Below are 88,928 nucleotides of genomic sequence, written 5' to 3' on the forward strand. Positions count from 1 at the left end.
CGGTCGCGGAGGAGGATCGTCGGCTGCTCGAACGCTGCGGCTATCTCGACGCCGGCGCGCGCGGCCATTTCCTCGCGGCGCGCATCGCGGGCGCGCTCGCGGCGCCGCTCGCATTGCTCATGTTCGGGCACGGCGCGGCGCACGGCGCGCGCTTCGTGCTGCTGCTGTTCATGGCGTTGTCGGCGGGCTTCATGGCGCCGAAGTGGTTCGTGCGCCGCCGGGCGAATGCGCGGCAGAGCGCGGTAAGCAGTGAACTGCCGATGTTCGTCGATCTGCTGCGGCTCCTGCAAGGCGTCGGGCTGTCGCTCGATCAGAGCCTGCAAGTGATGATTCAGGACTTCAGGAACGTGCTGCCCGTGCTATCGATGGAACTCGCGCTCGCGCAGGCGCAGTTCGCCACCGGCCGCACCCGCGAGCAGTCGATGAAGCGCCTCTCGACGAGTTACGACAACGAGGATCTCGCCGCGATCGTGCGGCTCATCGTTCAGGTCGAAAAGCATGGCGGCGCGGTGCAGGAGCCGCTCAGGCAATTCGGCGACCGCCTGCGCGAAACGCGCCGCGCGCTGCTGCGCGAGCGCATCGGCAAGCTCACCGTGAAGATGACGGGCGTCATGGTCGTCACGCTCCTGCCGGCGTTGCTGATCGTCACGGCGGGGCCGGGCTTCATCGCGGTGGTGCGTTCGCTCTCGGCGCTTCATCGATAAAGGGATGCTCATGATTCGTGCACTCGTTCTGCCCTTGATCTGCGCGACGCTCGCCGCCTGCGCGACGAAGCAGGAAAACGGTTATGGCGTCGGCATTCAGGCCGAGCGTCAGGCCGCGCTCGATCAGGCGCAGCAAAAGGACGCCGCGCCCGACACGCCCGGCATGTATCTCGCGCTCATCGACCGGATGCAGACGCAGGGGCTCTGGTTCGCGTCGCTCGCGCATATCGACGCATACGAGCAGCAATACGGCGAATCGCCCGACACGATTCTTTTGCGCGCCGATGCGCTGCGTCAGACCGGCCAGCCCGACGCGAGCGCCGCCGCCTATGCGCGCCTCGCCGGTACGCCGCTCGCCGCGCGCGGCCTGCGCGGTCTCGGCCTGCTCGCGGGCGAGGCGGGCGATTTCGCGGGCGCGGCGCAACGCTTCGAGGCCGCATCGAAGCGCGCGCCGACCGATGCGCTCACGCTGTCCGATCTCGGTTACGCGCGGCTGCGCATGGGCGATGTCGCGGGCGCGCGCGTGCCGCTCATGAAGGCCGCCGAACTCGCGCCGAACAATCCGAAGATCCTGAGTAACGTCGCGCTGTTTCTGCTCGCGAGCGGGCAGGCGGCGAACGCGCAGGGCCTGATGACGCAGCAGAAGTTTTCGGCGGACGTGCAGCAGGCGATTCGCGGCGATGCGAAGCGCGTCGCCGATGCGGCGCGCGCGAGCGTCGCGTCACGCTGATATCGACGATGAGGAGAGGCGGATGAAACGAATCGGCATGCTCGTGCTGTGCATGGCTTGCGGCGCATTGCAGCACACGACGCGCGCGCAGAGCGCAAGCGAGATCGGCCATGCGACGCAGGCCTGGCTCACGCTTCAGGCAAGCAACGCGGAGTCGGCGCCCGCGCAGCCGATGCCCGGCGCGCAGGCGGGCGCGGCCTACGAGCGCTATCTCAAGTCGTTCGACACGCCGATTCCGGCGCGCTACGGCTCTTCGTTCGAAGACGCCGGGCGGCCGTCGCTCGACGTGAATTATCGCGACATGAACTGACGATCCATGACGACGCATCGATACATCGTGTCGGCCCGGCGGCGCCAGCGTGGCGCGGCGGGCACGCTCGCGGCGATCTGGCTCGTCGTCGCCGTCGCCGCGCTCGGTGCGATCGATATCGGCAATCTCTTTTTCGCGCGGCGCAGCCTGCAAAGCGTCGTCGATCTTTCGGCGAGCGCGGGCGCGCAAGTCGTCGATGCCGCCTGCACGCGCGCGAAGGCCAGCGCGAACGGCAGCGCGACGAGCAACGGCTTCGATCCATCGGCCGCGGGTCACGGCCTGACCATCACGTGCGGGCGCTGGGACGCGCAGGCGAACGCCGCGCCCGACTACTTCTCGACGAGCGGCACGCCTGCCAACGCGGTGAAAGTGACGGCCTCGCGCATGGTGCCTTACTTCTTTCTCGGACCCGCGCGGCAAGTGACGGCGACGGCCATCGCCAAGTCGACGGACGTCGGCGCGTTCTCGATCGGCACGACGCTCGCGAGCATCGGCGCGGGCACGGTGAATAGCCTGCTCGATGCGCTGCTCGGCACGAATCTCAATCTGTCGCTGGTGTCGTATCAGGGGCTCGCGGATGCGCGCGTGCGTGTCGGCGATCTCGTCACGGCGGCGGGCGCCGGTACGGTCGATCAGCTGCTCGCGACGAAGCTCACCGCCGCGCAGATCGCCAGACTGATGCTCACCGCGCTGCAGACGACGAACGTGGCGAACGCGAATCTCTCGACCGCGCTCGGCGCGATGGGCGCGATCGTCAACGCGAATATCCCCGGCAACCAGACGATTTCGTTCGGCAGCATCGACGGCGCGCCGGGACTGCTGTCGGTCGGGCTCGCGAATACGCAAAGCGCGCTCGATGCGACCATCAACCCGCTCGAAGCCTTGCTCGTGACGGCGGAGATCGCGCAGGCGGGCAAGGCCGCCGCGAACGTCGGCGCGGGCCTCACGCTGCCGGGGCTGATTTCGGCGGCGCTCAAGGTGCAGATCGTGCAGCCGCCGGTGCTCGCCATCGGCGAGGCGGGCAAGGACGCGAGCGGCAACTGGCGCACGTTCGCGCGCACGGCGCAGGTGCGTGCGTTCGTCGATGTCAGCGTGCTGCAATTGCCCTTGCCCGTGGGCTTCGGCGGCGCCCAGCCGATGGTGCATCTGCCGCTCTATATCGAAGTGGCGCCCGGCGCCGCGTGGCTCGTGTCGACGCAATGCCAGGGCGCGGCGTCGGCGCGCCGCTCGGTGATCGGCGTGCAGACCGGCATTGCGAACGTCTGCGTCGGCGACACGCCCGCGAACATGGGCGCATTCAGTTGCACGCAGCCCGCCACGCTCGTCACCGTGCCGAATCTGCTGACCGTGAGCCTCGCCGCGAGCCTGCCGGCGACCATGCCCGCGTCCGCCGCGACGCTGTCCTTCGACGGCGTGAGCGGCAATGGCGACGACTATCAGGCGGTTCCTTCGGCGCCGGGCGCGTCGCTCGCCAATGCGCTCTCGGGCCTCGGCGCGAGTCTCTCGGCCCCGGGCGGACTCTCGGTCACGTCGCCGATCCTGCCGCCCTTGCTGCTCAACACCGTCGCGCCGCTGTTGCTCGGTCTTCTGGTGCCGATGCTCGCGACCGTGCTCACGGGCCTCGATCAGGTGCTCGTGCCTGTCCTGCAACTGCTCGGCGCGCAAGTGGGAACGAGCATGATTCACGACCTGTCGCTCACATGCGGCGAGTCGCAACTGGCTTACTGAACGACATGAGACAGAACAGCAAAATCGATGGTCTCGATATCCACGTATGGGAGGGCAAGGCCGACGTCGTCGAGCGCGTGGTGCGTGCGATGTCGGGTCAGGACGTGGACGTGCTGCGCGCGGACGGCACGTCGATCAGCGCGCCGCGCGAGTCCGACCGTCCCGCGCTCGCGATCATCAGCGTGAGCGTGATCGATGGCGGCGCGTTCGTGTTGCGCGACTGGGAAGCGCGTCATTCGATGCCGGTGGTCTGGGTCGGCGCGGCTCCGCGCGAGCGCGATCCGTCGATGTTTCCGCCGGACTATTCGCATATCCTGCCGCTCGATTTCACCGGCGCGGAATTGCGCGCGATGGTCGCGAAGCTCGCGCGGCAACTGCGCGCGCACGGCGAGGACACGCAGGCGTCGCACGCATTGATCGCGCATGCGGAGTGCATGGAGGCGCTGCTGCATGAAGTCGATACCTTCGCCGATTGCGACACGAGCGTGCTGCTGCATGGCGAGACGGGCGTCGGCAAGGAGCGTATCGCGCAACTGCTGCACGAGAAGCACACGCGTTATCGCGACGGTCCGTTCGTGCCGGTGAACTGCGGCGCGATTCCCGATGGCCTCTTCGAATCGCTCTTCTTCGGACATGCGAAAGGCTCGTTCACGGGCGCGGTGCTCGCGCACAAGGGCTACTTCGAGCAGGCGAACGGCGGCACGCTTTTTCTCGACGAGATCGGCGACTTGCCGCTCTATCAGCAAGTAAAGCTCTTGCGCGTGCTGGAAGATCAGGCGGTCACGCGCATCGGTTCGGCGACGCCTGTGCGGCTCGAATTCCGGCTCATCGCGGCGAGCAACAAGTGCCTGCCGCAACTCGTGAAGGATGGCGCGTTTCGCGCGGACCTGTATTACCGCCTCGCGGTGATCGAGCTGAAAATCCCTTCGCTCGAAGAGCGCGGCGCGGCCGACAAGATCGCGCTCTTCAAGGCGTTCATCAGCGAAGTCATCGGCAAGGAGAAGCTCGATGCGTTGCCCGAGCTGCCGTACTGGCTCGCCGATGCCGTCGCCGATGTGTATTTCCCCGGCAACGTGCGCGAGCTGCGCAATCTGGCGGAGCGTGTGGGCGTGACGGTGCGGCAACTCGGCGCGTGGGACGAAGCGCGCGTGAAGCGCCTGCTCGTGCTCGCACGCAATGCGAGAGCCGCGCCCGAAGGCGGATCGGACTTGCTGGTCGATCGCAGCAAGTGGGACATGAACGAGCGCAATCGCGTGATCGCGGCGCTCGATGCGAACGGCTGGAGAAGACAGGATACGGCGCAGTATCTCGGCATCAGCCGCAAGGTGCTGTGGGAAAAGATGCGCAAGTTCCAGATCTTCGACGAAGAGCCGGAGACACGGCCGATGTAGCGCGGAGGATACGAGCATGCGATGGCGAGCGTGGCTGTTGATCCTGGCGTTGTGCGACGCGCATGCCGCGTCGCGCTATTACGCGCCGATGACGTTCTATCCACACGATGCCGTGCGCGTCTCGCGCTTTGCAGTGGCGCCCGGCGCAATGCAGGTGCCCTACGGCGCGGGCGCGAAAGTCGGCGAAGGCGACTTCTATATCGTCTCGAACGCTTCGTTCAAGGCATTGACGGCGCACCAGCAAGCGGACGGCACGATCGCGCTCGTCCAGTCGAAGTGGACGCCCGAGCTGGCCGCGGCGCAGATATGGACCGTCGATAAAGAGGGCAGCGGCTTTCGCCTGTATTCGAAGCTCTACGGACGATACCTGACGCTCGGCGCGCGCGTGGATCTCGAAGCGCCATCGGGCGAAGCGCGGCAGAACTGGAGCATCGAAGCCGATGCGAACGCGGTGACGATTGCGGCGACCGGCACGAAGACGGGTCTCGTCGTCGCGCATCATGCGCTGCGCGACGGCGCGTTGGTCGAAGCGAACGCGCAGGCCGGGCAATGGCGTCTGTACGAGGTGCACAACGAAGACGCCGAACACGCGTATCGCACGCTCGATGCAGCCCCGCAATCGACCTATGACAACGCCGCGAAGCGCTATCACCTGAGCGCGTATGCGCCCGATGCGATCGAAGCGGACCGGCTCGGCGGCTTTCGCTGGACCGACTCTCATCCGTCGGGGCTGTATGTGTCGAAGGGCGAATCCGTCGTGATCGACGTAAGCGGTCTCGCCGACGACGGCCCCGATGGCCTCGTCATCATGGTCGGCAACAAGAACGGCTTCTACCGGCGTCAGCCCGCGGGCGATCCGCAGATGATCCTCGCGACGGAAGGGCGCAATGAGTTCGTCGCGTCGCGCGATGGCCTGCTTTACTTCGAATATATCGATAGCGGATTCAACGGGCGGCCGCGTACCTCGATCGATGTCTTCGTGCGCGAAGGCGGCCGTGCCGTGCCGTTCTATGTCGAAGGCACGACGACGCTCCTCGAATGGCGCGCGATGCTGCAACGCTACGCCGATGCGCCGCTCGTCGAGATGGTCGGCAGGCGCACGATGTTCACCGTCGCGCGTTCGATGTACGACAAGGCGGGCGCGGCGGACCCGGCCACGCTGCTCGGCTACGTCGAGCGCATCATGGGCTATCACGATGAACTGGCCGGGCTCGACGGATCGAGCGCGCTCGATGCGCCTTCGCCATTGCGCGTGCATTTCGTGCAGGACGCAATTTCCACGCACGCGGAGTTGCAGAACACGTATCTGTATGCGACGTACTACATGATCGGCCTGCCTTTGAACAGCGCCGCCGAGACTTTGCTTCAGCCCGCGAAGGCCGATGAATGGGGCGTGTGGCACGAGATGGGCCACATGTATCAGCAATGGGACTGGACATGGCCGGGCGTCACGGAGACGACGGTGAACCTCTACTCGCTGCATGCGCTGCAGCGTCTCGGTACGTCGATGGCGTCGCCGTTGCTGCAGGTGGTCGATGCGCGCGGCAGGAAGAATCGGCTCGATCTCGCGGCGCTTTATCTTGCGCAGCCGTCGCGCAATTTTCTCGACGATGCGTCGTTTCCGGTGCCAGCCGAAGCGCTCTGGATCAGGCTCGTGATGTACGAACAGTTGCGCCGCGCGCTCGGCGACGGCTTCTATGCGCGGCTGCACAAGTATTATCGGTTGCATCCGCTGACGGAGGATGAAGGCGGCGAGAAGCGCGAAGTGCAGAGCTTCGTGTTGCGCGCGTGTATCGCGGCGAATCTGGATTTGAGGGAGTTCTTCGAGCGATGGGGACTGCCGGTCGATGCGGGCACGCGCGCGGCGATCGGTGGGTTGAAGCTGAAGGCGCCTGCGATGGATTTGACGCGTACGAGGATTTGAAGCCAAAAAAAGACGCCGACGCGCGAGGCGTCGGCCAAGTTCTGGCTTTACGAGGGCTGCCAGAAACGCTTCGATACGTCACGCCGCATCGGCGAGTCGCATGCTCCGGGACTCGTCACGCCGCGTCGTCCTGCGCCGCGTCATCGCGCGGCCGATACGCGCGCCGGGCACGTTATCGATGCCGAATGCGGGCCTTGCCAGAAAGAAGCCCTGCGCGAGCACATGCGGCCACTGTGCGATCCACTGCGCCTGCGCCGCCGTCTCGACACCCTCGACGACGATCGCCACCTTGAGCCGCGTCAGTAGCGCAAGCACCGACGAGAACACCAGACACGCATTCGGGCAGCGCGGCGCTTCGGCCAGCAGTTCCTTTGCGATCTTCACAGTGCCGAAGTCGATCGGACCGAGTGCGGCGAGACACGAGTAGCCCGTGCCGAAATCGTCCATCGCCACGCTCACGCCCTTGTTCTTCAGACGCCTCACCACCTTCGGCATCGACGGCATGCGCGCCAGATCCTCGCTCTCCAGCAATTCGAGCTCGATGCAATCGGGCGTGAGCCCGTGCGCGCGGCAGATCGAGTCCATGCGATCCGCGAAGCCGGGCAGCGCCGCGACCGATGGCGGCACGTTCACCGCGACCGAATAATGCGCGCCGCCGCGTGCTCGCCATGCCTCGATTTCCGACGCAACGGCGTCCAGCACGAACCATGTGAATTCGCGCATGATCTCCGCGTCCTTGAACGCGTCGCTGAATGCGCCCGGCAGCAATACGCCGTACTCCGGATGACGCCAGCGAATCAACGCTTCCATTTGCGCGAGTTCGCCGCTGTCGACTCGGTATATTCCCTGATAGGCGATGCAGAATTCTCCGGCCTTGAGGCCATCGAGTATGCGATGCCTGAATGCATGATCCGAGTTCGGCGCGGCTTTCGCGACAGGCGAGCCGTGTGTCGTTCTGTTCATGCTTGAGCCATCCCCTCCCAGTTGGTCGTGGGTGCGGTTGCACGACTCATGCCAGCCACGGCGTCTGTGTGCGATACCAAGCGGTTCACGCCGTTCTTCCATGCAGGACAACGTTTGCGCGCCGTCTCAGACCGTCACGCTTGCGCTACAGAGCGTTACGTTGCGTTCAGGGTTACGTAACGAATTCGCGACGTGTTACGCGCTATGTGGGGTGCCGCACATAAGCGGCAGTTGCATCGAGCGGCATTGGGAAGCGATTTTGCAGTTTGTGCCGGACGATCCTGGAACATTTGCAATCCCGACTAGCGACCTATGGACCGCGAGTGCCGGTCATCGCGCGATCAAAAAGCAATCTCCCGCGAACTTGACCGTCAGGCGGTCGCGGTCTGCTCCACTGGCCGCATCCGTTCGAGCGCGCTGCCGTCCTCGCGGAACAGATGCACGTGGCGAATGCTGAAGCCCGCGTTCAGCCGCTGTCCTTCGACGGCCGTCGATTCGCCCGAGCCTTTCACCTGAATCACGAGCTCGTTCGGCAGCCGCACATGCAACAGCGTCTCGCCGCCGAGATGCTCGATCACCATGACCTCGCCGGACAGGCCGCTGTCGATATCGCCGCCGCATGCCTCGATGAAATGCTCGGGCCGTATGCCGAGCGTGAGCGTTTCGCCCGCTCTAACCGTCGAAGCGGCGAACGGCAGCGTGAGCGGCTCGCCGCCGGGCAATTCGATGGTGACGCCCGCGGCATCGACGCGCATCACGCGCACGTCCATGAAATTCATCTTCGGCGAGCCGATGAAGCCCGCAACGAAGCGATTGTGCGGCGTGCGATACAGCTCGAGCGGCGAGCCGATCTGCTCGACGCGGCCGTGATTCAGCACGACGATGCGATCGGCCATCGTCATGGCTTCGGTCTGATCGTGCGTGACGTAGATCATCGTCGCGTTGAGCTGCTTGTGCAGCTTGATGAGTTCGAGGCGCATCTGCACGCGCAACGCGGCATCGAGATTGGATAGCGGTTCGTCGAAGAGAAAGACCTTCGGTTCGCGCACGATCGAGCGGCCAATCGCCACGCGCTGACGCTGCCCGCCCGACAACGCGCGCGGACGCCGTTCGAGCAACTGGCCGATCTGCAGGATTTCCGCCGCGCGATGCACGCGCTCCTTGATCTGCGCTTCGGGCAACTTGAGCATGCGCAGCCCGAACGCGATGTTCTCGTACACCGACATGTGCGGATAGAGCGCATACGACTGAAACACCATCGCGACGCCGCGTTGCGAGGGTTCGAGATCGGTCACGTCTTCGCCGCCGATCAGCACTTGCCCCGAGTCGCTGCGCTCAAGTCCGGCGATGGTGCGAAGCAAGGTGGATTTTCCGCAACCCGAAGGACCGACGAAGACCATGAACTCGCGATCGGTCACTTCGATGTCCACGCCCTTCAGAACATCCACGCCCGCAAAGGCCTTGCGAATTTGCTGCAAATGAACTGCGCTCATACGTTGTCTCCCTGTGCCGCTGCGGCAATGCAGCATCGGACGCATCGTCGAATTTCTTCTTGACAACCTGTTCGCGCCAAAATATACAATTGTAAAACCGAAATTACAAGTGAAACGACGCAGGACAAAACCGAACCCGCAAGCCTCACCCGCTCGATAAAAACCAAGGAGACAGGCATGAAGAAGCGCTTCATCCCGGCCACGCAGCTCGGGCCGATCAAACACGTCGCGGCAGTCGTTCTTCTGGCGGCGAGCGCGGCGTTCGCCGCATCGAACGCGCAAGCCTGGACTCTGAAGGAAGCGGCGCAGCCGTATTCGGGCACTACGATCAAGGCCATCTTTCTCGATCGCCCCGGCTACAAGGCCGCGCAGCAACTGATCCCGCAGTTCGAGAAAGAGACGGGCATCAAGGTGCGCTGGGAAGTGATTCCGTACGAAAACACGCGCGAGAAGGAAGTGCTCAACTTCGTGGGCGGCGGCGATCAGGACATCGTGCTCGTCGATGTCGTGTGGATCGGCGAATTCGCGAGCAACAAGTGGCTCGTGCCGATCAAGAAGTTCACCGACGATCCGAAGCTCGCGGACCCGAGCCTGAATCTCAAGGGCTTCTTCCCGATCCTGCTCGATTCGTTCGGCACGTGGGACAAGGTTACTTACGGTCTGCCGTTCGATAACTATTCCGGTCTCATGTTCTACAACAAGTGCATGTTGAAGGACGCCGGTTTCGACGAGCCGCCGAAGACCTGGGACGAGTTGCTCAACACCTATGCGCCGAAGCTCACGAAGGGCGACAAGTTCGCCTTCGCGTTGCAGTCGCGGCGCGGCGAGACGCAATCGGCGGATAGCTTCATGCGCGTGCTGTGGCCGAACGGCGGCTCGCTGCTCGATGCGAAGTTCAAGTCGAATCTGATGTCGCCGCAATCGCAGGCGGGCCTCGAATATCGGCAGAAGCTGATGAAGTACATGCCGCCGGGCATCGTCGACTTCGATCATGCGGAAGCGGTGAACGCGCTTGCGCAAGGCCAGGTCGCGATGATCACCGAGTGGTCCGCGTTCTATCCGACGCTGACCGATCCGAGCAAGTCGAAGCTCGGCAACTGTCTTGCGATCACCACCGAGCCGAAGGGTCCGGCCGGCCTCAAGCCCGCGCTCGGCGGCTTCTCGCTTGCCGTGAACGCGAAGTCGAACGCGAAGAAGCAGGCGGCGTCGTGGCTCTTCATTCAGTGGATCACGTCCGAAGCGATGGCGAAGCCTTATCTCGAAGCGGGCGGCGTGCCGGCGCGCATGGCGATCTATCAGGACAAGGCCGTGCAGGACAAGTATCCGTTCGTGAAGCCGATGGTCGAATCGTGGCAGGGCGGCGTGCCGGATTATCGTCCGCGCTTCCCGGAATGGCCGGCCGTGTCTGAAGTCATCGGCGAATGGGGCAGCAAGATGATGCTCGGTCAGGTGACGGTGAAGGAAGGCGCGCAGACCATCGGTCAGAAGACCGAGGACATCCTGAAGAAAGCGGGCTATTACGACGGCAAGAAGCCTTTGCTGAAGTAATTTCATTCAAGGAACGGGAGGCGACGAATGGCATCACCTGCAATACGTGCGCGAGGGCCGCGCAAGCCCGCGCGCTATTTCGGCATCGTGCCGCGCTCGCCCGCCTTCTGGTTCCTGATACCCGCAATCGCCGCGCTCGCGATCATCGGCATCTACCCGCTGCTGCTTGCGCTCTATAACTCGTTTCATCAATACAAGCTCGCGGATCTGGCTTCGGGCACGCCGTTCATCGGCGTCGACAACTATGTTGCGACGCTGACCGATCCGAGCTTCTGGGGCGCGCTCGGACGCACGGCATTGTTCCTGTGCCTCACCTTGCCGATCGAGATCGCGCTCGGGCTCTTCGCCGCGCTCATGCTTCATCGCATGGAATTGCCGTGGATGCGCGCGGCGGCGCGTGTGAGCCTCGTCATTCCGATGGCGACGACGTATGCGGTCGTCGGCCTCATCGGGCGGTTGATCTTCAATCGTCAGTTCGGCGTGGCGAACTATCTCACCGGCCTCATCGGCATTCCGCCGCAGGACTGGCTCGCGGACCCGACGCTCGCGTTCGTCTCCGTGATGATCATGGATATCTGGCAATGGACGCCGTTCTGCGCGCTGATCCTGCTCGCCGGACTGTCGATGGTGCCGAAGGAAGCCGAGGAAGCCGCGCGCCTCGAAACGCCGAAGTGGAGCATGATTCTCTGGCACTTGCAGCGTCCGTATCTGCTTCCGGGTCTCACGGCCATTCTCATTCTTCGCTCCGCCGACATGCTCAAGATGTTCGACGCCGTCTTCACCATGACGCGCGGCGGACCCGGAGCCGCGACGGAATTCATCAGCGTCTATATCCAGCGCGTGGGCTTTCGTCTCTTCGATCAGGGCATGGCGTCCGCACAGGCGATCATCCTGCTCATCCTGACGATCGTGCTGTCGCGTCTTTATATCCGTTTCGTGTATCGGGAGGCCGCGTGAGTTCGATCGACATGCCAGTCACGCAGCGCGCCAAGCGCGCACGCGCCGCAAGAAAACGCGCCACTGTATGGCATTTTCTCGGTCTCGTCGTCGTGTTTCTGTCCTCGGTGTTTCCGTTCTACTGGATGGTCACGACGAGCCTGAAAAGCCAGGCCGACGCGCTCGCATATCCACCGAAGTGGCTCTTCTCGCCGACATTTCACCACTACTCGGCGGCGCTCTTCGAGCATGACGTGGCGGGCAGTCTGCTGAACTCGCTCATCATCGCGAGCAGCACGACGGTGCTCGCGATCCTGCTCGGCACGCCCGCCGCATATGCGCTCGCACGCTACGAATTCCGCGGCAAGGAAGACCTGTGGTTCTGGTTCATCTCGAACCGCATGGTGAGCCCGGTCGTGCTCGCGGTGCCGTTCTTCCTGATCGCGACGAAGCTCGATCTCGTCGATACGCATATCGTGCTGATCCTGCTGTATCTGACGTTCTCCTTGCCGATCGTCGTGTGGATCTGCACCGATCAGTTCCGCAATATTCCGGTGGAACTCGACGAAGCCGCGCGTCTCGACGGCGCATCGCCGTGGCGGGTGTTCTGGCGCATCAATCTGCCGCTCGCGATGCCGGGCATCGTCGTCTCCGCGATCTTCGCGTTCATCTTCTCGTGGAACGACCTGCTCTATGCGCTCGTGCTGACGCGCAGCGACGCGATCACATCGCCCGTCGCCGCGACGAGCTACATGAGCGGCTATGAATTGCCGTGGGGCGAGATCATGGCGACGGGCACGCTGATCGTGCTGCCGATGGTCGTGTTCGCGCTGCTCGTCTCGGGCCGACTGGTGCAAGGCCTGACGATGGGCGCGGTGAAATAGAATGCCGCGGCCTTTCATCAAACAATGGACAGCATGACCACAAGCATGAGCAAGAGCGCACCGCCCATCGCCATCGCGGAAGCGGACGATTCCATCGATTCGGAAGAAGAGCTGCAGGCGCGCGTCGCGTGGCATTACTACGTCGGCAATCTGACGCAGCAGGAGATCGCGCAACGCATCGGCAGCAACCGCGTGCGCGTGAACCGGCTGCTCGCCGCGAGCCGCGAATCCGGTCTCGTGCAGATCACGATCAACAGCAAGATCGCGCCGTGCGTCGCGCTGGAAGAAGCGCTCGCGAAACGCTTCGGCCTCGAATGCGCGGTCGTCGTGCCGACCGGCGCGAACAACGAAGCGAACAACGCGGCGCTCGGCATCGGCGCGGCGTCGTACTTCGCGAAGCAGATAGTGGCAGGGCAAACCATCGGTCTCGGCTGGGGCCGCACGATTCGCGCCGTGCTGCGCGCGATGCCGCAGCGCACGTATGGCGCGGTGTCGGCGGTGTCGTTGCAGGGCGGGCTGTCGCATTGCCCGAGCATCAATACGTTCGATATCGTGTCGGACTTCGCGAACATCTGCCGCGCCGATGGCTATCTCTTCGCCGCGCCGATCTACGTGAGCAGCCAGAAGGCGCGCGACGTGATCCTTCAGGAAGAAACCGTGCGCGAGACATACGAACTCGCGCGCAACGCCGACCTCGCATTGCTCACGTGCGGCGATCTGACGGAATCGCTCGTCGTGACTTACGGCATCGACAATCCCGAGCAACTGCGCACGCTGCAAAAGGCGGGCGCGGTCGGCGACATGCTCGGTCATTTCATGGATGAAGACGGCGAGCTGATCGATCATCCGCTGAACCGCCGCACCGTCGCGATCACGCTGGACGACTTGCGCCGCGTGAAGCGCGTGATTCTCGTGAGCGGCGGCAAGAAGAAATTCCATGTGACGCGCGCGGCGTTGCGCGGGCGTTATCCGTCGGTGCTCGTGACCGACGAAGACACCGCAAGACGTCTCTGCGACGAGCCTTGAAGACGACACCATGACAGCCATCGACAGAAACCGCGAGTTCGCGGGCAAGACCGTGCTCGTCACGGGCGCGGGCAAGGGCATCGGTCACGCCACGGTGCATCTGCTGATCGAGCGCGGCGCGCGCGTGATCGCACTGAGCCGCAGCGCCACCGACCTCGATGCGTTGAAGAAGGAGACGGGCTGCGAAACCATCGCCGTCGATCTCGCCGATGCTCACGCGGCACGCGAAGCGGCGCGTGCGGTTCAGCCCGTCGATCTGCTGGTGAACAACGCGGGTATCGCTATCCTGGAGCCGTTTCTCGACACGACCGTCGAAGCCTTCGACATGACGATGAACGTGAATCTGCGCGCCACGATGATCGTCGCGCAGGAGTGCGCGAAGAGCATGATCGCGCGCGGCGTGGGCGGGTCGATCGTCAACGTGTCGAGTCTCTCGGCGAACGTGGGCTTTGCGCTGCACGCCGCGTACTGCGCATCGAAAGGCGGACTCGACGCCATGACGCGCGTGATGGCGAACGAACTCGGTCCGCATGGCATCCGCGTGAACGCCGTGCTGCCGACCGTCACGATGACGCCCATGGGCGAGCGCGCCTGGAGCGATCCCGCCAAGTCCGCACCGATGCTCGCACGCATCCCGATGAACCGCTTCGTGCAGCCGGTCGAAGTGGCGCGAACGATCGCCTATCTGCTCTCCGACGATTCGAGCATGGTGAGCGGCGTGAGTCTGTTGGTCGACGGCGGATTCCAGTCCTGTTGAACCCGCCTATTTCTCTAATCAAAGGAACGACGATGGAAGCACTGGTTCTCGAGGAAGCACGACGCATCAGCTTGCGTCCGTTCAGCCTGCCGCAGGTCGTGGGTCCGCGCGACGTGCGCATCAAGATTCATACGGTCGGCATTTGCGGCAGCGATATTCATTACTATCAGCATGGACGTATCGGTCCGTTCGTCGTCAACGAGCCGATGGTGCTCGGGCACGAGGCATCGGGCACAGTGGTCGAAGTGGGCGATGAAGTGAAGCATCTGAAGGCCGGCGATAGGGTTTGCATGGAGCCGGGCGTGCCGGACATGGAGTCGCGCGCATCGCGCGAAGGTCTGTACAACCTCGATCCGAAAGTGCGCTTCTGGGCGACGCCGCCGGTCAACGGCTGTCTCGCACCTTATGTCGTGCATCCGGCCGCGTTCACGTACAAGCTGCCGGATAACGTGAGCTTCGCGGAAGGCGCGATTGTCGAGCCATTGTCGATCGGACTGCAGGCCGCGAAGAAAGCCGCGATCAAGCCGGGCGACGTGGCCGTCGTGCTCGGCGCGGGCACGATCGGCATGATGTGCGCGCTCGCCGCGCTCGCCGGCGGCTGCAGCCGCGCGATCGTCTGCGATCTCGTGCAGGAGAAGCTCGATCTGATCGGCGCGGTGCAAGGCGTGACCGCCGTGAACATTCGCGACCGGCGCGTACTCGATGTCGTCAACGAACTGACAGACGGTTGGGGCGCGGACATCGTGCTGGAGGCAAGCGGCAACGAGAAGGCGTTCGACGGCATCGTCGATCTGCTGTGCCCCGGTGGCTGCCTCGTGCTCGTTGGCATGCCGCAGCACGCGATACCGCTCGATGTGGTCGCGGTGCAGATCAAGGAGGCGCGCATCGAATCGGTGTTTCGCTACGCCAATATCTTCCCGCGTGCGATTCAGTTGATCGCATCGGGCAAGCTCGATGTGAAGCCGTTCATCTCGCGCACGTTCCCGTTCGCGGAAGGCATCAAGGCATTCGAGGAAGCGGCGAGCGGCGTGCCGACCGACGTGAAGGTGCAGATCGTACTGGAAGAATGAGATCGCGATTCATATGACGCGCCACATGCTGCATCGGCGCGTCAGAACGGGGCCTCGGCGACATGCCACAGCACGCCGGAAGGATCGAACACGAAGCCGACCTTCATTCCCCAGCTCTGCATCGCGGGCGCACGCGCGGGATTGACGGCGAAGCGCTCGCTCAGGCTCTCGGGATTCACGTCGCGCCACCACGCGTCGACATCGCGCACGAGCAGTTGCAGCATGCAGTTTTCCGCGAACTCTTTGACGTAGAAGTTTTGCAGAATGAAGCTGAAGCTTTCGGCTTTCAGCATCGCGATGTTGTCGTCCTGATGCGTGATGCGAAAGCCTAATGCTTCATAGAAGCGCTTGGACAGTTCGAAGTCTTTGGCGGGGACAAAAGGGCGCAGCGAGAGAAGTTGGCTCATCGGGAAGGATCGAGTGAGATGGAAGGCGTAGTGTAGTGCCGCAAGCATGTCACGAAAGCGACACGCCCAGCAGCTTGCCGAGTCCGAAGGTGCAACCCGCGGCGACCATGCCGATCAGCACTTGCCGCGTTGCCGAAAAGATCGCGCCGCGTCCATTGAACAGCGACGTGAACACGCCGATGCCCGCCAGGCCGAGTCCGCTCAACACGATACATTGCGCGATGCCGCTGGCGCCGCTCGCCCACAGAAACGCGATGGCCGGAATAATCGCGCCCACCGCGAACAACGTGAAGGATGCGAGCGCGGCGGTCCAGGGATTGCCGCCAAGCTCGCGCGGATCGAGGCCGAGTTCTTCGCGCGTCAACGTATCCAGAGCCTTGTCCTTGTCGCGCATGATCTGAGCAGCGACGCGTCTGGCTTCCGCGGCGTCGATGCCTTTCGCCTGATAGATGAGCGCGAGTTCGTGGCGCTCCGCATCGGGCATGTGGTCCAGCTCGTCCTTTTCCTTCGCGATTTGCGTGCGCGCGAGTTCGCGTGCGTTGGTCACGGAGAGCCACTCGCCGAGCGCCATCGACGCTGCGCCTGCAACAAGACCCGCGAATGCCGTAAGCAGCACGGTTCTGCTGTCGCTGCCCGCGCCCGCGACGCCCATGATGAGGCAGAAGTTCGACACGAGGCCATCGTTCGCGCCAAGCACGGCTGCCCGCAAATCATTGCCCGAGGCCACGCCGCGATGCCACGATTCCGCCGCTGCAATCGCGCCTCCTTTGCTCAAACCCTTGTTGCGATTCGCCACGTCCTGCACGATATCCGCGTGATGCCGTTCCTCCGCCGACATCTGCGCCGCATCGGGCTGTCCCGCATATTTGTCGCGATCGGCCATTTCGCCGGCGGCGACCGAGCGCAACACGAAGTCCGGTCCGAACGTCCGGGCGAGCGTGCGCATGATCCGCGTTTTCGCGCCGATGCGATGCGTTCGCACCGATACGCCGTTCGCCCGCAATTTCGCGGCCCATATGTCGGCGTGACGCCGCTCGGCCTCGGCCAGTTCCGCATAGACGCGCCGCTTGTCTTCCTGCTTTTCGGCTTGCGCGAGCGTGTCGTACAGCGCGGCGCTGTCGAGTTCGTCGGCGAGGTTGGAGGTAAAGCGCCTGAGTTCGGTCTGGGACGCCATGACGTCACCTTTTATCGTTCGTCTCGTTGATTAAAGAGTAAAGACGAACGACGTGTCTCGTCGCTAATATCCCTAAGATACGCGTTGAGTGAGAATGGAATCGCGTCTCATCGTCGTCATTGTTTAGTCGCAGCCTGCTTGCGATGAGACGGCAGCATGCGCGCCAGCGTGTTATCGCGCAAGACGAACTGATGAAACAGCGCCGCACCGACATGCAGGCCCACGAGCGCGAGCAGCACCCACGCGAACACGCGATGCCAGTCGCCGAGCGCGTGGCCGACCGGCGATCCGGTGGGCGAAAGCGGCGGCATCGGGATCGACGCGAACAGCGTGACGGACCAGTCCCGCGACGACGCATTGGCCCAGCCCATCAACGGCACCGCGATCAGCAGGAGGTAAAGCAGCCAGTGCGTGTATCGCCCGAGCGCGCGCAAGGCGGCCGGCAAGGATGCGGGCTCGGGCGGCGCGGCATGCATGCTGCGCCAGAGAAGGCGCACGAATACGAGCAGAACGATCGCGACGCCGACGCCCAGGTGCCACGCGATCAAACCAACGGGCTTCGTGTCGCGATGTACGTCCGGCATCGTCCAGGCGAGCACGTACTGAACGAGCAGGAGCAGTGCGGTAATCCAGTGAAAGAGACGTGCGGGCGTATTGTAAGCAGACGCGGATTCAAGTCGCATGGGCCGATCCTCCGATGAGACCGCAATTGTCGGAGAACAGGCTTAACGGAGCCTTAGGGCCACGGCTTTCCGTGATTCATCGGTCAGGCAACTGAGATAGTATGGCTTTCAGGGCTGGCGGCATAAAGGTGCCCCCAGCGACCACGCTCCTTCCCGACCACACGCATCACGATGACTGCCCATACGATCCACGCCGCCACATCGTTGAGCGAAACGAACACGTCCGGCGCACCGCCCGTGCCCACTTCGTTCGCGCTCTTCAAGGCTTTCTTTTTTATCGGACTGACGGGTTTCGGCGGCGTATTGCCGTGGGCGCGGCGCATGCTGGTGGAGCGTCTGGGCTGGCTCACGAATCGCGAGTTCGCGGAGTTGTTGCCGCTCGCGCAATTGCTGCCGGGCCCGAACGTCGCGAACATCGCGACCGTGCTCGGGCGGCAATATCGCGGCGCGAAGGGCGCGGCGATCGCGGTGTTCGGGCTGTATCTCGCGCCGACCATCATCACGATCGGCGTCGGTTACGCGTATGCCCGATGGGGACATGCGGCGATCACCGAACATCTCTTCGCGGGACTCATGCCAGCCGCGACGGGGCTCGTGATCGCGACCGTGCTCAAACTCGTGACGAGCCTGCCCCGCAGCGTGGCGAGCATCGTGCTCGTGGCGGCGACGTTCATCGGTATTGCGCTCATGAAGATTCCGCTTCTGATCGTGCTTGCCGTGCTCGGGCCGCTCGGCACGATCGCGATGCTGCGCCGCGCGCGCAAGGATTGACGCGATGTGGAGCACGCTCGCCGATCTTTTCGTACATGGCTCGATCTGGTCATTGCTCGCCGTGGGCGGCATGAATGCCACGCTCGCCGATATCCAGCGCTATGCGGTCGATACGCGTCACTGGGTCACGGGCGAGCAGTTCGTCACGTTCTTCTCGATCACGCAGGCCGCGCCGGGTCCGAACGGCATGGCGGTCGCGTTGATCGGCTTTCAGGCGGCAGGGCTTGCCGGTGCGCTCGTTTCGACGGTCGCGAAGATCCTGCCTTCTTCCTTGATGGCCTACTTCGTGAGCGCATGGGTGGAGCGCAGGCAGGACTCGCGCATCGTTACCGCGATTCGCAAGGGACTCGCACCCGTGACCGTGGGCTTGCTCGTATCGGCCGCTTATGTGTTTGCACGCGAGACGGATGTGAACGTGTCGCGCGCGCTATGCACGGTCGTTTGCGCGGCGGTCGCTTATCGCAGCAAGCTCAATCCGATCTATCTCGTCGCGGCGAGCGCGCTCCTCGGTCTCGCGGGCGTGTTCGGCTGATTGCCTAGCCGACGAGCGCTGCATCCACATCGACGATGATCTTGCCGCGCGCCGTGCCATCCAGCAGCGCTTCATAAGCACGCTCGGCGCTGTTCAAATCGAAGCGTCTCGCATCGATGTGGGGCGCGAGCTTGCCCGCTTCGGCAAGCCGCTTCGCTTCATACAGCATTTCGCCGTGATGCGCGCGATGCTGTCCCGTCAATAGCGGATGCAGCGTAAACACGCCCGAATAACTTGCCTCGCGAAACGAAAGCGGCGCGAGCGCATGAGTGCCCCATCCCAGCGCGCTGACGACATGACCGAAGTGCTTTACCGCTGCAAACGATGCATCGAGTGAAGCGCCGCCGACCGTATCCACGACGAGATCAAAGCCCGCGCCATTCGTATGCGCGGCGACGTACTGCTCGACGCTCGTCTTGCGATAATCGATCGGCGTCGCATCGAGGATATGAATGAAGGCGTGATCGCGCTCGCTTGCGGTCGCGAATACATGCGCGCCGAGTGCGCGCGCGAGTTGCACGGACACGTGCCCTACGCCGCCGGCGCCGCCTTGCACGAGCACGGTTTGTCCCGCCTGTAGATGCGCGCGATCGACGATGCCCGCATAAGACGTGATGAAAGCGAGCGGCAGCGCGGCCGCGTGGCGCATCGAAAGATTCGCGGGCTTATGCGCGAGAAGCGCGGCATCGACCGCGGCATATTGCGCGAGCGAACCCTGAATACCGCCGACACCACCGGTCATGCCATAGACCGCATCGCCCGGCTTGAACGCATCGACGCCCGCACCGACTGCTTCGACGACACCGGCCATATCGATACCGAGCACGAGCGGAAGCGGATGTTTCGCATGGGCCGCGGCGCCCGCGCGAATCTTCGTGTCGAGCGGGTTGAGCCCGCTCGCCGCGATGCGCACGAGTACTTGCCCCGGCCCAGGTTCGGGACGATCGAGCTCGGCGAGTTCGAGCGGGCCGTTATGACGATCGAGTACGAGTGCTTGCATGGTGGACATCGTGGGCTCCCGGAAACATTGAAGGTTGATTGCAATGCGCTCATACTCCGCCATGCACGTTGGCATGTAAATCGACATAACCGCACGGCGTTCATACGAAAATGAATGGAGCGAATCTCGAATGGAGTGACGTTCGCATCTTCCTCGCGATTGCGCGAAGCGGTACGTTGGGCGCGGCCGCGAGGATGATCGGGCAAACCCAGCCGACGATGGGGCGGCGACTGCGTGCGCTCGAAGAATCGCTGGGCCATATGCTTTTCCAGCGTACGAGCGATGGTTTCGTATTGACCGACGAAGGCGCGGCCGTGCTTTCGTATGCCGAACGCATGGAAGAAGAGGCGCTCGGCTTCACGCGTGCGCTCGCGGGTCAGGACGCGAAGCTCACGGGCTTGCTGCGGGTTTCATCGTCGGACTGGTTCGGCGTGCATGTGCTTACGCCGATATTCGCGCGCTTTCTCGCGAAACATCCCGAGGTATCGATCGAACTCGTCACCGATGCGCGGCGCTATAACCTTGCGCGGCGCGAGGCGGATCTCGTGTTTCGCATCACGCCATTCGATGAACCGGATGTCGTACAGCGCAAGCTCATGCATATCGATTACGCGCTTTATGGACGTGCCGATCTTGCATCACCGAAAGCGGGCGATGGAAAAGGGCAGACGCTCATCAGCATGGATAGCGCATTCGATCAGTTGCCGGACGTGCTTTGGGTAAAGCGGATGTTGCCGAAGGCGAAGATCGTTTTCGGCAGCAATAATCGCGACGCGCAAGCGCATATGTGTGCCCAAGGTGCGGGCTATGCGGTTTTGCCATGTCCTCTCGGCGATGCCGATGCGCGCCTTGTGCGCTTCGATCTTGGTGAAGCGCCGCCTGGGAGGGACGTATGGCTCGGTTATCACCGCGATCTCAAACGCGTCGCGCGGCTGCGTGTCTTGCTGGACGAAACCATGGCGGCCCTCGGTGGAAAGTAAATTGATCTACGCTGCAACTAACTGTCTTCTCCATCAGCATTCTTTAAATCCGTAAGGCTCTCGTTATTACCGGAGTTTCAGGCAATCACGGCAATCAAAACAGCGCGCACCAATCTTAAGCGCGAGAACAAAGTTATCCGCAAGCGCGCCGTCATCCAAGCCTGATTTTTTGGTCGGCGCTACAATCCGGATGCCTGAAAACCGACTGCCGCCCCACACAGTCGGCCGTCTGCGATATCCGCCAAAACCTTATAAGCCGGAGCCGCTCATGACTACGCTTTCCATCAACGGCCAGAACCATACGGTCGATGCGCCGCCCGACATGCCGCTACTTTGGGTATTGCGCGACATCGTGGGACTGACAGGCACCAAATTCGGCTGCGGTATCGCGCAATGCGGCGCGTGCACCGTTCATCTCGATGGCGTCGCCGTTCGTTCATGCGTGTTGCCGGTCGCTGCGGTCGGCGATCGCAAGGTGACGACGATCGAAGCGGTCGGCGACACGCCTGCCGGCAAAAAAGTGCAAGAAGCATGGCGTCGGCTCGATGTCGTGCAGTGCGGTTATTGCCAGTCCGGACAAGTCATGTCCGCGGCGGCATTGCTCACGACCGTTCCCGATCCCAACGATTCCGATATCGATGCCGCAATGGCGGGCAATATCTGCCGCTGCGGCACCTATCACCGCATCCGCGCGGCCATCAAGCAAGCCGCGAAGGAGGCGTGACATGTCGCAAGGATTGATTGAAGCGGGACGTCATGCGGCGCGCGCGGGGTTCTCGCGTCGCGCGTTTCTGAAGTTCGGTGTGACGGCGAGTGTCGCCGCAAGCGGCGGATTGCTGATCGGCTTCAGCCTGCCGGCCGCGAGCCAGGATCAGAACAAAGGCAAGTCGGTGATAGGCGGCGATGGCGTCGAGTCTCCGCAAGACGGCGTATTCGCGCCGAATGCTTTCGTGCAGATCGACAAGAGCGGCAAGATCGTGCTGATCATGCCGAAGGTCGAAATGGGTCAGGGCGTTTATACCGCGTTGCCCATGTTGATCGCCGAAGAACTCGACGTGCCGCTCGACAGCGTCACGATCGATCATGCACCGCCCAACGAAAAGCTCTTCACAGACCCGCTATTGGGCGGCCAACTGACGGGCGGCTCGACTTCCGTGCGCTATGCATGGGAGCCGTTGCGCCGTGCGGGTGCGGCCGCGCGCATGATGCTTGTCGCGGCTGCGGCGCAGCAATGGCAATGCGATCCGTCGTCTTGCGTGGCGCAGGGCGGCAAGGTGATGCATGCGTCGGGCGATCGTAGCGCGAGTTATGCCGATCTCGCCGAAGCGGCCGCGAAATTGCCGGTGCCACAAGATATCAAGTTAAAAGATGCGCATAACTTCAAGATAATCGGCACGCCGGTCAGACGTCTCGATTCGCCGGAGAAAGTCGATGGCACCGCGATGTTCGGTCTCGACGTGCGATTGCCCGACATGCTTTATGCGGCTATCGTGAATTGCCCTGTATTCGGCGGCACGCTCGCATCGGTCGACGATAGCAACGCGAAGAAGATTCCCGGCGTGCGTCAGGTAGTGAAATTCGACAATGGCGTCGCGGTGATCGGCGACCATACGTGGGCTGCCAAGCGAGGCGCCGCTGCATTGCGGATTCAATGGAACGAGGGGCCGAGCGCCGGCGTATCGACGAAGCAGATCGTCGATGACATGGCGAATGCATCGCAACGTACGGGCGCTGTCGCGCGCAAGGAAGGCGACGTGAACGACGCGTTTTCGAAGGCGAAGACGCGTGTCGACGCCGTCTACGTCCAGCCTTTTCTCGCGCATGCGACGATGGAGCCGATCAACTGCACCGTGCATGTACGCCCCGATGGGTGCGATATCTGGCTCGGCACGCAAGTGCCTACGCGTATTCGCGATGCCGGTATGAAAGCGACCGGCTTGCCCGCCGACAAGATCGTCGTGCATAACCATCTGCTTGGCGGCGGCTTCGGCAGGCGGCTCGAATTCGACATGGCCACGCAAGCGCTCAAGATCGGCAAGGCGCTCGGCGTGCCTGTCAAGGTGACATGGTCGCGTGAGGAAGACATTCAGCACGACATGTATCGGCCGTGCTACTACGACAAGCTATCCGCGGGACTCGATGCGAACGGCAAGCCAGTCGCATGGACGCATCGCATCGTCGGGTCATCGGTGCTCGCGCGTTTTGCGCCGCCGGCTGTCAAGGACGGTGTCGATCCCGACGCGGTCGAAGTGGCATCCGATCTTCCCTATGATTTACCCAACCAGCTCGTCGATTACGTGCGGCTCGAACCGCATGACGTGCCCACCGCATTCTGGCGCGGCGTGGGACCGACGCGCGGTACGTTCGTCGTCGAAAGCTTTATCGATGAACTCGCGGTTCAGGCGAAAGCGGACCCCGTCGAATACAGACGTGCTCTGCTCGGCAAGTCGCCGCGTGCGCGTAACGTGCTCGACGTCGCGACACAGGCGGCCGCCTGGGGAAAGCAATCGGTTCCGCAAGGACAAGGGCGCGGCGTGTCGGTCATGCATGCGTTCGGCAGCTTCTTCTCGATCGTTGCGGATGTCACGGTCGACAAGGACGGCGCGGTGAAGGTGAACCGTATCGTGTGCGCGGTGGATTGCGGCATGGTCGTGAATCCCAATACAGTCGAAGCGCAAGTGCAGGGCGGCATCATCTTCGGCATCACGGCTGCGCTTTATAGCGAAATCACGATCAAGGACGGGCGCGTCGAGCAAAGCAATTTCACCGATTATCGAATGCTGCGCATTCACGAAACGCCGCCGGTGGAAGTGCATATCGTAAAGAGCACGGAAGCGCCGGGCGGCATTGGCGAACCTGGCACAGCGGCGCTCGCGCCGGCTATCACCAATGCGATCCATGCAGCGACAGGCAAGCGGATAAGGCAGTTACCGGTAGGCAATCAATTGCAAAGCGCTTGAGGAGGCTGTCATGAGAAATGCATACAAGCCTCTGATTGCGGCGTTGTTCGCATTCACGGCTTCGGCCCATGCGGCCGACGATGCGCTGGTCGCGCGTGGCGCGTATCTCGCCCGGGCGGGCGATTGCGTCGCGTGCCATTCGGCGCCGCGCGGGAAGCCCCTTGCGGGCGGCTTGCCGATGACGACGCCATTGGGCGCGATCTACACGACCAATATCACGCCCGATCCGGACACAGGAATCGGCCGCTACACGGAAGAGGATTTCGCGCGGGCATTGCGTGAGGGCGTGGCCAAGGACGGCCACAATCTTTATCCGGCGATGCCCTATCCGTCTTATGCAAAGATCAACGATGAGGACATGCATGCCCTCTACGCTTATTTCATGCATGGCGTCACGGCTGTCAAGCAGGTGAATCGCGAGCCGGATATCAAATGGCCGCTCAATATGCGCTGGCCGTTGAAACTCTGGAACGTGGTGTTTCTCGATAAAGGCGTTTATCGAAGCAAGGCAGGCCAGGATGTCGCGTGGAATCGCGGCGCTTATCTGATTCAGGGCCTCGGACATTGCGGATCGTGTCATACCCCGCGCGGCATCGCGTTTCAGGAAAAAGGACTGGACGAAAGCAGCAGCGCATATCTGACGGGCGGCTTGCTCGATAACTGGTTCGCTTCCAATCTGACGGGCGAACACAATACGGGACTCGGACGCTGGTCCGAACAGGACGTTGCTACGTTTCTAAAGACGGGCGCGAATGCTCATGCGTCGGCATTCGGCTCGATGACGAGCGTGATCAATAACAGCACGCAAGGACTAAGCGACGCCGATGTCAACGCAATGGCGCGGTACCTGAAATCATTGCCGGCATCGGGCGGGAATGGCGGCGCGCAGTATTCATATGATCCGAAAGCCACCAAAGTGTCATTGACACGCCCGGCCGCGACGGATTCGGGTGCGCGCGTCTACACGGCCTATTGCATGCATTGTCATGGCGTGGACGGCCGCGGCTTTGCGCCGATGCTCGCACCGCTTGCGGGCAATCCGAACGTACTGGAAAAAGACCCGTCTTCGCTCATCAACGTCACGCTGAACGGCACCGGCGATCTCGTGCTGAATGGCGTACCTGCACCGTATCCGATGCCTCGTTATGCGCCGGTGCTGAGCGATCAGCAAGTCGCCGATGTGCTGACCTTCATTCGCGGCGCCTGGAACAACAACACGGCGGCGGTCCCAACCGAGGACGTGGCGAAGATGCGCAAGGCGACGCAGGCAGCGCGCTAAGAAGAAAAATCGATGACATCCAGATGAATCGAACTGGATGGATGAGCGAGAAACTTTCGATGCACGCGAGCGCTGATCCGTTCGTAGCCGTCGCTGAGCGCCTTTAACAGGCGCTCGTCGCTGGCACCGGCCGGCGCCCAGAAGCACTGCTCCAATGCCTTGCGCGTGATGTTGCACTGAATAGCCTGCTCGCGAGAGAACGCGACAAAGCTTACCGAGGCGCGGTCTGCCGAGATCGTGGCATGGATCGAGAGCTTGCTTGTCATGTTCCGACAGAAGAAATGCGGTTCGCTGGTTTTATTGTGTCAGAAATCTGCGAGTTCGCGCATCCTCGATTCAGCGCGAAACGTGCGCAAACGGCCAGAAGCAGGCGCAATGCGCACGCGTCATCGATAACATCAGATGATTTAAGCGAACGTTCGTTCATGTCGATTTCACGTTAAATAGCCGCTGAGTAGTCCGGGTTGCACCCGCCCGGGCGCACCATGTCACGCCAATCCCAAATGTCAAAGCCGGCGTGCATATCGAACTATGTCCAAGAAAAATGAAAACAAAAGCATGCTCAGGTGTACTACTCTAGGAACGATCATCCGAAGCGGCGCGGCATACCGGCTCAGGAAGCGGGTCGTGCGGCGCATTCCCCGGAACTCCACCGGCAACGTCTCCCGACTTTCGTCGCGGCGGACTTGCCGCCAGCAGGAGCGGAACATGAAGCATCCATCGTTGATGGATCCCTGGAGCCGTACTCTGGCAATGCTCGACAGCCGTGCGAGCCGCCCAACGGAAGCAAACGAGAAGCTCGCGCTGATGACACGGTCGCTCGTGCGCAACGTGCCGGGCAAGAGCGCATGCTTCGGGCCCGCCGAAGAGCATTGCGTCAATATTCGCGTGCTGGAGCGTCTGAGCGAATCGACGCTGGCGCTCTCATGGCACGATCCCACGTCGTTCAACTACTCGGAGCAGGTCTGGGCGCTTTGCACCGCCCGCAAGCGCGGAACATGTGCATTGAGCGGGCAGGCAATCAGGCGCGGACAACCGGTTTATAGGCCGAGGCGTGTCGGCAGTTCAGTGCCGCTCAATAGTGGCGCGATGATTCTGGCGCTTGCACTGACACCAGCCGAACAGGAATCGGGCGTCGTTTCCGAGTGATCGATTTCAACCCGACATGACGCGTGTGCAACGCACGCGTTTTTGTCGCTTGCATGGTCCGCGCGAGTCACCAATCGTATGACGAGCGCGCGACAGAGAAATCGATCGGCCACCATGTCCCGCAAGCGTGCAAGTGACACGCTTATGATATGCGGCGCATCAGAATAGAAGTATTGAAAAGCAATCTTTTCACAAGAGTGCTTAGCATCGCCGTTATCCATATAAGATCTGCTTGTGACGGAAATCGGGCGTCAAGGGTACTTATTAGACAAACGCCTCGTGATCCACAACGCAACGATCCGGGAGGGGACATGGCTACATTGGCGCAATTGGAAAACCAGATTCGGAAATTGCAGCAGCGCGCGGATGCTTTGCGGGCAAAAGAGTCGGTCGAAGTGATCGCCAAGATCCGGGCAATGATGGATGAATTTGGCTTGACCACAGCAGATCTGGCCAAAGCCGGCCTGGGAACGATGAAACAGCGCGGCCGTCCGGCTGATTCAAAGAAATCGGCTGCTTCAAAGAATGGCGCGGTCAAATCCAAACTTCCACCGAAGTATCGCGATCCGGCATCGGGCGCGACCTGGAGCGGTCATGCGCGTCCGCCGGCATGGATCAAGGATGCGCCCGACCGCAGCGCTTATCTGATCGATGCTGCATCAGGCAAGAACGGCACTGCGAAGAAAGGGGCGCGGCGGGGGCGTGCGGCATCGACATCGCGCACTTCGAGCCCGAAGCGACCGGGCCGACCGGCCGGGAGGAGAACTTCGCGCAAGAGCACGCAGAGCACTGCGGCCTGAGCGTTACGTGCTTTAGCCAAGCAAGGGACTGCGCGCGCTTGAGAATCCGCTTGCGCGATCGTAAGCGAGCCCGAGTTGCAGCACGCCCAGATCGCCTTGTGTCGGACCGATGATCTGCAATCCGGCCGGCAAGCCTCCGGGGCCAAAGCCGGCCGGTGCGCTCAACGCGGGCAGCGATGCCATCGTCGCTGGAACGACAGCTTCCATCCAGCGGTGATAGCTATCCATCTCGCGGCCAGCGATGGCATGCGGCCAGTCCAGTTCCGCGTCGAAAGGAAAGACCTGAGCCGATGGCATCAACAGATAGTCGAAGTTATCGAATAGCGCGTTGATCGCCTGATACCATGCGGCACGGTCGCGAATTGCGCGCGAAACATCTTCTCCCGATAACTTCAGACCTCGTTCTATTTCCCATACCGCTTCGGGTTTGAGCAGCTTGCGCTTTGCGGCGTCACGATAGAGCGGCGCGTTGGTGCCGGAGAACGTGAGGCTGCGCAGATCGAGCCATGCATTCCAGAGACGATCGAGATCGAAATCGATCCTGGCCGTCTCGATGGTGCAGCCCACTGTTTCGAAGTGATGCAGCGCCGATGCATACGTGTCCATCAAGCCTGCTTCCATCGGCAGATGTCCGTTCAGGTCGCCTAGCCAGCCGATGCGCGTTCCGCGCATATCGCGATCGAGCGCGTTCGCGAAATCGGCGGGCTTGTCGCTTCTGCGGGACAGCGGCGCGCGCGCATCGAAGCCCGCCTGCACCGACAATAACAACCCAAGATCGGGAATGTTTCTCGCGATCGGGCCCGCGACGCTGAATTGCTGAAAGAACACGTCGTCGCTTGGCGCATAAGGCACGCATCCCGGTGTCGTGCGAAAGCCGAATACGTTATTGAACGCGGCGGGCGTGCGCAAAGAACCCATCATGTCGGAGCCATCCGCGCACGGCAGCATGCGCAGTGCGACCGAGACGGCCGCGCCGCCGCTGCTGCCGCCAGCGGAGCGCGATTGTTCGAACGCGTTGCGCGTGGTGCCGTACACCGGGTTATAGGTGTGTCCGCCCAGGCCGAACTCCGGCGAATTCGTGCGGCCGATGAATATCGCACCTGCCTTGCGCATGCGTTCGAATACGACCGCATCGACCCGCGTGATTTCGTTTGCAAATATAGGCGAGCCCTTCGTCGTGACCATTCCGGCGACGGGCAGGATGTCCTTGGGCGCCTGCGGAAAGCCGTGCAGAGGTCCGAGGCTTTCGCCTCTGGATAATTGCGTATCGCGTTCGGTGGCGAGCGTGTGCAGGACGGCACGATCCTGCATCGCGACGATCGCATTGACCGCGGGATTGATGCGATCGATGTGCGCGAGATATGCGTTCAATACTTCGACGCACGAGACATCGCGTGTTTGAATCGCTTGCGAGAGCGCGATGGCGTCGAGTGAAACGATATCGTCGTCGGGCGATGAGGCGGTCATGGTTTTGTCGTGAATGAGAGGACGGATTCAGCGATGAAACTCGGGAAGCACATAGGCGGCGACTTCTTCGATGATACCGCGTGCAGGTCGTCGTTCCGATGCGATGTTGAGCGTCACGTGATGTGTACCGCTCTCGCGCATCTCGTGCAAAAGCGCCACGAGCGCGCGACGCCCGGTGCGATAGCCGAGGGAAATATCGGTTGCGGGCTCGTTGGCATCGTTGCCGAGATCGAGCCGCATTGCGACGCCAAACGCGCGAAAGGCGCCGGACGCTGCGCGATCGACTGCTGCGCGCCACATGCTGTATCGGCCGCGCTGCGCTTGCGGTTCGCGATGATAAGTCATCCAGCCAAGCGAATGACGCGCGATCCAGTCGACGCTTTGACCGCCGGAACCGACGGCCAGCATCGGAATGGAAGCGTTCTGTCGAGGCAGGAGATAGAACTCGGGCGCGCCTTCGGGTGCGTGGTCCGGAATGACGCGAGAGGGCACGGTAACGGCTGCGGCGAGTGTGGCCCAATGCTGTCGGTACAGATCGCGTCTTTCATCGGGATCGCGGCCGAACGCCGCATATTCCGGCGGACGATCGCCCGAACCGACGCCGAGAATGAAGCGTCCCTGAGAGAGCTCGCTTACGGAGATCGCGCCCTTCGCGACATGAAGCGGATGTCTGAGCGTCAACACGATCGCGCCGCTGATCAGCGCGATGCGTTCCGTATTCGATGCAAGCGCGCCGAGCATGACCCACGGATCGAGATGTCCGACCGGGTCCGGATAGTCGATGCTATTAAGCGGAACATCGCGAACCCAGAGCGCGCGAAAGCCGAGTTGATCGGCGAGTCGCGCGATTGCCATCTGCTCGTTGAAGTCGACGATGCTTTCGTTGCCGCGTGTGATCGGCAATGTTATGCCGATGGAAAGCTTGTCTTGCGCGAATACTGCATTCGCGATGGAAGACGAGGCCAGAGTGTTTTCACTTGCGGTCATGACACGCATTGCGTCAAGGAAAGGTCTTGACGCCGATGGTATCACCGGCGTTGTGTAACCAGCGAAACGACATACGTCACGACGATATTCACGACGAGTGCAATCAGGCCGATGTAGACCGGCCATGAAGCGTCACCGAGATGCATGACATAGACCGGCTTGAGTCCTTGCGAGATCGCGAGGCCCGTGCCTAAAACAATACCGAACAGCCAGCCGAGAAAAAGGCCGGGCGTCGTGAGCCTGCGCGTGAAGAGCGTGAACACGATGGCAGGGAAGATTTGCAGAATCCACACGCCGCCGAGCAACTGCAGGTCGATCGCATATTGCGTCGGAAGGAACACGATGAATAGCAACGCGCCGAACTTGACGACGAGCGACACGAGCTTCGCAGTCGATGCTTCGGCCGCCGACGACATGTCGGGCGAAACGAGCGGACGCCACAAGTTGCGCGTGAACAGATTCGCCGCGCCGATCGACATGATCGCCGCCGGCACGAGCGCGCTGATCGCGATGGCAGCAGCCGCGAAGCCCACGAACCACGATGGAAACAACGTGCCGAACAAGACCGGCACGATATCCGATGCCGACTTCACGTGCACGCCCGCCGCGATCGCCATATAGCCGAGCAGCGCGATCAGCCCGAGCAACAGCGTATAGGCGGGCAGAAAGATGGCGTTCTTGCGCACGGTCGCCGCGGACGAAGACGAGAGCACCGCGGTCATCGTATGCGGATACATGAAGGCGGCGAGCGCTGAACCCAGCGCAAGCGATGCATACGCCGTGAATTGACCCGGCTGGAGGATGATGCCCGTCGGACCGCCTTTCGCCTTGAAGTATTGATCGGCCGCGTCGAACACGTGCGCATAGCCGCCGAGCTTCACAGGAATGAGCCATATCGCCGCGATCACGACGATATAGATCATGATGTCTTTCACGAAGGCTATCATCGCGGGCGCGCGCAGGCCGCTCGTATAGGTATAGAGCGCGAGAATCACGAATGCGATGATAAGCGGCAGCTCGCCCGTCACGCCAAGGCCCTTGATCACCACTTGCATGCCGACGAGTTGCAGCGCGATATAAGGCATCGTCGCAACGATGCCCGTGACCGCCACCGCCGCCGGAAACCACTTGCCGCCGTATTCACCCTGCACGTAATCGGCGCCGGTGATGTGGTTCTTCGCATGCGCGATCTTCCACAACTTAGGCATCACCGCGAATACGAACGGATAAACGATGATCGTGTAAGGCAGCGCGAAAAAGCCATACGCGCCCACCGAATAGACGAGCGCCGGCACGGCAATCACGGTATAGGCGGTATAGAAATCGCCGCCTACGAGAAACCATGAAATCAACACGCCGAACTGACGGCCGCCCAGGCCCCATTCGTGAAGCTGCGTGAGATCGCCGCGCTTCCAGCGCGCAGCAAAAAAGCCTACGACGGTCACGAGCGCAAAGAACGCGATGAAGATCGTCATCGCAACCGGATCGACCGGTGTGAGATCGTTCATTTCAGGCCCCTGTACACGACATAAAGCAGGAGCGACGTGAGCGGCACCCACAAGAACTGATACCAGTAAAAGAACGGGAATCCTGCGAGTGAAGGGCGCGTGTCGTTATAGAACGGCAGCCAGAGCAGGGCGACGTAGGGTATCAATAGCACGACCCAGAGCCACGGGCTGCCGGGCTTATCGTTGTTGGATTCCAAAGCCTATCTCCTCATGAATCAGCGCTGACAGGATGCGAGCAAGGGCCGCGCCGCTAAGGCTGCGCATTATCCAACTTATTCCGCTTTGTTGCCCGACCGATAAATGGAGGGAGAAGTTATCGTGCTTTCACAAAAACACGATCAACGCTTACGAATCAATAACCGATCGAGATTGAACTCGCTTGCCGACAAGCATTGCGCGCTTGCCGCCGAAGCCTGCGACCTTGAGATAGTCGAATCCGTTATCCCTGAGCGCGCGTTTGACGAGGCCCGCGCTGGTATAGGTCGCGAATGTCGCATCTTCTCTGGCGATGCGTGCCAGCGACGCGAAGATGGCGGGCGTCCACATGTCGGGGTTCCTGGCTGGCGCGAAACCGTCGAGATAGATGGCGTCCGCTGCAAGGCCGTGGTCGGCGAGATGCGGCAAGAGCGTGCCCGCATCGCCGAAAGCGAGTGTCAACGTGACCGCGCCAGCGAGGAATGCCAGCCGATGCACGCCGGCTTCGAGCGGCGGCCATGCTGAAGCAAGCGCATCGGCGAGCTGCGCGACAGCGGTGTCGTCGATGATCGCCGCATGCGCGGCGCGCAAATCGTTTGCGCTGAATGGATGCTTCTCTACCGACACGAATTCCAGTGCCGGCGAGCGTTGTGGATCGTCACGCCATGCCGCCCATGTCGCAAGGAAGTTGACGCCCATGCCGAAGCCCGTCTCGACCACGGTGAAGCGCGACTTTTTGCGCCAGCGCGCGGGCAAGCCATTGCCGTCGAGAAAAACATGGCGCGCCTGAGCGAGCGCGCCAGCCGCGCTGTGATAGATGTCGTCGTGACGCGGCGAGTACGGCGTTCCGTCGTCGCGAAATACGAGCGGCGCGGAGCTCAGCGGCTCATCCATCGTTCAGTCACCGGACGACGATTGATTCAGCGTAATACCCAATTCACTCGCCATTTGCTGAACCATCGCACGCAATTGCGCGACTTCGTGAGTAAGGCGCTTTTGCTCAGACTTCAATGCTTCGAATTCGGAAAGCGAAAAGGATTCGCCGCCCGGCGTTTCGCGCAAAGGGATGTCGGCCAGGCTCACTTCGCCGCATAGCAGATGCATCCAGCGGCTTTCGCGCTCGCCGGGTGTGCGTGACAGCTTCACGACACGCGGCGGATCGTTGGCGGCAAGCTCATCGAGAAAGCTTTCGACCGATGATATGTCCGCAAACGAATGCAGCCTCGCACTGTTCGCGCGCAGTTCCGCTGCCGTTTGCGGGCCGCGCAGGAACAAGGTTGCAAGCAGCGCAACCGACTGGCTCGGCACGCCGAGCACGCGATTCACGTTATGTTCGAAGCGCGGCACCCGGCTACTGCTTCCTTCGAAAACGAGGCTCAGGCGCTTCAGGCCATCGATGGTCGTCAACACCTCGTCTTCGCTCACGTTCATCACCGGCGCGCGTGCGGTCTTCTGATTGCAGCCCGAGGTTAGGGAATTCAGCGAAAGAGGATATGTGTCCGGCACGGTATGCTGTTTCTCGACGAGCACGCCGAGCACGCGTGCTTCGAGAGGCGTAAGTTCGCGTAGAGTGGGACGGGGTGCGGCTTCGGAAGGGGTGTTCATGGGCGTGATTGACGTGCGATGAGACGCCTATGATACCGGCGCCGCACAGGGTTTCCGTATTTCGCGCACCGTCATGCAGCATGAAAATCAACCTTCGACTGTGCAACCGTCCTGCGCGATGCGCTTTTTTGGTGCAAACGGTTAAAAAGGCCTGGCGCAAACGTACTTTATTCAAGGAGGAGGACCGCTCATATCATTGGCATTGAAGTTGCTTTTTCTCATTCGGCACTGGGCTGCCCGCGCAATCGATGTTCCACACTAAAAGGTGTGAGAGATCAAGAGAGCATCGCGCTACGAGGTCGCCTATCGACGTATCCAGAAGGCCGGATACGCCGCGTCTTTTGGCTCTTCAAGCGTTTCGCGAGTGCAACCAGTAATACGAGCGACGGGAACCGCCACCCCGGCATGCACTTCATTTGGAAGACCGGCTATGACGCAAGCATTCTTCAACGAGATGTTCGAGCGCAGCGATCTGGAGGCGCGCGGCCTGACGGCAGTGGCATTTCGCGGCGTCGGCGATCCACGCACGCACTACCGCGACTTCATGAACTGGCTCGCCGCGCAAAGCGAGCAGCAGATCGACATCAAGCGCGCGGAGGCGGATCTCAACTTCAGACGCGTTGGCATCACATTCGCAGTCTATGGAACGAGCGATCTGCCGGGCATCATTCCCGAGCGCACGATTCCCTTCGATGTCATTCCCCGCATCTTTCCGGCCGACGAATGGCGCTCATTGGAGCGCGGCTTGCGACAGCGCGTCAACGCGCTCAACCGTTTCATCCACGACATCTATCACGATCAGGACATCATCCGCGCGGGCATCATTCCCGAGGCGCAGATACTCGGCAACGCGCAATATCGTCCTCAAATGCGCGGCGTCGATGTCGCGCGCGATATCTATGCGCATATCGCGGGCATCGATATCGTGCGCGCGGGACAGGGCGAGTTCTATGTGCTCGAGGATAACCTGCGCGTTCCGTCGGGCGTGTCGTACATGCTGGAAAACCGCAAGATGATGATGCGGCTCTTTCCCGACCTCTTCGCGCGCAATCGCGTTGCGCCGGTCGCGCATTACCCCGACTTGCTGCTCGACACCTTGCGCGCGTCCGCGCCAGCCGCCGCCGCCGAGAATCCGACGATCGTCGTCATGACGCCGGGCATGTATAACTCGGCCTACTTCGAGCACGCGTTTCTCGCGCAGCAGATGGGCGTCGAGCTTGTCGAAGGACAGGATCTCTTCGTCGAGAACGACTACCTGTATATGCGCACCACGCAGGGGCCGCAGCGTGTCGATGTGATCTATCGCCGCGTCGATGATGACTTTCTCGATCCGCTGGTGTTCCGCCCGGATTCCGCGCTCGGCGTGCCGGGATTGATCGGCGCGTATCGCGCGGGCAATGTTTCATTGTGCAATGCAGTGGGTACCGGCATCGCGGACGATAAATCGATCTATCCCTACGTGCCGGACATGGTGCGTTTCTATCTCGGCGAAGAACCGATCCTGAATAACGTCCCGACGTGGATGTGCCGCAAGCCCGACGATCTCGCGTACGTCCTCGATCATTTGCCCGAACTCGTCGTCAAGGAAACGCATGGCGCGGGCGGTTATGGAATGCTGGTGGGGCCTGCATCCACAACGGCGCAAATCGCCGAGTTTCGTGCGGTGCTCGAAGCGCATCCGGAAAAATACATCGCGCAGCCGACGCTCGCGCTCTCCACGTGTCCGACGTATGTCGAGTCGGGTATTGCGCCGCGCCATATCGACCTGCGCCCCTTCGTGCTGTCGGGCACCGAGGTGCGCATGGTCCCGGGCGGTCTGACGCGCGTTGCGTTGCGCGAAGGCTCGCTCGTCGTGAATTCATCGCAGGGCGGCGGCACGAAGGACACTTGGGTATTGGAGCGCTAAGGAAAAGTTCTGAAGAAAACGCGGCGCCACTAAAGACAACGACAAACAACCGGAAACACCCATGCTGAGCCGTACCGCGGATCATCTCTTCTGGATGGCGCGCTATACCGAGCGCGCCGAAAACACTGCCCGGATGCTCGATGCGAACTATCAGCTTTCGCTTTTGCCGCAGTCCGACGAATATGCGGAACTCGGCTGGCGCGCGATGCTGTCGATATCGGAATTGAGCGGCATCTATTCGGCTGCGCACCACGGCATGAAAAGCCGCGAAGTGATCGACTTCATGGCGCGCGACTTATCGAACCCTTCATCGATCGTCAGTTGTTTGCGGGCCGCGCGCGAGAATGCGCGAGCCGTGCGCAGTTCCACCAATAGCGAGTTATGGGAATCGCTCAACACGACCTGGCTCGACTGCCAGCGCATGCTCGCTGACGGCATTCTTGAGCGCGAGCCTTATACCTTCTTCGAGTGGGTGAAGTTTCGCTCGCATCTGTCGCGCGGGGTTCAGCTCGGCACGCTCGTGAAGGACGACGCGTTTTATTTCATGCGTCTCGGGACTTTCATCGAACGCGCGGACAATACGGCGCGCATTCTCGACGTCAAGTTCGAAATGATGGAGCAGCGCGCCGATACTTCGGCACAACCGTTCGATTATCACCATTGGGTGGCGGTACTCGGCTCGGTATCGGGCTTCGAGGTGTATCGGCGGGTTTATCGCGATGTCATTACGCCGGAGCGCGTCGCAGGCCTCCTCATTCTTTATGGCGACTGGCCGCGTTCGCTTGCAGCGAGCATCGCGGAAGCGGAGCAACTTATCGGGCAGGTGACGAAAGGGCGCGACACCGAGGCGACGCGACTCGCCGCGCAATTGAGCGCGGAATTGAAGAACGGGCGCATCCGCGACATTCTCCGAGGCGGGTTGCACGCTTACCTTGTGGACTTTCTCGCTCGCGTGAACGATCTCGCGGGCCGCGTGAGCCGCGAGTTTCTGCTGCCGATCGCGCCGGAGCCGGAGCCCGAGCCGCCCACGCAGACCCAGACCCAGACCCAGACCCAAACTCAGACTCAAACTCAGACGCAAGGCAAAGGTTGAGCGCGTGCCTTCAGCGCTTGGCCGCCGCCGCGACGACGCGATGCACGAAGCGCAGTTTGTCGATGACGGCTGGCGCAAGCGTGAAGGGATATCCGTCCGGCATGCCGAGACTGCGATTCAAACTGTTCAGGACATAAGTGAGCGGAAACCAGCGTTTCATCAGGTTATCGAACGTAGTTTCCTCGACCGGTGTCTGGTCGGTGAGCGTGGGCTCGTGCGGACTGTCGGGCACGAGCACGAGGCCGCAGGAAACGGCGGTGTCGAGCGTATCGACGATATGCAGGTAATGCGCCCACGTTTCCGCCCAGTCTTCCCAGGGATGCATCGTGGCATAGGCGCTGATGAAGTTGTCTTCCCATTGAACGGGCGGACCTTCCTTGTAATGACGATCGAGCGCGGCGGCGTAGTCGGCTTGTTCATCGCCGAATGCGGTGCGAAACGGCGCGATGCGCGCGGTGTCGCCGATCAGGCGATCGAAAAAGTAATGCCCGGATTCATGGCGGAAATGACCGAGCAATGTGCGATACGGCTCGTGAAGCGCGGAGCGTGTTTTCTCTCGATGGGCGTCGTCGGCTTCGGCGATATTGAGCGTGATGATGCCGTTGTTATGACCTGTCATCACGCCGTGGCCTTGCGCGTCGCCTTCGAGAAACTGAAATTCGAGGCCGCGTTCAGGATCTTCCTGACGCGACTTCACGGACAGGCCCAGCTCCGAAAAGGTGTACAGCAGGCGGCGCTTGGCGGTTTCGATGCGATACCAGTAGACGCGATTCTCCGGATTCGACAGGTTGGGAATGGTGCTCGTCAACTGGCACGAGCAGCAGAGCGTATCAAGGGTATCGGGCGTATCGGCATCGGGCGCGGGGACCACCCAGTTGCAGACATTTTCGACCGCGTAGTTATGGCACGGCCGGTAGAAGAGATCACTCGCAAGAGGATGAAGGCTGCGCCAGCGGCCGTCTTCGGTGTCCTCGAAGGCGCTGATCTGATTGATCTCGGGCACGTAACCGAGCCGCGCGCCGCAGTTTTCGCAATGCGTGTTTTCGAAGAAAACGAGTTGGTTGCAACGGTTGCAGTGAAAGGTCTTCATCGTGTGGTCGGTGGAAGTGTTATCGCGCGATGTGCGGTGCGCGCTGTAGGCGGTGTAGACGCAATCATCATGCCGCGAAAAGGCCTTTTTCCATGACAAGCAGAAAAAGCGTTGCAGCGCGCGTTGCGTGCACGGCGTCAATTGAACAAAGGAGTCCGGCGTGTCCATTCGTGTCGCACTGAACCATGTCACACATTATCGTTATGACCGGCTCGTCGGTCTGTCGCCGCAGGTTGTCCGTTTGCGGCCCGCGCCGCATTGCCGTACGCCGATCGTGTCGTATTCGATGCGCGTCGAGCCCGAGGACCATTTCATCAACTGGCAGCAGGACGCGTTCGCGAACTATCAGGCGCGCCTTGTTTTCCCCGAGAAAACGCGCGAATTCAAGGTGACGGTCGATCTCGTCGCCGAAATGGCCGTGTATAACCCGTTCGATTTCTTTCTCGAACCGACCGCCGAGAAGTTTCCGTTTGCGTACGCGCCCGAGTTGCTGCACGATCTCGCGCCTTACATGGTCAAGTGCGAGCTGACGCCGCGCTTTGCGGCATTCGTCGAAAGTATCGATCGCTCTCCGCTCGCCACGATGGATTACCTCGTCGCGCTCAATCAGCGGCTTTCCCATGAGATTCGTTATCTGATCCGCATGGAGCCGGGCGTGCAGACGCCCGAGGAAACGCTCGAAAGCGCGGCCGGCTCGTGCCGCGATTCGGGCTGGCTGCTCGTCGAGACGCTGCGCCATCTCGGCCTGGCCGCGCGCTTCGTGTCGGGGTATCTGCTGCAACTCGCGCCAGATGTCAAATCGCTCGATGGTCCCAGCGGCACCGAAGTGGACTTCACCGATCTGCATGCATGGTGCGAAGTGTTTCTGCCAGGCGCGGGCTGGATCGGTTTCGATCCGACGTCCGGCCTGCTCGCGGGTGAAGGACATATTCCCGTCGCGTGCACGCCGGAGCCGGACAGTGCTGCGCCGGTCTCGGGCGCGGTGGAAAAATGCGAAGTCGAATTCGATCACGCGATGTCGATCGAGCGTGTGCGCGAAACGCCGCGCGTCACGAAGCCGTACAGCGAGGAAGACTGGAGCGCGGTGCTGCGCATGGGCGAGCAGGTCGATGCGCAATTGAGCGCATCGGACGTGCGGCTCACGATGGGCGGCGAACCGACTTACGTCTCGGTACGCGACCGCGACGAGCCGGAATGGAACACCGACGCGCTCGGCCCGACCAAGCGCGCCTACGCTGTTTCGCTGATGGACAAGCTGCGCGCGCAGTACGGCGCGCGTGGCTTCCTGCATATCGGACAGGGCAAGTGGTATCCGGGCGAGCAATTGCCGCGCTGGGCGCTGTCGCTGTTCTGGCGCGCGGACGGCGAACCGTGCTGGCGCGATCCGGCGCTCTTCGCGGATGAACGTCAGCCTGCCTCGTATACGTCGGATGACGCCGCGCGCTTCATGCACCATCTCGCGGGCAAGCTTTCTTTGGATTCAAAATACATTCAACCAGGGTACGAGGACACGTTGTACTACCTGTGGCGCGAGCGCCGCTTGCCGGTGAACGTCGATCCGTTCGACTCGCGCCTCGGCGACGAACTGGAGCGCGCCCGTCTGCGTCGTGTGTTCGACGCGGGTTTGCCGTCTGTCACGGGCTATGCTTTGCCGATCGCGCGTGAAGAAGGCGCCGGGGCGCAGCCGGCGCGCTGGGTGAGCGGGCCGTGGTTCTTCCGCGACGAGCGCATGTACCTGGTTCCGGGCGACTCGCCGATGGGATACCGCGTGCCGCTCGACTCGCTGCCGTGGGTCTCGGAAGGCGATTACCCGTGGCAGCACACGCACGACCCGTTCGCGCCGTCCACGCCGTTGCGCACGGCGACTGAATTACGCATGCAATATGCGGATCTGGATAATGAATCGCGCATGCAAAATGCCGATGCGGGCGTGGCGGGGCGCGCGGGAGCATCGGGTAAATCTGGTGAATCGGGTACGCTCGCATCGAGTGAGTCGCGCGATCGCAAGCCGCAACGAGGCGAATCGGCTGGCTGGATCGCACGCATCGCGCTGTGCGTGGAGGCACGCGATCCATCGCGCGCGGCCGGTCCCAAAGCGGAAGCCGACGCCCTCAAGAAGCTCGGCAACGGCAACAAGCTCATGCATGTCTTCATGCCGCCGCTTACCTCGCTCGATGACTATCTCGATCTTCTGACTGCCGTCGAAGCGACCTCCGCCGATCTGAAGATTCCCGTGATCGTCGAAGGCTATCCGCCGCCGCGCGATGCGCGCCTCAAGATGTTGCAGGTGACGCCCGACCCTGGCGTGATCGAGGTGAATATTCATCCGGCGGCGAACTGGAACGATCTCGTCGAACACACGGAGTTTCTCTATAACGCGGCGCACGAGTCATATCTGAGCCCGGAGAAGTTCATGCTCGACGGCCGCCATACCGGAACCGGCGGCGGCAATCACTTCGTGCTCGGTGGCGCGACGCCTGCCGACAGTCCTTTTCTGCGCCGTCCCGATCTGCTCGCGAGCCTGATCCGCTATTGGCACAACCATCCTTCGTTGTCGATGCTGTTCTCGGGCCTTTTCATCGGTCCGACCAGTCAGGCGCCGCGCGTCGACGAAGCGCGCAACGATCAGGTTTATGAACTGGAGATCGCGTTCGCCGAATTGCAGCGTCAGCTCGACCTGCTCGGCGGCCGCGACAGTGCGACCGTGCCGCCCTGGCTCATCGATCGCATCCTGCGCAATATCCTGATCGATGTGACGGGCAATACGCATCGCGCGGAGTTCTGCATCGACAAGCTGTATTCGCCCGATGGCCCGACCGGAAGGCTCGGCTTGCTGGAACTGCGTGGCTTCGAGATGCCGCCGCACGCACGCATGAGTCTCGTGCAGCAATTGCTGTTGCGCGCGCTCGTCGCGCGATTCTGGGACACGCCCTATACCGCGCGCCTCACGCGCTGGGGCACGGAACTGCATGATCGCTTCATGCTCCGCACCTTCGTGCAGATGGACTTCGATGACGTGCTCGCCGAACTGCGCGAAGCAGGCTTCGCATTCGAGCAAAGCTGGTTCGCACCGCACTTTGAATTCCGTTTCCCGCTGGTCGGCGGATACGATACGAACGGCATCGCGCTCACGATTCGCAATGCGCTCGAACCGTGGCATGTGATGGGCGAGGAAGGCGCCATCGGTGGCACGGTGCGCTTCGTGGACTCGTCCGTCGAACGTCTCGAAGTGCGCGTGCTCGGGCTGAATGGCAATCGACATGTCGTGACCGTCAATGGCGAGACGTTGCCGCTCCAACCGACGGGGCGCGTCAGCGAATACGTCGCGGGCGTGCGCTTTCGCGCTTGGTCGCAGGCGGCGTCGCTGCATCCTACGATCGAGGCGCATGCGCCGCTCACTTTCGATATCGTCGATACATGGACGGGACGCTCGATCGGCGGGTGCCAGTATCACGTCGCGCATCCGGGCGGGCGCAACTATCAGACCTTCCCGATCAACGCGTATGAAGCGGAAAGCCGCAGGCGCGCACGTTTCTTCGCGACGGGTCATACGCCCGGCGCGATGCACGTCGAAGCCCGCAAACGCAGCCTCGAATTCCCGTTCACGCTCGACCTGCGCTATCGTTGAAATGCATTCATCATTCGAATAAAGAACATTGACGACCTTGGCTTATCAATCGACCTTGCCCTTCGATACCGCCGCGGCGCGCATCGATGCGCTCGCGCTGCTGCGCACGCTGCCCGCGCGTGAAGGGCATTGGGACGAACTGCGCGACACGGCGGGCCAGTTGCGCGAGCCGTGGCGGCACTTCTTCGAGTTGCTCGGCGAGCAGGGCATCGCGCGGCTCGACGATGGTGTAAGCGCCGTCGCGCAGCAGGTACGCGACAACGACATCACGTACAACGTTTATGCCGACAACGGCAAGCCGCGCGCGTGGTCGCTGGATCTTTTGCCGCTCATCATCGACGAAGAAGAATGGGCGTTGATCGAGCGCGGCGTCGCGCAACGCGCACGCTTGATGGAAGCGATCGTCGCGGATGTCTACGGCCCGCAGACGCTGCTGCAACGCGGGCTATTGCCCAGCGCGCTCGTGTTCGGACACCCAGGCTATCTGCGCGCAGTGAAGGGTTTCGTGCCGCCCTTCGGCCGCTTTCTGCAGATCGTCGCGGTGGATCTCGCGCGTGCGCCATCGGGCGCGTGGACGGTCGTCGCGCATCGGACGGAAGTGCCTTCGGGGCTCGGCTATGCGCTGGAAAATCGCATGATCGTCGCGAGCCTCTTTGCCGAACCGTTTCGTGCAATGCGCGTGAGCCGTCTCGCGGCGACCTATTCGCAACTCATCGCGACCATCGCGCAAGCCGCGCGCGCGACGATGCGCGATGACGAAGACGGCCGCAGCGATGCATCGAACGACGCGCCGCATATCGCGTTGCTGAGTCCGGGTCCGTTCAGCGAAACTTATTTCGAGCATGTGTTTCTCGCGCGTTATCTCGGCGTGACGCTCGTCGAAGGCAAGGACCTCACGGTTCGCCATGACAAGCTCTATCTCAAGACGCTCGCCGGCCTGTCGCGCGTGCATGCTGTCTTGCGGCGCCTGGACGATGCGTTTTGCGATCCCGTCGAATTGCGCGCCGATTCCACGATCGGCGTGCCCGGCTTGTTGCAGGTGATGCGCGCGGGCAACGTGATGGTGTCGAACATGCCGGGGGCGGGCTTCACGGAATCGCCCGCGCTCAATGCATTTCTACCGGGCATCGCGCAGGCATTGCTGGATGAGGAACTCGAATTGCCGACCGTGCCGACATGGTGGTGCGGCGAGCAGGCCGCGCGCCGCGAGGTCTTCGAGCGCGTGGAAAGCGCGCTCATTGCGCCGACGTGGCCGGGCCCTGAGGCCGAACACGTGCCGGGCATCGATGCGGGCGTCCAGGATATTGCGGCATGGCGCGAGCGCATCGAACGCGCGCCCGATGTCTTCACGGTGCAGGAGGATCTGCCGTTCTCCAGTGCGCCGCGCTTTCACGATGGTGCGATCGGATCGCGTCCCTGCGTGCTGCGCGCCTACGCGATCGCCAACATCGACGGAAGCTGGAGCGTGATGCCGGGCGGCTTCACACGACTCGCGGCCGACAAGCGCGCGACAGTGTCCATGCAATTCGGCGGCAGCAGCGTCGATACCTGGGTGATGTCGAGCCAGCCCGGAGGGTCGGTTTCGTTGCTGCCCACGCCGATGAAGCCGGGCGATTTGCGCAAGCATCGCATCGTGTCGAGCCGCGCCGCGGAAAATCTCTTCTGGGCCGGGCGTTACGGCGAACGCGCAGAAAACAACGTGCGGGTGTGCCGCCTTTTGCTCGGGATGCTCGATGGCAGCGTCGCCGAGGAACTCTTCCCGACACTCGTGGAACTCGCGTCGGAATGCGGGCTGATTCCATCGGTCGATACGCTCGCGCGCAGCACGCCGCAAGCGTTCGAGCGCGTGCTCGTCGCGGGGCTGCCGGAATCGGGCAGGGCGACGAGCATCGGCAACAATCTCGCGGATCAGGCCCGCGCATGCGGCGAGATACGCGACCGGCTATCGACGGATCACTGGCGCACGATTCTCGCTTCGCGCAACGACTTTCGCGATGCGCTCGCGCGCCTCGTGTTCAGCGATCCCCCTGACGAAAGCACGGTGCGCATCGGTCGCGACTATGATCGTCTGATGCTTGCGAGCGCACTCGAGCAACTCGCGACGCAACTGTCCGCGATCAGCGGCGCACAGGGCGATCGCATGACGCGCGATCAGGCGTGGCGGCTACTGTTCATCGGGCGGCATATCGAACGCGTCTCGACGATGGCAACGATTCTGCGCGTGGTCGCCGAGCGCGGCACGCTCGCATCGCCTGCCGGCTTCGATCTGCTCCTGCAACTCTTCGACAGCACGCTCACGTATCGTTCGCTCTATCCGGGCAGACTCGAAGTGCCGGCGCTGATCGATCTGATCGTGGTGGATCAAACCAATCCGCGCGGACTCTATGGCGTGTACGCGCGCCTGCGCACGAAGCTCGACGAGATCGCAGCCGCTGCGGGCGGCGCACGCCGCGCACAAGCGACGCGTTTCGCGGACCTGCTCGTTCACGCCGATGCTTTGCCGGATCTCACCGCACTGTGCGAGACGGATGAGAACGGCCTACATGATGCGTTGATCGCGCTATGCGACAGGCTCGTGGCATCGGTTTTCGCGGCATCGAATGAAGTGAGCGCGCGCTACTTCAGTCATGCGAACACGCTTTCCGCGCAGGTGTCGTCATGAGTCTCGGCATGAACGATACCGTGCTCGCGGTCACGCATCGCACGACCTATCGCTATTCGACGCCGGTCGAAATCGCGCAGCATCTCGCGACCATTCGTCCGTTGCATTGCCCGTGGCAGCAGGTGATTTCGCATACGGAGCGCATCGAGCCGGTGCCGTCTTATGTGCATAGCCGCGTCGATGCATTCGGCAATGACGTGCTGTACTTCTCGCTCGATGCGCCGCACGAGCGTCTTTCGATGACGAGCGAAACCACGGTGCGGCTCACGCCGCGCTGGAATGCGCTCGATGCAGAGGCCACGCCGCCGTGGGAAACCGTTGCGCAACGCATGCTCTATCGGGCCGGTGAGTCGTTCTATCCGGAGAGCGAGTTTTGTTATGCGTCGCCTAATATCTCGCTCGATCATGCATTGCGCGCCTATGCGCAAGCGAGTTTCGATGCGGGCACGCCGCTCGTTGCGGGCGCCATCGACCTGATGCATCGCATTCACGAGGACTTCGAATACAAGCCATCGGCCACCGCGTTCGATACGCCCGCATCGCGCGCGTTCGAATTGCGTCATGGCGTGTGTCAGGACTTCTCGCAAGTGATGATCGGCTGTCTGCGTTCGCTCGGGCTGCCGGCGCGCTACGTGAGCGGCTACTTGCGCAACGATCCGCCGCCGGGACATGCGCGTCTGATCGGCGCGGATGCATCGCATGCGTGGGTATCGGTGCATTGTCCGCAAAGCGGTTGGATCGATCTCGATCCGACCAATGACGTGCTCGCGGACCTCGATCATGTCACGCTTGCGACGGGGCGTGATTACAGTGACGTGTCGTTATTGCGCGGGATGATTCTCGGCGGTGGCGCGCATCATGTGGATGTGGCGGTGAATGTGCTGGCGCTTTGATGGTCGATACGCTCGCGATGCATCGATCTTCGCGCACAGCCGAAAGGGTTCGGGAAAGCAGGCTGCGCGATAGTGAGTTAATGTTTTACGCTTCGTCGTTCATGCGCGAGCGCGCCTGCGCTTACCCTTTCGCTTTGCAAGGAGATTTCGCACGATGGAATACGTGAAACTGGGTTCGACCGGCCTCGATGTGTCGCGGCTCTGTCTTGGTTGCATGACCTACGGCGTGCCCGATCGCGGCACGCATCCGTGGACGCTCGATGAGGAAAAGAGTCGTCCGCTCATCAAGGAGGCGCTCGAAGCGGGCATCAATTTCTTCGATACGGCCAACACTTATTCGGACGGCACGTCGGAAGAAATCGTCGGACGCGCGCTGCGCGATTTCACGAAACGCGACGACATCGTGATTGCGACGAAAGTCTTCAATCGCATGCGTCCCGGACCGAATGGCATGGGGCTATCGCGCAAGGCGATCTTCAACGAGATCGATAACAGCCTCAGGCGCCTGGGCACCGACTACGTCGATCTCTATCAGATCCATCGCTGGGATTACAGTACGCCGATCGAAGAAACGCTCGAAGCGCTGCACGATGTCGTGAAGGCAGGCAAGGCGCGTTATATCGGTGCGTCATCGATGTATGCGTGGCAGTTCAGCAAGGCGCTCTACACATCGCGCGCGAACGGCTGGGTCGAATTCAGGACGATGCAGAATCATTTGAATCTGCTGTATCGCGAGGAAGAGCGGGAGATGATCCCGCTTTGCAAGGACCAGGGCATCGGCATGCTGCCGTGGAGTCCGCTCGCGCGCGGCCGTCTTACGCGCGAATGGGACGCGACGAGCGCGCGTCAGGAATCGGATGCGTTCGGCAGCACGCTCTATCGCACGGACGACGCCGATCGCGCGGTGGTCGAAGCCGTGGCCGCGGTGGCGAAGGCGCGCGGCGTGCCGCGTGCGCAAGTGGCGCTGGCGTGGGTCGCGCAGAAGGCGCCGGTGAGCGCGCCGATCATCGGGGCATCGAAGCCGAATCACGTGAGCGATGCAGTCGCCGCGTTGACGCTCAATCTCACGTCCGACGAGATCGCGCAACTCGAAGCGCCCTATGTGCCGCATGCGGTCGCGGGTTTCAAATGAAGCGGCGATGAACGCCGGGAAGCGCGCGGCTCACAACTGCGATTCGATCGGCAGGATGCCGAGCATCCAGATGCCCGCGCGCTTCATCGCAGACACGCCCGGCTCGCTGTCGAGCTGGGTCGTGTTGCCGTTGGCGTCGGTGTCGATCCACACCATGCGCGTGCCGCCGTTGCCATCATCGAGCAATTCGACACGCCACGCGATCCGATCGATATTCGCGCCGATGCCATCCGCCACTTCTTCGGCCGCCTCCGCGCTTTCGCAATAGACGCCGATCTCCGTATTCAACTCCACGGAACGCGGATCGAGGTTCATCGAGCCGATGAAGATGCGCTTGCGGTCGAACACATAGGTCTTCGCATGCAGCGACGCCTTCGACGATCCGAACGTGGACTTCTTCACGGTCTTGTCGTTATCCGTCGATGCCACGGGCTTGAGCTCATACAGGCGAACGCCCGCTTCGAGCATGTCCTTGCGATAGCGCTGATAGCCCGCATGCACTGCGGCGACATCGGTGGCAGCGAGCGAATTCGTGAGCACGGTAACGCGCACGCCGCGCGATGTCATCGACCGCAGCCATCGCACGCCTTCATCGCGGGGCACGAAATAGGGCGACACGATCAGCATGTCCTTGTCGGGATCGAGATTCAATGCCTTGAATTGCGACATCAGATGGCCTTCGGTGTCGCCGGGCGCGCGCGTGATCTTCGCGGGATCGTCGTAGAGCAGCGTCGCCTTGCCCCACGAAAACGAGGCGTCGCGCTGCTGGATCACGCTCGCGAGACGCGCACGCACTTGCGCCACATAAGGCGAATGCGTCTCCGACAACAGATAGGCATTGAGCTTCTCGCGATAACCCGCAAGCGCGTCGGGATCGGCGGTACGTCGCATCAGGTTATCGATCGGATAGGCCGCATCCGAGTTCCAGTAAAGATCGAATGCAGTCGATACCTCGGGCACGACAGGCCCGTGCACGAGCACGTCGAGATCGCCGAACGCGACCGTGCTCGATGCGCCGAAGTACTCGTCGCCGATATTGCGGCCGCCGAGAATCGCGGCCTGGTTATCGGCGATGAGCGCCTTGTTATGCATGCGACGATTCACGCGAAAGAACTCGGCCGCGGAGCCCAGTTTTTTGAACGTGCGATTCGCCACCGGATTGAAAAGCCGCACCTGCACGTTCGGATGCGATGCGAGCGCGAGCAGGATCTGATCGTCGGCGTTGGTGCCGAGGTCGTCGAGCAACAGGCGCACGCGCACGCCGCGATCGGCGGCACGCATGATCGATGCAGCCATTTCGCGGCCCGTCAGATCGTCGTGCCAGATGTAGTACTGGAGATCGAGCGTGCGATCCGCGGTCTCGCTCAGGATCACCCGCGCGATGAGCGCATCCGTGCCATCCGATAACAAGTGAAACGCATTGTCGCCGGGATGCGCGGCCTCGCTCGCGGCGAAGGCTGTGCCGAGGCGCGTGTTCGCGGTATCGGTGAGGGCGTGCGTCTCCACGCGTCCGGTTTGAGGCGGAAGGCTCGCGCATGCCGACATCAGCAGCATCGCCGTAACAGCGAACCATGTACGAAGTTTCATCGTGCATCCTCGGTTAGGCCATGCTTTTGTCTCGCCGCGACGCTTCGGTCAAGCGCGAGCGCACGAAGCTGACATGCTCGCGCAGGACGTAGAGCGCATCGGCGTGAGCGAGCGGCAGCCTGATCGTATCCAGCGATTCCTCGATGTAATCGAGTTCGACCAGTAGCGCGCGCCGCTCTTCTTCACTGGTGACGCGCATCGCGCCGCGCTCCACCGCGATCAGCGCGCCGTAATAACGATAGATGCGCGAGCGCACACGCCATCGATACAGCGCGGGCACGAGCCGTAGCGCGGGAAAGATCAGCACCGCAACGGGCAGCAACAGCACGAGCGCGCGATCCGCGATATTCGCGAGCCAGAACGGCAGCGTTCGATACAGGAAGCTCTTGCCCGAGCGGTAATAGCGGCTGGCATCCTCGCTGATCGGAAACTCGTGCGCGACGGGACTCGGGAACTGACCCGCGCGTTGCAGCAAGCCAGCCGTGCCGTGCACTTCCTGCGCCGCTTCGATGAGCAAGTCGGATAACGCCGGATGCAAGGTCGGCCGCGCGACCAGCTCGACTGTCGGACTGATCAGATGCACGGACTCCGGCGGGATGCGCCGGCCGAGGTCGAGCACGCCGGGGGGTAGCTCGATATCGTCGAGATAAGGGAAAAGGCGCGTATACGCGAGGGCTTCGTTGAAGTCCATCACCGAGATGCCGGGCACGCGCAAGAGGCGCAGCATCAGGCCGCGCGTCGCGGAGTCGCCGGAGAGAAAGACCGCGTCGGCTTCGTTGCTGACGAGTTGCGTGGCGGCTTGCAGGCCGTCGGTCGGCAGAAGCTTCGTATCGCCGCCCGGATAGATGCCATTGGCTTCCAACAGCTTCAGTGAGAGCGTGCGTGTGCCGCTACCTTCGCGGCCGATCGCGATACGCTTGCCTTCCAGTTGCGACAGCAGCGTGAGCCCCTTGCCGCGATAGAAGACGACGAGCGGCACATACGACACGCTGCCGAGCGACATCAGCTTCGACGCTTCTTCCCTCGTCGCGATACCGCCTTGCACGAGCGCGAGATCGACGTGTTGCTTCGGATCGAGCAGACGTTCGAGGTTCTGCACGGAGCCGTCCGAGGGCAGCACTTTCAGCGTGATGCCGTTACGCGCGAGCAGCTTCGCGTATTCCTGCGAGATGACGTAGAACGAGCTGTCCGGCTGGCCCGCGCTCATCGTGATGGTTTTGGGCGGCGCGGGATCGACGAGCCAGTAGACGAGCGCGACGATGATCGCAATGACCAGCACGACGGGACCGGCCGTCCACGTGATGTCGTGCAGGACGCCTTTTGCATGATCGCGAGGCAGATGCGGGCGTTTCATGCCATGCCTCGTCATGAGCGTGCGGTCGTGACTGCTTGTGGGCCGGGAAAGACATGGAGCATGTCGTGTCTGTGTCGGAAGCGGCGTTGCTTCGCAGTGTAACGCGAGGTGCGCACAAAACGAGAAGGCCGGCGCGCATGCGGCCGGCCTTCGTTTTCGTCGATGCCCGCTTATGCCCAGTGAGCGGGAATCCAGAAGCGGCCGACCCAATGGCCCGGGATCAGGACCGCGCGGTGCGGCACGACATAAACCACCTTCGCGGGCGGCGGCGGTGCGACATACACCGTCTTGACCGGAGCGGGGGCCGGCGCGACCACCACGGTCTTGACCGGAGCCGGGGCCGGTGCGACGACCACCGTCTTGGCGGGCGGCAGCGGAGGCGGCGTGACCACGACCGTCGATGAAGCCGGGGGCGGAGCGACGACCACGGTCGTCGAAGACGGCGGGGGCGGCACGATCACCGGAGCGGCAATGACCGTCGTCCCGGTGACGACGGGCGCCGTGGCAACCACCGTCGTGCTGGACGTGACCGTGCCGCCGCCGACGACCGTCGTGCTGTGCGAGCCGTTCGTGACCGTCGCGGTGCCCGAGGTCGTGACCACGCCCGGCGCTACGCTCGTCGCGCTGCCTGAATGCGCCACCGTGCCGCCATTCGCTGTGTTCACGGTGCCGGAGCGGTTGCACGTATAACCCGCGCAGTTCGTCGATGCGGAGTGCGTCGACGTGTTGCCGTTCGGCCCCGTCACCGAGCCCGACGACGAGTATTGTCCGGGCGCCGTGCGCGTCACGGTATCGCTGCCGGTCGCGGTCTTGCCGTTCGGGCCGGTCGCGCTGCCGTTGTGCGTGCAACTGCCGCCGGCGCAGCTCGTGTCGCCCGCATGCTGCACCGAGCGGCCGTTCGGGCCGTAGGCGGTGCCGGAGTTGGAGAACTGGCCGGGCGAGGTGCGCGTCACGGTGCCGGAGTTGGTGCCGACGCGGCCCCACGGATTTTCGACGGCGCCCGCATGCGAGCAGCTTCCGCCGCCGCAGGAACCGACGTGCGCGCCCTGATATTCGCCGCGGCCGGTGTAGGCCGTGCCGCCGCGCGCCCATCCAGCGAAGGCGGAACTGCTGCACAGCGTGAGGGCGGCGGTCGCCGCGACGACCAGCAACTGGCGCATGCGGCTCTTGCCGGAACTCGCGTCGGAGGCGGAAGCAACGCGGACGTTTGAAGCGAAAGTCGATCTGTTTTTCACGGGATGTCCTTCTCGGTTCTCAAGGCCACGTTGCGTTTCGTGTGGCGACGGAAGTGACTATAGAGAAGGGCACACGCGAAGTCCCGCGGTAACTTATTTCACGCCATGTCACGCTGTCGGCGATGGCGTCCGGGCTTACACAGCAAGGCTTTGCGGGGTTTCATGGAGGCTCGCCGAGGCCGCGCGCGACATAAATTAGCGCATTGCGTCACACTGGCGGCTGCTGCTCGATCCATTCGTAATAACAAACCAGACGAAACCATCATGGCTACATCCGATCCGATCAAGGTCGCCGTTCTCGACGACTATCAGCATGTCTCGCTTTCCATGGCCGACTGGTCGCCGCTCGACGGACGCGCCAAGATCACCGTGTTCAACGATCACATCGCCGATCGCGACGCGCTGCTCGAACGCCTGCGCCCCTTCGACGTCGTGTGTGCAATGCGCGAGCGCACGCCGTTCTCGCGCGACATCATCGACCATCTGCCGAACCTGAAGCTGATTGCGTCGACGGGCGCGGCCAATGCATCGATCGATCTCGAAGCCGCCGCCGAACGCGGCATCGAAGTGCGTCACACGGGCTACGCATCCACTCCGACGATCGAATTCACCTGGGCGCTGATTCTCGCGATGATGCGCAACATCCCCGCCGAAAACCGCTCGCTGAAGGAAGGCGGCTGGCAGGTGGGCCTCGGCACCGAACTGGCGGGCAAGACGCTCGGCCTGCTCGGACTCGGGCGCGTGGGATCGGCGGTCGGTGTGATCGGGCGCGCGTTTCGCATGAACGTGATCGCGTGGAGCCAGAACCTCACGCGCGAGCGCGCCGAAGAAAAGGGCGTGCAACTCGTCGACAAGGACACGCTCTTCAGGACGTCCGATGTGCTCTCGGTTCACGTGCGGCTGAGCGAGCGCACGCATCATCTCGTAGGCGTGAAGGAACTCGCGCAGATGAAGCCGACGAGCCGTATCGTGAACACGTCGCGCGGGCCTATCGTCGATAGCGCTGCGCTCGTTGACGCGTTGAAAACGGGCAGGCTCGCGGGCGCGGCCATCGACGTGTACGACGAAGAGCCGCTCGCTGCAAACGACCCGCTGCGCGCGCTGCCGAACGTGCTGGCGACGCCGCATATCGGCTATGTATCGGAGGAGCTGTATCACACGTTTTACGGGGATACGGTGCGCAATATCGTCGAATGGCTCGATGCGCGCAAGGCGTGATCGTCCTGCTTATGAAGGCTTCGATTCGTCGGGCAGCAGCGAGAACAAGGTTTCGATTGCGCTGCTCGCGCGGCGCTTGCCGTCCGAGCGGCCCATCGCGAGATCGATGACCGCGAGCCCGACGACGAGCGCATGCACCATCGCCACATGCTCTTTCGTCACGGCGAGGCCCATTGCTTCGAGCATGCGCGTGATGCGCACCGCGACGCCTTCCGCGAGTTCGCGAAAGAGGCTGCGTATGGTCGGCTCTTCGTCGGCGGCTTGCGCGAGCGCCATCAGCACGCGCGTGTTCTCGTGGCGTATCGCGACATTGGCGATCGATGCCGCCGTGACCTTGAGCGACGCTTCGCCCGCGAAGGCGTCGACGGCGGCGAGCTGGCCGTCGATCGCCGTGCGCGCGACGGCTTCGATCAACGCGAGACGCGTCGGATAATAGTACGTGAGATGACTCTGACGCACGCCCGCGCGCGCGGCGACGCGCGGTTGCGTGAAGCCCGAATAGCCTTCTTCGCGCAAAGTGGCGAGCGCGGCTTCGAGTATGGTTTGACGACGATCCTGCACGAGGCGCATTCCGGATTTTGGTTGATTTACCAAACCTTAGCGCGGGCAATGCACGACGTCAACCTCGTCAATTGTTATACGAAGGCGGTTGCGGATTGTTTGCGGGGTTCGTATCGAGCTTGCGGATATCGACGATCGCATCGCTTGCGAGTAATCGAAGGGCTTCCTCCAGTGCATCGGCGAGCGCCTTGTCATAGACTTCGTCGCCATTCACATAAAGCGTGAACGCTTCGATATATTTAGCCTTTTTAGCGGGATTTTCGATGGTTTCGCGCGTCCAACGATAGAGCGGATAGTGCTCGATGCCATCTCGCTCCGCTTGCGCGACGTAGTCGGCGAAGGCGTCGTACTGGCATTTCAATTGGGCATCGTGCCTGATGAGCACTGCGTTGATCGGCGCGAGCTTTTCGCTCGCAGGATCTTGACGCGCCAGAGCCGCGTATTCGGGCGCGAGCCGGATTCGAACTTGATATTGCCAGGATTCGGTCATGATGTCCTTTCAGCGTTGAAAGCCATAAAAGCACGTGCATGTGAATAATGCGATTCATGCACTACACTTCCTCTCGCATCGCGAAGCAAGCCGACCATCGATGTTCATCATTGCATGCGACGAACAAGAGGAGGGTAACAGTGAGTCTTCGACACTCGATGTACTGCCCATGTTGCGACATGACGCCGGGCGCTGCAAGCCGCCGGCGCTTTCTGATGCTCGCGGGCCAGAGCGCCGCCGCGCTCGCGCTCTTTCCGCATCTCGCTTACGCCGACAACGACGTGCCGGCCATTGCCTACGACTCGGTTCCCGATCCGGTGCGTTTGCCGCGCGACGTGTATTTCGGCGAATGCTCCGGCGTCGCGCTCAATTCGGCGGGACATATCTTCGTGCTCTCGCGCGGCAATAGCATCGGCCCCGCATATGGCGCAGCCGCGGCGCAATTGCTCGAATTCGATCGCAACGGACGTTTCGTGCGCGAGATCGGCCATAACCTTTATGCGTGGTCGTTCGCGCATACGGTCAAGGTGGATCGGCAGGACAACGTGTGGGTCACGGACAAGGGCTCGGACATGATCATCAAGTTCACGCCCGAAGGCCGTGTCGCGATGGTGTTCGGACGCAAGCAGGAAGCATCGGATGAGGATACCGCGCCGCTCAAGCATCCGAATCCGCCGTTGCCTTCGGAACCCGGCCGCTTCCGACAAGTAACGGATGTCGCGTGGGATGCCGCGGGCAACACGTACATCAGCGACGGATACATCAATTCACGCGTCGCGAAGGTCGACAAGGACGGCAACTGGCTCAAGTCCTGGGGCGAGCGCGGCAAGGAGCCGGGGCAATTCCATACGCCTCATAGCATTGCCGTCGACAGAAGCGGCCTGGTCTATGTCGCCGATCGCAGCAACCGGCGCATTCAGGTCTTCGACGGGGAAGGGAATTTTCAGCGGCAATTCACGATCGACGTGCCCGTGCCGCCCGATGCGCGCCCGGCTATCGGCAACATGCCCGATGAAGCCGCGATCGCGGCGGGCACGTTCGCGCCGGGATCGCCGTGGGCCATTTGCATTTCGCCGGGTCCGACTCAAGTGCTGTATTCCGCCGATGCGTTTCCCGGCAGGATCTACAAGCTATCGCTCGATGGAAAACTCTTGGGCGTGCTCGGGCGATCGGGCAAGCAACCGAAGCAGTTCGGATGGATTCACGAAATGGCGTGTCCGGCGGAGAACACGTTGTTCGTGGCGGAACTGCTCAACTGGCGAGTGCAGAAGCTCGTATTGCGTGGATGAATGCGGCATCGCTTCCCGGCATTTTGTATGCGTACGAAATGCACGCAACATGCGATCGCCGTCAATGCATGCGATATCAGCCGCCGCGCGCAAGTCCCGTTTCCATCGCCACGCCGTTCCACAGGTGCATCGCCGCGTAGGCGCGCCACGGACGCCAGCGCTCGGTGCGCGCGCGCTGCTGGGCAGGCTTCGCAAGCGACGGATCGCGTCGCGCGATCGCCTGCATGAGAACGAGATCGGCGTCGGGCCACGCGTCGGGATCGCGTAGCGCGCGCATCGCGACATAGCCGACGGTCCACGGCCCGATGCCCGGCATCGCGAGCATGTCACGTTTCAGAAGTTCGATGTCGGCGCCCGGTTCGTCGAGCGGCAACGCGCCGGTCGCCACCGCGTGTGCGAAGCGTTGCACGGTCTCGATGCGCTTCGTCGGCATGCCGATCTTTTCCAGGTCGGCGGCGGCGAGCTCGGCGGGTGTGGGAAAGCGCCACGCGGTGCCTTCGTGCGGATGGCCGGCGATCTTTTTCCCCGCGCGCTGCACGATGCGATTCGTAATCGTCGATGCTCCCTTCACGCTCACCTGTTGTCCGACGATCGTTCGCACCACGAGCTCGAAGCCGGACCACGCGCCCGGCACGCGCAAGCCCGGCGCGGCCGCGACGAGTGGCGCGAGCACCGGGTCATCGCCGAGGCACCGGGCGATTTCGCGTGGATCGACATGCAGATCGAACATGCGCGAGAGCGGCGCGGCGAGCGCATCGGCGTGGCGTGCCACCGCGCCCTCCACTTTCACGACGAGCCGACGCCTGCTTTCGTGCGGCTTCACTTCGACGGTGCCGTCGTCGCCTTGCCATTCGATCGCACGCCGATAGACGCCATCTTCAACCGATTCGACGCCCGCGGACGCCCGCCCCGCGATGAATTTCAGCATGCGCGTCCAGTCGAAAGGCCGCTTGAAGGGCAGTTCGAGCGTGGCGGTCGATGTATCAATGGTCGAATGCATTTTGAATGCGTATGCGCGATGGTCGATTGCATGCCGATCTTACTCCGGCAGCCTGCATGATCGTCGCGCGCCGATGCTCACTCTTCGCTAACTTTAGGCGGCCACAATGCCTCACATCGACAGCAACGATTCAGCGACAACAGCCAAAGGAGCCGAACATGAACGCTATCTCGATCAGCATCGCCGCCATCGTCATCACTGCCGCGCTCGCGGCCATCGCGCCGGTCACGCATTACACGCAGCATGAAATCGCCGTGCTCAGTGCGCATGCGACGAGCACACGCGCCGAGGTTCAACTCGGCGCGGGCAGCGGGCTGACGGCTTGATCGATGCGCGGAATCAGGGACGCCGCGCGAGTTCCATCGTGCTCGCGTTCAGCATCTGCCTGAATTCGGGGTCTTGAGACAGGACCTGGCGCGCGCTCGTGACCAGTTGCGGACGCCGGTCCCATTGATCGGAACGCACCACGCAGCGCGTGAGGACATCACTGTAGACGGGACGAAGCCCTTCGCGGTCGTGCACTGCGGTCAGTTGGGCGATGCGGACTTTCTCGTCACGCGTGAGGCCGCGCGTGAGGCAGTCGACAGTCTGGCGGTCCATTGCGGCCTGCGCAGTGTCGAAGTCCGAAGAGTGATAGAACGTGAAGCCCGTGATGACGAGCACCGCGCCGAGCGCGATGCATACCCCTCGAATTCTGGTCAAGGTTTTCCCCGGTAGAAGGCTCTGGCGGCCGTAGGCCGGTATCGTATCCCATCTTCCGAGAAATCGCGTGACCGTTCTATTCTCTAGCGCTCATCCACCATCGACTTTGTTCGTCGCACGCTTTTTCTGCGTTGCGGGTTTCACCGTCGTCAGCGTGCGCTCGGCGAGAACCGCATCGCGCTTGGACAGCAAATGCTTGCGCAGGATCTCGCCCATGCGCCTGCCGTCACGAGTCTCGAGCGCCTCGATCATCTCTTCGTGATCGTGAATGGCGCTGTCCCATTTCGGCGTCTGGAAGTTCGAACGAAAACGCAGCGCCATCAGACGCCGGTTGATCGACACATAGGTCTGGCGCAAGGCGGTATTGCGCGCGGCTTCGTTGATCTTGTCGTGAATGGCCTGGTTGCGGCTGTAGTAGCCCGAGAGATCGTTTTGCGCGCGGCACGCGAGCATCGCGTAATGCAGTGCTTTTATCTCCGCGATCTCCAGCGGCGTGATGCGCTCGCACGCCAGTTCACCTGAAAACGCCTCCAGCCCGCTCATCAACTCGAACATCTCGCGAATCTCGAACTCGCTCATCTGCGATACCGACGCGCCCCGGTTCGGCGAAATCTCGATCAGGCCTTCGGCGGCCAGCACCTTCAGCGCCTCGCGAAGCGGCGTGCGCGAGATGCCGAGCGTCTCGCATAGCTTGCGCTCGTTGAGCTTCACGCCCGGCGCGAGCAAGCCTTCGACGATGAAGCCGCGCAAATGATCGACGACGGTGTCGTGCAGGCGCTGCCGCTCGACCTTCGGCAGTGACGAGGAAACGTGCGTTTCCGGAAAATCTGGATTTTGCATTCAATACCTCTGATTCCATTTACGGCAATTTTAACCCAGTGCTAGCGGAAAAAACCGCCAGCGGGTTATCCCTAGGCCGTTCGGCCTATGTATTCCTTTACGCGTCTCGATCACTGCGTTATTGTATTTTGCATGCAAAATTACATCTAAGAGGACGCGGACTCATGTTCAAGCTCGATCTCCATCCTGCTGGCCGTCACTTTCTGCAGATCCCGGGGCCGAGTCCCGTACCCGATCGCATTCTGCGTGCAATGAGCTATCCGACGATCGATCATCGCGGCCCCGAGTTCGGCGCGCTGGGATTGAAGGTGCTCGACGGCATCAAGAAGGTCTTCAAGACGAGTCAGCCGGTGGTGATCTATCCGGCATCGGGCACGGGCGCATGGGAGGCGGCGCTCTGCAACACGCTGAGTTCCGGCGACACGGTGCTGATGTACGAGACGGGCCACTTCGCGACGCTGTGGAAGAAGATGGCCGAGAACCTCGGGCTCAAGCCGGAGTTTCTGGGTTTGCCCGGTATCGAGGGATGGCGGCGCGGCGTGCAGGCCGACATGATCGAGAAGCGCTTGCGTGAGGACACGCAGGGCGTGATCAAGGCCGTATGCGTGGTGCATAACGAAACGTCGACGGGCGTGACGTCCGATATCGCCGCCGTGCGGCGCGCCATCGACGCCGCGAAGCATCCTGCGTTGCTGATGGTGGACACGATCTCGGGTCTCGCGTCGGCGGATTATCGTCACGACGAATGGGGCGTGGACGTCACGGTCTCCGGGTCGCAGAAAGGTCTGATGCTGCCGCCCGGAATCAGCTTCAACGCGGTATCGGAGAAGGCGCGCGAGGCGTCGAAACGCGCCACGCTGCCGCGCGCGTTCTGGGACTGGAACGAGATCATCGAGATGAACAAGCAGGGTTACTGGCCTTACACGCCGAACACGAACCTGCTTTACGCGCTCTCGGAAGCGCTCGACATGATCCTCGGCGAAGGGCTCGATAACGTGTTCGCTCGCCATCAACGGCTCGCGGCCGCGTGCCGCTCGGCGGTCAACGCATGGGGACTCGAGATTCAGTGCGCCGATCCCGCCGTGTATTCGCCGGTGCTGACGGGCGTGATGACGCCCGAAGGCATCGATGCCGATGCGGTGCGCAAGCTCATCTACGAACACTTCGACATGTCGCTCGGCACGGGGCTCGGCAAGGTGAAGGGACGTATGTTCCGGATCGGCCATCTCGGCGATTGCAACGATCTAACGCTGATGGCCGCGCTCTCCGGCTGCGAGATGGGATTGAGGCTCGCGGGTATCGGACTGAAGGGCAGCGGTGTCGCGGCGGCGATGGACTACCTGACGAGTCACGTCGCGAAGCCCGCGCTGAAGGCGGCAGCATGAGCGCCGTGTTCGACGCCGAGGCGCTCGGACGGCTCTTTGTCGAGGCCCGCGCGCATCGGGCGAAGCTCGAGGTGTTGCCGGAAAGCGCGCGTCCGCAGAACGCCGATGAAGCCTACGCCGCGCAGGAAGCGACGTTGCGTGCGCTGAACGCGGACATCGGCGGATGGAAAGTCGGCGCGAAATCGCACGATGGCCCGATTCAGGGCGCGCCGCTTCCTGCCGATGGCATGCATGATTCAGGCGCGCGTCTCTCGATGCATGCATTCGGCAAGGCCGGACTGGAACTCGAAGTCGCGTTCAGGCTCGGCCGGCGCTTCGAACCGGGCAGCGGTCCCTATGGCGATGAAGACGTGTTTGCCGCGATCGAGTCGGTGCATGCCGCAATCGAAGTCGTGGCGAGCCGTTTCGCTGCGTGGCCCGATGTCGAGAAGCCCTGGCAGCTCGCCGACCTGCAGAATCATGGCGCGTTGATCGTGGGCGATGGCGTGCCTTACGACGCGGCGTTTCCCTTCGTATCGCCCGCGATGACGTTCACCTTCGACGGCGCGCCGCTCTTCCAAAGCGCTCCCGCGAACCCTGCGGGCGACCCGCGTCGCCTGCTTGCATGGACGGTGAACCACAGTGTGTCGCGCGGGCTTGCCGTCGAGCGCGGCACCGTGCTCACGGCAGGCTCGTACACCGGCCTCGCGTTCCCCGATGCACCCGGCACGGCTGTGGGCAGCATCGAGGGCTTGCCTGCCGTCGAATTGCATTTCGCATAACGCATTCATAAGGCCACGAACCGCACAGCGCTCTGGCACTCACCGACAGCGACGATGCTCAATTCCCCAACAGACCGGCTCGTCAAGCCGATTCATTTGATGCCCGTTTCCGCGCGTGCGCGGCCCGGGTCCACGCCGACGCCGCTGCAGGCGCGACTGCAACGCGAGCTGAAAGGCGATGTGATGTTCGATCGCGCATCGCGCGGGCGCTACGCCACCGATGCGTCGATCTATCAGATCATGCCGCTCGGCGTCGTCGTGCCGAAGGATCAGGACGATTTGCGCCTCGCATTGCAGATTGCACGCGACAGCCACGCGAACGTGCTCGCGCGGGGCGCGGGCACGAGCCAGTGCGGGCAGACGGTCGGCGAGGCGCTCGTCATCGACACGACGAAGTGGCTCAACAACATCGTTCATTTCGACAAGGATGCACGCACGGTTACGGTCGAACCGGGCGTCGTGCTCGATCATCTGAACGCGTGGCTGAAGCCGCACGGTCTGTGGTTCCCGGTGGACGTTTCGACGAGCGCGCAATGCACGATCGGCGGCATGGCGGGCAACAACTCATGCGGCTCGCGCTCGATGGAATACGGGATCATGGTGCATAACGTCGATGCGATCGACGCGATCCTAGCGGATGGTCACGAAGCGCGTTTCGGCAAGCTCTCGACCATGACGAACGATGTGCGTGTGCGCGATCTCGTCGACGGCGTGCGTGGCATCGCGCTGCGCGAGCAGCAGGAAATGCGCGAGCACATCCCCAAGGTGCTCCGGCGCGTCGCAGGCTACAACCTCGATCTCTTCGATTGCCAGAGCCCGCTCGCTTTCAGCGCCGACGGCGAGCCGAATCTCGCCAACCTGCTGGTCGGCTCGGAAGGCACGCTTGCGTTCAGCCGCCAGCTGACATTGAAGCTCGCGCCGCTGCCCGCACACAAGACGCTCGGCGTGGTGAACTTCCCGAGCTTCTACGATGCGATGGACATGACGCATCACATCGTGAAGCTTGGACCGGTCGCAGTGGAACTCGTCGATCGCACGATGATCGATCTCGCGATGTCGAATCCCGCCTTCCGCCCAGTCATCGAAAAGGCCTTGGTCGGCGAGCCGAAAGCGATTCTGCTCGTCGAGTTCGCCGGCGCGGATCACGATGCGCAAGTCGCGAAGCTCGCACAACTCGTCGAACTGATGAGCGATCTCGGCTTGCCCGGCTCGGTCGTGCAGATGCCCGATGCGGGTCCGCAAAAAGCGCTGTGGGAAGTGCGCAAGGCGGGCCTCAACATCATGATGAGCATGAAGGGCGACGGCAAGCCGGTGTCCTTCATCGAGGATTGCGCGGTGCCGCTCGAACATCTCGCCGAATACACGAGCCGGCTGACCGAAGTCTTCAGGCAGCACGGAACCGAAGGTACGTGGTATGCGCATGCGAGCGTCGGCACGCTGCATGTGAGGCCGATTCTCGACATGCGCCGCGACGGGGCTCTCAAGATGCGCGCCATCGCTGAAGAGGCCGCGGCGATGGTGCGCGAATACAAGGGCGCATTCTCGGGCGAACACGGTGACGGCCTGTGTCGCGGCGAATGGGTTGCGTGGCAATACGGTCCGCGTATCAACCAGGCCTTTCGCGAGATCAAGCAGCTCTTCGATCCGGAGAACCGCTTGAGCCCGGATCGAATCGTCGCTCCGCCGAAGATGGACGATGCGCGCAACTTCCGCTTTCCGCCTTCTTATCGCGAGCGTGCGTTGACACCGCGGCTCGACTGGTCCGCATGGAACGTGACGCGCGATCCATCGACGGGCGAAGAGGGTGCGGCGGGATCGGGCGGCGATCTGTCGGGTGGACTCGCGAAAGCGGTCGAGATGTGCAACAACAACGGTCATTGCCGCAAGTTCGATGCGGGCACGATGTGCCCGAGTTATCGCATCACGAAGGATGAGCAGCATCTCACGCGCGGCCGCGCGAACACGTTGCGGCTCGCGCTGTCGGGACAGTTGGGCGATGACGGGCTCGCGAGTCAGGATGTGAAGGACGTGCTCGACCTGTGCGTGTCGTGCAAGGGTTGCAAGCGTGATTGCCCGACAGGCGTCGATATGGCGCGCATCAAGATCGAGGCGCGCGCCGCATGGACCGAACGTCATGGCCTGCGCTTGCGCGAGCGATTGATTGCGTTCCTGCCGCGCTATGCGCCGTATGCGAGCCGCATGCCGGCGCTGTCGAACGCGCTCGAAGCGAATATGCCGGGCGTTGCACGCTGGCTCAAGTCCAGGCTCGGCCTCGCGCCGCAGCGGGCGTTCCCGCGCTTTGCAAAGCCCTTCCTCACCGATGCGGCCAGCAAACCGGTTGCATCTGCGACTAACGAAGTTCTGCTCTTCGTCGATACCTTCAACAACTACATGGAGCCGCAGAACGCGCGGGCCGCAAAGCGCGTGCTCGAATCGGCCGGCTACACGGTTCATCTGAACATCAAGGCGGGCGAGCGGCCGCTGTGTTGCGGACGCACGTTCCTCTCGGCGGGTCTCGTCGATGAAGCGAAGGCCGAAGCGCGCCGCGCGCTCGATGCGCTCATGCCATATATCGAACGTGGCGTGGCGATCATCGGACTGGAACCGTCGTGCCTGCTCTCGTTGCGCGACGAGTTTCTCGGATACGGCTATGGCGATAGCGCTCGCGACCTCGCGCGCGTGTCGTTTCTGTTCGAGGAGTTTCTCGTGCGCGAAGAGGCAGCAGGGCGCTTGCGACTGAAGCTGAAGGCGCTGGATCGATCGAAAGCGTTGCTGCATGGCCATTGCCATCAGAAGGCATTCGATGCCGTGCGCCCCATCGAGAAAGTGCTCGGCTGGGTTCCGGGGCTCGAAGTGAAGACGATCGAATCGTCATGCTGCGGCATGGCGGGCAGCTTTGGCTATGAAGCGGAGCACTATGCCGCGTCGCAGGCGATGGCGGAACTGTCGCTATTGCCGACCGTGCGTGCGGCGCCTGACGCGCTCATCGTGGCGGACGGGACGAGCTGCCGTCATCAGATCGCGGACGGTGCGCAAAGAGAAGCGCTGCATGTCGCACGCATTCTGGCGATGGCGCTCGACGCAAAGGATTGACGACGGCAGGACCAGAGTTTCATTCACCGAAGCAAAACAGCGGACAGCAAACGAGCCGCGACCCAGGAGACCAGCGATGACATCACCGCGCAAACCACGCATTCGCAAGCTGCGCCGCAGAACGCAATAAGCGGGCTCATATCGAGCCGCTGTCCTCATCCGACGTACCACGCGAAGTTCCGCATGCCGTGACATGGGGCGCCTTTCGAAAAGCGAAGGCGTCGCGCCCACGCACGCGGCCAACAAGGAGACGATGATGTTCCGTCGAGCCACGACGCGCGTTCTGCTGTTGCTATGCGCGATGTATTTCATCACCTATATCGACCGGGTCAATGTCAGTACCGCGGCGGCCCAGTTCGGCGCGGAGCTTGGCCTCTCGCACACGCAGGTCGGTTTTGTGTTTTCTGCCTTCGCGTATCCGTATCTTGTGTTCCAGATTATCGGTGGATGGGTGGGCGACCGTTTCGGTCCACGCCGCACGCTCACGCTATGCGCGATCATCTGGGCGGGCGCCACCGTGCTGACCGGTCTCGCGGGCGGCTTCGTGTCACTGATCGTGGCGCGCGTGCTGCTCGGACTCGGCGAAGGCGCGACCTTTCCGACCGCCACGCGCGCGATGTCCAACTGGATGCCCTCCGACCAGCGCGGTTTTGCACAAGGCATTACGCATGCAGCATCACGTATCGGCAATGCGGTAGCGCCGCCGCTCATCGTCTGGTTGATGGTCGCGACGAGCTGGCGCGGCGCGTTCATCATCACCGGGATCATCAGTTTCCTGTGGGCGCTGGCGTGGGTCTTCTACTTCCGCGACAACCCGCGCGATCATCCGCGCATCACGGAAACCGAATGCGCGACGCTCGCGACTTATTCGGGCGTGAAGCAACGCGCGCCGGTGCCGTGGCGCACGCTGCTCGGCCGCATGGCGCCCGTCACGGCCGTGTATTTCTGCTATGGCTGGGTGCTGTGGCTCTTTCTCGGCTGGATTCCGCAATACTTCCTGCATAGCTATCACATGCAGCTCGGCAAGTCGGCGCTGTTCGCGTCGGGCGTGTTCTTCGCCGGGGTGCTCGGCGACTGGCTCGGCGGTTCACTCACCGACCGCATCCTGAGAAAGAGTGGCAATGTGCGCCTGGCGCGCAACGTGATGGTCGGTGTGTGCATGCTGCTGACGCTTCTGTCGCTCGCGCCGATCATGCTGATCTCCGACATCTCGATCACGCTCGCGGCGGTGTGTCTCTCGGCCGGCTTCTTCTTCAATGAGATGACGATCGGCCCGATGTGGTCCGTGCCGATGGACATCGCGCCGAAGCACTCGGGCACCGCATCCGGCATCATGAATTCCGGCTCGGCGCTGGCGGCCATCATCAGTCCGGTCGTGGGCGGCTGGCTGATCGACCGCACGGGCAACTGGAATTTGCCGTTCACGGTATCGATGATCCTGATGGCGGTCGGCATCATCCTGTCGTTCACGATGCGCCCGGACCGCACGCTCGAAACCGACCAGGAAAAGAAGGACGCGGCAGACGCACGCAAGTTCGTGTGATCGGGCGGCGGCAACGGCGGCGGTTCAATGCATTTTGCATGCGTTGAACCGCATCGGATAACGCATTCGGCATTCGGCATTCAATTCGAGGAGGCGGTGTGGCGGAACCATCCATCCTGATCCAGCGCGATGGTGATATCTCGACGGTCGTGATCGACCGGCCCGAGAAGCTCAACGCGATGACCAAGCCCTTGTGGCGCGCGCTCGGTGAGTCCATCGAGAGCCTTTCCAGCGACGATACGGTGCGCTGCATCGTATTGCGTGGCGCGGGCGAGAAAGCGTTTTCGCCGGGCAACGATATCGGCGAGTTCCGCACGGATCGATCGAATGTCGAACAGGCGCGCGAGTACGGCGCGATCATGCATCGCACTTTGAATGCGTTGCGCCAGTGCCGGCATCCGATCGTCGCGATGATTCATGGCATCTGCGTCGGTGGCGGCCTCGAGATCGCGGCGATGTGCGATTTACGCATTTGCGGCGAGTCGAGCCGCTTCGGCGTGCCCATCAAGAGCCTCGGCCTCGTGATGGCGCATGCGGAAATGGAAGGGCTCGTGCGTCTCGTTGGCTCCGCCGTCGCGCTCGAAATTCTTCTCGAAGGACGCATTTTCGATGCGAAGGAAGCGCTCGCGAAAGGACTCGTCACGCGCGTCGTCGCGGACGGGGAAGTGACCGCGCACGCGTATGAAACCGCGCGGCGCATCGCGGACGGCGCGCCGCTCGTCGCGCGCTGGCACAAGCGGTTCGTGCGCCGCGTGATGGACCCCGCGCCGCTCACCGACGAAGAGCGCGACGAAGGCTTCGCGTGCTTCGGAACCGAGGACTTCCGCACCGGCTATCAGGCCTTCCTCGACAAGATCAAACCGCAATTCAAGGGACGTTGACATCGCAGACACGAAACCGGCGGCCGCACCCGGTGCGGGGCCGCTTGCAGGCATGCGCGTGATCGAGCTTGCACACATCATGTCGGGGCCGATCTGCGGGATGATGCTCGCGGACATGGGCGCCGATGTCATCAAGGTCGAAAAAATTCCAAACGGCGATGATTGCCGGCGTTTCGCGCCGATTCTCCCGAGCGGCGAATCTGCGTCGTTTCTGATCGTGAACCGCAACAAGCGCGGCATCGCCCTCAATCTGAAGACGGACGGCGGCAAGGACGTGCTCAGGAAGATGCTCGCAAGCGCGGATGTGGTGACGGAGAACTACCGGCGCGGCACGATGGAAAAGCTGGGCATGGGCTACGACACGCTCAAGTCGGTGAACCCCGGCATCATCTACTGCGCGATTTCGGGTTATGGCCGCAGCGGACCGATGGCCGACAAGGGCGGCTTCGACCTCATCGCGCAGGGCATGAGCGGCCTGATGAGCATGACCGGCGAGCCGGGACAGGCGCCGATCAAGGCGGGCTCGCCTGTCACCGACATCAACGCGGGCATTCTGGCGGCGCTCGGCATCAGCGCGGCCTATGCCAGAAAGCAGACGACGGGCCTCGGCCAGATGGTCGATACGTCGCTCTTCGAAGCCGGCCTGCAACAGATGTACTGGGCCTTCGCCAACTACTTCGCGGATGGCACGGTGCTGCCGAAAGCGGGCTCCGCCAATCCGACGAGCGCGCCGTATCAGGCGTTTCGCACGCGCGACGGCTGGATCAACATCGGCGCGGCGAACCAGCGCAACTACGAACGGCTCGTCGGCGTGTTGAACATTCCCGGCCTCGCCGAAGACGAGCGTTTTCAGACCAATGCGGGCCGCCTGACGCATCGTGAGGCGCTCGTCGAGATCCTGAGCGCGCGCCTCGGCGAGCGGACCACCGACGAGTGGCTCGTCGCTTTCGATGAAATCGGCCTGCCGAGCGGCGCGGTGCTCGGCGTGCCGGAGGCGTCGTCGCACGAGCAGGCGATCGCGCGGGGCATGATCGTCGAGACGGAGCATCCGCTCGCGGGTCCGATGCGCGGCCTCGGTTTGCCGATCCATTTCTCCGAGGGATCGACGCAGGCTTCGCGTCCAGCGCCGCTTCTCGGTCAGCACACCACCGAGGTGCTCAACGAATACGGCTTCGACGATGCGCGCATTCAGGCGCTCAAGGATGAAGGCGCGATCCTCGAAACGGAAGTTCCAGCATGACGTCGACTTCAGACGTACCGGCTTTTTGCATTCGACATGCAATATTCAGCGCTATGATCGATGCCTGATCCCGTTTCATCGACACGACCCGCCATGACCCTCGCACCTCCGCCCGCCGCCCGCGTGGGCGACTCGCTCGCATCCGTCGCCACGCCTTCCCTGATAATCGATCTCGATGCCTTCGACGCCAATCTCGCGGCCATGTCGGCGTTCGCCGCACGGCATGGCGTCGCGTTGCGTCCGCATGCAAAGGCGCACAAGTCCAGCGAGATCGCCAGGCGTCAGATCGAAGCGGGCGCGGTCGGTGTGTGCTGTCAGAAGTTGTCGGAGGCCTATCCGTTCGCGGCGGCCGGCATCGCGAGCATTCATGTGAGCAACGAGTTCGTCGGCGCGGACAAACTGGTCATGGCGGTCGAGTTGGCCTCGCATGTGCGCCTCTCGGTTTGCGTGGATGCGTTGCCGCAAGTGCATGCGCTCGGCGACGCGGCAAAGCGTGCGGGCGTGACGATCGATGTGCTGCCTGAAGTCGATGCAGGGCAACATCGCTGCGGCGTGACGAGCGAGGACGCGCTGCTCGCGCTCGTCGACGGCATCGCATCGCAGAGCGCGTTACGCTTCGCGGGCATACAGGCGTATCACGGCGGCATACAACATGTCGCCGACTGGGCCGCGCGCAAGAACGAAGCAAACCGCGCCGCCGACGTTGCCGCACGCTACGTGCAGGCGCTCGATGCACGCGGCGTGCGTTGCGGCATCGTGACGGGCGGCGGCACCGGCACCGTCGAGTTCGATGCCGCGAGCGGCGTCTTCACCGAACTGCAACCGGGCTCATATCTTTTCATGGACGGCGATTACGGCAGCATTGGCTGGGGCGGCGAATCCGGCTGGCGTCACAGCCTGTTCGTACTGTCGACCGTCATGAGCGCGACGCGGCCCGGCATGGCCGTGTGCGATGTCGGCCTCAAAGGGCTCGCAGTGGATTCAGGCTTGCCGCGCAGCGTGCATTGGCTCGACGCGAAGGGCGCGCCGGCGCTGACCTATATCTCCGCTAACGACGAACACGGCATGCTGCAAGCACAGCACGAGTCAGATGGCGACTTCGCGGGACTGGTGGGCAAACGCATTCTGTTGCCGCCCGGACATTGCGATCCGACCGTGAATCTCTATGACGAGTACGTGTGCCATCGCAATGGCCGCGTGACGGAAATATGGCCGATCGATGCGCGGGGTCTTTCACGCTAGGCCGATGACTCCTTGAGCGGATAGATCGTCGCGATCAACGCATCGAGATCCGCGACGATCAGGCCGACGACAAACTGCGCCACTTCCTGCGCGCCATGCGTCGCCTCCTGCTTCGCGAGCATGCTCTTGAGCTCGATCACGGCGGAGCGTGCGCGCGCGAGTTTGGTATCGTCCTGACGATTCGATGCAAGCACGCTTGCGAGCGTCTCGAACAACGATTGCAATTCGCGGCCCGTAGCGCCGAGCCGCGCCGCGCAAACATCGCGATCGAGACGCGACACCGCCTTCGCGAGAAAGATCGCATCGCTATGCAGACGCCGCAGAAAAGGCGCGGCCTTGTCGATGGCATCCGAGCGGCGATTCTGCACGAGCACGATGATGTGCTCGCGCTCGGCTTCCTTCAACGCATCGTCGAACGCTTTTTGCGCGTCCGTGCTTTGCTTTTCGAGGCGCGTCGCGCGCGCTTCGTCCTGTTCGCCCGATAGATACAGCCCGATCAACTGACCGATGCTTTTCAACGTATCGGCGACGCTGGCATGTGCCGACGTGAGCGCGCGATTCGGCCAGAGCGCCGCCACGACGAACGACGACGCCGCCCCGATCAGAATCTCCAGCACGCGATGCATGGGCCGTTCGAAAGGCGAGCCTGGTCCTGCCGGAATCAGCACGACGATCACGAGCGTCACACACGCAAGCCTGAACGCGGGACGTTTGGCGCTCAGCGCAGCAAGCGGCAGGAGCGCGACGGAGAAAACCGCGAGCGGCGGCGCGCCGCGTTCCATCGCGACGATACCGAGCACGCCCGTTACCGCACCGATAAACGCGCCGATGATCTGATCGCGAGCGGTATCGACGGCTTGCGTGAGGCTCGGTTGCGTGACGATGACGAGCGTCGTGATGAGCGCCCAATAGCCTTCCGGAAGCGCCGCGAGCCGCGCGGCGGCGTAGCTGATCGCGCAACTCATCAGCGTACGAAGGAGGCGTCTTGCTTCCGGTGCGCCGAAGAAGGCGCGTACGCGTCGTCGCGTGCGAGTGATCGCTGTCATGCGGTTTCGTTCGGTGATGAAGCGGAATGATCGGCGAAGACGCGACCCATGCGCGTGCTCGTGCTGCATTATGCCAATGCGCACGGCGCGAGATGAAAGATGTGAGGGATGAAAAGAAACAAGGCGGCACGCATGCTCCGTGTTGCCGAGCATGCTGCCGCCCTTGTGCCGCGACGTACCGAAGTCTCGACGAAGCGTCAGGGTGTGTCGTCAGGTAAGCATCGGCACCGCTTCGATCAGCGCAAGCCCGAGTAGCGCCCCGATGGCTGCGCTGATGAGCTTCGGATGCCAGCGATCCAGATGCAGCGCCGTGAGCAGCGCGCCGATCAGGATGACGCCGAGCAAAGCGAAAACGACGACAAGATAGCCGATTTCAAACTCGTTATTGATAAGCACGACGCTGGCCTCCCGCCGGCTGGAACCGGCTGACTTGCGCATTGCGCCGCGCTGCGGCCCCAAGTCGATCCGCCCGCGCGACAACTCAAGTATATATCACGTTGTGACGTATTTAAAGTTGCGCGACCGGCGTGTGCGTGGCGAACTCATCGGGCAGGCCCGGCGTTGAGCGGCAGTTTCGACGCACGTGCGCTGTCCGCCGTCATTTTCGCTCCGCCGGGCTTGTAGCCGTTCGACATCAACAGGAAGGCCATGATGTCGGCATAGTCCTGGTCTTTCATCTTGCCGGGACGATCCGCGGGCATGTTGGTCGTCATGTAAGTGAAAATGCCGCCGACAGTCAGGTGCGAATTCGACGGCGGCGCGAATGCAGGACCTTGCAATGCGGGCGCGGTCACACCCTGAAGCTGCGCGCCGTGGCACTTCGCGCACGAACTCGAATAAAGCGTCTTGCCGTGCGTGGTTTGCGCCTGTTCGAACGACGGCGGCTCGACGCCACCCTCATTCGCGACCTTGATGAAGCGGCCTGCGCGCGTTGCGTTGGCATCCGCGAGCATGATCCCCGCATGCGCGGACGATGCGTGCGATGGCTCGTCGAGATAGCGCATTGCCGACGCGGTTTGCGAAGGCAAGGCCCATTGTTTCGTCAGCGTCTGCAAGCGGCCGTCGTTGGTCATCGACGTGAGCGCATCGTCGATGCGCGTGCGCAATGCGGCGGTCCTTTCGCCGAACGCGAAGGTCAGTTGCCAGTCCGCATACGGTGAATCGGCGGTTGCGACCGTGAAGCTGCGCTCGGGATGCGCCACGCGATACGCGACGACCGCGGGATACCATACGATCGCGCGTTGCGCGCGTCCGTTCGCCACAGCTTCCACCGTCGACGCCGACGTGTTCTCCAGATCGAGCGTCACGTCGTGTTGTTGCACGGCGATCAGTTGTGCCGGGCTCGCATAGGTCGCGGCGATCGTGCGCTTCGCGGCTTCCTTAAGCTCCGCGCCGGGCGCTTCGATGCTGACATAGCCCGCGCGCAGATAGCCGCGCGAGAATTGCATCTTGCCGCCGGATGCATCGGCGACGGTGGAACGTGGAAAGCCCGCAATCACGTCGCAATCGCGCGCGAGTGTCTTGTCGAGTTCCGTGAGCGACACGCCGTCGTCGTCGCCCTCGCCGATGCCGTTTGAAACGATCGTCGCCGCGATGTTGGCGCGGGCGAAGACTGCCTGCGCGACGCTGCGATCCAGCGCCGCCGACGGGCTGCCGGGAAACGTGCAGATCTTCACCGCGGCATCGGAGGCCGATGGCGCGAGCGCGATGCATGCGGCCAGCATGCCCGCCGCGCGAATGGAGTTGAGAGGATGGTTCATGTCGATGCGTCCGGTGATGACAGTGAGCACCGCAAGCGCGCGATGACGCGAGCTTGCGGTCCGATCAGATTGGGTCAGGTGCGATTCAGCGCGAACACATAGAGCGTGCCGCCGCGCGGGACCTTGTCCGCGGCTTTCGCCATCGGTCCGCCCCAGATCGGATTCGCGCCGCCATAGCCCGCGAGAATGGCGACGTATTCCTTGCCATCGATCTCATACACCGAAGGCTGCGCGATGATGCCGCTCGCGAGCTTGGGGCTTTGCCACAAGACCTTGCCGGTCTTTTCATCGAACGCATAGAGATGGCCATCGAGCGAGCCGCTGAATGCGAGACCGCCCGCCGTCGTCGCGACGCCGCCGTTCCAGGGCAGCTTGCTCCAGTGACTCCAGACCTTCTTGCCTGTATCGACATCGATGGCTTGCAATTCGCCATAACCCTTGCTGCCCGGCTCGGGCTTGATCTCGAAGCCTTCGCCGAGATAAGGCAGACCTTCCATGTAATTCACCGACTTGCCCGACAAGGACATGCACGCATGCAGGGCCGGCACGATCGCGAGATGCGTTTGCGGATCGTATGACACGGACCACCAGTTCTTGCCGCCCAGGAAGCTGGGACATGTTTCGATGGTCGTGCCAGTCTTCGGATACTTGGCTGCATCCTGAATCGGCTTGCCATCGTCCGTATAACCCGTGACCGATGTCGCGGTGACGAAGGGCCGCGCATAGATCAGCTTGCCGTTGCTGCGATCGATCGCATGGAAAAAGCCGTTGCGGTCAGCATGAATGATCGCGTCGTAGTCCTTGCCCTGATACTTGATGTTCGCGAGCACAGGCGTGTTCACGCCGTCATAGTCCCACGTGTCATGGGCCGTGTATTGATAGTGCCACTTGAGGTCGCCCGTCTTCGGATCGAGCGCGAGCAGGGAATCGGAATAGAGATTGTCGCCGGGACGAAGATCGGCGAGCCACGGTCCCGGATTGCCGACGCCCCAATAAAGCGTCTTGCTCGCCGCGTCGTATGTGCCGGTGAGCCATGCGGGCGCGCCGCCATGTTCCTGCATGCCGTCGGGCCATGTATTGCCGCCGGGTTCCTTCGCGCCAGGCACCGTATAGCGCTTCCAGAGAACCTTGCCGTCATTGGGATCGAGTGCCGCGATGAAGCCGCGCGCGCCATATTCGCCGCCCGAGCTGCCGACGACGAGTGCGCCATCGAGTGCGAGCGGTGCAAGCGAGAACGCATAGCCGACGCCCGGATCGAACATCGCCTTCTTCCACACGAGCGCGCCTGTTTGCGCATCGAGTGCCGCTACTTCGCCGCTCAACATCGCGACATAGACATTCTTTCCGTATAACGCGACGCCGCGATTGACCACATCGCAACATGCGGTCTTGAATGATCTCGCATCGAGATTCGGCTCGTATTTCCAGAGCTGCTTGCCCGTCGCGGCATCGAATGCATAAACGTTGTCCTTGGGCGTCGTCACGAAAAGAAAGCGCCCGTTGACGATGGGCGTCGCTTCGAAACCCTGCTGCAAGTCCTTCGGAAACTTGTAGCTCCATACCTGCTTCAGGTTCTTCACATTGCTGGTGTCGATCTGCTTGAGCGGCGAATGCCCGTGACCGTTATACGTGCGGTAGTACGTGAGCCAGCCTGGATCTTCCTGCGCACTCGCGAGACGCTCATAGCTGACATCCGGATACTGCGTCGGCGTGGTGCTCGCCGCGATGGCCTGATGCTGCGCTACGCTGAATGCGGCAACGGCGCCTGCTGCAATGGCCGCGATGCGCATTGCCGGACTGAAGCGAATCTTCATCGTTGTCTCCTGGGTATTGTCGATGCAACTTCTTTTTGAATCTCGATAGCGATGCGAAACGGTTGCGGCATCTTCAAGGCAAGTCATATGCCATTGACCATTCACGCACGCGAGTGCCTTGCTGCATGCGGATCTCATGCACGAGCACTGCGCGCGAGGACGCATGTGGTGTTGATGATTGGGTGTTGCATCGTGGAGCAGTGGGACGTTTGACGTGTTGCCCGATGTGACAACGCGAGTTCAGTCGAGCCAGCCGAGACGTCGCGCTTCATCGATGAAGCGATACACGTCGACTGCGAGCCCCTCCATGCCGAAGCGCACTTCGAGCTCGCCGATGATGTCGTCGAGTTCGCGCGTGCCATCACAGCGCGCGAGTATTTCGCCGGCGCTGCGATTGAGTTCGACGCTGCCGCTCGGATGCACGATTTCACACGTGCTCATGTCCGCATGCCAATGCAGCTTCAGAGGCGCACGCAAACGCGGGCGCGTGGGTGCGCCCGCATGCGCGGTCGTTGGATTCATGTGGGACGGAGAAAGAAGGGCAGGCCCGGGTGCGATGCAACCCGGGCTTGCATCATCGAAGCATCAGCGTGTGGCGATATACATCGTGATCTCGAAGCCGAAGCGAAGATCGGTGAAGGCAGGTGTCGTCCATTGCATGTTCATCTCCTTGGGTGATGTTCGAGTTGGATCGCGAAGCGTTCGCAATCGGACGTCGAAAATGCAAGCTCTGTGCCTTCGATGAAAAGACAGTGCATGTGCACGCTTCTGCCTTTCAGTTCAATTTCGAAGATGCGTGGCCGATGTGCCGCGCTGTGCCTCTTCGTGACAGGGGTGTATCGAAGTGGAACACCGCATGGAACAACTCATTGCTCCATCGGTGAACAAGCGGGCATCTTGCGATAGATCGTGTTGCGCGAAACGCCGAGCGCGCGCGCGGCGGCGGATACGTTGCCACGATGGCGCGCGAGCGCGGCTGCGATCACGGATGCCGTGACTTCCTGTAGTCGTCCCGAAGCGAGCGTCGATGAAGGGTACGCTTCAGACATGGTTTGTACATTGCCGAGGGGCTCTTCGAAGAAGTCTTCCGGAAGATGTTCCCGACGAATGCAGCCATCGTCGTCCACCATCGCGGCCGCGGTGCGCAGCAGATTGCACAGCTGCCGGAAGTTGCCGGGCCACGCGTAACGCTCGAAGAGCGTCATCACTTCATCGTCGATGGACAGGCGCATGCCGCACGCTTCGTCGGTGCTCACAGCCTGCAGCATCTTCGTGATCACGGTCGCGAGGTCGGTGCGCTCGCGCAATGGCGGCAGCTTGACGACGAGTCCATTCAGGCGGTAGTACAAGTCTTCGCGAAAGCTGTTCTGCTCGATCATCTCTCGTAAATTGCGGTGCGTCGCGCAGATGATGGCCACATCGACCGGTATCGACTTGCTGGAACCGAGTGGATCGACGACGCGCTCCTGCAGCACGCGCAGCAGGCGCACCTGCAATGGATAGGGCATGTCGCCGATTTCGTCGAGAAACAGCGTGCCGCCATTCGCCTGCAGCAGCTTGCCGGCCGCGCCCTTGCGTCGTGCGCCGGTGAACGCGCCTTCCTCATAACCGAAGAGCTCCGACTCGATCAGGTTCTCCGGAATCGATGCGCAGTTCACCGCGACGAATGGCCCCGCGCGACGCGGTGAATCGCTGTGAATCGCCTGCGCGAGCAACTCCTTGCCGGTGCCCGTTTCGCCTGTGACGAGTATCGGTATGTCCTTGCCGATAACCTTGCGTACCTTGCTGATCACCGCGGCCACTCTGGGATCGCCCGTATCTAGTGACGCGAGTTTCGATGACGTATCGATCGCAACGGATGCGCGCGGCGCGGGTTTGATCGCCACGGGCGTGGCCGCCATGCCGGCGATCGGAGCGCGGTTCAGGCGCACGCGCGCGCACACGACGGCGCCGTTGTTCAGGTCCAGCGGAATATGCGGCGCGCGGCTCGCCTGCGAACGATCGATCAGTTGCGCGCTCGTCAGTCCGAAGAGCGATGAAAGCGTATGCGCGCGCAACGCCGAGAGCGGCAGGCCGAACTGAAACTGCGCACTGCGATTGGCGGAGAGAAAGCGGCCATCGCAGGTGAAGGCCATGATGCCCTCCATCAGCGTGCCGAGAAACTCGGGGCGGCTATGGAACGCGATCTGCAGCATGCCCTGAAAAGTGCTGGAAAACAGATGGTTTTCGATCATCTGTACCGACATGCGGGCGAGCGCCATCGTGTGGCGATGGTAGCTTCGATGATCGCCGGTGACATCCAGCACGCCGATCAGATCGCCATAAGGATCGAGGATCGGCACGCTGGAGCACGTGAGAAAGCGATTGGCCGCGAGATAGTGCTGATCGCCATGCACGACGGTCGGTGAGCATTCAGCGATCGCCGTGCCGATCGCATTGGTGCCTTGTCGTTCCTCGGCCCAGTTCGCGCCGGCTATAAGCGCGACTTTCTCTGCGCGTGCCAGGAAGTCGTCGTCGCCGGTGGAATGGAGAATGAGGCCTTGAGCGTCGGTCAACACGATCATGCTCTGCGTGTTGACGATTTGTTCACGCAGGGTTTCCATCACCGGTGTCGCGTGTGCGCATAGCACACGGTTCTGCTCGAGCTTGAGCAGCAAGTCGCCATCGGTGAGCACGTCGTAATCGGGACGAGTCGATGCGTTCAGGCCGAATGTCTCCGACCGCTCGTGGGCCTTGCGGATCGACGGGATCAGCCAGCCGCTCTCTCGTTCATCGGGGGTCGCCGCGATCTCGCGGACATCGTCTTGCATCATCTCCTCCTTGTGCAAGTTCCGGTCGTATCGCCGGTTGCGTGAGCGCGGATAAAAGCAAGTCCTGAGCCAAAGACCGCGAGCGGCGTTTGTGTTGGCGAAACGAAAGGATGTGAGATGTCGTCGCGACGCCGACAGTGCCGTGCCTCGTGTGTTGGTCAGCATCTGACTTGCTGCGTCGATGGTTGACGCGTTTTGCATGCCGCAAGCCCACGGCATAAGGCGCGGCAGGCTTCGAAGCCTTATGCCCGAGCGTTGGCATACACAATGCAAAAGACTGAGCGAGCGCCTCCACGCTCGATTCGATTCTAATGAACTCCCGCTTACGCACCGCAAGGAGAAACGCCATGGCGAACCTGAAGCTCGACGATCTGCAACATGCCCAGAAACTGTCCTCTGCCGAGATGTCCCGGATCATCGGAGGCGACAAGAAGGAGCCAGCCGGCAGGCCGACTCATATCGACGCTCAAAGCGGCGTGCTGACATTCAAGGACGGATCACAGTGGACGATGGACCTCGACGGCAAGCTGCATCCGCTGTGATGCTGGAGCATCGCTCCTGTCAGTGAGAAGGCCGGACGTGCCTCGCGGCGCGTCCGGCCTTTTGTCTTTCGCCTTATGTCTTTTGCATGCGGAATTACAGACCGGTTCTGCCCGCGGTGAGTATGAGCCGCAGACCGAGCATGGCGATCACGCTCGCGGCGATGCGATCGATCCATTTCCTCGCGCGCAGATACATCTCGCGCGGACCCTTGCTGGAGAAACCCAGAGCGACGACGGTGTACCAGCCCGTCTCGATCGCGAAGACCATCGGCGGCAGCACGAAGTAGCACCACAGCGGAGGATGTTGCGGCAGAAGCGCCGCGAAGATGCTTCCGTACCAGATGGCGGTCTTTGGATTGCTCAGTTGCGTCGTGAGGCCGAGCCAGAACGATTTGCGCGCGCTCGTCGTGAGCGTCGGCGCGTCGTCTTGCGTCGGGATCTGCATGGGCTTCGCGGCGCCGCGCCAGATCTTCGACGCAATGTAGATCAGATACAGGCCGCCCGCGATCTTGAGCGCGATGTAGAGCCACTCGACGGCGACGAGCAGCGTATAGAGCCCCGCGAGAGCGATGCCGCCAAAGAAGATGCCGCCGACGCCCATGCCGAGCGCGGTCGCGAGACCATCGGCGCGCGATATGCCGATCGAGTTGCGGGCCACGATCACGAAACTCGGGCCGGGAATCATCGCGCCCAAAAGCAGCGAGAACAGAATCGCGAATACGGCGGTGGATGCGGTCATCGGATTGTCTCCTTCTGTTCTGAATTCGCTCGAATGCGGTTGGCATGCGGCATACATAACGCACGATTGCATCCACGATGCATCATACGCGCGACAATGCGGAGCCTCGCGCTACGGCTCGCCGCCCGCGACGCTGTCTTCGTGGATCGCGCGATTGCGTCCGGTGCGTTTGGCGAGATAAAGCGCGGAGTCGGCACTGTTGAGCAGCTTGAGCGCGTCCGCGATCTGACGCGGCGAGGCGGTTGCGATGCCGATGCTGATCGTCAGCACGCCCTTGGGCGCGGCGCTGTTGGCAATGTCGAGTTGTTCGACTCTCTCACGAAGACGCTCGGCGAACGTGAGTGCGCCGCTCGCTTCGGCGCCCGGCAGCACGACCACGAATTCCTCGCCGCCATAGCGCGCGACGATATCGCCGGGCCGCTTCGCGGAATTCTGTATGCAATCGGCCACCGCGACGAGCGCATCGTCGCCCATCGCGTGACCGTAGGTGTCGTTATAGAGCTTGAAGTAGTCGACGTCGACGAACAAAGCGGATAACGGTTGATCGGCGCGGCGGGCACGTCGCCATTCCTCGTCGAGCCGGCGGTCCAGCGCGCGGCGGTTGCACAGGCCGGTGAGCGAATCGGTACCTGCGAGCCGTTGCAGCTTCTCTTGCGCGATCGCCCGCGACCGCAGCGAGATTGCGAGCAGCCAGGAGATGACGACAAAGCCGCCGCCGAACATCATGGTCAATCCGCCGATGACGATGCTGCGCTCGCGCCAGGCCGCGAGCACTTCATCCTCGGCAGGCGCGACCGCCGCGATAAGCTGGGTGCCCGGCACATGCTGGAAGGTGTAGAGTCGCCGCACACCGTCGATCGGCGATCGCGAGAGATAAGAGCCGGACGGCGCGTCCCGCATCGCAGCGAAGGTTGGCGATCTGGCGACGTATCCGGCTACGTCAGAGGGCAATGCGGGCTTGCGGGCGATCATTACGCCGTCCTGCTGCACGATGAACACCGAGCCCGACTTGCCGACGTTCACGCGCGAAAGCAGGTTGTTGAAATACGCGACGTTCAACGCGATCACGGCGACGCCTGCGAACGAGCCATCCGGTGCGTCGATGCGCCTGCTCAGCGCGAGCGAAGCCGTGCCTTTGCGCAGCCGGGATATGTACGGTCCGGAAATGAAGAGGCCAGCGTCGGGATGCTCGGCGTGAACCTTGAAGTAGTCACGATCGTCGAAGAGCAGGTCGGCATGCTCTGAAGGTTCTCGTTCGACGACGATACGTCCTTCGCGATTCATCACGAATGCGCCGCCGACGAAGTTCGTGCCGGTGGCGCCGTCGAAGAGGACGAGCTTGCGCAGATCGGGAGGCAGCGCCATCACGGCGGGATTTTGCGTGCCGCTGACGATGGTGCGCAGCGACAGATCGCTCGATTCGACATTGCGTGCGATATCGGCGCTCAACGTGGCGACGAGGTTGGCCGCTGCCTGGTGCGCGTTTTGCAGCGCCTGCGCGCGTCCCTGCCATAGCGCGGCAAACGACAACACGGCCATGGAAATGGCGATAGCTGTGCCGATGAGGCCGGCGAGCGCCGGAAAGCGCGAAAACGAATCGGCGAAGCGCATCGCGGCGGTGCTGTTGCGTCGCATCAGCCGGCGACTGACCATGCGTCCGGTCTTGCGAACCGCATTCAATCTGGCGGGCATTCAGGTTCTCCGCGTGACGCCATTTCCGCACGACCCGGCACGACATCGTGTGCGGCGCGATCACGCCTTGCGTCGGAAAGCGCCCTGTTTCAGGGGCTTATTCGCATATGACGCGCATCTGATGAATAGCCCTGCGCGTGTTCGCACACCGATTGTAGTCGTTCCGACCGCATTGGTTTCGCACGGGCGTCCGGGAATCGGGCAGCCTTGCCTGCGATAGTAGACGAGGTTGTCTACTTCGTCGCATTCGAAAGATCGAAACGACGGCCTATTTCACGAGGTGCAGCCGCTTCGTGATGATCGTGCCTTCCTTGCGATCGATGAGCCACGCAGCGTCGACCCTTCCATTCAATGTCGATGTCCTGCGCGTGATGTCGGTGGGTTCTTCGTCGGTGGGCGCGCTGTGCTCGACATCATCGGTCAGATAGGGCGGCGCGAGCGAGCAGATGAGCACGATCGCGAAGTCGCCGCTGCCATGCTCGTGATCGAAACTCGGGAGCATGATCCGACCGTTGACGGTCGTCTTGATGCCGTTTTCCGGCTTCAACTGAATGACGTCGAAGTTCTGAACGAATCCCTTCGCCTTGGCCTCGGGCGCGACGACGAGCTTACGGCCGCTTTGTCCCTTCACAGTCTGCTTGAGCAGAATCGCGTCGGGACTTTCGGGCGCCGCCAGCGAGACGTTCACCGAAAGCACTTTCTTTTTCGACAGGTAGCGCACCCCGTACGAAACCGGAATGACGAACGTGAACGTGCGATCGGCCTGCTCGCGAGTTTGACTCGCGCTCGCAGCCGCGGAGGCGCCTTGCTCCGTTTTTCGAAATGGACGCGACAGAAATGCCCGGACGCGGTTCGTGATCGAGACCGGCTGTCCTGGGGCAGGGTGACCCGCGAGCGCGTCGCGGACGTGCTCGGGATCGTCGCCAGCGAAGTCCGGCGGAAGCGCATCGGCGGACATGATGCCGTGCGCCGCTGCACCGCTCGCGGTTTCGACAGCACTCGCCGTATGGCCAGCGCGCGGCGCGGCCGCGAAAGCGTATATCGGTCCGAACGACAACGCGCAGGTCATGCACAGCGCTGCGCCATGTCCACGTTTCAATAAAAGCACCTGCCGCTCCTGGCGCATAGGGCCGGTCATGATGAAGTGGTTATCTTAAAGCGAAGCGCGCGCATCGGCATGTTGCATGAGTGATATTGAATTCATTCATACGCGCACGATCATGACCGAGGAATCACACCACGCGTCGTCGTCGCGCGCAGGAAATCGAAATCGACGCCCTTGTCCGCTTGCGTCACCGTGTCGTAAAACAGCTTTTGATAACCGCGATCCGCGCTCGGCACGCTAACCGGCGATGCGCTCGCACGCGCGGCGAGTTCTTCGTCGCTGACGAGCAGAGTGATCTCGCGCTTCGATACGCTCAGGCGAATGCGGTCGCCGGTTCGAACGTGCGCGAGCGGCCCGCCCACCGCAGATTCAGGCGTCACATGCAGAACGATGGTGCCGAATGCGGTGCCGCTCATGCGCCCATCGGAGATGCGCACGATATCCTTCACGCCCTTCACCGCGAGCTTGCGCGGAATCGGGATATAGCCGGCTTCTGGCATGCCAGGTGCGCCTTTGGGGCCGATGTTCTTCAGCACGAGGATATCGTCGGGGGTGACGTCGAGATCGTCGGAATCGATGCGCGCCGCGAGATCCGCGCCATTCTCGAACACGACCGCGCGGCCTTCATGCTCCATCAACTCGGCATTCGCCGCGGATTGCTTGATGATCGCGCCACCCGGCGCGAGATTGCCTTCGAGCACCGCGATGCCGCCTTGCGGATAGATCGGCTTGTCGAAGGCACGCACGACGTCCTGCTCGAATGCCGGACCCGCCGCTTCGATTTCTTCCCCGAGCGTGCGCCCGGTTACCGTCAATGTATTCAGATTCAGAAGCGGTTTCAATTCGCGCAAAAGCGTGGCCATGCCGCCGGCCTTGTGAAAGTCCTCCATGTAATGCGACCCGGACGGCTTCAGATCGACGAGCACAGGCGTCTCGCGTCCCATGCGATCGAGTGCCTTCAGATCGACGTCATAGCCCATGCGTCCGGCGATCGCGGTGAGATGCACGATGCCGTTCGTCGAGCCGCCGATCGCGAGCAGCACGCGCATCGCGTTTTCGAATGCCTCGTTCGTGAGGATCTTGTCGATGGTGAGGTTATCGCGCGCCATCTGCACCGCTTGCGTGCCCGTGAGTTCGGCGATGCGCATGCGATCCGATGTGACCGCGGGCGGCGATGCACCGCCGGGCATCGTCATGCCGAGCGCTTCGGCGATACACGCCATCGTGCTCGCCGTGCCCATCACGGAGCAGGTGCCCACGCTTGCGACGAGCTGATTGTTCACGGCCGCGATTTCCGCTTCGTCTATTTCTTCCGCACGAAAACGGCCCCAGTAGCGGCGGCAATCGGTGCATGCGCCGACGCGCTCACCGCGATGCGCGCCCGTGAGCATCGAGCCTGTGATGAGTTGAATCGCGGGAATGCCAGCCGATGCCGCGCCCATCAGCTGCGCGGGCACGGTCTTGTCGCATCCGCCGATCAGTACGACCGCGTCCATCGGCTGGGCGCGGATCATCTCTTCCGTGTCGATCGACATCAGATTGCGCAAGTACATGCTCGTCGGTTGCGAGAACGATTCGGCGATCGATATCGTCGGAAAATCCATCGGCAAGCCGCCAGCCAGCATCACGCCGCGCTTTATAGCTTCGATCAGTTGCGGCGCATTGCCGTGACACGGGTTATACGCGCTGCCCGTGTTGACGATGCCGATCACCGGGCGATCGAGCGCACTATCTGTATAACCCGCGCCCTTGATGAACGCTTTGCGCAGGAACAGCGAGAAGCCGTTGTCTCCATAGCTCGTCAGCGATTTGCGCAGACCCTTCGGTTGCGCTGCTTCTACGCTGGCTTTTTTCTTGAACGTGTCGGTCATGGTCGCACTACCGTTTGATGAGCGTTGAATGTATCCGTGCTTCGATTATCGCGGCTTTACGCGGGCTTTGATTGCGTGTGGCGCTTCCTTCAAACCATAGAAATATTTGTTTCCGGAAGCAACCGGCGCTGATGGTTCATCGCGTTTTCAATTCCGTCCGATAGACTCGGCGGCAGCAAGAAACGCTTGCACGAGGCGCAATCGCGCGGATGATCGTCCCCATAGCAAACCGACGAGACGCTTCGGTGCGGCATGCGGCAACGCCCACTTCTTCAAGGATAGTCCGCCCGATTCGTGCGATGCCCAATCCGGTATCAGCGATACGCCAAGCCCGCGATCGACCAGCGTCGCGATGGCGGCGAGGCCATCCAGCTCGCAACGTTGATGTGGCTTGATGCCATGTTGCCGCAGATAAGCATCCGCAAGCTGTCCGCCGACGACATTGCGGTCATAACGCACGAACGGCTCTGTTTGCAGCGTGGCATGCACATCGGTAACGTGCATCGAAGCGGGCGTTAGAAGAACCAGCGCTTCCTTTCTGAACGTATGCCAGTCGCAACTCTTCGGCAGATTGAAAAGCGGCTGCGCGATCACGGCGGCGTCGAGATCGCCGCTCGTCACTTTGCGATAGAGGTCGAGCGACGTGCCCGGCTCCAGATAAAAGTCCATCTGCGGATGACGATTCAGCAGCACCGCGAGCGCATCGGGGATGAGGCCCGCCATCATCGTCGCCATGCCGCCGAGACGCAATTGACCGCCCAGTTGTTCCGTATTGTCGATGTCCGCGCGCAGGTCGCGGATATCGTGCAGCACGGCTCGCGCACGCGCCAGAATGCGCTCGCCAGCCTCCGTCGCACCGACCGTGCGGCCTGAGCGGCGCACGAGTGTCGTGCCGAGTTCGGCTTCCAGCATCTTCACCCGTTGAGCGACGGCGGCCGGCGTGAGATCGAGTCTGCGCGCCGCTTCGGCAATAGAGCCGAGCTCGACGACGAACACGAAACTCTGCAGATAGCGCGAGTCCATCGATAAAAATATTTGGGTTTGAAGAAGCCAAAGGATACTTCCTCTTGCGCATGCGTGCCATCAAACTGATTGCATTCGCAATGACTTGAAAATCACGGAGACGAAGTTATGCCCATCATCGAATCGATTACGGTTTGCGCGGCCGTAGTGCCGCTCGATCGCGTCACGTCGTTTTCCACTCGCACTGTTTCGACGCGTCACTATGGTCTCGTCAAGGTCCGCTCGACGGATGGCGTCGAAGGCATCGGCTTTTGCTATATCGGCAGCGCGGCGGGCGAGTTGCTGACGGTGGCCGTCGAGCAATTGCTCGCGCCTGTGTTGATCGGCAAGGACTCGTATGCGGTCGAAGGACTGTGGCAGGCGATGTACGACGAAGCGCTTCTGCAAGGCCGCGCGGGCACCGTGATGCGCGCGCTGAGCATTCTCGATATCGCGCTCTGGGATCTGAACGCGCGCACGCACGAACTGGCGCTGCACAAGTATCTCGGCGCGCATCGGCTCGACACGGTGCCCGCTTATGCGAGCGGCGGTTATTACCTCGAAGGCAAAACGCCGGAGAAACTCGGCGAGGAAATGGCAAGCTATGTCGAGAAGGGTTTTCGCGCGGTGAAGATGAAGGGCGGCAGACTCTCGCCGCAGGAAGAGGAACGTCGCGTGAAGGCCGCGCGCGAAGCAGTGGGGCCGGACGTCGAACTCATGATCGACATGAACAACGGCTGGACCGATGTCACGCAGGCGCTGCAACACGTGAGGCGCTTCGAGCAATACGATCCGTACTTCATCGAAGAGCCTTTCTCGCCCGACGATGTCGACAATCATGCGCGTCTCGCCAAAGCGACGCGCATTCCGATCGCGACAGGCGAGATCGGCTATGGCCGCTGGTATCACAAGGAACTGCTCGACAAGGGCGCGGCCGCGATTCTGCAAACGGATGCGGCCGTGTGCGGCGGCATTACCGAATGGCGCAAGATCGCGGCGACGGCTGCGAGTCATGGCGTCGTGATGTGCCCGCACTGGTTCCACGATCTGCATGCGCCGCTCGTTGCCGCGACGCCGAATGCGCGCTATGTCGAATTCTTCTGGGACGATCAGGTGCTGAACTTCCGCAGGCTGATCGACCGGCAGTTATCGCATAGCGATGGCCGCGTGAAGCTGCACGATGCGCCCGGCCTCGGCTTCTCGTTCGACGAGAAAGAAGTCGCGAAGTATGGCCGATGGACGCGCATCGCCTGAGATCAACCGTCGATCGTCTCGTGCACGCCTTGCTCGCCGCGCTTCCAGTAAGCGGATGCACGAATGCGCTTCTTGTCGACGCCGCGTTCATCGCATAGCAGCTTGCGGACCGCGCGCATCAGCGTGGCTTCGCCCGCGGCCCACACATAGCCTTCGCCATCGGGCACATAGGTTTCGCGCAACGCGAGCAGCAGCGCGCCGCCGGGATGCTCGCTCTCGTTGCGATAGCGCCATTGCGCGTAGAGGTCCGCGCGCGTATTGAATTCGATGCGCGCGGATTGATCGGCGACTTCGATGAGCGTCGCGACGCGCGTGCCTTCGGGCAGTTCTTCCAGACGCCGCGCGATGGCAGGCAGCGCTGTTTCATCGCCGATCATCAGATGCCAGTCGAACTGCGTCGGAATCACGAACGATCCACGCGGTCCGCCGATGCCGAGATATTGACCCGGCGCGGCTTGCGCGGCCCATGCCGTCGCGGGGCCGGCTTCGTGCAGCGCGAATTCGATATCGAGCTCGCGCGCTTCACGGTCGAAGCGACGTGGCGTGAAATCGCGCGCGATAGGACGCGGCTTCGAAGGATCGAACGTGGGACCGTCGGGACCGGCTTGCGGAAGCGCGGGCATCGCCTCGCCGGGATGCGGGAAGAACAGCTTCACGTGATCGTCGAAAGAGGCGCTGACGAAATCTTCGAGCGAGTCGCCCGTGAAGGTCACGCGCACGAGATACGGATTGAGCGCCTCTACGCGCGTGACTTGCACCAGGCGAAACTTGAGCGGGTGGCGTACGCGCGTGACTTCGAGATCGGGCCGGTCTTGCAGAATGGGATCTGTCATCGTGTATGGCTCCTTCTTACGCCTGCTTCGGCGCGGGGTTTTGTTCGATTTCAGCCGTCGCGCGCGCAAGGATCGCGGCGATGCGACGTTGCTCGTCCTGCGATGCGTCGGTGCGCAAGAGCAGCGCTTTCTTCAGCGCACGGCGCGCGGCGATCAGTTCGGGCGCCCAGCCGCTGTCGGCGGCGGTGTCATCGACTTCCTCGCCCATATAGGCGCGGCGCACGAGATCCATTTTGCGTGCGAAATGCGTGAGCTTAGCGAGCATGATGTCCACGCGTTCGCGGTTCGATGCGAGATAGTCGCGGCCCGCATCCGAGAGCGCATAGCGCTTGCGATTGCCTTCCAGTTCGACGGTCGCATAGCCCAGCTCTTCCAGATACGTGAGCGCCGGATAGACCATGCCGGGGCTCGGCGCGTAAAAACCGTTCGAGCGGTCTTCCAGAGCCTTGATGAGTTCATAACCATGACGCGGCGCTTCGGCGAGCATCGCGAGCAGCAGCAGTTGCAGATCGTCGGACGAGAACTTGCGGCCGCGCGGCATGCCGTCTTCGCCGCCGAATCCACCCATGCCGCCCATTCCACCGGGACCGCCGCCGAAGCGACCGCCGCCACCATGCCGATGACGGCCGATCATGCCCCAGCGTTCGAAGATCGAGCGCTCGGCCCACTCGGGGGCGTCGAAGGAAAATGCAGATCCGAATGCGCGGAAACCGGCTTCACGCGCGCGTTGAAAGCAACGGGATTTCATAGGAACACTCCAGATATGTCGTAAAACATATCTAAAGATATATATCGTAAGAGCGTCTGTCAAGCACGATTCGCAGACTGCGAGACACGGGCGATCGGATAGTGAATGCTGCCGTGCGTCGGCACGCGCATTTTGAACACCGCATACAATCACGCGAATTGTCCTTTGCATCCATAAAACCATGAGCCACTTTCGTCCCGTCAGGCTGGAGCACGCCAGCCGTCTCATCAATCACGGTCCGACCGTCCTCGTCACCAGCGCGCATGGCGGACGCCGCAACGTGATGGCCGCCGCATGGTCGATGCCGGTGGAGTTCACGCCGCCGCGTATCGCCGTCGTGATCGACAAGCACACCTATACGCGCGAACTGGCCGCCGCGAGCGGCACGTTCGGCCTCATCGTGCCGGGTGCGGCGATGATCGATCTCGCTTACGCGGTCGGCACGACGAGCGGGCGCGAGATCGACAAGTTCGAAGCCTTCGGCATCGAGACAGTCGAAGGTCCGGTGCTCGGCCTGCCGCTCATCGAGACGAACTGTGCGGCGTGGCTCGAATGCAAGCTCATCGACGAGAAGCACACGGAAGACGCCTACGACACCTGTTTTGCGGAAGTCGTCGCGGCCGCAGCCGATGAGCGTGTGTTCGTCGATGGGCACTGGTTCATCGACGAATCGAATCAGCCGCTGCACACGATTCACCATCTGGGCGCGGGCAAGTTCGTGCGCGCATCGTCGATGGAACAAGCGAAGCCGCTCACGCGCTGACGTTCATTCCGCTCCGGCCCGCACACAAGGGCTAAAGATTTCCCGTTTCCCCGTCGATAAAGAGACGTCGACCGCGAAAGACCGAAAGGCTATTCGCGGCGGCGCTTTTTGAGCGCGCGATCCGTCATTCGAATTCGGACGCGGGCGATAGATGGGCGAGGACAGGTCCCATAAGGTCTTCTGCGGCGCGCCACCACACGGCGCGCGGCAGAGCGACCGCACCGGCGACCGCTCGCACCGTCAGGGGAATGGGGTGAGGTATGAAACAGCGTTTTTCGGTTGTGCGGTTCCTGGTTTATCTGGTCGGCTTCACGAGTCTCCTGATGCTGAGACTCTTCGTTTCGCCGGACGGGCAGCGCGGCATGTTCGCGTTCGTCGCGTGCGTGGCGGCGATCGCGGCGGGATACATGGTGTATTACGTGTCGTCGGAAGGCTATCTGCGCAATCTGATGAGCGGCGTCGTGGTCTATCTCGCGCTCGCGGCCGTGGTGGCCGCATGTCCGCCGTTCGTGCTCGCGCTGGCGTTCTGGTCGGTCACGGGGCTCCTTAAGCAGCGGCGCGCGCTACTCGTTCACGCGATGTCGAGCATCGTCCTCTTCGTTCTGATTTTCCCGATGCCGCTCGCGCAACGTATCGGCATGCCCGAACTGGCGGGTGCGCCCGCGGGCATCGCCTATATGGGATTCGCGCTTGCGTGGTCCGCATGGGCGTCGCGCAGCCCGCTGAAACTCGGTCTCTTCAAGTTAGCGACGATGCTGCTCGCGGTGCCGCTCATCGCGTCGTTCGTCGCACTCGTGGGCGGCGGCATGTTCAGCCGCCCGGAGCGGCGCGTGCGCAACTCGCTGATGCGCGCGCGCAAGGCGATGACCCTGGCGTTGCCCGCGCCCGAGACCGCCGTGCCACGAGAGGCCGTCGTCGAAATAAGCTGATTTCGCGTGCGCGGGCGAGGGTGACGTCATCGATCTCCCTGTGATAAAAACGTGCCACGGCGGCTTGCAGGCACACGAATAGTCACAGGAGACGCGATGACTTCCCCCCGGCGCGACGAGATCGACACGATCGACCAGAAAGCCCCGCACGAGCCGCTCACCTCCTACTACTCCGACGAACCCTCCAGGCGTCTCTGGCTGCGCGGCATCTTCGATCGCACCGCCTCCGATTACGACGCCATCGAGCGCGCGATGGCCTTCGGCTCCGGCTCGTGGTATCGCAACCGCGCGTTGCGTTCGGCGGGTCTCGCGCGCGGCATGCGCGTGCTCGACGTCGGCATGGGCACGGGGCTCGTCACGAAGGAAGCGGTCGCGATCACGGGCGATGCGACGCTCGTCACCGGCGTCGATCCGAGTCCGGGCATGGTCGGCGAGGCGCATCTGCCGGTGGGCGTGGAGACGCGCATCGGCACCGCGGAAAATCTGCCGTGCGACAGCGCCGCCTACGACTTCCTCAGCATGGGTTTCGCGCTGCGCCATGTGAGCGATCTCGCGAAAGCCTTCGATGAATACTTCCGTGTACTCGCGCCCGGCGGACGGCTCTGCGTGCTGGAGATCACGCGGCCCGCGCATGGCATGGGCGTCGCGGCGCTGAAGTTCTACATGCGCGGCGTCGTGCCGATGATCGCCCGCATCGTCGGAAAGAAAGGGGAAAGCGTCGAACTGATGCGCTATTACTGGGACACGATCGAGGCCTGCGTGCCCCCCGACGCCGTGATCGCCGCCATCGAACGCGCGGGCTTTGTGAACGTGCGCCGCGATGTCGAGCTCGGCATCTTCTCCGCTTATTGCGCGACGAAACCGGCGGCCTGAGCCGCGTCGAGAATCACCGCGGCGCGGCCGCTCAGCAGCAATCGTTCCGCGCAGTGAACGGTGAAGCGGTACAGCACGGTGATGTCGTCGCCGCCCATGCGCTCGGCTTCGATATCGAGCGGGGCGTCGAGCGTGTCGAGACTATCGACGTGGATCTGAACGCCACGCACGCTCGTCAGCATGCCGATGCGCGGACGTTTGCTTTCCTCGCCGACGAGCGCGCCATGCACCGCCATCGCCTGCGCGGCGTATTCGATGCCGCACACCGACGCGAGCCGGCCTTTCGATCGCAGCGGATTGTCCGGGCGAAGATGGCTCGTCGCTTCGCAGCGGATGCGTTGCACATCCCACGCGACGACGGCGTCCAGCAGACACATCGCGCCGCCGTGCGGGATGCGCGCGGCGATCCAGTCGCGATCGAGAATCTGCGCAGCGGTCATGACGGGTCGATATCCACGGCGAGACGCGTGCCATCGAGATAATCGAGCACGACATTCGATGCTTTCCCGCACGCCAGCGCTTCGAGCAGCGGCAACGCGCGCGCGGCGGGATTCGACAGGCGCAGCGCTTCGAAATCGGCATCGGCGAAGCTGAACGCGTTCGCATCGGTGAGATGCACGTCGATGCGCGCGAGCGTGCGATCGCTCTTTTGCGGCGCGAGCACCAGCGCGACGCCGAACGCATCCGCGATCGGGCGAGCGTGGTGCAAGGGTTCCGGATATTCCGTGTCATAGGCGACGAGCAGCGTCGCCGTGCCATCGACGCTCACTTGCGCGAGGCTTTCCAGCAGGCCCGCCGCGAAGCTGCCGTCGTATGCACAGAGCACATTCGATGCGGCCATCGCGCGTGTCGCGATGCTCCAGTAGCCTGCGGGCGCGTTGTGGACGGAGTTGTGGAAGCGCGTCGGTGAGATTTGCGGATCGTCGCTCGCGAGGGTTTCGCAGATCGCATGAAAATTCCCGCCATCGCCACCGGATGCCGCGAAGACGGCGGCGAGCGTCGCGGCGTCGCGGCCGCTTTGCGCGACCGCTTCGTGCGCAGCCGCGAGCGCCGCGCGCACGACCGGCCCGGTGCGGCGGCGTTCGGCGGAAGGCAAACCGGCGGGCGCGGGCAGCACGGTCTGCGCGGCTGTCCGCGAGGCGCGCCGCGTCAGCACGTCGGCGGTATGAGGCCAGCCAACGAGTCCCGGCCCGATCACGCCGACGCCTTCGATAAAACCACGCAATGGAGTCATGCCGCGCCCGCTCCCTTGCGTCCGAACACGAGACTGCAATTCGTCCCGCCGAAGCCGAACGAGTTGGACAGCACCGCGCGCAACGGCGCGCCGCGCGATGCGAGCACGTAGTCGAGGCCGAGCGCGGGGTCCGGCTCGCTCGTGTTGGCGCCCGCCGGGATCATCTGGTGCCGCAAGGCGAGCGCCGCGATCACCGCTTCGAGTGCGCCCGCCGCGCCCAGCGTATGACCCGTCGCGCCCTTGGTCGAACTGCACGGCACGCGGTCGAACAGGCTCGTGAGCGCGCGGCTTTCGGCGGCGTCGTTGCTGGGCGTCGCCGTGCCGTGCAGATTCACGTAGCCGATATCGCGCGCGTCGAGTCCGGCGCTCGCGAGCGCCTGCTGCATCGCCATGCGCGCGCCGAGTCCTTCGGGATGCGGCGACGACATGTGATACGCATCGCTCGATTCGCCGATGCCGAGCAGACGGATCGCGTCGTCATCGGCGTGGCTGGCCGAGTCGCGTTCGAGCACCGCGAACGCCGCCGCCTCGCCGATCGAAATGCCGTTGCGCTTCACATCGAACGGCTTGCACGGCCCCGGCGCGAGCAGTTCGAGCGAGTTGAAGCCGTAGAGCGTCGTGAGACAGAGCGTATCGACGCCGCCGACCACGGCCGCGTCGATCAGACCGGTTTCCAGCATGCGCCGCGCCGACCCGAACACCTTCGCCCCCGACGAACACGCCGACGACACCGACACCGCCGGTCCGCGCAGCCCGAAGTACGCGCGCACGAAGCCGGCGAGCGAATAGGGATTGTGCGTGGTCGCGTAATTGAAGTCGGCGGGCAGCGCGCCGGTTTGAGCATCGCGCCGCTGATAGGCGAGTTCGGTCTCGAGAATGCCCGCCGTGCTCGTGCCCATGAACACGCCGACGCGTTGCGCGCCATGACGCCCGATCGCTTCGCGCACGCGCTCGTCGAAGCCGTCCTGCGTCATCGCCAGTTGCGCGAGGCGATTGTTGCGGCAGTCGAATTCGGCGAAATCGGCGCGTACCGGCGCGTCCTCGATGCCGGCGACGCGGCCCGTGAACGTGTGCAACGCGGCGCCTTCGAAATCGCACGGCGCGAGTCCGCTGCGTGCCGCCGAGAGCGCGTCGAGCGTCGCGTCGAGGCCGCGGCCCGCGCAGCTCGTGGCGGTGAAATGCGTAAGCAGAAGAGGGTTCACTACGGGCTAGATTCCCAAAGTCCGATGGCGTTCGAATACGATGAATTGTAACAAACGGCCTTTCGGGCCACGCACGCATCAGTCCACAGGCCGCGCAATAATCAGACGATTGGCGGTGTGCGCGCCGTTGCCCATCGGACGGATGGTCACGTGAAAGCGCAGATCGCCGAGCAGCGCGAGCCATTGCGCTTCGCTGCGCACGGTGAGTCCGTTCGTGCGTCCCGACCGGGCGAGTTGCACGCCGAAATCGACGGCGCGATCGACGCTCGCGCGCCAGCCCGCGGCGGCATCGCTGACGCGCAGCAGGAGCACGCCATCCGCGGCGAGACTTGCGCGCACGCGGCGCAGCACGGCTTCCTGGGCGTTCGAATCGACGTAATGCAGCACATCGCACGCGACGACGATATCCGCCTGCGGAAACGATGCGACACGAATGTCGTCGCAGACGAAGCGAATGCGCGGCGCGTGCGCCTTCAACGCGATGCGCGCCCAATCGATGTCGCGCGTCGTCAGGTCGATGCCGTGGATCGATTGCGGCACGGGCGGGGCGGGCCAGCGCGCGGGCCACGCGTGAGCCGCGTCATCGCGATGCCATGCGTGCGCGCCGACCAGGCACGCGGCGAGCAAACCTTGGCCGCTGCCGAGATCGAGGATGCGCGCGCCATCGGGGATCAGGCCGTGCGCGAGGATGTGGGCGAAGAACGGATCGTGACGCAGTTTCGCCGACGCGAAGTGCCATGCGAAGCGGCCTGCGGCGCGGTAGGGAAGGCTAGCGGTTTCGATGAGTTCGGGTGGGAGCATGGGGTGGGGCGAGGGGATGCTCGTGAATTTTAGGCCTTTGCCGGATCCCGTTTTGTTTTTGGTTTATTAGCGTTGCCCCTGTGCGGGGCGGCAGTCACTTTCTTTGCTGCTGCAAAGAAAGCAA

The 88,928-nt window shown here is 62.6% G+C and carries 80 protein-coding genes and 1 pseudogene (1 of these 81 cut by a window edge); 41 read left to right on the plus strand and 40 right to left on the minus strand.

All coding sequences use genetic code 11. From position 1 onward, the window contains the following. The 6 genes in view from PQR08_RS20245 to PQR08_RS20270 are tightly spaced (at most 37 nt apart) and all read left to right on the plus strand, a layout consistent with a single transcriptional unit that may run on beyond the window. Positions 1–704, plus strand: the 3' portion of a protein-coding gene (locus PQR08_RS20245; protein ID WP_250486165.1) for a type II secretion system F family protein. 241 nt of this gene lie to the left of the window's left edge; the window shows 704 of its 945 coding nt (coding positions 242–945); the start codon falls outside the window, past its left edge; the stop codon is at positions 702–704. 10 nt (positions 705–714) lie between these two features. After that, positions 715–1,434: a tetratricopeptide repeat protein gene (locus tag PQR08_RS20250; protein WP_250486109.1), complete on the plus strand. Its 720-nt coding sequence runs from the start codon at positions 715–717 to the stop codon at positions 1,432–1,434. 37 nt (positions 1,435–1,471) lie between these two features. Next, positions 1,472–1,744: a DUF3613 domain-containing protein gene (locus tag PQR08_RS20255; RefSeq protein ID WP_250486166.1), complete on the plus strand. Its 273-nt coding sequence runs from the start codon at positions 1,472–1,474 to the stop codon at positions 1,742–1,744. Between the two features lie 6 nt (positions 1,745–1,750). Beyond that, on the plus strand, positions 1,751–3,472 hold the full coding sequence (locus tag PQR08_RS20260) for a TadG family pilus assembly protein (RefSeq protein WP_250486110.1): 1,722 nt from the start codon (positions 1,751–1,753) through the stop codon (positions 3,470–3,472). A 5-nt stretch (positions 3,473–3,477) separates the two neighbouring features. Then, positions 3,478–4,863, plus strand: coding sequence for a sigma 54-interacting transcriptional regulator (locus PQR08_RS20265; protein ID WP_250486111.1), 1,386 nt, complete (start codon positions 3,478–3,480; stop codon positions 4,861–4,863). Between the two features lie 16 nt (positions 4,864–4,879). Next, on the plus strand, positions 4,880–6,787 hold the full coding sequence (locus PQR08_RS20270) for a M60 family metallopeptidase (RefSeq protein WP_250486112.1): 1,908 nt from the start codon (positions 4,880–4,882) through the stop codon (positions 6,785–6,787). 78 nt (positions 6,788–6,865) lie between these two features. On the opposite strand, the gene PQR08_RS20275 is transcribed toward PQR08_RS20270, so the two are convergent. Together PQR08_RS20275 and PQR08_RS20280 are read right to left on the minus strand one after the other, a co-directional pair. Further along, on the minus strand, positions 6,866–7,750 hold the full coding sequence (locus PQR08_RS20275; protein WP_250486113.1) for an EAL domain-containing protein: 885 nt from the start codon (positions 7,748–7,750) through the stop codon (positions 6,866–6,868). A 371-nt stretch (positions 7,751–8,121) separates the two neighbouring features. Further along, complete coding sequence (locus PQR08_RS20280) at positions 8,122–9,243, minus strand: ABC transporter ATP-binding protein (RefSeq protein WP_187604344.1); 1,122 nt, start codon at positions 9,241–9,243, stop codon at positions 8,122–8,124. Positions 9,244–9,420: 177 nt separating this feature from the next. Between PQR08_RS20280 and PQR08_RS20285 the strand changes: the two genes are divergently transcribed. The 6 genes from PQR08_RS20285 to PQR08_RS20310 are packed head-to-tail and all read left to right on the plus strand — an operon-like array spanning position 9,421 to position 15,464. Then, complete coding sequence (locus tag PQR08_RS20285; protein WP_187604343.1) at positions 9,421–10,791, plus strand: ABC transporter substrate-binding protein; 1,371 nt, start codon at positions 9,421–9,423, stop codon at positions 10,789–10,791. 27 nt (positions 10,792–10,818) lie between these two features. Next, entirely contained in the window at positions 10,819–11,748 is a 930-nt protein-coding gene (locus PQR08_RS20290; protein ID WP_238216248.1) for a carbohydrate ABC transporter permease, read from the plus strand. A gap of 11 nt (positions 11,749–11,759) precedes the next feature. Next, entirely contained in the window at positions 11,760–12,611 is an 852-nt protein-coding gene (locus PQR08_RS20295) for a carbohydrate ABC transporter permease (protein WP_035505735.1), read from the plus strand. Between the two features lie 45 nt (positions 12,612–12,656). Then, a complete protein-coding gene (locus PQR08_RS20300; RefSeq protein ID WP_035505675.1) occupies positions 12,657–13,637 on the plus strand; it encodes a sugar-binding transcriptional regulator in 981 nt (326 codons plus the stop codon). Between the two features lie 10 nt (positions 13,638–13,647). Next, entirely contained in the window at positions 13,648–14,394 is a 747-nt protein-coding gene (locus tag PQR08_RS20305) for an SDR family oxidoreductase (RefSeq protein ID WP_250486114.1), read from the plus strand. A 32-nt stretch (positions 14,395–14,426) separates the two neighbouring features. After that, positions 14,427–15,464, plus strand: a complete 1,038-nt coding sequence (locus PQR08_RS20310) for an NAD(P)-dependent alcohol dehydrogenase (RefSeq protein ID WP_187604341.1) — start codon at positions 14,427–14,429, stop codon at positions 15,462–15,464. 41 nt (positions 15,465–15,505) lie between these two features. Here the strand turns inward: PQR08_RS20310 and PQR08_RS20315 are convergent, their stop codons facing one another. The 3 genes from PQR08_RS20315 to PQR08_RS20325 form a co-directional block, all read right to left on the minus strand. Continuing rightward, positions 15,506–15,871: a VOC family protein gene (locus tag PQR08_RS20315; RefSeq protein ID WP_238216256.1), complete on the minus strand. Its 366-nt coding sequence runs from the start codon at positions 15,869–15,871 to the stop codon at positions 15,506–15,508. Positions 15,872–15,920: 49 nt separating this feature from the next. Next, the gene (locus PQR08_RS20320) at positions 15,921–17,045 is read right to left on the minus strand and encodes a VIT1/CCC1 transporter family protein (protein WP_250486115.1); all 1,125 of its coding nucleotides are present in this window, start codon (positions 17,043–17,045) and stop codon (positions 15,921–15,923) included. A 116-nt stretch (positions 17,046–17,161) separates the two neighbouring features. Further along, the gene (locus PQR08_RS20325; protein WP_250486116.1) at positions 17,162–17,728 is read right to left on the minus strand and encodes a cytochrome b; all 567 of its coding nucleotides are present in this window, start codon (positions 17,726–17,728) and stop codon (positions 17,162–17,164) included. A 171-nt stretch (positions 17,729–17,899) separates the two neighbouring features. Here PQR08_RS20325 and PQR08_RS20330 point away from each other — a divergent pair, with 171 nt between their 5' ends. Both PQR08_RS20330 and PQR08_RS20335 read left to right on the plus strand, forming a co-directional pair. Then, positions 17,900–18,499: a chromate transporter gene (locus tag PQR08_RS20330; protein WP_250486117.1), complete on the plus strand. Its 600-nt coding sequence runs from the start codon at positions 17,900–17,902 to the stop codon at positions 18,497–18,499. A gap of 4 nt (positions 18,500–18,503) precedes the next feature. Beyond that, the gene (locus PQR08_RS20335; RefSeq protein ID WP_187604336.1) at positions 18,504–19,031 is read left to right on the plus strand and encodes a chromate transporter; all 528 of its coding nucleotides are present in this window, start codon (positions 18,504–18,506) and stop codon (positions 19,029–19,031) included. Positions 19,032–19,035: 4 nt separating this feature from the next. Here the strand turns inward: PQR08_RS20335 and PQR08_RS20340 are convergent, their stop codons facing one another. Further along, on the minus strand, positions 19,036–20,040 hold the full coding sequence (locus PQR08_RS20340; RefSeq protein WP_250486118.1) for a zinc-dependent alcohol dehydrogenase family protein: 1,005 nt from the start codon (positions 20,038–20,040) through the stop codon (positions 19,036–19,038). A gap of 101 nt (positions 20,041–20,141) precedes the next feature. On the opposite strand from PQR08_RS20340, the gene PQR08_RS20345 reads away from it, so the two are divergent. The 4 genes from PQR08_RS20345 (at position 20,142) to PQR08_RS20360 (ending at position 25,250) form a co-directional block, all read left to right on the plus strand. Beyond that, positions 20,142–21,011, plus strand: coding sequence for a LysR family transcriptional regulator (locus tag PQR08_RS20345; protein WP_250486119.1), 870 nt, complete (start codon positions 20,142–20,144; stop codon positions 21,009–21,011). A 268-nt stretch (positions 21,012–21,279) separates the two neighbouring features. Further along, positions 21,280–21,735: a (2Fe-2S)-binding protein gene (locus PQR08_RS20350; RefSeq protein ID WP_187604333.1), complete on the plus strand. Its 456-nt coding sequence runs from the start codon at positions 21,280–21,282 to the stop codon at positions 21,733–21,735. A 1-nt stretch (position 21,736) separates the two neighbouring features. Continuing rightward, the gene (locus PQR08_RS20355) at positions 21,737–23,971 is read left to right on the plus strand and encodes a xanthine dehydrogenase family protein molybdopterin-binding subunit (RefSeq protein WP_250486120.1); all 2,235 of its coding nucleotides are present in this window, start codon (positions 21,737–21,739) and stop codon (positions 23,969–23,971) included. Between the two features lie 10 nt (positions 23,972–23,981). Further along, positions 23,982–25,250 carry a cytochrome c gene (locus PQR08_RS20360; protein WP_250486121.1) on the plus strand — a complete coding sequence of 423 codons (1,269 nt, stop codon included), beginning with the start codon at positions 23,982–23,984 and terminating at the stop codon, positions 25,248–25,250. Here PQR08_RS20360 and PQR08_RS20365 read toward each other — a convergent pair. Continuing rightward, complete coding sequence (locus tag PQR08_RS20365) at positions 25,247–25,516, minus strand: DUF1488 family protein (protein ID WP_035505640.1); 270 nt, start codon at positions 25,514–25,516, stop codon at positions 25,247–25,249. The genes PQR08_RS20360 and PQR08_RS20365 overlap by 4 nt on opposite strands. 442 nt (positions 25,517–25,958) lie before the next feature. Between PQR08_RS20365 and PQR08_RS20370 the strand changes: the two genes are divergently transcribed. Both PQR08_RS20370 and PQR08_RS20375 read left to right on the plus strand, forming a co-directional pair. Then, positions 25,959–26,399, plus strand: coding sequence for a DUF3331 domain-containing protein (locus PQR08_RS20370; protein ID WP_187604518.1), 441 nt, complete (start codon positions 25,959–25,961; stop codon positions 26,397–26,399). 311 nt (positions 26,400–26,710) lie between these two features. Continuing rightward, on the plus strand, positions 26,711–27,199 hold the full coding sequence (locus tag PQR08_RS20375) for an H-NS histone family protein (RefSeq protein ID WP_250486122.1): 489 nt from the start codon (positions 26,711–26,713) through the stop codon (positions 27,197–27,199). Positions 27,200–27,211: 12 nt separating this feature from the next. On the opposite strand, the gene PQR08_RS20380 is transcribed toward PQR08_RS20375, so the two are convergent. The 6 genes and pseudogenes from PQR08_RS20380 to PQR08_RS20405 all read right to left on the minus strand — a co-directional run bounded on the left by PQR08_RS20380 (position 27,212) and on the right by PQR08_RS20405 (position 32,961). Beyond that, entirely contained in the window at positions 27,212–28,666 is a 1,455-nt protein-coding gene (locus tag PQR08_RS20380; RefSeq protein WP_250486123.1) for an amidase, read from the minus strand. A 27-nt stretch (positions 28,667–28,693) separates the two neighbouring features. Further along, positions 28,694–29,653, minus strand: a complete 960-nt coding sequence (locus tag PQR08_RS20385; protein WP_250486124.1) for an LLM class oxidoreductase — start codon at positions 29,651–29,653, stop codon at positions 28,694–28,696. A 41-nt stretch (positions 29,654–29,694) separates the two neighbouring features. Beyond that, positions 29,695–31,161, minus strand: coding sequence for a monocarboxylate uptake permease MctP (mctP, locus tag PQR08_RS20390; RefSeq protein ID WP_250486125.1), 1,467 nt, complete (start codon positions 31,159–31,161; stop codon positions 29,695–29,697). Beyond that, positions 31,158–31,358 carry a DUF3311 domain-containing protein gene (locus PQR08_RS20395; protein ID WP_238216276.1) on the minus strand — a complete coding sequence of 67 codons (201 nt, stop codon included), beginning with the start codon at positions 31,356–31,358 and terminating at the stop codon, positions 31,158–31,160. The genes mctP and PQR08_RS20395 overlap by 4 nt, the downstream gene beginning before the upstream one ends. Before the next feature lie 181 nt (positions 31,359–31,539). Continuing rightward, a pseudogene (mnmC2, locus tag PQR08_RS20400) lies at positions 31,540–32,250 on the minus strand (tRNA (5-methylaminomethyl-2-thiouridine)(34)-methyltransferase MnmC2); the annotation flags it as partial. Positions 32,251–32,253: 3 nt separating this feature from the next. Continuing rightward, positions 32,254–32,961 (minus strand): YceH family protein, encoded by a 708-nt coding sequence (locus tag PQR08_RS20405; RefSeq protein WP_035505621.1) that lies wholly within the window; start codon positions 32,959–32,961, stop codon positions 32,254–32,256. 430 nt (positions 32,962–33,391) lie between these two features. Here PQR08_RS20405 and PQR08_RS20410 point away from each other — a divergent pair, with 430 nt between their 5' ends. After that, positions 33,392–34,867 (plus strand): circularly permuted type 2 ATP-grasp protein, encoded by a 1,476-nt coding sequence (locus PQR08_RS20410; RefSeq protein ID WP_035505619.1) that lies wholly within the window; start codon positions 33,392–33,394, stop codon positions 34,865–34,867. 61 nt (positions 34,868–34,928) lie between these two features. Continuing rightward, entirely contained in the window at positions 34,929–35,960 is a 1,032-nt protein-coding gene (locus PQR08_RS20415) for an alpha-E domain-containing protein (RefSeq protein ID WP_250486126.1), read from the plus strand. 10 nt (positions 35,961–35,970) lie between these two features. On the opposite strand, the gene PQR08_RS20420 is transcribed toward PQR08_RS20415, so the two are convergent. Beyond that, positions 35,971–37,050 (minus strand): zinc-binding metallopeptidase family protein, encoded by a 1,080-nt coding sequence (locus PQR08_RS20420; RefSeq protein WP_250486127.1) that lies wholly within the window; start codon positions 37,048–37,050, stop codon positions 35,971–35,973. 160 nt (positions 37,051–37,210) lie between these two features. Here PQR08_RS20420 and PQR08_RS20425 point away from each other — a divergent pair, with 160 nt between their 5' ends. The 4 genes from PQR08_RS20425 (at position 37,211) to PQR08_RS20440 (ending at position 45,365) form a co-directional block, all read left to right on the plus strand. Beyond that, complete coding sequence (locus PQR08_RS20425) at positions 37,211–40,678, plus strand: transglutaminase family protein (RefSeq protein WP_250486128.1); 3,468 nt, start codon at positions 37,211–37,213, stop codon at positions 40,676–40,678. A 37-nt stretch (positions 40,679–40,715) separates the two neighbouring features. Next, on the plus strand, positions 40,716–43,340 hold the full coding sequence (locus tag PQR08_RS20430; RefSeq protein WP_250486167.1) for a circularly permuted type 2 ATP-grasp protein: 2,625 nt from the start codon (positions 40,716–40,718) through the stop codon (positions 43,338–43,340). After that, entirely contained in the window at positions 43,337–44,233 is an 897-nt protein-coding gene (locus PQR08_RS20435) for a transglutaminase family protein (protein WP_187604321.1), read from the plus strand. Before PQR08_RS20430 ends, PQR08_RS20435 begins: the two co-directional genes overlap by 4 nt. A 154-nt stretch (positions 44,234–44,387) precedes the next feature. After that, on the plus strand, positions 44,388–45,365 hold the full coding sequence (locus PQR08_RS20440; RefSeq protein WP_250486130.1) for an aldo/keto reductase: 978 nt from the start codon (positions 44,388–44,390) through the stop codon (positions 45,363–45,365). 30 nt (positions 45,366–45,395) lie between these two features. On the opposite strand, the gene PQR08_RS20445 is transcribed toward PQR08_RS20440, so the two are convergent. From PQR08_RS20445 to PQR08_RS20455, 3 genes are all read right to left on the minus strand, one after another. Further along, positions 45,396–46,952, minus strand: a complete 1,557-nt coding sequence (locus tag PQR08_RS20445) for a phospholipase D family protein (protein ID WP_250486131.1) — start codon at positions 46,950–46,952, stop codon at positions 45,396–45,398. Positions 46,953–46,965: 13 nt separating this feature from the next. Then, positions 46,966–48,306, minus strand: a complete 1,341-nt coding sequence (locus PQR08_RS20450; RefSeq protein WP_238216293.1) for a TAXI family TRAP transporter solute-binding subunit — start codon at positions 48,304–48,306, stop codon at positions 46,966–46,968. A 170-nt stretch (positions 48,307–48,476) separates the two neighbouring features. After that, complete coding sequence (locus PQR08_RS20455) at positions 48,477–49,541, minus strand: hypothetical protein (RefSeq protein WP_408162206.1); 1,065 nt, start codon at positions 49,539–49,541, stop codon at positions 48,477–48,479. Between the two features lie 264 nt (positions 49,542–49,805). On the opposite strand from PQR08_RS20455, the gene PQR08_RS20460 reads away from it, so the two are divergent. Next, entirely contained in the window at positions 49,806–50,759 is a 954-nt protein-coding gene (locus PQR08_RS20460; protein ID WP_250486132.1) for a D-2-hydroxyacid dehydrogenase family protein, read from the plus strand. Between the two features lie 9 nt (positions 50,760–50,768). On the opposite strand, the gene PQR08_RS20465 is transcribed toward PQR08_RS20460, so the two are convergent. Together PQR08_RS20465 and PQR08_RS20470 are read right to left on the minus strand one after the other, a co-directional pair. Further along, positions 50,769–51,329 (minus strand): TetR/AcrR family transcriptional regulator, encoded by a 561-nt coding sequence (locus tag PQR08_RS20465; protein ID WP_408162208.1) that lies wholly within the window; start codon positions 51,327–51,329, stop codon positions 50,769–50,771. A gap of 58 nt (positions 51,330–51,387) precedes the next feature. After that, positions 51,388–51,810, minus strand: a complete 423-nt coding sequence (locus tag PQR08_RS20470; RefSeq protein WP_250486133.1) for a hypothetical protein — start codon at positions 51,808–51,810, stop codon at positions 51,388–51,390. 179 nt (positions 51,811–51,989) lie between these two features. On the opposite strand from PQR08_RS20470, the gene PQR08_RS20475 reads away from it, so the two are divergent. After that, entirely contained in the window at positions 51,990–53,099 is a 1,110-nt protein-coding gene (locus tag PQR08_RS20475) for a peptidyl-alpha-hydroxyglycine alpha-amidating lyase family protein (RefSeq protein ID WP_313761198.1), read from the plus strand. A 76-nt stretch (positions 53,100–53,175) separates the two neighbouring features. Here the strand turns inward: PQR08_RS20475 and PQR08_RS20480 are convergent, their stop codons facing one another. After that, positions 53,176–54,099: a DNA-3-methyladenine glycosylase family protein gene (locus PQR08_RS20480; protein ID WP_250486135.1), complete on the minus strand. Its 924-nt coding sequence runs from the start codon at positions 54,097–54,099 to the stop codon at positions 53,176–53,178. A gap of 158 nt (positions 54,100–54,257) precedes the next feature. Here PQR08_RS20480 and PQR08_RS20485 point away from each other — a divergent pair, with 158 nt between their 5' ends. Next, on the plus strand, positions 54,258–54,425 hold the full coding sequence (locus tag PQR08_RS20485) for a hypothetical protein (protein ID WP_238290849.1): 168 nt from the start codon (positions 54,258–54,260) through the stop codon (positions 54,423–54,425). A gap of 13 nt (positions 54,426–54,438) precedes the next feature. Here the strand turns inward: PQR08_RS20485 and PQR08_RS20490 are convergent, their stop codons facing one another. Both PQR08_RS20490 and PQR08_RS20495 read right to left on the minus strand, forming a co-directional pair. Further along, the gene (locus PQR08_RS20490) at positions 54,439–54,801 is read right to left on the minus strand and encodes a hypothetical protein (protein ID WP_238216300.1); all 363 of its coding nucleotides are present in this window, start codon (positions 54,799–54,801) and stop codon (positions 54,439–54,441) included. Positions 54,802–54,891: 90 nt separating this feature from the next. After that, the gene (locus PQR08_RS20495; RefSeq protein WP_250486136.1) at positions 54,892–55,641 is read right to left on the minus strand and encodes a GntR family transcriptional regulator; all 750 of its coding nucleotides are present in this window, start codon (positions 55,639–55,641) and stop codon (positions 54,892–54,894) included. Positions 55,642–55,805: 164 nt separating this feature from the next. On the opposite strand from PQR08_RS20495, the gene PQR08_RS20500 reads away from it, so the two are divergent. The 7 genes from PQR08_RS20500 to PQR08_RS20530 all read left to right on the plus strand — a co-directional run bounded on the left by PQR08_RS20500 (position 55,806) and on the right by PQR08_RS20530 (position 65,786). Next, positions 55,806–57,026: a pyridoxal-phosphate-dependent aminotransferase family protein gene (locus PQR08_RS20500; RefSeq protein ID WP_250486137.1), complete on the plus strand. Its 1,221-nt coding sequence runs from the start codon at positions 55,806–55,808 to the stop codon at positions 57,024–57,026. Continuing rightward, entirely contained in the window at positions 57,023–57,787 is a 765-nt protein-coding gene (locus tag PQR08_RS20505; RefSeq protein WP_250486138.1) for a 2-keto-4-pentenoate hydratase, read from the plus strand. Before PQR08_RS20500 ends, PQR08_RS20505 begins: the two co-directional genes overlap by 4 nt. 54 nt (positions 57,788–57,841) lie before the next feature. Next, positions 57,842–60,880, plus strand: coding sequence for an FAD-binding and (Fe-S)-binding domain-containing protein (locus tag PQR08_RS20510; RefSeq protein WP_250486139.1), 3,039 nt, complete (start codon positions 57,842–57,844; stop codon positions 60,878–60,880). A 253-nt stretch (positions 60,881–61,133) separates the two neighbouring features. Then, positions 61,134–62,423, plus strand: a complete 1,290-nt coding sequence (locus tag PQR08_RS20515) for an MFS transporter (protein ID WP_250486169.1) — start codon at positions 61,134–61,136, stop codon at positions 62,421–62,423. Positions 62,424–62,521: 98 nt separating this feature from the next. Next, positions 62,522–63,304, plus strand: a complete 783-nt coding sequence (locus PQR08_RS20520) for an enoyl-CoA hydratase/isomerase family protein (RefSeq protein ID WP_250486140.1) — start codon at positions 62,522–62,524, stop codon at positions 63,302–63,304. Positions 63,305–63,356: 52 nt separating this feature from the next. Next, positions 63,357–64,544 (plus strand): CaiB/BaiF CoA transferase family protein, encoded by a 1,188-nt coding sequence (locus tag PQR08_RS20525; protein ID WP_250486141.1) that lies wholly within the window; start codon positions 63,357–63,359, stop codon positions 64,542–64,544. Positions 64,545–64,637: 93 nt separating this feature from the next. After that, complete coding sequence (locus PQR08_RS20530; protein WP_250486142.1) at positions 64,638–65,786, plus strand: DSD1 family PLP-dependent enzyme; 1,149 nt, start codon at positions 64,638–64,640, stop codon at positions 65,784–65,786. On the opposite strand, the gene PQR08_RS20535 is transcribed toward PQR08_RS20530, so the two are convergent. The 7 genes from PQR08_RS20535 to PQR08_RS20565 all read right to left on the minus strand — a co-directional run bounded on the left by PQR08_RS20535 (position 65,783) and on the right by PQR08_RS20565 (position 73,216). Beyond that, positions 65,783–66,832 (minus strand): FUSC family protein, encoded by a 1,050-nt coding sequence (locus PQR08_RS20535; RefSeq protein ID WP_250486143.1) that lies wholly within the window; start codon positions 66,830–66,832, stop codon positions 65,783–65,785. The genes PQR08_RS20530 and PQR08_RS20535 overlap by 4 nt on opposite strands. Before the next feature lie 210 nt (positions 66,833–67,042). Beyond that, positions 67,043–67,228, minus strand: coding sequence for a hypothetical protein (locus PQR08_RS20540; RefSeq protein ID WP_035505719.1), 186 nt, complete (start codon positions 67,226–67,228; stop codon positions 67,043–67,045). A 146-nt stretch (positions 67,229–67,374) separates the two neighbouring features. Beyond that, on the minus strand, positions 67,375–68,592 hold the full coding sequence (locus tag PQR08_RS20545) for a c-type cytochrome (RefSeq protein WP_250486144.1): 1,218 nt from the start codon (positions 68,590–68,592) through the stop codon (positions 67,375–67,377). Positions 68,593–68,666: 74 nt separating this feature from the next. Further along, positions 68,667–70,406, minus strand: a complete 1,740-nt coding sequence (locus tag PQR08_RS20550) for a methanol/ethanol family PQQ-dependent dehydrogenase (RefSeq protein WP_250486145.1) — start codon at positions 70,404–70,406, stop codon at positions 68,667–68,669. 240 nt (positions 70,407–70,646) lie between these two features. Further along, on the minus strand, positions 70,647–70,928 hold the full coding sequence (gene pqqD / locus PQR08_RS20555; RefSeq protein ID WP_238216323.1) for a pyrroloquinoline quinone biosynthesis peptide chaperone PqqD: 282 nt from the start codon (positions 70,926–70,928) through the stop codon (positions 70,647–70,649). 63 nt (positions 70,929–70,991) lie between these two features. Beyond that, positions 70,992–71,066 (minus strand): pyrroloquinoline quinone precursor peptide PqqA, encoded by a 75-nt coding sequence (gene pqqA, locus PQR08_RS20560; protein ID WP_008347847.1) that lies wholly within the window; start codon positions 71,064–71,066, stop codon positions 70,992–70,994. A 206-nt stretch (positions 71,067–71,272) separates the two neighbouring features. Beyond that, positions 71,273–73,216, minus strand: a complete 1,944-nt coding sequence (locus PQR08_RS20565) for a sigma-54-dependent Fis family transcriptional regulator (protein ID WP_250486146.1) — start codon at positions 73,214–73,216, stop codon at positions 71,273–71,275. A 347-nt stretch (positions 73,217–73,563) separates the two neighbouring features. Between PQR08_RS20565 and PQR08_RS20570 the strand changes: the two genes are divergently transcribed. Next, positions 73,564–73,758, plus strand: a complete 195-nt coding sequence (locus PQR08_RS20570) for a hypothetical protein (RefSeq protein WP_187604301.1) — start codon at positions 73,564–73,566, stop codon at positions 73,756–73,758. Between the two features lie 94 nt (positions 73,759–73,852). Here the strand turns inward: PQR08_RS20570 and PQR08_RS20575 are convergent, their stop codons facing one another. The 5 genes from PQR08_RS20575 to PQR08_RS20595 all read right to left on the minus strand — a co-directional run bounded on the left by PQR08_RS20575 (position 73,853) and on the right by PQR08_RS20595 (position 80,188). Next, entirely contained in the window at positions 73,853–74,497 is a 645-nt protein-coding gene (locus PQR08_RS20575) for a LysE family translocator (RefSeq protein ID WP_250486147.1), read from the minus strand. A gap of 111 nt (positions 74,498–74,608) precedes the next feature. Next, entirely contained in the window at positions 74,609–76,132 is a 1,524-nt protein-coding gene (locus tag PQR08_RS20580) for a GGDEF domain-containing protein (protein ID WP_408162212.1), read from the minus strand. Between the two features lie 325 nt (positions 76,133–76,457). Next, positions 76,458–77,297, minus strand: a complete 840-nt coding sequence (locus PQR08_RS20585; RefSeq protein WP_250486149.1) for a hypothetical protein — start codon at positions 77,295–77,297, stop codon at positions 76,458–76,460. A gap of 110 nt (positions 77,298–77,407) precedes the next feature. Then, positions 77,408–79,165, minus strand: coding sequence for an IlvD/Edd family dehydratase (locus PQR08_RS20590; protein WP_250486150.1), 1,758 nt, complete (start codon positions 79,163–79,165; stop codon positions 77,408–77,410). A 147-nt stretch (positions 79,166–79,312) separates the two neighbouring features. After that, entirely contained in the window at positions 79,313–80,188 is an 876-nt protein-coding gene (locus tag PQR08_RS20595) for a LysR family transcriptional regulator (RefSeq protein WP_238216334.1), read from the minus strand. 108 nt (positions 80,189–80,296) lie between these two features. On the opposite strand from PQR08_RS20595, the gene PQR08_RS20600 reads away from it, so the two are divergent. After that, positions 80,297–81,421: a mandelate racemase/muconate lactonizing enzyme family protein gene (locus tag PQR08_RS20600; RefSeq protein WP_250486151.1), complete on the plus strand. Its 1,125-nt coding sequence runs from the start codon at positions 80,297–80,299 to the stop codon at positions 81,419–81,421. A gap of 2 nt (positions 81,422–81,423) precedes the next feature. Here PQR08_RS20600 and PQR08_RS20605 read toward each other — a convergent pair whose 3' ends face one another. Together PQR08_RS20605 and PQR08_RS20610 are read right to left on the minus strand one after the other, a co-directional pair. Then, on the minus strand, positions 81,424–82,254 hold the full coding sequence (locus PQR08_RS20605; protein WP_250486152.1) for a siderophore-interacting protein: 831 nt from the start codon (positions 82,252–82,254) through the stop codon (positions 81,424–81,426). Positions 82,255–82,270: 16 nt separating this feature from the next. Then, the gene (locus tag PQR08_RS20610; RefSeq protein WP_408162211.1) at positions 82,271–83,002 is read right to left on the minus strand and encodes a PadR family transcriptional regulator; all 732 of its coding nucleotides are present in this window, start codon (positions 83,000–83,002) and stop codon (positions 82,271–82,273) included. 181 nt (positions 83,003–83,183) lie between these two features. On the opposite strand from PQR08_RS20610, the gene PQR08_RS20615 reads away from it, so the two are divergent. From PQR08_RS20615 to PQR08_RS20625, 3 genes are all read left to right on the plus strand, one after another. Beyond that, complete coding sequence (locus PQR08_RS20615) at positions 83,184–83,765, plus strand: flavin reductase family protein (RefSeq protein ID WP_250486153.1); 582 nt, start codon at positions 83,184–83,186, stop codon at positions 83,763–83,765. Between the two features lie 260 nt (positions 83,766–84,025). Then, positions 84,026–84,694: a hypothetical protein gene (locus tag PQR08_RS20620; protein WP_238216342.1), complete on the plus strand. Its 669-nt coding sequence runs from the start codon at positions 84,026–84,028 to the stop codon at positions 84,692–84,694. 96 nt (positions 84,695–84,790) lie between these two features. Beyond that, the gene (locus PQR08_RS20625) at positions 84,791–85,567 is read left to right on the plus strand and encodes a class I SAM-dependent methyltransferase (protein WP_250486154.1); all 777 of its coding nucleotides are present in this window, start codon (positions 84,791–84,793) and stop codon (positions 85,565–85,567) included. On the opposite strand, the gene PQR08_RS20630 is transcribed toward PQR08_RS20625, so the two are convergent. The 4 genes from PQR08_RS20630 to PQR08_RS20645 all read right to left on the minus strand — a co-directional run bounded on the left by PQR08_RS20630 (position 85,540) and on the right by PQR08_RS20645 (position 88,804). Then, positions 85,540–86,007 carry a hotdog family protein gene (locus PQR08_RS20630; RefSeq protein WP_250486155.1) on the minus strand — a complete coding sequence of 156 codons (468 nt, stop codon included), beginning with the start codon at positions 86,005–86,007 and terminating at the stop codon, positions 85,540–85,542. The two genes, PQR08_RS20625 and PQR08_RS20630, sit on opposite strands and share 28 nt — an antisense overlap. Continuing rightward, positions 86,004–86,801 carry a beta-ketoacyl synthase chain length factor gene (locus PQR08_RS20635; RefSeq protein ID WP_250486156.1) on the minus strand — a complete coding sequence of 266 codons (798 nt, stop codon included), beginning with the start codon at positions 86,799–86,801 and terminating at the stop codon, positions 86,004–86,006. Before PQR08_RS20635 ends, PQR08_RS20630 begins: the two co-directional genes overlap by 4 nt. Beyond that, the gene (locus PQR08_RS20640; protein ID WP_238290939.1) at positions 86,798–88,003 is read right to left on the minus strand and encodes a beta-ketoacyl-[acyl-carrier-protein] synthase family protein; all 1,206 of its coding nucleotides are present in this window, start codon (positions 88,001–88,003) and stop codon (positions 86,798–86,800) included. Before PQR08_RS20640 ends, PQR08_RS20635 begins: the two co-directional genes overlap by 4 nt. A 78-nt stretch (positions 88,004–88,081) precedes the next feature. After that, complete coding sequence (locus tag PQR08_RS20645) at positions 88,082–88,804, minus strand: class I SAM-dependent methyltransferase (RefSeq protein WP_250486157.1); 723 nt, start codon at positions 88,802–88,804, stop codon at positions 88,082–88,084. Between the last annotated feature and the right edge of the window lie 124 nt (positions 88,805–88,928).

Source organism: Caballeronia jiangsuensis, from assembly GCF_046030135.1.
Taxonomy (GTDB): domain Bacteria; phylum Pseudomonadota; class Gammaproteobacteria; order Burkholderiales; family Burkholderiaceae; genus Caballeronia; species Caballeronia jiangsuensis.

Excerpts from the sequence above, each read along its gene's own strand:
- PQR08_RS20635 (WP_250486156.1), bottom strand. The coding sequence starts at position 86,801 with ATGACTCCATTGCGTGGTTTTATCGAAGGCGTCGGCGTGATCGGGCCG.
- PQR08_RS20310 (WP_187604341.1), top strand. The coding sequence starts at position 14,427 with ATGGAAGCACTGGTTCTCGAGGAAGCACGACGCATCAGCTTGCGTCCG.
- PQR08_RS20250 (WP_250486109.1), top strand. The coding sequence starts at position 715 with ATGATTCGTGCACTCGTTCTGCCCTTGATCTGCGCGACGCTCGCCGCC.
- PQR08_RS20280 (WP_187604344.1), bottom strand. The coding sequence starts at position 9,243 with ATGAGCGCAGTTCATTTGCAGCAAATTCGCAAGGCCTTTGCGGGCGTG.
- PQR08_RS20265 (WP_250486111.1), top strand. The coding sequence starts at position 3,478 with ATGAGACAGAACAGCAAAATCGATGGTCTCGATATCCACGTATGGGAG.
- PQR08_RS20460 (WP_250486132.1), top strand. The coding sequence starts at position 49,806 with ATGGCTACATCCGATCCGATCAAGGTCGCCGTTCTCGACGACTATCAG.
- PQR08_RS20335 (WP_187604336.1), top strand. The coding sequence starts at position 18,504 with ATGTGGAGCACGCTCGCCGATCTTTTCGTACATGGCTCGATCTGGTCA.
- PQR08_RS20535 (WP_250486143.1), bottom strand. The coding sequence starts at position 66,832 with ATGACAGCGATCACTCGCACGCGACGACGCGTACGCGCCTTCTTCGGC.
- PQR08_RS20275 (WP_250486113.1), bottom strand. The coding sequence starts at position 7,750 with ATGAACAGAACGACACACGGCTCGCCTGTCGCGAAAGCCGCGCCGAAC.
- PQR08_RS20405 (WP_035505621.1), bottom strand. The coding sequence starts at position 32,961 with ATGAACACCCCTTCCGAAGCCGCACCCCGTCCCACTCTACGCGAACTT.
- PQR08_RS20380 (WP_250486123.1), bottom strand. The coding sequence starts at position 28,666 with ATGACCGCCTCATCGCCCGACGACGATATCGTTTCACTCGACGCCATC.
- PQR08_RS20315 (WP_238216256.1), bottom strand. The coding sequence starts at position 15,871 with ATGAGCCAACTTCTCTCGCTGCGCCCTTTTGTCCCCGCCAAAGACTTC.
- PQR08_RS20445 (WP_250486131.1), bottom strand. The coding sequence starts at position 46,952 with ATGAAACTTCGTACATGGTTCGCTGTTACGGCGATGCTGCTGATGTCG.
- PQR08_RS20360 (WP_250486121.1), top strand. The coding sequence starts at position 23,982 with ATGAGAAATGCATACAAGCCTCTGATTGCGGCGTTGTTCGCATTCACG.
- PQR08_RS20375 (WP_250486122.1), top strand. The coding sequence starts at position 26,711 with ATGGCTACATTGGCGCAATTGGAAAACCAGATTCGGAAATTGCAGCAG.
- PQR08_RS20595 (WP_238216334.1), bottom strand. The coding sequence starts at position 80,188 with ATGGACTCGCGCTATCTGCAGAGTTTCGTGTTCGTCGTCGAGCTCGGC.
- PQR08_RS20575 (WP_250486147.1), bottom strand. The coding sequence starts at position 74,497 with ATGACCGCATCCACCGCCGTATTCGCGATTCTGTTCTCGCTGCTTTTG.
- PQR08_RS20510 (WP_250486139.1), top strand. The coding sequence starts at position 57,842 with ATGCTCAATTCCCCAACAGACCGGCTCGTCAAGCCGATTCATTTGATG.
- PQR08_RS20350 (WP_187604333.1), top strand. The coding sequence starts at position 21,280 with ATGACTACGCTTTCCATCAACGGCCAGAACCATACGGTCGATGCGCCG.
- PQR08_RS20300 (WP_035505675.1), top strand. The coding sequence starts at position 12,657 with ATGAGCAAGAGCGCACCGCCCATCGCCATCGCGGAAGCGGACGATTCC.
- PQR08_RS20500 (WP_250486137.1), top strand. The coding sequence starts at position 55,806 with ATGTTCAAGCTCGATCTCCATCCTGCTGGCCGTCACTTTCTGCAGATC.
- PQR08_RS20385 (WP_250486124.1), bottom strand. The coding sequence starts at position 29,653 with ATGACCGCAAGTGAAAACACTCTGGCCTCGTCTTCCATCGCGAATGCA.
- PQR08_RS20365 (WP_035505640.1), bottom strand. The coding sequence starts at position 25,516 with ATGACAAGCAAGCTCTCGATCCATGCCACGATCTCGGCAGACCGCGCC.
- PQR08_RS20630 (WP_250486155.1), bottom strand. The coding sequence starts at position 86,007 with ATGACCGCTGCGCAGATTCTCGATCGCGACTGGATCGCCGCGCGCATC.
- PQR08_RS20345 (WP_250486119.1), top strand. The coding sequence starts at position 20,142 with ATGAATGGAGCGAATCTCGAATGGAGTGACGTTCGCATCTTCCTCGCG.
- PQR08_RS20545 (WP_250486144.1), bottom strand. The coding sequence starts at position 68,592 with ATGAACCATCCTCTCAACTCCATTCGCGCGGCGGGCATGCTGGCCGCA.
- PQR08_RS20485 (WP_238290849.1), top strand. The coding sequence starts at position 54,258 with ATGAACGCTATCTCGATCAGCATCGCCGCCATCGTCATCACTGCCGCG.
- PQR08_RS20530 (WP_250486142.1), top strand. The coding sequence starts at position 64,638 with ATGACCCTCGCACCTCCGCCCGCCGCCCGCGTGGGCGACTCGCTCGCA.
- PQR08_RS20440 (WP_250486130.1), top strand. The coding sequence starts at position 44,388 with ATGGAATACGTGAAACTGGGTTCGACCGGCCTCGATGTGTCGCGGCTC.
- PQR08_RS20305 (WP_250486114.1), top strand. The coding sequence starts at position 13,648 with ATGACAGCCATCGACAGAAACCGCGAGTTCGCGGGCAAGACCGTGCTC.
- PQR08_RS20285 (WP_187604343.1), top strand. The coding sequence starts at position 9,421 with ATGAAGAAGCGCTTCATCCCGGCCACGCAGCTCGGGCCGATCAAACAC.
- PQR08_RS20625 (WP_250486154.1), top strand. The coding sequence starts at position 84,791 with ATGACTTCCCCCCGGCGCGACGAGATCGACACGATCGACCAGAAAGCC.
- PQR08_RS20465 (WP_408162208.1), bottom strand. The coding sequence starts at position 51,329 with ATGCGCCTCGTGCAGGATCGTCGTCAAACCATACTCGAAGCCGCGCTC.
- PQR08_RS20330 (WP_250486117.1), top strand. The coding sequence starts at position 17,900 with ATGACTGCCCATACGATCCACGCCGCCACATCGTTGAGCGAAACGAAC.
- PQR08_RS20590 (WP_250486150.1), bottom strand. The coding sequence starts at position 79,165 with ATGACCGACACGTTCAAGAAAAAAGCCAGCGTAGAAGCAGCGCAACCG.
- PQR08_RS20320 (WP_250486115.1), bottom strand. The coding sequence starts at position 17,045 with ATGGCGTCCCAGACCGAACTCAGGCGCTTTACCTCCAACCTCGCCGAC.
- PQR08_RS20370 (WP_187604518.1), top strand. The coding sequence starts at position 25,959 with ATGAAGCATCCATCGTTGATGGATCCCTGGAGCCGTACTCTGGCAATG.
- PQR08_RS20420 (WP_250486127.1), bottom strand. The coding sequence starts at position 37,050 with ATGAAGACCTTTCACTGCAACCGTTGCAACCAACTCGTTTTCTTCGAA.
- PQR08_RS20600 (WP_250486151.1), top strand. The coding sequence starts at position 80,297 with ATGCCCATCATCGAATCGATTACGGTTTGCGCGGCCGTAGTGCCGCTC.
- PQR08_RS20295 (WP_035505735.1), top strand. The coding sequence starts at position 11,760 with ATGCCAGTCACGCAGCGCGCCAAGCGCGCACGCGCCGCAAGAAAACGC.
- PQR08_RS20620 (WP_238216342.1), top strand. The coding sequence starts at position 84,026 with ATGAAACAGCGTTTTTCGGTTGTGCGGTTCCTGGTTTATCTGGTCGGC.
- PQR08_RS20505 (WP_250486138.1), top strand. The coding sequence starts at position 57,023 with ATGAGCGCCGTGTTCGACGCCGAGGCGCTCGGACGGCTCTTTGTCGAG.
- PQR08_RS20580 (WP_408162212.1), bottom strand. The coding sequence starts at position 76,132 with ATGCGACGCAACAGCACCGCCGCGATGCGCTTCGCCGATTCGTTTTCG.
- PQR08_RS20325 (WP_250486116.1), bottom strand. The coding sequence starts at position 17,728 with ATGCGACTTGAATCCGCGTCTGCTTACAATACGCCCGCACGTCTCTTT.
- PQR08_RS20270 (WP_250486112.1), top strand. The coding sequence starts at position 4,880 with ATGCGATGGCGAGCGTGGCTGTTGATCCTGGCGTTGTGCGACGCGCAT.
- PQR08_RS20260 (WP_250486110.1), top strand. The coding sequence starts at position 1,751 with ATGACGACGCATCGATACATCGTGTCGGCCCGGCGGCGCCAGCGTGGC.
- PQR08_RS20355 (WP_250486120.1), top strand. The coding sequence starts at position 21,737 with ATGTCGCAAGGATTGATTGAAGCGGGACGTCATGCGGCGCGCGCGGGG.
- PQR08_RS20515 (WP_250486169.1), top strand. The coding sequence starts at position 61,134 with ATGATGTTCCGTCGAGCCACGACGCGCGTTCTGCTGTTGCTATGCGCG.
- PQR08_RS20340 (WP_250486118.1), bottom strand. The coding sequence starts at position 20,040 with ATGTCCACCATGCAAGCACTCGTACTCGATCGTCATAACGGCCCGCTC.
- PQR08_RS20645 (WP_250486157.1), bottom strand. The coding sequence starts at position 88,804 with ATGCTCCCACCCGAACTCATCGAAACCGCTAGCCTTCCCTACCGCGCC.
- PQR08_RS20255 (WP_250486166.1), top strand. The coding sequence starts at position 1,472 with ATGCTCGTGCTGTGCATGGCTTGCGGCGCATTGCAGCACACGACGCGC.
- PQR08_RS20550 (WP_250486145.1), bottom strand. The coding sequence starts at position 70,406 with ATGAAGATTCGCTTCAGTCCGGCAATGCGCATCGCGGCCATTGCAGCA.
- mctP (WP_250486125.1), bottom strand. The coding sequence starts at position 31,161 with ATGAACGATCTCACACCGGTCGATCCGGTTGCGATGACGATCTTCATC.
- PQR08_RS20605 (WP_250486152.1), bottom strand. The coding sequence starts at position 82,254 with ATGACAGATCCCATTCTGCAAGACCGGCCCGATCTCGAAGTCACGCGC.
- PQR08_RS20435 (WP_187604321.1), top strand. The coding sequence starts at position 43,337 with ATGAGTCTCGGCATGAACGATACCGTGCTCGCGGTCACGCATCGCACG.
- PQR08_RS20615 (WP_250486153.1), top strand. The coding sequence starts at position 83,184 with ATGAGCCACTTTCGTCCCGTCAGGCTGGAGCACGCCAGCCGTCTCATC.
- pqqD (WP_238216323.1), bottom strand. The coding sequence starts at position 70,928 with ATGAATCCAACGACCGCGCATGCGGGCGCACCCACGCGCCCGCGTTTG.
- PQR08_RS20495 (WP_250486136.1), bottom strand. The coding sequence starts at position 55,641 with ATGCAAAATCCAGATTTTCCGGAAACGCACGTTTCCTCGTCACTGCCG.
- PQR08_RS20525 (WP_250486141.1), top strand. The coding sequence starts at position 63,357 with ATGCGCGTGATCGAGCTTGCACACATCATGTCGGGGCCGATCTGCGGG.
- PQR08_RS20610 (WP_408162211.1), bottom strand. The coding sequence starts at position 83,002 with ATGAAATCCCGTTGCTTTCAACGCGCGCGTGAAGCCGGTTTCCGCGCA.
- PQR08_RS20415 (WP_250486126.1), top strand. The coding sequence starts at position 34,929 with ATGCTGAGCCGTACCGCGGATCATCTCTTCTGGATGGCGCGCTATACC.
- PQR08_RS20470 (WP_250486133.1), bottom strand. The coding sequence starts at position 51,810 with ATGACCGAATCCTGGCAATATCAAGTTCGAATCCGGCTCGCGCCCGAA.
- PQR08_RS20290 (WP_238216248.1), top strand. The coding sequence starts at position 10,819 with ATGGCATCACCTGCAATACGTGCGCGAGGGCCGCGCAAGCCCGCGCGC.
- PQR08_RS20565 (WP_250486146.1), bottom strand. The coding sequence starts at position 73,216 with ATGCAAGACGATGTCCGCGAGATCGCGGCGACCCCCGATGAACGAGAG.
- PQR08_RS20570 (WP_187604301.1), top strand. The coding sequence starts at position 73,564 with ATGGCGAACCTGAAGCTCGACGATCTGCAACATGCCCAGAAACTGTCC.
- PQR08_RS20450 (WP_238216293.1), bottom strand. The coding sequence starts at position 48,306 with ATGAAACGCCCGCATCTGCCTCGCGATCATGCAAAAGGCGTCCTGCAC.
- PQR08_RS20410 (WP_035505619.1), top strand. The coding sequence starts at position 33,392 with ATGACGCAAGCATTCTTCAACGAGATGTTCGAGCGCAGCGATCTGGAG.
- PQR08_RS20480 (WP_250486135.1), bottom strand. The coding sequence starts at position 54,099 with ATGCATTCGACCATTGATACATCGACCGCCACGCTCGAACTGCCCTTC.
- PQR08_RS20475 (WP_313761198.1), top strand. The coding sequence starts at position 51,990 with ATGACGCCGGGCGCTGCAAGCCGCCGGCGCTTTCTGATGCTCGCGGGC.